The sequence below is a fragment of the Amycolatopsis orientalis DSM 40040 = KCTC 9412 genome (assembly GCF_000478275.1).
In the GTDB taxonomy this organism is placed as follows: Bacteria; Actinomycetota; Actinomycetes; order Mycobacteriales; family Pseudonocardiaceae; genus Amycolatopsis; species Amycolatopsis orientalis.
The window spans coordinates 1-115,343 of sequence record NZ_ASJB01000030.1 but is presented as its reverse complement, the minus strand read 5'-3'; the positions used below and the strand labels follow the sequence as shown (position 1 = coordinate 115,343).

The following is a 115,343-nucleotide window of genomic DNA, read 5'->3' as shown; positions in this document are numbered from 1 at the left end:
GGGTGGTCCGCTCCTCGGTCACGTGACGGTGGACGAAGTATCGGCCGGGACTAGCGATCCGAGCGCCGGTATCTGCCCGGCGGGGTGCCGTAGTGGCGTTTGAAGGCGGTGGCGAACGCGAACTCGGAGTGGTAGCCGACCTTGGCGGCGATGGTGTTCAGTGGCGCGTCGGTGGTGCGGAGGAGGCGGGCGGCGGTGGTCATGCGCCACCAGGTGAGGTAGCGCAGCGGTGGTCCGCCGGTGAGGTCGGTGAACCGTTTGGCGAACGGCGCTCGGGACAGTCCCGCCAGTGCGGCCAGCGACGCGACGGTCCACGGATGTGCGGGCTGCCGGTGCATGGCCGCCAGCGCCGCGGCGACCGCCGGGTCGGTGAACGCCGTCGCCCAGCCGGTCTCGGTGGTTTCCACCCAGGCGCGGAGGGCGTAGTGCAGGAGCGTGTCGAGAAGGGCGGGAATGACGCCGTCGGTGCCCAGCCCCGGCCGGGTCAGTTCGCCGGTCAGCAGCTCCACCGCGGCCTTCAGCTCGGGGCGGTCGTGGGTGGTGAGGTGGACGATCTCGGGTAGGTCCCGCAGCAACGGGTGCATGCCGGCGGGGGACAGCTCGTAGGCGCCGCAGAGTGTCACGGTGACCGCGCCTGTGCCGCCGGGATCGACGGCTGTGGGAGCACACGGGCGCGCGTTCGTCGCGCTGGCGGCACTGTCTGCCAGCACGTGGCCTTCCCCGTGGGGCAGGAGCACGACGTCGCCCGGTTCCAGCCGGACCGGTGCGCTTCGGTGGGGGAGGACGACGCAGTGGCCTCGCACCACCACCCGGAATCCGACGGCGCCCGGCACCGCCGGGAACCGCAGGGCCCACGGCGCGTGCCAGGTCTCCACGAAGGATCTCGGTCTGCCGGTGCGCATGACGGAGAGCACTTCGCTGAGTACGTCCACGATGGTCAGCATAGGACGATCGCGAAGGAACCGGGGACGTTCACACATGGATCGTCTTGATCAACGTCATTAGGGTCACGGACATGAGAGCAGCACGGATCCACCAGTACGGCGACGCGAACATGATCCGGATCGACGACCTCGCCCGTCCGGCACCCGGACCGGGGCAGGTACTCATCCAGGTCGCCGCGACTTCGTTCAATCCGACCGAGGCGGCACTGCGTTCCGGAATGCTGCGCGACCTGACCCCGGCGGAGCTGCCGCTGACCCTGGGCTGGGACGTGGCGGGCACGATCGCCCAACTCGGGGAAGGGGTGCACGCGCACGCGGTCGGTGACCGGGTCGTCGGCATGATCGGCGCCGCGGCCGCCGAGTTCGCGGTCGCCGACGCCACGGCGGTGGTCGCCGCGCCCACCACCATTCCGCTCGCCGACGCGGCCGCTCTGCCGCTCGCCGGACTGACCGCGTGGCAGGTGATCGAACGCGCCGGGCTCACCGAGGGCGAGCGTGTCCTGGTCAACGGCGCGGGCGGCGGTATCGGCGGGTTCGCCGTGCAACTCGCCAAGCGGGCCGGAGCGTGGGTGATCGCCACGGCCGGCCCCCGCAGCACCCAGGCGGTCCGGCGCCAGGGCGCCGATCACGTCATCGACTACACCACCACCCCGCTCGCCGACGCCGTCGACGGCCGGGTCGATGTCGTGCTCAACCTCGTCCCCCTGCACCAGTCGCAGGCGGCCGCGGTGGCCGCGCTGGCCCGGCCCGGCGGCCGCGTCGTCTCGGCGACCAACGTGATCGAGGCGCCACCCGGGATCGCCGCGACGCACGTCGTCGCCGACAACGACCCCGTGCACCTGGCCGCGTTGGTGGCCCTTGTCGACCGCGGCGTGGTCACCGTCGACATCTCCGAACGCCGCACACTCGACGACCTCGCCACCCTCCACCGCAGAAGCGAAGCAGGCGACATCCGCGGCAAGATCATCATCCGACCGTGAGCGGGTTCCGGGTGAGGGTCAGCGGGTGCGGGCGCGGACGTGGATCCGTTCGCCCTGCTTGCCGAAGAGGCTGAGCACCTCGACACCCTCGGGGCCGGCCGCGCCGAACCAGTGCGGCGTCCGGCAATCGAACTCGGCCGCCTCGCCGGGCCCCATGACGACGTCCTGGTCGCCGAGCACGAGCCGAAGCCTGCCCCGGAGCACGTAGAGCCACTCGTATCCGGTGTGCGTGCGCGGACGGGGCGCCTCGTCGTCGGGCGGGATCGTCATCTTGTAGGCGCGGGGCTCGCCCTGGTGCCGGGTGAGCGGGATGAGGACTCGCCCGTCCGGGGGCACCGGTGGCTCCAGCACCCTCGGTGAGGAGACGATCTCGTCGACGCGCAGGCCCAGCGCGGCGATGACCGGCAGGACGAGTTCGAGGCTGGGCTTGCGCTGCCCGGATTCGAGGCGGGACAGGGTGCTGGTGGAGATGCCGGTGGCGCGGCTGAGTTCCACCAGCGTCGTCCCCTTCTTTTCCCGGGCGCGGCGCAGCCGGGGAGCGATCAGCTCGATCGCCGCGGTGACGGCGGGTTGTGTCTCCATGGGGCCAGATCACCAGCTCGTCCCGGTTTCGGCAACTTTCTTTGCCGAAACCGCCAAACCCGCCCGATGCTGGCGCCATGATCGAAACCCACCGGCTCCCCACCGGCGTCTATCTTCTCGCTTTCAGCCTCTTCGCGATGGGGAGCGCCGAGTTCCTGATGGCCGGGGTCCTGCCCTCGGTCGCCACGGACCTCGGCGTCTCCCTCTCCTCGGCGGGCGCGCTCATCACCGCGTTCGCGCTCGGTGTCGTGCTCGGCGGCCCGCCGTTCGCCGTGCTCAGCTTGAAGTGGCCGCGACGCACCGCGCTGATGACCACACAGGCCGTTTTCGCCGCCGCCATCGCGGCGGGCCTGCTCGCCGACGACTACTGGACGCTGCTGGCCACCAGGTTCGTCGCCGGGCTCGCCTACGCCGGCTTCTTCGCCGTCGCCGCCGTGACCGCGATCGGCCTGGTGACCCCCGACCGCAACGCCCGCGCCTCCGGCGTCGTCGTCGCCGGACTCAGCGTCGCCATGGTCGCCGGAGGCCCCGCCGGCACCTTGCTCAGCAACCTCACGGACTGGACGGGCGGCTTCTGGGGCGTCGTCGCACTCACCCTGCTGGGCGTGGTCGCCTGCGCTTCCGGCCTGCCCGTCACCGCGGCGTCGGCGGAACCCAGCCTCGCCGCGGAACTGCGCGTGATGCGGACACCACGCCTCTGGGGTGTCTACGCGATCACGATCCTGAGCACCGCCGCGTACATGGTGTCCTTCAACTACCTGGCCGCGGTTCTCGCCGACGTCACCCGCGTTCCCGCCGTCTGGATCCCCGCGGTACTCGCGCTTTTCGGCATCGGCGCCTTCGTCGGTCTCTCCCTCGGCGGCCGGATCTCCGACCGGCGGCCCCACCACGCGCTGCTCGGCGGGGCGCTCGGCATCGCTCTGTTCTCGGTCCTGCTCGCCCTCTTCGCCGCGTCCGCTTGGATCGTCGTACCTTTGGTGTTCCTGCTGGGCGTCGCGGCTTTCGTGCTGAACCCGGCGCTGTACGGACGGGTCTTCGCGATCGCCGCTTCCGCGCCGACGCTGGCCGGTGCCACCACGGTGTCGGCCTTCCAGCTGGGCATCAGTCTCACCCCCGCCTTCGCCGCCGGGGTGCTGAACGTGGGCGCCCCGGTCACCGCGGTGTTCTGGATCGGCGCGGCACTGGCGCTGGTCACGATCCCGTTGGTGATCCTCGATCGCTCACCGCGTACTGACTGGTCGCGCGCCCCGTCGCTCAGCTGAGCAGGAGGAGTGCGTAGTAGCCCAGGAAGTGTTCGACCGCGTACGAGCCGCCGGTGAGCTGGGGCAGCGAGGCGTGGGTGTGGGCGTGTGCGGTGTCGAGCATCGCGGGGATCCGGTCGTCGCCGGCGGGGAGGGCGTGCGCGAGGCGGTGCCAGCACCAGGCTCGGTGCAGGTTGAGACCGTGCAGGTGGGCGATCAGCCCGTCGGAGGAATCGGTCACGGTCGCCGGTGTGAAGAGGGCCGCGGGTTTCCGGTCGGCGATGCCGGGAAGGAACCCGTGCAGCCAGGCGGCGAACTCGGTCGCGGGCAGCAGCCGGGTCATGAGTTCGGCTTCGGCCAGCGCCGGGGACAGGAAATCGGCTCCGGAGGGCTCCCAGGAGCCGGGGTAGTCGTGGTCGGCTCCGAACCACCGCCAGGCGGTCTCGGTGATGACCTGCCGCAGCCGCGGTTCGCCGTGGTCGGCGAGGTAGCCGGCGTAGGGCAGGGCACGGGACAGCCCGAACGCGCCGTTGTCGTGCACCCCGGTCCGGATCGGATAAGTGGCCCGCGGCAGCCAGTCGAGATAGCAGGTCACGAAGACCGCGCTCAACTCGTGCAAGCCGGTCGACCAGCGCGCGGCGTCCGGGTCGTCCCAGGTGGCGGTCTCCTGGGTGAGTTCCAGCAGCGCCGACCAGCCGTAGGGACGTTGGGTGGTGCGATGTTCGTCGGCGGCGAAGTAGGCGACCTCGGCCGCCAGTGCCCGGGCGGTCAGGTGCTCGTCGAGTGTGCGGCGGATCTCCGCGGCGGGCACGAGATCGCCGTGGTGGCGCAGCAGGCGCACCAGCACCCAGAACATCTCCACACAGGAATGCCAGTCGCAACTGCCGTAGAAGGCTGGATGCAGCTGCCGCGGGGCGGGGATGGCCACGCCCTCGACGTGCCAGTGCGTCTCATGGTGCGGGTACTCGCGCACGACGTTCGCCAGCGCCATCCCGGCCAGATCACCAGCACCGGCCGCCAGCAACCGGCTTCGTTCGCCATCCCACCCGGTCAACGACATGTCCCCTCCCCAGAGTCGCGACGTCAAGTCCGGCGGGGCCCGCCTTCCTCATGCTGGGTCAGGACGTGGCCGACGGAAGGTCCATGATGCCGGTGGCTTGCGACCAGGCACAACGCCACGTGCCGCCGGCATGGGTGTAGACGTCGGTGTGCCAGGCCTCGTGCCGCGGGATGTCCGCGCCGTCGACGGTGAGTTCGATGACGCACCGGTAGCGGAGGACGACGACGTCGGTGCCGACGATGGCCTCCACGTCACCGGTCGACCTCAACTCCCGGTAGACGACCCGCCCGGTGGTGAGGAGATCCAGGTATTCGGCCTTCGTCCACACGGTGCCGGTCGGGTTGCACAACCGGTACTCCGCGGCGTGCAAGCGGTCGTAGGTGCCGCGATCCACGTCGAGGAGACATCGGATCCGATCCTGCTCGGCCTTGATCACCTGGCCGGCCACATCGTCGGTCATACCGCTCCTCTTCACTTGTTCGGTTCTGGTCGGCGACACATGCGTCCTCGGACGCTGCTGGATGCTGATCTCGCGGTGCGCCATCGCGCTCACCTTCGAACTGCCGCAGGGCTGCCTCGCCGACGCCGTACGCGCGGTGGAACTCGCCAGATCGCCTTCATGAAGAGTTGGCAGCGGGAGGCGTCTCGCCAGTGCGGCTACGACTAAGGCGTCTGGTGTCCGCGGTTGATCCAGTTGCGCATGATGTCGGCGGCGAGCCAGTGTCCGAGGATCTCCGCCTCCTCGACGACTGGGATCCCGTTGCGGCGCCGGAGGGGATCGGCTCCGCGGGCGAGCAGGAACGCGGTGATGTCGGCGTGGAGAGGTTCGCCGGTCTGGACGTGACCGTCGTGCTCGACATCGACGGCATGGCGCAGCAGGGTCCAGCCGTCTCCATTGTCGTCCTCGACGTCGTGACCGGCGTCGAGCAGATCCCGAAGCTGAGACAGGTTGTTGAGTTCGACTGCTTGGTGAGCTGGTGACCAGTTCATAAGGGGCTCTTGTCCCTTTCGCCGTCAGCTGGAAGACGGATCGCTCTCGCCGGGGCTCCGCCGAGCGCGATTGCCCGCACGGCACCATGATCGCGGGCACCAGCGGGGTGACGTACCCGGCCTCGATGGACGCGCATGTTCCCAACCTGCCAGATCAGCCTCTTGGCTCGTCCGCCGACGCGACAGGGCCCGGGGCACTGGTGTCTTGACGAGGCGGCGATCTCCTGCCAAGCTCATGTGACATGTAGCAGTGCGATGTCACATTTGTGACGGATCAGGGTGGCGTATTGGGGGTCGTGTCGCAGGTGGCAATCCATACGCGGTGCTGAGGTCGGTGTGTGACGAGTGCGCGTCGCGTCAATATCCAGATCAGGACTCACCTCGGTTTTCGTGTGGCGCCACAAGCCGGACTGATTTTCCGGTATCGGTTCCGTGGACATATTTTTGCGGGAAAAGGACGATGACAATGTCAATTTCAACGAAGGCGAAAGGGCGCCATTGTCCTGGACGCCGCGGTTGGCGCGGCGAGGCTGACCGTTGTCTCGCCGACGGCCTGCACGGTGTGTCCGGGCACCTCGGTGAACCTCAATCCCCGGGGGTGGTGCCGGGTATGGCGATGTCGTTGTCGATCGCGCTGGGCAACTACAGTCCCACCCCGTCCGAGGCCAGGAGCAGATTTCTTCGATGAACAGATCCAGGGTTGCTCTCGCCACGGTAAGCCTGCTGCTCGCGGCTTCGGCCTGCGGTGGTCCGGACGAAAGTCCCACACCTCCTTCTCCGTCGTCGTCGAGCAAGCCGACACCGAGCAAATCTGCCCCCAGCAGCACGCCGCCCGCCTTCACTCCTGCGATTTCCCCGGCGAAGGTGACCGCCGCCTGCCCGTTCCTCGGAGCGGGAGAACTCGCCCCGATCATCGGCATCGTGGGTATCGCCGCCACGGAAGAACCACCCGGAGCGACCAAGACGGCGCCTGAGTACACCTGCGCTTACGCAACCGACGATCAGCGGTCCGAAACGAGGCCAAGGCTCTACTATTTCGCCTTCGCCAAAGCCGACCCCAACACTCCGGTCTTCACGACGGCCGAGAACTGCCCTGGCCCGAACACGCCGATCCCCGGTGTCGGAGACGCCGCGATGTACTGCGACCTGGATGACTACTGGACCACGCTAGCCGTCGCCAAGCGCGTGCATGGAGAAACCAGGATGCTGAATCTCCATCTCCCGCAGCTCCGGAAGAAGGACGGCTACCTCCAGGTGGCGAAACTCTTGGGAGAGCGACTGTGATCCGCGAGGCCTCTTTCTTCACCGTTGGTGGCTGAGACATTCAGCACCGCGGATGGTCACTCCGAGGTGTTCCGGAAAAGGCCCGTGGGCGAGTCAAGCTTCGACATCGCGTGCGAGGCGCTCGAGATATCGGGCGAAGGTGGCTCGGTCGGAGGAACTCCAATCGGCGGTGAGTTCGACGAACTTCGCTCGCTGCCACTGGTGTGATTGGTCGAGCAGTTCCTGTCCGGCAGTGGTTAACGCCACTACGCTGCGGCGAGCGTCTGAGTGAGCCCGTCGTTGCTCGAGGTAGCCCTTCTCGGCCGCTGCGGCGACCATCCGGCTGGCTCCGGAGCGGTCCAGACCGAGCTGTCGGGCCACCTGGCCGATCGTTGCCTCGCCCCCGGCACGCCGAAGCGCGTCGACGGCGTCGACGACGAGGATGTGCTGGGGCACCGACGCGTCGTCTCCTGTCTCCAGTGCGACACCACGGGCCCACCGCCGCGACCAATACCGCACGAGCCGGAAAAGTGCGGGCCCACCATCGTCCATGCGGCAAGTCTAGCCAAAACGTGCGGATCGCACCTATAGTACGTGCGAATCGCACGCTTCTACTGGGGAGGTTGGTCCAGTGACCGTGGTCCTCAACCACACCATCGTCCGCGCCGCCGATCAGGACGCGGCAGCGTTGTTCTTCGCCGAGCTGCTCGACCTGCGGGTCGGGGAGCGCACGGGGCCGTTCACGCCGGTGCGGGTCAACGACGACTTGACCCTCGACTTCGACGAGCGTCACGCCGTCGTCGCCGGGCACTTCGGGTTCCTTGTCGACGACACCACCTTCGACGGCCTGATCGCGCGTCTGGAGCAGTGGCCCCACGTGCCGTACGGGTCCGGCCCCGAAAACGGCTGGGACCGGTCGATCAACCACCTGGGTGGCGGGCGTGGCGTCTACGTCGGTGACCCGAACGGCCACAGCTACGAGTTCTTCACGACTGTTCCGCCTGCCTGATTCCTCGATTACCTCATCTCTCGATGAGTGCACGTGGTCCAGGGCGACCATCGCGCACACGCGAAATCGCCCGTGCCCGACTTTCGGGCCTACACGCCGGTGTGACGGCAGGCCTACCTTGGGTGGTGGTCTAGACCTCTCATGAGAGGAACTTTGCGATGAGATTTTCCCGCTCCGCCGTCAAAGTCGCGATACTGACCGCCGTGTTCGGCGCGGTCTCGGCGTTCAACGCCGTCCCCGCCCTCGCGCACGGCTCGATGAGCAATCCGATCAGCCGGATCATGCAATGTTTCCAGGAAGGTCCGGAAAATCCGCGCTCCGCCGCGTGCAAGGCCGCCATCGCGGTGGGCGACAGCTGGCCGATCTACGACTGGGACGAGGTCAACATCGCGGACGCCGGCGGCCGCAGCCGTGAGATCATCCCGGACGGCAAGCTGTGCAGCGCCGGCCGGAGCAAGTACAAGGGGCTCGACCTGCCCCGCGCCGACTGGCCGGCGACCACGATGCCGGGCAGCGGTCCGTACACCTTCAAGTACCAGCGGACCGCCGCGCACCCGGGCACCTTCGAGCTGTACGTCACCAAGCCGGGCTATGACCCGACGAAACCGCTCAAGTGGTCCGATCTGGAAGACACCCCGTTCTACAAGCAGGACAATCCGCCGGTCGTCGGCAACGCCTACCAGTTGCGGGCGAACCTGCCCGGCGGGCGTACCGGCAGGCATCTGATCTACTCGATCTGGCAACGCCACTGGCCCGATTCCGGCGAGGCCTTCTACACCTGCTCGGACGTGATCTTCCCCTGATCTCCACGACCCGGTCGGCCGGAGATCGTACGGGCTTGGCGGCGGATGTTGTGCGGTCCGCTCGCGACGTACCCAGACCTTGCCCCACCGGTGGCCACACCGGTGGGGCAAGCTTTCTCAGCACAAGATGAGAATCCCGTCCGCCTTGTCGTGTGCCGCCGTCGGCAGGCCACCTCAGTTATCGGGGAGATTCCCAGATCACATCCCAGTAGCCCACCCAGGCCAGCAGAACCACAGTGTGCGTCGACTTGTTGTCGATCGACGCGATCTGAGGGAATCGCCGCTACAGATGCGCCTAACATCGCCATCATGACGACGTGGCGCCGATGGTTCCAGCTCGACGAGTGTTCCGACGAGCTCGGTCAGGACGAGCAGCTGTTCCTTGGCGGACTTCAGCAGGCGGCCGCCCGGTGGGACGTCGGCTACGCCGCGAGTTGGGCGATTCGGGACGAGGAGGAGCATCCGTGTTTGATCGCCGCTGTGTCGCTCAGTGATCCCGACCGACGCATCGGTCTGGGCGAGTTCGGCGTCCACTACCGGGACCAACACGCGCAAGGCGACCTGCTGCACAGCTGCCTGCATGAACTCCCGGACGAGCCGACTCCGATCGCGCTCGACGTCGGCGGTACCCCCGAAGAGGTGGCCGTCGAATGCGCGGCCTGGTTCGAGACCATCCTGCGCAGACCCGTCAGGTACAGCGGCTGGCGGAACCACCACGGTCAACTCTATGCCGAAGCCTGGAAGTTCGGCGACGGCGAGGACGAGGACGAGCTGAGCCAGTCCTACATTCCCGCACTGGCGCCCCGCGAACAGCGCAGGCGTCTGCTCCGCAGGGGGTTCGTGTTCGGGCGCGGCTGGAGGCAGGTCAAGGGCATCGAGGAGCCACCCTCGCACGAACGACGCGTGCGTTAGCAACGCGGAATCACTCGAGTGGAGTTGCCGCGACTGTCTGCCAACTACGGTCCCAACCCTGCAATTTCCTTGCCGCGCAAGACTTTCTGGAGCCTGCCACACCTCACACTGGTAGCCACTGCCGCAGAGGGCCTGGTGATCGACGCGGTCGTTGACCGCTGGGAGTTGACTCGACATGGTGATCACGACGTGGGTTCAGGCGGCCGGAACCGTGCTGCTGGGGCTGGTCGGGCTCTGGTTCGCACACAACTATCGGCGGCAGATCCGGCTCAAACTCGCTGAACGTCAGGTCGAGGCGTACGTGCGACTCTGGGCGCTGACCGCGCCCGCGGCCCCGTTCCGCGCTACTCCGTTGGAGCCCGCAGAGCTGACGAAGCTCCACGACGACATGAGCAAGTGGTACTTCGACGACGGTGACGGCATCCTCACCTCGTCCGCGGCTCGCGATCTGTTCGTAGGCGTCCACAGCAATCTCATCTGCCCGTTCGGCGAGATGAAGCCGGCCGTACTGGCCGCGCAACTCGCCGCGTTGCCCCCGGCCGACGCCGAACGCCGCCGCGGCTGCGCGATCATCCGCCAGATATCCCTCTTGCGAACCCAGCTGAAGAAGGACCTGGCCATGCACTTCGGCGTCAGCTACTACACCGACCTCCAGCCCGATGATCGAGCCTTTCTGGTCAGCTGTGGTCTGTCTCCCCGGCGGCGGCCGTGGCGACCACGTCGGCTGCGCCCCGCGGACCGGCCACGCGTCAACTCATGCGTGTGCGGCGTCTGTCCAGTGAAGGCTTTACCCGAGGCGGGACCTCCTGAGTTCTGAACACGGTCACACGAAGGCAACTCCCGGTGCCCTCGCGTCGTGAACATCCCCTCATGCCGATGAGAGGACGTTAAAGTCGGCAGGTGGACGCGAGCCGTCAGGGCAACGACGGCGGGACAGCTTGATCGGAGCTGTTTCCTCTCATCAAATCAGCGGAAGCGCACGCTTATGCCGAGTTGAGTGCGTTGCCGGACGCCGAGATCGCAGCAGTTCAGCCGAGCTGGAACCGTTGTAGTCCGGCGCGGCCGAGAAGGATGCCCCTCGTTTCGACCATGGCTTGAGCGGCCGGACCGATGCGGTAGCCAGTCAGCCGTCGGCCATTCTGATCTTTGATGCGGGCCGGACGAGTGGTGGCTGTCAGCGCCGACCGAACCGCACGTGTTTGCCGCAGGAGGACCTGGTGGGTGGAGTCACCGACTTCGTCCACAAACCAGCGTATGGCCAGCCTGCCGGCATCAAAGTACGGGCCGCCTTCCGGGTGCCGGTACCGGGCGTCGTGATCGCAGTACGTACCGCCGGGATCATGTCGGCGTGTCGAGCGCAGGAGTTGCATGATGGCAGCGATTGGTGGTCCGTCCGGCAGCGGGACGCCATCGGCGAGCGTGACGGTTGATGGCAGGCTCGCGCCGATCGGCAGGTGCAGAAATGCCTGAACTCCACGGCTGCCGCAGGCCATCGCGTTTGCCAGCGAGCAGTGGAGGTGGAGGGGGTGAAGCCCCAGCGGTCCCGGCTGCGAGCACTGCCATCCGGCGTCCGGGAACGTGTCGTGCAACGCCAGGTCGAACGCGCCTTCATCCTCGGGCAGCAACCAGGTTCCGACATTCATGGTCCGGGAGCCCGCGTACGCCATCATCCAGATGGTATGTCATGCCGATCGGCCATGATCCGGTGCACTCCTTCATGCCGATGATCGGATGCTGGATGTCGTGTTCCTGTCGTTAGCACCGATTCACCGTCGATGGGCCCGGACGCACGGCCCGACCGTTTCGGATGCGGCACCAATGACTTTCCGAGCTGTGTCGGCCGTGCCGTATGGCTCACCGATCGTCTGCGGGTCCGACCACCCGCGCCCGCCACAACCTCGCCTACTGGAAGGGGAGGTTGTGGCTACCCGTCCGGCTGATGCTCCCGACCCCCTACGCAGATCAACCAGTGCTGATGGGAACTTCGCCGTGCGCAGCGGGCAGTCCAACGCACCCTCATGCCGCTGACCAGCGCCCAACTGCACGCTCATGCCGATGGGCGGAGGTCTCTCAACGCGGCAGATCAGGGGCAGAGAACCACTTTGCCGAAGTTGGCGCGGGCCTCGATGATTTCGTGTGCTGACGCTGCGTTGGACAAGGGGACTTCGGCATGTACGACGGCTCGTAGCCGTCCCGTCCGGTGGAGTTGCCATAGTTGCTCGTGGTGACGGTCGTAGAGTTCGCGTTGGGTGCTGGCGAACCGGGCCATGGTGAGGCCGGTGATGGTCTTGGAGCCGGCGAGCAGATCGAAGGCGGGTACGGTGCCGCCACCGGAGTTGAAGAAGATCAGCCGTCCGCCGGGCCGCAGCGCGGCGACAGCGCGGGTGAGCAACTCGCCACCGACGCCGTCGAGCACCACGTCGACGGGATCGCCCCAGTGGTCGCTGTCGTAGATGACGACTTCGTCCGCTCCGAGGCCGTACAGGAAGTCCGCCTTGCCGGGTGAGCTGACAGCTGCCACGACCCGCTTGATCCCTTGGATTTTCGCCAGTTGGACCGCGAGGTGCCCCACGCCGCTGGCCGCGCCGGTGATGAGTATGGATTCGGCCGCGGTGACATTGGCGGTCGACAGCGCGCCAAGCGCGACGTGTCCGCTGCGTACCAGCGCGACAGCCTGTACGCAGGTGGCGTCGTCGGGGATGCGGCTCGCCATGAGGGTGGGAGCGAGGACCAGATCGGCGTAGGAGCCAGTGAAGGTCAGCGACGTGACCCGGTCTCCGACCGTGAAGCCGGTCACCTGCGGGCCGACCGCGACAATATGCCCGGCGATCTCCCCGCCGAGCACGCCCGGTAGCGGGGCGCGGTCACCTTCGCCGCGGACTTTGCGTACCGACGGCAAGGTCACGCCGATGGCTTCGGTCCGCACCAGGAGCTCGCCAGGCCCCGGTTCGGGTGTCGGGGCCTGTTCGAGGCGGAGTACCTCCGGACCGCCGTACTCGTAAAAGCGGACTCGGCGCATGGCTACCTCCAGGTTGTTGGGTAATCCCAACGATAGCGGATTCTGTTGGGTACTCCCAATGGTTTTCGGTAGCCTGACGTGATGGACGACGGCCCGTACGCCCCTGCCCGTATTCGCTCTCTCCCGAGTTGGCTCCTCGGCCGCGCTGCGGCCCGCGGTCATCGACTGGTGGCAGAGGCGCTGGCTCGCGAGGGACTGCGAATGATGCACCACGCGGTGCTGGCCGCCGTCGCCGAGCTGGGACCGGTGTCCCAGGCGGATCTTGGCCGAAGCCTGCGCGTCGATCCCAAGGACATGGTCGCGATCGTCAACGATCTGCATCGAGAGGGTTTGATCGCCCGCACCCCCGATCCAGCCGACCGACGCAAGAACGCCATATCCATCTCGACCGCCGGGAGTCGACGCCTGCGACGTACCGAAAAGCTGGGCGACGAAGCCAACGACGAACTGACCGCCGCGCTCACACCGGCAGAGCGTGACCAACTCGTCGACCTGCTGGCCCGCATCGTCTCCCCGGTGGAACCGTCGTCATAGCGCTTGACTGGCCACACGGTGAGTCTCGAGCGGCCGGCGAATGTCCTGTCATGCCGCTGAGCGTGCTCGCTCCTCGGGTCGTGACCTAGGGAGCCCATTCTGGGGATCAGGGTGCTAGACAGGTCAGCGCCTCGGCAGCGAGTCGTCGAACCTCACACCAGCCACGGTCACCGAACCAGGCCGCATCCGAAGCCACAGCGCCCTGCCGATCCGACACGGCGACGACTGCGGCCACGACCGCGCGGATCACGTCGGCCTCGTCACCGTTGCAGAGGATTGTCCCAACGGACGTGACCGGATCCACCAAATCCCACGGAGTGTCGTCCACCAACCAGTGGACAGCGTTCGTGAGATCGGGAAATCGTGTGTCCCGGCCGGCACCGTCCAGCGCAGGACGCTCCGCTGCAAGGACTACGAGTGCGGAGATCACATCCTCGCGCCGTTCCGGCCATGCGACGTTCACGGGCCCATGGTGGCATGCCGGCGAATCGGTCCTCCGCTGCTCCTCTCGCACACAGAAGCCCGCTCATGTTGAGGTCAGGTCAGGTATGACAGGGAAGATGGTGCACAACGTAATCGGGAGGCAGGACGGGTGGGGTTGCGCGACACTCCCTGGGTGATCACGATGCAGCCCGTTCTGGAGGTCCACGCGCCTGACGGCTTCGCCCTCTGGCCGGTCGCTGAGGTCGATTCGTTCGGCTATCTGGCGCTCAACGGCGAACTCACGCCGCTGGAGGTCGGGACAGCGGTGATGCGCATCGCCGGCTGCAACGACATCGCACCTGAGGACGACAACCGCCCATCCCGCCCCGCCGACCCACTGGGGTCGTTCTTGCACGGCCTGCTCACCTTCGACATGCTCTTCGCGGCCGGCGGCCTGCGGGTGACCGACAGCGCCACGAGCGTGGCGTTCCTGCCCGGCTGCTGCAACGGTCTGGAGGACTGGCGCGAGTGGCACGAGGTCCTCGATGGCAGCGGGCAAGCCTGGTTCGGGCACGATCCCGCTCCGCGCGCCGAACGCCACGGCGAGACAGTCCGGCTGACCGTCGACGCCGAGCAGAACGACAGTCCGGTGATCGAGTTGCCCGCCACCGATCTCCGGCGCCTCCTCGCCGAAGCCGAACACGATCTCGCCGGCTTCCTCACGCTGGCAGCCGACTGGGCCGCCCAGAACCTGCCCCGCCACGCCGCCCCCGTCACCGCGGCCCTCGCCCGCGCACTGGACCTCCCGACACCGACCGAACCCTCAGCCGGAAACCTCGAGGCACACGCCGACACCGCTTGACCTGAAGCTGAGAGATACCGGTGGCCGTGGGTCGCAGTGATGGGCGAGGTTGTGTGGTCGGTGACGGCGTCCGAGCTGGCTGCTGGCTGGACGGCTTCTGGACGCAACTGTGGGCTGAGTCGACCTGCCGCAATCGTGGCTGCCGTCGCCGTCGGCGCTCCTACGTTGGGCGGTGGATGCGTAGTCGACCGCCATCCTCGCCCACGGCGACGATCGGACGGGAAAAGAACACGCCGGCGGGGCCGGCGCTCCGCCGGGTCTAGGGGGAGCTACCGCCGGTCAGGGGTCGAATTGCTTGCCTGCGGGTGAAACCGGTGATTGACACGTGCGCCGAGAACGGCTCCGATCTCATCCTGACGCGTTGTGGGGAATCAGGCGCCGCGGTGGCTCTTGCGGCCAGTCACCTTGTTGTAGATGACCAGGACGATGACCGCGCCGATGACCGACCCGATCCACCCGGCAGGCTGAAAGCCGCGGATACCGACTGTGAGCAGGCCGAACAACAGGCCACCCACGACCGATCCGACAACGCCCAGCACGATCGTCCGGAGCAGGCCGATGTCGTCCTTCCCGGGGACCAGGGCTCTGGCCAGGAATCCGGCGATCAGACCGAACAGGATCCAGCCCAGGATGGTCCAGAACATCATCTCTCCTCATGTCAGTCGGACGGATGATCACAGTACGACGGAACACTGCCTGTCCGCCAAACGGAGATGATCAGGCGAGCGGGTTCCTGTCAGGGGCGGATTTTGACGGTCATCCGGTGGCCGAGAGCCGGTTCTCTACCTCGTGCGCGGCGAGGCGGGCGGGGTGTTGGTAGAGGTCGAAGTCGCGGTGGCCGTCCTGGGGTGTGGTGTAGTCGGCGCGACCGTCGGCCGCGTGCAGCAGCATCTCCTTGACCACCAAGCCGCCCATGCTGTGGGTGACAAAACACAGCGGACGCTGCCCGATCCCGTGACCCTGCAGTTCAGCCAGCAAGTTGATCGCACGGTCCTGGATCGGCATCGAGTCGCCCAGCCAGCTCTTATGGGGGTCGCCGTCGAGGCCGTGCACGAAAACGACATCCAGCACCGGGTCCTCGTCCGTACCCACATTGACGAGCTCGGTCACCGGTTGCCCCCACATCGATTTCGGGCCGACCCGCCGCGACCTCGGCTTGGTGAACTGTCGCTTGGCGCCGCATCCGTGTTACACGCCCGATCACCGTCCGTAAACAACCCTTCATGTCGCGGGGCGGGCGTGGTCCCGACGCTGCCGAGCCCGCCTGTGCCGGTGGACACGGGGACTCGCACGGCTCAGCGCGCCTTATGGTGGCGGCGAGTGGCAGGCGGTCGTGATCGGATATCGGCCAGCGCCCACGGCTTCTGGCCGTGTCGCAGGTGGCCGGCGAGAAGGTATCTGACCCCTTTGGGCGTGAAGTTGGCGTCGTGAACGGCGGCGGGGGTGAGCTCGATGCAGTTCCAGGAACACCCGCCCGGTGCTGGAGGGAGCTGCTCAGTGAAGTCCCCCGAAACCGAGTTGTCCCCGTCGATGTGCGCGATGAACACGTATTCGTCGTCAACGCCGGTCTTGTCGATACTGATGAGCGCCCCAATGGTCGTATTGAGGTTCGCCTGCTCGCGGAGGGCACGCCGCAATGCGTCCTCGAACGGCCCCTCGGTGTCGTCGACCCCGCGGCCCGGCAGGAGATGTCGATGGGTGCCGTCAGGCAAGTCTTGCCGTACGGCGAGCAGGTATCCGTTCGGCGCCTTGATGACCGCGCTCAAGCGAACAGACATGAACAGCTCTTCCTGCCGGGTCGGCCCCGTTGAACACCGGTGGGCAATTCTCGCTCATGCCGCTGATCGGTCGTCACGGTGTGGTGGGGTGATCAGGCGATGATGGCGGGGGTTGGAGGGATTTCCACGTGATTTCGGGGAGCGGGCCGCTGGTGATGTCGAGGTCTGCGCGGGCGCGGGCATAGAACTCGTTGCGTAGTCGCATGGCATTCCGGTAGGCGTTCGTGAACGCGGCCGCGTCGGGGTGCTCCTCGCGCAGGATGTACTCCAGTTGCCACACCTGCTCGCTCCATGCTCGTGCGGCGGAGATCGTCGCCGGCTCGCCGAGGAGCAGGACGGTCTCCCATCGTGCGGCTCGTTCGGTCTCCCCCTCGGCGAGGTCGGCGAACGCGGAGTCGAGGTCGATGGGCTGACCTGTGGGCAGCAGCTTTTGGGTCTCCGCGATCCGACGGCACAGCCGGACCATGTGCTTGACCGCGTTGGCGTACTCCGAATACGCGAGCAGACGCTTGTCGTCCCACCGGGCAGATTGTGTTCGCCGCCAACGGGCTCGCTCGGTCAGGGAGGTGACGACGAACGTGGCGGCCGAGCCGAGCAAGACACCGGCGATGGTCAACACCTGCGCAACGATCGGGTTCACAGATCACAGCTTGCCATCTCCCAAGACGTCCTACGTACCCATTCGGAGATGGCGACAAGAGAGGCTTGCACCCTCGCCGACCCGTCGACGCGGGCAGCGCACGCTCATGCCGCAACGAGGCCCCCGGGCAGGCGGCTGGACCAGCCCACGCCGCCCGGTCGTGCCGCTCGCCGGTGGCAGCGCTGACATGTGTGGATTGCGCAAAAATTACTGAAAGTTCGTACATTTCGCGCTTCGGGAGATGTGCGTTCGGCGGTTACGATGAGCTTTCCGGCGGCAGTGGTGACCGGCAGGCAGGAGACGACATGAGTGCGCCACGTGCGCCGTTTCGGTTCGGCGTCGTTCTGGTGTCCGAGGCGTGTTCCCGGGCGGAGTGGGTGGCCAAGTGCCGCCGCGCGGAAGAACTCGACTACGACGTCGTGTCTGCCTGTGAGCACGTGAACCTCCCGTCTCCCTTTCCCTCCGTGATCCTCGCGGCGGAAGCGACGGAGCGGCCGAGGATCGGTATCTACGTCCTGAACACCAGTTTCCACAATCCGACGCTGCTGGCCCGGGACGTGGTCACGGTGGATCAGTTCGTGGAAGGCCGGCTCGAACTCGGGCTGGGCACAGGCTATGTCGAATGGGAATTCCAGAAGACGGGGATTCCCTTCGGTACCCCGGGCAGCCGGGTGGACCGCCTGGAGACGACGATCGGCGAGCTGCAGCGCCTCCTCTCCGACCCGGAGCACCCGAAGTCGGTGCAGCGGCCGCATCCTCCGATCCTGGTCGGAGGGCATGGCGATCGTGTGCTGCGGCTGGCGGCGCGGAACGCGGAGATCATCAGTTTCGTCGGTGCCCAGTACCGCCCGGAGTACGGGCGGATGGTCATCGCACCCGCCGAGGAAATGGTGGAGCGGGCCGAGTTCGCGCGCCGCGCGGCCGGTTCCCGGGCCGATGAGATCGAATACAACATCCTGTCCAAGGCGACCGTGATCACCAAGGACCGGAGGTCCGCGCTCGATCAGGTCCGCCGTTTCGCGCCGCACCTGGACGACGAACAGATTCTCGCCGCTCCGACGGTGTCGATCGGAACGCCGCGGCAGATCGCCGAACAGCTCCGGGAGAACCGTGAGGTGTACGGGATCAACTACATCACGGTGATGGAACCGGCGATGGAAGCCTTCGGCAAGGTGATCGAGGCCATGCGCTGACCGGTCGTGCGAATGGCCCGCGGTCGGTCCGCGACTGGAGTCGACGACGCTGGTACCGGTCCTTTCCGGACAACCATCTGTTGCCGCAGCGGTCGAGCACACGCGGTCGCACGCGGAGCACGATCGGGTCAGAAGATGAAGGCATCTACGACCACGGGACCCCGCTGATGCGCCGCCAGCTTCTGCAAGCGCTCGAAACCCGAAGCTGGGGGAGTGGTTCCCGTACCTGCTGCCAGGTTCGGCAAGGCAGCTCCGAGAGCCATTGGACGACTGAAGCGCTGCCCCTCCGAGGAGGAGCAGGGCTTCTGACCTGCTAAAACAGGTGGTGCGCGATACTGGGATTGAACCAGTGACCTCTTCCGTGCTGATTGCTGTTGTAGTACAAGCAGAACTCGCCGTCTTCGCAGACGCCGTTCCGTGCCGTCGCGGCCTGTGCCGACGGGGTGACCAGGAGAGTGCCGCTCAACGCCAGTGCCACGCCGACAAGTGTGACCATCAATCTTCCCTTTCTCTCTGCTCGCGGCGAATCAGCCAGTGCGCGATGGGCGGACGTGCGGGACGCCGGGGAAGCGATGAAGGGCAAACTGCCGCTCATTCGGCGGCCCGCCACGCGATGTCCGCCATTCGAGATGGTCTTCGACTACGAGCGCTTCGTTCCCGGGTGTCGCCATTTCGAGGACTGAGCGGCCGGCTTGCGGCAACCGGGGTCTACCGGTCGGCCACTGATATCTTGCGGTCCATGGCAGAGCCCAATGCCACTGACCACGACCGACAGGCCGATCCGCCGCGCCGTACCGCCGGGCGCATCATCCGCGGAATCGTGCTGATCCTTGGCGCGCTCGCCCTGCTGGCCGGCGGGATCCAAGCGATTGTCGATCCGGATGCCGTCATCGCCGGCTCTTCGCACTCGGGGCGCAGAATGGACACGGACACCGAGGCGAAGCTCGGCGGCCTGCTGCTCTGCTCCTTCGGGATCACGGTGATGATCTTCGGCATCGCGCTGATCGCCACGAAGGGGCCTCTTTTCGGGAAAAGAGCCGAGTGATCCCCGGGTACCCGGCCCGGTGATGCGCCGCCCTTCCCGCAGCTGGCCCGGGCTGCCGGACGGGCGACCAGCCACGTGCGCTCGCCATACGGGGCGGTCCGGCGTTGTCATCGTCATCAATCGTATTACCGGACGGCGAGCCGTCGTGCCGTTCCGGAAAATCCGGCCGCTGCTCAGCTATCGGCGGCGGCCACGATGATCCGAACGAGTTTCCCCGACCCCCACACCAAACCGAGCCGATGCCCGGCGAGGTCGTAGTTGACCGTGACCTCGCCGTTGGCGCGGTTCACCCAGCTGTCCCGCGCTAGCGCGCCGTTCGCCCGCAGGTAGTCGTCCGCCACATGGCGATACCCGGCGAGGTCGAGCCCGGAGATCACCCGGTCGGCGCTCGGGCAGAGCCCGACATCGACGGTGACTTTCTTCACCAGCCCGTCGACCACCATGATCTCGACGCCGTCGGCACTCGGTGGCACCGGGCCCACCACACTCCGCCGGATGGACGGCCTGGGAAAGAGCCCGCGCAGTTCTGCGTACGCCGCGGACTGCTCGGACGTGTCCAGCGCGTCGTACATCGTCGTGACGACGCCGGTCAGCGACGTGCCGGAGACCGATGGCAGCCCGGTCGGGAGAGTCTTGGTCTTCGGGGGTGCCGGTCGCGGGTCCCGCCCGCCGAAGCCGGCCACCCGGTCCCAGATCCAGCCGGCCATCGAGTCGGCGACCGGCTCGTCGGGGTGTCCGGGCCGGCGTTTGACGAGAGCCCCGAACGCGACGGCGACCAGGTAGGTCCCGTCGTCATCGGTCATCACCTGTTCCCAGACCTCGTTCTCCGGCCAGTCCGGATGCCCTGCCTGGTCGGCATCGATCTCGGCGTCCATGGCGATGATCTCGGCCGCCGACATCAGGCGGAACGGCTCGGCCAGGCCCCAGACGGCGCCGGAGCCGGGCTGCTGGCCGTCATGCCAGGCCACCAGGTCCTCCGCGACCAGGGAACCGATCCTGTCGCGGTCCGGATTCTTCGAGATCGAGGCTCCCGGCCGCAAGGTGGCACGCAGGTCGGCGGGCATCACCTCCTCCAACGCCGCCAGCGCGGAGGCCAGGTCGATGCCGAGCTTCCGGTCGCGGAGTCGCTGCCACGCCATCTCGATCGCACCGGTGCGGCGGATGTCCGCCAGGCTGATGTCCTTGTCCTGTGCGTTCTCGACGATCCGCAGCATCGTCCTGGCCGTCTCCACCAGGCTCTGCGCCAGCTCTTCGGTCGGATCCTCGCGCAGCAGCCGCAGACCGAGTTGTTCGGCGTCGTCGAACCGGTATTGCACCAGGTAGGACCAGCCGAGCATCAGCGCGATCCAGGAGTCCGCCGCGTCGGCCCGGATGGCCTCCTCGGCCGCGGCGATGAACCGGTCGGGTGGTGCGAGGCTCTCCAGCAGGTACTCCGCGCGTTTCCCCAGCGCTTTGGGGAGCTTGTCCGGCGTCTTCCGTGAACACAGTGCCACCGCTTCGTCGAGTTGACGCCACCCGTCCTCGTGCTCCCCGGAGAGTGCCCGGGCGGAGCCCAGCTGCATCCAGTCGTCCCAGTCCTCTTGCTCCTCGGCCAGCACGATATGCGCCCACCGCAGCGCCTCGGCATGATCATGCTCGGCCGCCGCCATCCGCCGAAGCGCACGCGCGGCCCAGAGGAACTGGCCGTCGCGGCGACCGGCTATCCGAACGTAGAGACGCCGCGCCTCGTCCGCGTCGCCGCAGGACTCACGGTGATAGGCGAGCACCATCGACGCGCTGCTCCGCTCCGGCTGGGCCGCGAGAACCTGCAGTGCCAGCTCGGCGACCCTGGGATGCGTCGGCTGCGCTTCGAGGAGGTTCCAGGCCAGGTCCAGGGTGCGCTCCAAGGTATCGGCGTCGCTCATCGCATTCCTCGCTTGACCCGGTACGCCCGGAGCTGGTCGAAGGTGCCGTCGTCGACGCCGAACTCCAGCACCGGCGCCACCTGGTCGAACCAGGACGTCGTGGACGGGGTGATGCCACCGACGGCGGCCAGCAGCGCGCCGGTGGTGACCGGCACCAGCTCGCCCTTGCTCATCGACTCGACCATCGCCTGCTGCAACACGGTGGTCGTCAGGTGGCTGAGATCGGCACCGGAGAACCCTTCGGTCGCCGCCGCGACGGCCACGACATCGACGTCGTCGGCAGGCTTGCCGTCCAGCGCGCCTTGGACGATCGCCGCCCTGGCGACCGCGTCCGGTGGCAGCACCAGCACCGTCTTGTCGATCCGGCCCGGCCGGCGCAGGGCGGTGTCGATGTCCCACGGCCGGTTCGTCGCGGCGAGGAAGTAGACCCCGTCGTTCGCGCCGGCCACGCCGTCGAGCTCCTCCAACAGCTGAGTGACGAGCATCCGCATCGAGTGAGACCCGCCGCCACCGGAGGTGCGCCGTCCGCCGAGCGCGTCGAACTCGTCGAAGAAGATCACGCACGGTGCTGCCGCGCGTGCGTGCCGGAACACGCTCTGGATCGCCTTCTCGCTCTCCCCGATCCACTTGCTGAGCAGGTCCGCGAGGGTCACGTGGATGAAGGACGCGCCGAGATCGCCGGCGATCGCCCTGGCGACGTACGTCTTGCCGCAACCAGGTGGGCCGTACATCAGCAGCGATCCGCCCGGCTTCTGCCCGAACGCCGCCGCCAGCCTGGGATTGCGCAGCGGAGCGAGAAACGCGGTGTCGAGGTGCCGTTTGACCTCGGCGAGTCCCGCGACGTCGGCCAGCGTCACCGCTGGGCGTTCAGCGTCCCACAGCGACGCCGAAGCGGCGGCGCTCTCGTCCTGCCGGTCCTCGTCGGCCGGGCTTGTCACGGTCTCGGCGGGCGGCGGGTTCGAGGTCCGCAACCGCGCTGCCATCAGCCGGGCGCGAAGCAAGCGGATCCGCGCCGGATCACCGCCGTGTGCCTCGAACGCCATCACTTCGGCGGCGGCGCGGTCCGGGTCCTGCTCCAGCAGGAGCGTGATGAAATCCTCGCGCAGAGCCAGATTGCCGGGGTCGGCCTCCACTTCGCGTGCGATCACCTCGATGAAGCCGTCACCGTTCACCGCGCGTCTCCTTCTCCGGTCATTCCGTTCTCTCTCGTCCGGGCCGCCGTTACGTCCGTTTCCAGACGAGAGACAACCATCCCGTGGTTCGTGGTCGACAGGCGGCCGTCCTTGCGCGCGTGATCCCTGCCAGGGGTGACTGGGGGACGGTCCCTGATGTGCGTCGAACTCGCCGGCTGGACCGTGATGTGGTGACGGCAAGGACAAACGGAGTTACCCCAACCCCGCGACGGCCGAATCCCTTGATCGTGCGATGTTCTTCGGCGGCGACGCGCTCATTCCTGTGCTCGGCCTGTGTTTCCTCATACACCCCGCCGAGCCCGGATTCGCCCGTTACGGCCGGACGCGCGCTGTGCCGGGCCATGCCCCGCGAGGATTGTCGACGGATTGTCGACCGCCTCGACGATAGTGGCGAACCTCGACGGGGCCGTTCGGCTCCGCGGGAAGTGGAGGTTCGGCGTGGGCATGGGGACGGATTCCGCCGTCGAGGGTGCGGCGATCTCGCTGCCGAAGGGCGGCGGCGCGGTCAGTGGGGTGGGGGAGAAGTTCTCCGCGGATCTGTTCACCGGCACGGGTAACTTCTCGGTGCCGATCGTGGTTCCGGCCGGCCGGTCGGGACTTCAGCCGGCGCTGTCCTTGGGGTACAGCACCGGCGAGGGGAACGGGCCGTTCGGGCTGGGCTGGCAGTTGAGCCTGCCGGGAGTGTCCCGCAAGACGTCACGGGGGATACCACGGTACGCCGACGCCGGCGGTGACCGGGCCGATGTCTTCGTGCTCTCGGGCGCGGAGGATCTGGTCCCGGTCGCGGGCAGCTATCCGGGGCGGGTCCGTTACCAGCCGCGGACAGAGGGCCTGTTCGCGCGGATCGAGCACGTCCGGGACGCCTCCCGGGATTACTGGGAGGTCCGCGGCAAGGACGGCCTGCTCAGCCGGTACGGCACTCCCCGTCCTGATGGTGCGGACGCGGCCTGGCGCGACCCGGCGGTGGTGGCCGATCCGGCCGCTCCTGGCCGGGTGTTCGGCTGGCGGATCACGCGCACCCAGGACGCGCTCGGCAACGTCATCCAGTACGAGTACCTGCGCGATCAGGGCCGGGAACCCGGGCATCAGTGGGACCAGCCGCTGATCGCCCGGATCTCCTACGCGGACTACGGCGACCGTGCCGCACCGTCGTTCCTCGTCCAGGTGGACTTCGACTACGAACCGCGGCCGGACCCGTTCTCCGGCCACCGGTCAGGGTTCGAGGTGCGGACGTCCCTGCGCTGCCGTACCGCCCGGGTGAGCACGCACGCCGTCGACGGCGTCGCCCGCGCCCTCCGCGAATACCGGTTCGGCTACCGGCAGGCCGCGTTCACCGGGGCTTCGCTGCTGACCCAGGTCGACGTCGTCGGCATCGACGATCAGGGTGTGCCGCCGGGACCGGACCCGGCGCGGGAGCACCTGCCGCCGCTGACGTTCCGATACTCCGCCTTCGACCCGGCCGGTCGCCGGTGCACCGCGGTGACCGGGCCGGGCCTGCCGACCGCGTCGTTGAGCGAGCCGGGTCTCGACCTGGTCGACCTGCGCGGGATCGGGCTGCCGGACATCATCGAACTCGGTACCGCGCAACGGGTCTGGCGCAACGCCGGTGGTGGCCGGTTCGAACTTCCCCGCCCGCTGACCGAGGCACCGCCGTTCTCACTGGGCGATCCCGGTGTGCGGTTCATGGATGCCGACGGCGACGGCCGCCCGGATCTGGTCGTTTCCACGGCGGCCAGGGGCGGGCACGGCTCGGGCGTGACCGCGGGCTTCTTTCCGATGACGTTCGGGTCGGGGTGGAGCCGCCGCTCGTTCCAGCCCTACCGGCAGTCCCCGTCGGTGAGCCTGGCCGAGCCGAACGTGAAACTGGTCGACCTGGACGGGGACGGACTGACCGACGTGCTCCGCTCGGGCAGCCGCCTGGAGTGCTGGTTCAACGATCCGGACCCCCGGCTGGCGTGGCGGCGCACCGCGGTCGGCAACGGCACCACCCCCCAGGTCGATCTGGCCGACCCGCGCGTGCGGCTGGCGGATATGACCGGAGACGGGATGCAGGACATCGTGCTGCTGCGCAACGGAAACATCGCCTACTGGCCGAACCTCGGGTACGGCAGGTGGGGGGCCAAGGTGACGATGCGCGGAGCACCCCGCTTGCCCGACGGTTTCGATCCGCTCCGGGTGCTGCTCGGTGACGTCGACGGGGACGGAGCCGCCGACCTCGTCTACGTCGATCGCGAGCGGGTTCTGTTGTGGGGTAACCAATCCGGCAACGCCTGGACCGAGGCGCCGGTCACCATCGCCGGTACCCCGAGCGTGACGGACACGGACGCGCCGCGGCTGTCCGACCTGTACGGCACCGGGATGGCCGGCCTGCTCTTCAGCAGGTCGGCGGGCGGCCCCGGCCGGACGCACCTGCGGTTCCTGGACTTCTCCGGCGGGGTGAAGCCCCATCTGCTCGAAGAGATGGACAACAATCTCGGAGCCACCACCAAGGTGACGTACCGGCCGTCCAGCCAGGAGTACCTGCGTGACCAGGCCGATCCGGCGACCCGGTGGCGCACCACCCTGCCTTTCCCGGTGCAGGTGGTCTCCCACGTCGAGGTGACCGACGCGATCTCGGGCGGCAGGCTGACCACGGAATACCGGTACCACCACGGCTATTGGGACGGCGTGGAGCGGGAGTTCCGCGGATTCGCGATGGTCGAGCACTTCGATACCGAGACTTTCGCCCCGGCCGGGCAGCCGGTGCACTACTCGCCACCGACGTTGACGAAGAGCTGGTTCCATGCAGGGCCGGTCGCGGCGGTCGAGGCAGGGGACTGGACCGAACTGGATCTGCGGCACGAGTACTCGAATCTCGACACGCCGATGCTGTCCCGCCCACCGGAGCAGGCCGCGTTCCTGGCCGGCTTGCCCCGGATCGCCCGACGGGCGGCGCTGCGCACCCTGCGCGGGCGACTGTTGCGCACGGAGTTGTACGCGCGGGACGGCACGGACCGCGAGAACCGCCCCTACACGGTGTCCGAGACGATCTCCGGTGTCCGGGAGGAATCGCCGTCGGGCACCCCGAGGGAACGGATCTTCTTCCCGTTCGGCCTCGGCAGCCGGACCACCCAATGGGAACGCGGCGACGAGCCGATGACCCGGTTCACCTTCCCCGCGGGCTACGACGCGTACGGGTTCCCGACCGGGCAGATCGCCATCGCCGTGCCCCGCGGCCGGGACCCGATGTCCGCGGTCGCGGCGGCTTCGCCATACCTGGCGACGTATTCGACCACCGAGTACGCCCGCCGCGACGACGCGGGCCACTACCTGATCGACCGGGTCGCCCGCGCCACCGGCTACGAGGTGGTCAACGACGGTCGCCTCGCCGTCGAAGACCTCCGCGACGCGATCCTCACCGGCGCCGGGGTTTCGTTGCGGGTGACCGGGCACTCCCGGACCTACTACGACGGCGACGCGTTCGCCGGACTGCCGCTCGGCGTGCTCGGCGACCACGGGCTGCCGATGCGGGCCGAGTCCCTCGCGTTCACGGAGGGATTCCTCGACACCCTTTACCGCGCCGACGACCCGGCCAAGGTCGGTCCGCGGCCGGTGTACCTGGCGCCGGGCGGGGCCACCGCTTGGCCGGCGGAGTACCCCCAGGAGTTCCGCGACCTGCTGCCGCCGCTGGCCGGGTACGTCAGCTACCGCGACGGCGAAGTGCCGGGCTCGCCCGGTGGGTATTACGTGACGAGCGCGCGGCACCGCTACGACCTCCAGGTTCCCGGCCGGGTGCCGCGAGGGCTGCCGGTCGCGTCGCTCGACCCGCTGGGCGCGCAAAGCCGCGTCGACTACGACCAGCACGATCTGCTTCCGGTACGGGCGGTCGATGCCGCCGGGCTCGCGACCGTCGCGTCGAACGACTACCGGGTCCTGCAACCGTTCACGGTGACCGACGTCAACGGGAACACGTCCTCGGTGACCTTCTCCCCGGCCGGGCTGGTCACCGCGCACTACGTCCGTGGCAAGAACGGTGAGGGCGACCGCGACGCACCCAGCACGCGGATGAGCTACGACCTCCTTGCCTTCGCCGAACGGGGCGTGCCCGTATCGGTGCGCAGCGCCCGGCGCGTGCACCACGACACGGAAACAGCCGTGGGGGCGGCCGAACGCGAGCAGGTGATCGTATCGGTGGAATACTCGGACGGCTTCGGCCGGATGCTGCAGACTCGTTCGCAGGCCGAGGACACCCTGTTCGGTCTCCCGGCCTTCGGTGGCGGGGTGATTCCGGCCGATCTGTCGGCGCCGGTCGGTGACACCGCCGGACGAACCAGGGCAGCGGCCGACCCGGACAATGTGATCGTTTCCGGCTGGCAGATCCACGACAACAAGGGCCACGTGGTCCGGAAGTACGAGCCGTTCTTCTCCACCGGTTATGACTACGCGCCGCCGCTCGACGTCCAATTCGGACAGTCGGCCACGATGTTCCACGATCCGCGCGGCCACGTCGTCCGGACGCTGAACCCGGACGGCAGCCAGCAGCGGGTCGTGTTCGGAATCCCGGTCGAGCTGAGCGATCCGGACCGGGTTGTGCCGACACCGTGGGAGACCTACACCTACGACGTCAACGACAACGCGGGCCGCACCCATCCCACCGAGTCGCAGCCTTACGCCGAGCACTGGAACACCCCGGCCAGCACTGAGGTCGACGCGCTCGGCCGCACCGTGCGAGCCGTCGCCCGCAACGGCCCGGCCGCCGCCACCTGGTTCACCACCCGGTCCGCCTACGACATCCAGGGCAACCTCGTCTCGATCACCGACGCCCTCGGCCGCGAAGCCTTCCGGTACACCTACGACCTGGCCAACCGGCGCTGGCGGATGGACGGTATCGACACCGGCCGCCGCGACTGCGTCCTCGACCCCCTTGCCCGGCCGGTCGAGAGCCGCGACGGCAAGGGCGCGCTGAACCTCGGCGTGTTCGACGTGCTGCACCGGCCGACCCGGGCGTGGGCGAGGGACGACGCCGCCGGAGTTGTCACCTTGCGGCAGCGGATCGACTACGGAGACGCGGGCACTCCCACTCAGCCCGCGGCCGACCGCGCCGCCGCTCGTGTCCGCAACCTGCTCGGCCACCAGGCGAGCCATCACGATGAGGCCGGGCTGGTCACCGTCGACCTGCTCGATTTCAAGGGCAACACCCTGCAGGCGACCCGCCGGGTGATCGCCGACGCACCTGTCTTGGCCACCTACGAGGCGGCCAAGACGACGGGTTGGCGGGTGGCACCGTTCCGGGTGGACTGGACGCCCGCCGCCGGCCAGACCCAGGATCAGCGCGACGCGGCCCTGCTCGAAACCGGCCGCTATGTCACGACAACGGCGTACGACGCACTGAACCGCGTCACGCGTCACGCGTTTCCGGCCGACGTCGAAGGTAAGCGCCGCGAACTTCGGCCGACGTACAACCGGGCTGGAGGATTGGACCAGGTCCGGCTCGACGACACCCTCCACGTCCAGCGGATCGCCTATGACGCCAAGGGGCAGCGGGCGCTGATCGCCTATGGCAACGGGGTGATGACCCGCTACACGCACGATCCGCGCACGTTCCGGCTCACCCGGCTGCGCACCGAGCCGTACCTCGCGGCGGACGCGAACACCTACCATCCACAAGGGACGGTCCTGCAGGACTACGGCTACGAATACGATCTGGCCGGGAACATCCTCATCGTGCACGACCGGACTCCGGGCAGCGGCATCCGGAACAACCCCGAAGCACTGGCCGCCACCGACCCTCGGCTGCGCGCGCTGCTCGGCAGCGGCGACGCCCTCGACCGGAGATTCGGCTACGACCCGATCTATCGCCTGCTGACCGCGACCGGCCGCGAACACCAGGCACCGCCCGCCGGGGATCCGTGGATCGATCCGCCGCGTGGCACCGACATCACCAAGGCCCAGGCCTACCTCGAGACCTACCGCTACGACGCCGTAGGTAGCGTCCGGCAACTCGCGCACGCCGGAACGGGCGGGTTCACCCGGGACTTCACGGTCGAGACCGGCAGCAACCGGCTGAAGCGGATGACCATCGGTACGACACCGTATGACTACACCTTCGATGCCAACGGCAATCTGACCGCCGAAACCAGCACCCGGCACTTCACCTGGAACCACGGCGACCAGCTGTCCACCTTCGCCACTCAGACCGCGGGCGCCGAACCCTCCGTCCACGCGCACTATTTGTACGACGCCGAAGGACGGCGGGTGAAAAAGCTCGTCCGCCGCCAGGGCGGCGCCGTCGAGGTCACCCATTACGTCAGCGAAACCTTCGAACACCACCGCTGGACGGGGACACCGAACGGCCAGAACAACCACGTCCACGTCATGGACGACCACCAGCGGATCGCCATCGTCCGGATCGGTGTCGCCCATCCCGACGACCGCGGCCCCGCCACCGCATTCCATCTCGCCGACCATCTCGGCAGCAGCACCGCTGTTCTCGATGGCACCGGTGCGCTGACCAACCGCGAGGAATACACCCCCTACGGCGAGACCAGCTTCGGCAGTTTCACCCGGAAACGGTATCGCTTCACCGGCAAGGAACGAGACGAAGAGAGCGGCCTCAACCACCACGGTGCCCGGTACGCGATGGTCTGGTCCGCCCGATGGATCTCCGGCGATCCGATCGGGGCTTCCGGGGGAGTGAACCAATACCTGTACGCCGCGGCCAATCCCGTCGGCTTCCATGATCCGGCGGGCACTGAGCCGGAGAAACCCAAGACCGGCGGCACGACCGGATCGGGCGAGGATCAACGGACGCAGTCGGCCGGACAGGCCGCCGTCGGCGTGAAGGACGCCGCCGAGCGGGAGGTCTACAAGGCGAAAAGCAGGTCTGCGTCCCGAAACGCCGTCAAGAAGATCGACAATCTGGCGAAAACTCCCGGTAACCAGCTAGACGCCGGAGTGAAGGCGTGGGACGCCTCGAAGCAGAGAAATCTCTTGCGCGAGCAGACCAGGGTGAAACTCAGTCCGGGAGGCCGGGCGATATCCGAGGCACTCGACAAAAGCCAGACGTGGCATGAATTGGTGAAGAAGTACGGCTCTCCTTGGGAGAGCTACCAGAACGCCGAGAAGATCGCGTCGGCAGCGGGGCGGAGCCGCGTGTGGTTCAGCCGCCTGTCCCGTGGTATCGGCATCGCTTCGGCGGCGCTGCTCGTCTACAGCGTCTACAAAGGACTGGAACGCGTCGCGAACACGCCGGCGGGTCAGCGGCCGGGCGTCGTAGGCGAAGAGGCAGGCGGAATCGGTGTCGGCCTGGCTGCCAGCGTCGGAGGCGGAGCGCTCGCGGCCACCATGCTCGCCACGGCGCCCGCGTGGGTCGTCGTCGGTGGCGTCGTGGTGGCCGGAGCCGTGATCGGTTACGCCGGTGCGAAGCTCGGAAGCTGGATCGGCGGTGCGATCGGACGGATCTGGGACAGTCCGGTGGCGACCGTTCCGCATGTCGAACTCACGATGCCGGAAGAGCACATCGGACCGGTGGTGCAGACCGCGCACGACGACCCGCCGCCCCCGCCGCCGTCGCCGGAGCACACCTCCAGCCCGTTGATGCGGATGCGTGCGGAGCCGAGGCCGAGCCGCCCGCTGAAGCAACCCGCGCTTTCTGTCACCAAAGGGCTTTGAGCACCCCCATCGGGATGAAGACTTATCGGAAGGATCCGTTGTGACTATCGAAGACTTGTCAGTGGGGAATGGCGGACAGGCGTTGTCCATGGGGCCTCAGGCGATACCGCCACAACCGCAGCCGAACCGGTCACCGCGGGTGTCTGTCAGCCCGCCGGCGGGGAGGGTGCTCGCCGGTGTTCCGGTGGTGATGTCGGTGTTCACGGACCCGGGTGTGCGGTGGAGATGGAATGCGGGGGCCGCTGAGTGGATGGATTCTCCGGTGGTCACCTACACCGGCGAAATCTCGCTCACTCGTGACAACGTCGAAGTGATCGCGGGCAGGTCCGTAACGTTTCCGAGCCCGGGTGACCATGTCATCACCGCCGCGGCGAATACCGTGGAGGGACAGGTCATCACATCCGCCCCTGTGACAATCCACGTGGTGGCGGCCGTGGGACCGGCCTTCACCGTGACAGCGCCGGCCGCGGGCACCGTGGTTCCCCTTCGCGAGGGCGGCGGACAGGTCGACGTGCGGGTCGCCATTCCCGCCGACCAGTACTTCCCGGTCACGGTCGCCATCGCCCGGGATGGTCAGGCCTTCTCCGCCGAGACGATCTCCAGCACCTCGTACCAGCTGACCGTGCCACTCGGACCGATGCCGCTGGGACCGCGAACGATCGCGGTGAACGTCTCCGACCGCGACGGCCTCAACTCGACCAAGACCGTCACGGTGACCGGACGCGACGTCGCGCCGCCTGACCTGCGGATCGACGACCCGCTGCCCTCGGCCAACATCATCGGCGACGTCAACGGGGCGGTGACCGTGCGCATGCGCGGCGGCACCGCCGACAACCAGTCGGGAATGGTCGGCGGTCAGGCGTCCGTGGCATGGGCGCTGGCCCCGACCGGAACCAGGACCGCCGCGGTTCCCCGGGCGGCGGGCGACTTCACCGCGTGGACCGCCGACGTGCCGATGACCGGTTTCGGTGCGCACACGATCTACCTGTGGGCGACCGACCAGGCGGGCAACGGCACCCCGGCCGACGCGCCGGAGGTGGTGCCGGTCGTCGTGATCAGCTCCTTCGTGCCGTCCACTTTGGACGAACGGCTGAACGAGCGACAGTACCTGGCCGCGCTGCTGTCGTTCGCGCAGGAACAGGTCACCCTGCCAGGAAACCCGCTGCCGCAGCTGGACACCGCCACACTGGTCGCCGCGCTCGGCCAGCCGGTCGACCGCCTGAGCCAGCCGCTGTCCGCGGCGGCCGATCGCGGCGGGCAGGAGATCAACCAGCTCAGGGTCCCCATCGAGCTGCTGCGGGCCCACATCGCCGCCACGCACACCGCGACCGAGCCCGGTGCCGCGATGGAAGCGAGCTACCGCGACGCGGCCTACACGTCCCTGCTCGCCTCCTACGGGACGAGCTACAGCCGGCTGAGACAGGTTCGAGGCGCGACTCCGGCGGCGCGCCAGGCGCTGGCCGCCGAGCTGGGCATCCGGCTGTCCCCGAAGACGCCGGACGAACTGGATCAGCTGACCTTGGAAGGCGGAAGGCTCAGCGAGACGACGCTGGAAACCTTGTTCGGCTTGCCCGCCAGCACGGGTACCGACCCGCTCAGAGCGCCGCCGATTCCGCTGCTGCGCACCTGGCAACTGGCGGCGCAGGCGCTGACCTGGGCCGAGCAGGACCAGCGCCCGAACCCGCCGCGGAAGTTCCCGGTCCTGCTCGACCCTGACCTGATCGGCGCGCCCGATGTGGTGCCAGGGCCGAAGGGCGACCCCGTCCGTGCCCTGCTGACGCGGCGAGCGGGCGAGCTCAGGAGCTTCGCCAACAGCCTGGAGAAGGCGCGTGTCGCGGCCGCCACTCCGGCGGCCGGGCTCGCGGTGATGCTGACGATGGCGCTGCCCGGCGTCGACCTCGCCGATCTGGCGGCCAAGGACCAGCGGGGTGTCGACATCGGTGCCGCGCTGTCTTCCGCAGGGCTTACGCGCGGCGGGTTCCTCTTCCTGGTGGGACTGGGGCGGATCGTGGCAGGGGCCGGGGCGACCCAGCTGGAATGGGCCGACGCCAATGCGATCCTCACGGCCGCCCACAAGCCGTCGATGTACGCGGCCTGGCGCACGCAGGAAACGGCGTACGTGCTTTCGCCGGACTTCTTCGTTCTCGCCGACACCCCACCCCAGGCCAACGCCTACCGGGCCGACGCCCGCGCCCGTGCCGCCTGGCAGAAGGTGCTCCGCAGCCGCATCGCGCAGCGCCAGGACCTGATCGCCGCCACCGGTCGGGCGGTGGCGGCGGCCGAGCAGACGGCGCTGCCGATCCTGCGTGACGCGCTCCTCACCGATCTCGCTCCGACGACCACCGGCGACATCGGGGAGGAGATGTCGGCGCGGTTCTCCGTGGACGTGCTCGCCGGTGGCACCCTGCGCACGACCCGCATCAGACAGGCTCTCGAAAGCGTGCAATCCCTGTTACTGGCGAAGAGATCCGGCGAGCTGACCGCGACCCATCCCGCCTTCGCGTGGATGCTCAAGGACCCCGTCGCGTTCACCGCGGCCTGGGTCTGGATGGGCGAGCTGGGCAGCTGGCAGGCGGCGACCATGGCCTTCCTGTTCGCCGAACGGCACCTCGATCCGGCGCTGCCCGCGGCGTTCGTACCCCACGTCACCTCCGGGCAGCCGAAGCCGCTGGACACCCTTCGCGCGAACATCCGGGGCTCGGGTCCCTTCAGCGCCGCGGACGCCGTGCGAGAAGGAAACGGCTACCTGCAGGCGATCGGGATGACGGCCGTCACCTACCTGGACCCGAACGGCAGGACGGCCGGCCACCAGGACGCGCTCCGGGCCGTGTCGGCGTCGCGGCCGGAACCGGGGAACCGGGAGATCTTCTGGGCGGTGCCGCTGCTGCTCGCCCAGCGCCTTCAGTCGGCGGGGGATTTCCAGGCCGCACTCGACTGGTACTGGATCGTGTACCCGTACGACCTCGAGTCCACCCTCTCCATCTACCACCGCATCGCCACCGAGACGTCGTTCCGGCCGAACCTCACCTTCCGTCCCGGATGGACGGTGAGGGCCAAGCTCGACCCCTTCGCGCTCGTCGGCGACACGATCGCGCCGAGGCCGGCGCCGTACACCCGGTACACGTTGCTGTGCGTCATCCGGTGCCACATCGATTACGCGGACGCCGAGTTCTCCAGGGAGACCGACGAGTCGGTCGCGAACGCCCGCACGCTCTACGTCACGGCGCGGCGCCTGCTCGGTGTCGCGAAACTCCAGCCGCTCGAACCGACGAACTTCGGCGAACCAAAGCTGGCCATCCCGGAGCTGGCCTCCCTGCGGGCGAGGGTCACGGTGCAGCTCACCAAACTGCGGCAGGGCCGCAACATCGCCGGGATGCCGCGCACGCAGGGCCTGTCCACCAAGGTGACCGTGAGCCAGCCGACGCCGTTCAGGTTCAAGACGCTGATCGAGCGAGCCCGGCAGCTCGCCGGCCAGGCCGCTCAGATGGAGGCCGGTTACCTTGCCGCGCTGGAGAAGTACGACGAGAAGAGCCTGCGCCAGTTCGATGCCCTCAAGGGGATCGAACTGAGTGTCGCGCAGGTGGGCCTGGCGGCGAGCAGGGTGAAGGAGGCCAACGACGCCGCCACCGCCGCCGTCGCGCAGCGGACCAAGGCGGAAACCATGGTCACGACCTACGGTGCCGCCATCGACGCACCGCCGAACAAATACGAACAAGACCTGCTCGATGAGTTCCAGGTCATGCGTGACATCAGGGACGACATCGCCAACGAGAACGCCACGATCGGCATCGCGCAGGCCGCGGCCAGCGCGGCCAGCATCACCGATGAGATCTTCAGCGGAGGTGCCGCCGCCGCTGCCGCCGCCGTGACGGCCGGGGCGACGATCCTGAAGCGTTTTTCGGAGCAGCATCAGAACAAGGTCGAGGCACAGATGCAAGCCAACCAGCTGCAGGCCGGCCTCGCGCAGCGGCGTGACGAATGGCGGCTGCAGCAGGCCGCCGCGCAGCAGGAGACGCTGGTCGCCGCCGCTCAGGTCGACGTCGCGAACGATCAGGTCACCATCGCCACCCAGGAACAGGCGATCGCCACGCTCCAGCGCGACCAGGCGGTGGCGACGCTGAAGTTCCTGAACTCCCAGTTCACCAACGCCGACCTGTACCTGTGGATGAGCTACACCCTCGGCGGGGTCTACCGTTACTTCCTCCAGCAGGCCACCGCCACCGCCCGGCTGGCCCAGGCGCAGTTGGCCTTCGAACGGGCGGAACCGGCGCAGGTGCTGATCCGCGACGACTACTGGCAATCACCAGCACCCGCCGCGGGCGGCACCAGCCAGCTCGACCGTCGCGGACTGACCGGTGCGGAACAGCTCAGCGAGGACCTGACCCGCCTCGACCAGTACGCGTTCAGCTCCGAGCGGCGACGGCTCAACCTGTCGCAGACGTTCTCCCTCGCCCGGCTGATGCCGGTGGAGTTCCTGGAATTCCGCCGCACCGGAACGCTGGCCTTCGCGACGCCGATGGCGTTGTTCGACCGGGACTTCCCCGGCCACTACCTGCGGATGATCCGCCAGGTGCGCACCAGCCTGGTCGCACTCGTGCCACCGGACCGGGGAATCCGCGCCACGCTCTACTCCAACGGGATTTCGCGGGTGACCAGTGGCCGCGACGGCGTCTTCGAGGACATCACCGTGCGCCATGATCCCGGCATCGTCGCGCTGACGTCACCGGTCAGTGCCAGCGGTGTCTTCGAGCTCGACGTCCAGTCGGACATGCTGCTGCCGTTCGAATCCAGTGGCGTCGACACCACCTGGGAGCTGCAACTCCCGCGGGCGGCCAACCCGTTCGACTTCTCGAGCATCGTCGACGCACTGATCACCATCGACTACACCGCCCTGTACGACGACGGCTACCGCAACCAGGTCACCACCCGGCTGAACGCGGATCGAGAGCGTGGCGCGGACTGCGTGTTCAGTCTCGCCCGCGACTTTCCGGACCAATGGTACGACCTGAACAACCCGCTCAATTCCACCACCCGCTCAGTCACCATCACACTGCGCGATGTCGACTTCCCAGCCACGATCGAGGACCTCTCCACCACGTCCATCGCGGTCCGTCTCGCCGGTGACGACCCGATCCCCGACACGGTGGTGTCGCTGCATCGCGGTCCCTTCGGCGGGGACGCCACGGCCACCAACGGCATCGCCAGTACCCGGCGTGGCAACGCCGCCGCCTGGAACGCGTTGTGCGGCACCAGTCCCACCGGTGACTGGCAGCTGAACTTCGGCGCCGACGCCGCGGCCCTGTTCAGTTCCGGCGGCCTCGACGACCTGCTGCTCGTCGTCAGCTGGGCCGGTCAGGCACCCGCATGGGAGGTGTAGGGAAGACCACGCTGGGGTGATGATCGACGTCTCCAGGTCGCCGGGGTAGCGCCCGGCCGATCCGGGTTCCGGTGTGACTGCGGTGGCGGGTGTGGGGGTGTGTGGAAATAGGGACACTCAACGTCCCTATTTCCACACACCCTCTCTGGATCTGGTGGTCACGGGGACGTCTCGTGTGGGACTGCGTGGATTTTGGGTCATCTGACGTCGGCCGCAGCCACCAAGGTCACGACGTGGGGTTACGCGCGCCGTGATCTCATTGCCCACTGCTCACCGGATCATGTGTCGACAACGCCTGGGAGGACAGGGTTTTCGGCCAGGACAGGCCCCGAGGGCCATCGCCTTTCATCGCCTTGAACGACCGAAGCCCCGCCCCTCCGAAGAGGAGCAGGGCTTCTGACCTGCGAAAACAGATGGTGCGCGATACTGGGATTGAACCAGTGACCTCTTCCGTGTCAGGGAAGATTAAACTGGGCTCCCGACCAGGTATTTCCCCTGTTTTCGCAGGCCAACGGTCTCTCGTTCTTCTCGTTGGGGCGGCTTCGAACGCGTTGCGGCGCGTTCAGGTCGCCTGAATTTCGCCAGTTGATCTTGGATTGCTGGTTACGAGGAGTTACTTCGTGTCTGCCAAAGCTGCTGGTTATCCGGTCGAGCGCGATGCTGTTCTGCGGCTGGTCACCGTGATTGTCGGCGTCATCGTGGGGTTGACGTTCCTGTTCGGGTTCGGCAACGTCCTGGCGTTCGGTCTCAGGCTCGGTGTGCCGGGTTGGGTTGGTCCGCTGGTTGCACCTGCCGTGGATCTGTCGGTGCTGGCGCTGCTGATCGCGATCCGGCAGTTGTCGTTGCGTGGCGTCTCTGCCGAGGTGATCCGGCCTGCCCGCCGGCTGCTACTGGTCTCGAGCTTCGTCACGCTGGCGTTGAACGTGGCCGAACCGCTCATTGCCGGGGAGATCGGCCGGGCGCTGTTTGATGCGGTCGGCCCACTCCTGTTGATCGGCTGGGCCGACGTCGGCCCAGCACTACTCCGCGAGCTCGCCTCCACGACTCCGGCCAAAGAGGAAACGGCCGTTCCGTCGGCGTCGCCGCGTCCATGCGTGCCAGCGGCTCCAGAAGTCCCCGCGGATACGCGGCCTGAGCTGATCGACTCGTCTCCGCCGCCTACGAAGCGGTCAAGCCTGTCGAGGCTCGACCTCGTCGAGCGCGCCATCGAGGTGGACCGCCGTCATCGCGAGAAGCATCAACGTCCGATCTCAGCGGAGGGCCTGATGCGATGCTTCGGCCTGGGAGCGGAGCGCTCCCGCCTGCTGATGCGCACAGTCCGTGCTCGATGGGAGGAGCACTCACAATGTGATCCCGTCGGAGAAGTAGGCGATCGCCGAGCGCCCAGTGACGTTCGAACGGCAGGAGGATTTGTGGTAGGGGCCATTGACTGAGTTGCAGAGGCGGTCCCCGAGCAGGCTGGGGCGATGTGTCTTCCTTGCCAAGCACCCCTGGCGGCCCTTGATCAGCCCGCGCCGTTCTCAATCCTGGTCGCGGCGGGCGCGAACGTTGTCGAGGCTGTTGGGGTGCTCCTTGAGTAAGGCCGCGAGTTGGTCGGCGGGGATGACATGAGCGGCGAGGTCGGCGAACCTGTCGGCCTCGGCCTGCCAGTCACGTTCAAGGTGAGACCAGTCGGCGCCTGCGCCAACGGCTGCAACGTACTCGGCTACGGCCTGCCGCCAAGAGGGAGGAATGACTTCGGGTCCGGCTGCGGCGTTGATCATGGTGAGGCAAACGAACCCGCATTCGAGTGCGATCTCGGCGAGAGAATTGCTCAGGGCGTCTTCGTTGTAGTCGGATGTTAACTGTGGAGCGCACGGCTTGCTCGCGTCGGTTAGCACGAGTGGGAGACAGGCGCGAGCGGTAGGGTGGTGGAGGTTGCTGGCGAGTTGGTAGTACTGCCGATACGCCGAGTCCTGAATGGGCATGCCTGGGGCGGTGAAGTTCTCAGCGTATTGGCGGACCTCGTTGTCCTTGATCCAACGGTTGGCCAGCATCCAGGAGTCGGCCTTGTCTGGGCGGAGGGCCAGCATGCGCGCCAGGCTCGCTGACTCGTAAACGTCACGGGCGTAGACGCGAGCCTCGAGGTAGAGGCCGCTGGTGGCGAGGATCGTCGCGGCACGGAGGCCGCGGAAGGCCCGGGTGTAGCAGGCGAGCGCGGCCAGCACGTTCGTCGCTTTTGCGGTCTCGTTAAGGCTGGCCGTCGCGAGATTGATCATGTAGTCGATGAGGTCGAGGCCCTCGCTGATGCGTCCAAGCCAGATTCCGACCTTCTCTGAATTCTGAGCTTCTTCGGCGTACTGGTCGAGGCCACGCCACGGCCACGGCACTTGTTCGTCGGTCACACTTCCTCCTGTGTCGTCATCGTGCGGCCGGACGGTGGAGATGTCTTGCTCGCGGGCTACGTTCGAAAGCCGCTAGGTGTTTGAAGGCTAGCGAGATGTCGCTCGTTGGTAGGCCACGAGGTTTGCAGGACACAAGTTTTCGACGGCGGCCTGTTCGAGGGCTCGTACCTGGCTGGTCGTCAGCTTTCCGCTTTGTCCCAGGTTCTCCAGGTCTAGCTCTGAGTAGCGCTTCTGAGGAGCGTGACCGTCGCGCAGGACGTCCCAGTCGGCGCACGTCATGCGGCCGGTTGTCAGGGCGTCGTCGTCAGTCAGCGTCGTCTGTGCTGTGTGTACTCGATCTAAGAAAGTTATCTCAGCTTGGGTACGAGCCGGAGTAGGCGGCGCTGGGGTGTGGTCGGTCGGCGGATTGCTCGAGCAGCCTGCGAGCACGATCGAGTAAGCGATGGCTCCAAATGCAGTGGTTGAGCTCCATCTGACCTTCATATGGCCTCCATTCGTCTGTTCGTTTGTGTGTTCGCGGTCGCTGTTGGCCTAGTCACGCGAGTCGTCGGATCAGGCCGGTGTAGCCGGCGACGGCGAGTGTCGCCAAACCCCAGATGACAAACTGGATTGCCCAAAGGCCTGCGGTGAAGATCTGTCCTGCGAAGGTGTAGGTGTCGAGGTCACAGCGACTGCGGATGCCAGTGCTGGCCAGCGGAAGGCCTCGGTCCAAGCCGAGTCCGACACGTTCGATGAGGGAGCAGGTGGATCCAGGCGGGGCTGTTGCGGAGGCGGGTGCAGCAACAGGGCGTCCGGTGTCTCCGGCGGGTACGCTTCCCGCGATTATGCCGAGGAACGAAGCAAGGACCAGGGTGATGCCCAGGGCAGCGGCGACTCCGCGAACGCGGTAGCCGTATCCGGCGATCCGCCCCCACAGCCAGTGGACGGTGCGAGGGAACCACCCGCCGAGATCTCCGCGGGCACGGAGATCGTCCTGCTGGGCGCGGAGAACTGTTCGTGCTTCGTTGTCGTGTCCGTATGACTTGAGCAGGAGTGCGAGTTGCTGGTACGGCTGGGGGCTGTAGTCGGAGGTGTGATGACGTAGTAGGTGCCGCCATCGGGCTGAGTCGACGTCGGCGAAGTACGTGTAGGTCAATCCGGCGACGTTGACTTCTGCGGACGACGTCGCGTGTTCACGGTCGTTCGAGCAGATTGTTTTGGGGGAGAGGGAGATCTCTTGTACCTTGGCGACAGCGAGGTTAAGGACTTTGCCCTTCTTATTGACGAGTTCAATACCTGTGAGGTCTAGCTTGCCTTCGATCACTGAGCTCGTGAGGACGATCGAGCCGGTGATTCTAGCGTCCGCGCTGAAGTCGACGTCGTTGTGGACGCGGAGTCGTTCTGCAGACAGGGACGGGCCGGAACTGTTGGTGATCTGAGCCTTGGTCCCGACGAGCTGGGTGCCGATGTTCGCCCCCGTCAAGCGAACGGCACCGTACTGGCCTTCCCCGCGAGCGATGAATCCGTCGCTCAGGTAGATCGTCTCGCCCACATGGAGATCTCGAGCCGAGATCGCGGGGCCGGTACTGTTGCCGATCTCCGCGCCGGAGGCGTCGAGCTCACCGTCGATGCGAGCGCCGGTCATGCGGACCGCCCCACGTTCGCCATGACCGGAGATTTGGAGCCCGCCTTTCATGGATAGATCGGCTGCGATCTGGATTCCATCGGCGGAGAAGGCTGGTCCCGAGTCGTTACTGAGCCTTGCGCCGTCGAGAGCGAGACCGTTGCCGAGTTTTGCTGACCTGAGTCGGATGGTGCCATTCGCACCGTGTCCTGTGGCTTTGAACGGCTCGGACATGAAGACAGCGCCATCGACGCTGATCTGCTCGCCGATGAAGGCAGGACCTGAGGTGTTGACGAGTTCGGCCTGTGTCAGGATCAGTTGTCCGCCGATGTGGGCTTCGGCCAGACTCAAGGTTCCCCTGCCGCCGGCGCTGCTGGCGTAAAAATCTTCCTTGAGGCAGAGAGAACCGTCGACACGCAGTCGGTCCGCGGCGAGTGCTGACCCTGATTTGCTGAGAAGTCTCGCTCCAGACAGGTTCAGCTTGCCGTGAACGTGCGCTGCGATCAGTTCGACAGCGTTGCCTGTGGAGGTTTCCACGGTGAACCCATTGTCGAGGTCAAGTTTGGCGTCGACCTCGAGCCCGTTTGCGCTGAGATGCGGCAGGAACGAGCCGGTTAACGCCAGCCATGGAAGATGAGCGTCGTCCAGGGCCACGGCGTGATCGAACGTGCACCCGAGTAGGGCCAAGCCCGCCCGAGGGGCCACGTGGCGGAGATCGAGCTTGCCTGTGATTCTTGCACCAACTATACGAATACCGCGTGGATCTAGGTCTTTGCCGTCGGAGAGCAGGGCGTCACGTACTGCGCCCGCCGGTAGGTGATGACCTGGTTGCTCGCTGACCCGGAGTGACTGAATGCTGAGCGTGCTGACACGAAAATCCGTCCCGGTGCGCGCGGCTTCGAGCAGCCTTTCGGGAACGTTACTTGGGGCAGGCGTGGCCATGTTGAGTAGTCGCGGATATCGGTAGCCGGCGCAACGCTTGGACTGAATGGTGATCGTTTCGATACCGGTGGTACACGATGCCTTGGTCTCGTCGCCTTGCGGCGGTGACAGGTGCACTTCAGAAGAACTGGCGCCGGCGGAGCCGAGAAACGCAGTGTCGAAACTGGCTACTGGGCATCGGGGGTGTCGAGGCAAGGTCAGTTGAGTAACCAGGCATGATGCTGTGATCGCAAGCGTGTGTCCGGTGCCTTAGAGTGTCGAGATGTCGAGACCTCCTGCCGCTATCGTCCAGCTGCCGCCGTGGCTGTGGGGTGGTAACCCCACAGGATTCTTCGCCGATGCTGGCCTCCACGCTCGTGTGCACAACTCGGTGGACGGCACGTGGCTGGTGAAGACCGAAGAGCGTCACCGCAGGGTGTCGCCGAGTCTGGTCGAGGTTCATCACATGGCAGGGGTCCGTCAGACCCCGGCGAGGTTCGATCGAATCGCGATATTCGCAGGACCACGGCTGCGAGGCCCCTTGTCCGCACGCGAACATCAGGTCCTGTCCGAGCGCTCCGATCGGGCAATGGCCACTAAGGACATCGTCGACGCTTTCAGCGTATTGACCTTGCAGACACTTCTTGCGGACCAGAATCAACTGCCCGACATTGTCGGACACGTTCACGGTGAGCTTTTGGACTTTCGCTTCTCGGGCGAAGTTGCGGACCAGGTGTTCCCCCACGCGGGGGTTCATGTCGTTCGACGCCGGAGCGAGTTGGTGCACAGGATCAAGATGGCCGGGGTACTACTTCGCCTGGAGTACGACGCGCAGCTGACGGGCGGCGACCTGAGCGGGATCAAGGCGGCGCACGACGCAGGTCAGCTCATCTTCTCGTCATCCGAACACCTTCTCAACGGCGCGGCCTTCCTTGATGTGTACGTGGGGCCGCTGATGGGTGCGGCATCTCCAGCGATGTGGAATCTGTACGCCGCGCGCGAGTTCGGCATCGTGGTGTACAGCCTCGGACGATTCATCGTGGCAGCCAAGGGTGATGCTGCGGAGATGCTCCACTTCCTGCCGGTACGTGGTTCGCTGGAGTCTGTTCCTACCCCGACGGTCCGCCCGGACGCCTGCTCGACTGCCCTGGACTGGTGGGGAGCGAAGCTCAACAACCTCTTCGGCGTTCTCACTGACCCGGTGACTTTCACCGACCAGGCGGGACGATATGTTCCGGTGAAGCATCTTCAGGCCATAAGTACTGTTGAACAACTGTTCAAAAGGATTACTTCCCTGCAAGCTGCGCATCGTGATGTCACGGCGCGTCGAGTGCTGTTCTTTTCTGTCATGGATACGCTTCATCGTCTCACAGGTCGTCCGCTCGAGAAGCACTGTTCTCTGGAGTTCGCCACCGAGACGCTTGAGCGGCTACATGCAACGATCCCCACGGAAGCCGCAGATGTTCTGATGCCCGCAGCTGAACGTGGTGTGACGGCCTTGCGCAGGATTCAAGACGGGTTCTACCTCGCTCGGCAGTTCGGGCGAGACGAGATCGATGTCGTGGACAACGGTACGGCAACCGGCACGCTGGACCTGGAGGCTGCAGCCAGCGAGTACCTCGAGATGTTGCGGAACGCAACCCACGGATTCGGCTCGAACAGGTCGCGACGCGTCGGCCTGACGAACACGCTGCTCGCGCATCATGATGGTGATGTGCCGCATGACATCGGGTTCTTGGGATACCTATTCCTCTTGGATCTGCTGAGTCAGCCTGAAATACTCAAGGGCGCTCTCTACCGTGGTGGACGTCTTTGACGCCGCTGAGCATCGCAGTTTGATGCTGTGCTCGAGCAGGCCCGGCATGTTGGGCGATCGGCTGACGGCATCGCGATGGCGGTGGCCAGACGAGTGATCCTGACTGGCCGTCATCGGCTTCCGGTCGGGTCCGGCAGAGTGGCGATATTGTCCCATCATAGAATCACTCGATGCCGAAGAGCCGAGGCAGGAGAAGTGCGTCAGGCAGGCGTGGGGGTAGTGCCCGAAGACAGAAGTCGACGACTGTCCGCCGTCCGCTGAGTGAGGCGGACCAGTCCCCGCTCGATCATCCCGACTTCCTGGCTCTCATGGAGAGAGCCAGGAAGGCCGAGAGAGCCTCCACGCCGCGGAAGCATCACATCGTGCCCGAAAGCTACCTTCGGCGATGGGCTGAAAACGGTCAAATACGGGTGACCGAAATTGATGGCTGCCGAACGTATCTCACCTCGTCCAAGCGTGCGGCGAAAATAACCGACTATTATCGTGTGGAGTCCGATGATATCGACCCTGAACTTGTTCCTCCTCTGCTGTTCGAAGTATTCTTCAGTGATGTAGAACGCGCAGGAAAGGAATCGATCGATGTGTTGCTCGGTCTGAGCGGTGCCACGCTCGACGCGGATTCGCGATCCTCCCTTGCCCGGTACATCGCATTGCAATGCACTCGTGGTCAGAGTTACCGAAGTCAGTCTCGCAAGCTGGCTAATGATATCTTCCGGTTGCAGTACGACGGGATGACTGAAGATGGTATCCGCGCCCTGCTGAGCCGTCGAGGTATGGAGTGGGACGAGGATGTTGTCCGCGAGATTCGTCAGCAGGTCGAGGAGGTTGAGAACGGCACGCTTTTCGTCTCCCCTCAGGATGCGGCGGTCGTCGGTGAGGCGGTCCGATCGGCCGAGTGGATGGCTGAATACCTCTATGTGCGCGACTGGGTCGTTTACCGCACACCTCCGGTCCTGCTCACCTGCGATGAACCGGTGATCTTGATCGGGGGGCCCGGACAGCCCCGTGCCGAACGTCCCGGCGTCGCGACGGCTGGCGTTGTCATATTCCCGCTCGCACCGGATGCCGTACTTGTGATGTTTCGCCGTGATCTCGCACCTAGTGGGGCTCATGAACTCGATCACGCCGAGACCGCCGAAGTGAACCTTGAGATCTTGGCCAACTCGTCGCGATGGGCATTCGAACGCCCATCGCGGAACATGGCCCGCCATCGTCGGGTTCCGCAGGTTGCTGCACCGACGGAGATCGAGCGAATCGGTCTGGAGCCGGATACGGACAACGAGCTCATCCGTACCTACCGGCCGAATCGATGGGCCAACGCCGAGCTTCAGCCGGATTGGCCCGTGGCGAGGGGGTGGAGGTGATCTGGCCGGTCTCAGAGGTACGGTGCCAGCGCGCCGGCCGGAACCGGACGACGCAGATACGAGGCGACCTGGTGAAAATCGATCAGGTGGATTGAGGATTCGGCGTCACGGTCGATTTTATCGAACCAGGTGCCGAGCCCCTGCGGGATCGCAGCGTTGTGCCCCCAGGGTCGGCGAAGTTGATCAAGTGCGTGATGCCGGGGCGGACCACTGTCGCCGGCTCGCGCCGGGGCGGGGACGAGCCGTTCAAACAATGTCGATGCGATGCCGAGCGGCGAGCCTGGCTGAGTATGTCGATCACTACAACCGCCATCGCCCATCGCTCCTTGGGGCAACAACCGCCCGACCGAGGGCAGGTTCCCGACCGGATGACGGGCGGACCGGTTCGTCAGCATGATCGGCTCGGGTGGACTGATCCACGAATATCAGCAGGTCGTATGACGTGACACAGTTCTCGGTACCCACAGCGTCCTTGAGTCAGTCCATGTTCGGCTACCGCCAGGATCGACCTGCGAACGACGGACAGGCTGGCCCGTCACCGGTTCGGTAGGGAGCCGCTGCAACTAGGGGTGTCGAGATCTCCGACTAAGGTTCACCGTGTCGACTCCGGAGCCTCTCGCAGGTGTGATCCACCAGGAGGGTTCGGACGAAACGCCACCGGTGGTGGATCCACGCAAACTGGTTGCCCCCAGGGAGACACCATGGCCAGACGGCCGCGCTGCAGAACGTGCAGTACCAGGGACAGACGGCTTCGCCTGATGAGGAGCGTGATAGCGATCGCTACCCCGCCCCTCATCGCGTTGGCTGCGTTGGCGCGAGAGCTTGCACCTCTCGTGCACTAGCGCGCACCAGCCGTTCCACTACGAAACCAGGGGCCGGTCCTTTCGGGGGCCGGCCCCGTCCCATGAGGTATTGGACGCAGTGCCTCAGTACGCAGTATCGCACGTGTTATCAGCAGGTCACAGCTTGCTCGACCTGCTGCTCGGCGGCGTGCCATGTCAAGGTTTCACCTTTCTGGGACTCTCCGCTCAGCGGCCTGGCTGGTCGCGTGAGGCGACGGTCGTGCAGGTCGTCACGGACGACATGCCGTACCTGGTGGATTCCGTCGCGGCCGAGTTCGCGCGGGACGGGGTGCAGGTGCAGCGCATCGTGCACCCGATCGTCGTGGTCAGCCGCGATCTGACCGGTGAGCTGCTGGAGGTCCACCCGGACGCAGACCCGGCGGATCCGCCGGCGAACTCCGCGGCCGAGTCGTGGATGTACATCGAGATCGACCTGGTCACCGACCGGAACCGGGCCCGTGAGCTGGACAACCGGCTGTCGTCGGTGCTGGGTGACGTGCGCGAGGTCGTCGAGGACACCGACAAGATGGCCGAGACCGCGCGCCGTCTCGCCGACGAGCTGGACGAGAACCCGCCGCGGCTGTCCGCGAGCGAGACCGCCGAAGGTGCCCGCCTGCTGCGCTGGCTCGCCGACGGTCACTTCACCTTCCTCGGCTACCGCCGCTACGAGCTGATCGACAACCCGCACCCGGACAGCGACGAGCCCGCCTTGCGCGCGGTGCTCGCCACCGGGCTGGGTGTGCTGCGCCAGGACAGCCTGGCCGCGCGCAGCCTCACCGCCGGTCCTGACACGGCGGCGTCCGCGCTCGCGCCGACGCTGCTGGTGCTGACCCAGGCGAGCGCGCCGTCCACCGTGCACCGCACGGTCTACCCGTACTACGTCGGCGTGAAAACGTTCGACGACAACGGAAACGTCACCGGCGAGCACCGCTTCCTCGGCATGTTCACCACCACCGCCCTGACCCCAGTCAACCGTCGGTCTCGAAGGTCGCTGGCGCGTGGCAGGGGCAAATCGGTCGAGTTCGCGCCCGAAGGCGGATCATTCCGGCTCAATCGAGGAACGCTCGGGTCCGCTGGGATCGTCTCCGGCCGTTCCCAGTGGACCGCGAGGATGGCCCGCTCCAGGCAAGGACGGCTACGAAGTCGTTGTCATCGCGAACGCCACTATCACTGGCATGGCGGGCGATGTCTAGTTCACATACTCAGTGGCGTTCCCCCACCTGCATGGCTGGATGCGCCGTCCGTTTGGTTATCCGTGACTGCGACGCGAAGTTCACCGCGGCATTCGATGCGGTGTTCGCGTCGGTCGGTATCGAGGTCTTGCAGAGCCCTGTTCGAGCTCCGCGGGCGAACGCGATCGCTGAGCGGTGGGTAGACACTGTGCGTCGCGAGTGTTTGGACCGGATGCTCATTGTCAACCGGCGTCATCTGGAGCAGACGCTGGCCGGGTATGTCGATTACTTCAACCAACATCGGCCCCATCGCTCATTGGACCAACACCCGCCCGATCGAGGGCAGGTTCCCGGCCGGATGACGGGCGTCGGACGGGTTCGTCGGCACGATCGGCTCGGCGGACTGATTCACGAATATCAGCAGGTTGCGTGGCGGGACAGGGGTCTCGGCACCTACACGGTCCGCGCCGAGAACCAGGCTCCGAGGCGCTCCATGGCATCCTGGTGCCGGTCGCGGAAGCCTTCGAACGGCAGTGACCCGTCCCATCGGAGACCGACCATCCCCGGCTCCGAGAAGTCTAGATCGTCGTAGCCGCGCCGGATAAGGGCGCCGGCGTCGAGTTCGAGTTTGAATCGGACGTGCCAGCAGGCCTTGGTCGGGTCGATCTCGTACGCGTGCAGGCGCAGGCCGAGCCGCCGGAGCACGGCCGCCTCGCTCTCCGGGTCTGGGTAGAACGTCGACCACGCGAAGTAGTCCTTGACGGTCTCCTCGATCACGGCCAGCAGATCGCTGGCCACCGTGGTTCCGTCCCAACGCAGGGAAACCGCGAGTCCGGCGGTCAAGTCGCCGGACTTTGCGTCGAGCACCGCAACTCGCAGGGACATAGGCGACTCGTCGAGATCTTCGGGGCCGAGCTCGGCCAGCGGGCGGATGATGCCGGGGTTGCGGATGCGCACGGCGACGGTGTGCTCGGCGTATGCTCGCTCAACCTCGTCCAGCCACCGCGCCACGATCTCCCGGCACTCCGGGCTGGTCGGTATGCTGTCGAGGGCCAGCTCGCGCGTCATAGCCCAGTGCGCCGGTCGGCTCGGCGACGACTGGCGAACGAAAGCAGTGTTAGTGAAGCCCGGCATCTCGACGGCCGCCCGTATGAGGAGATCATCGACGCCCAGCCGGTCACGGCGGGCGAACGCCCCCGACTTCAGCACCTCAGTGGCGTGCCAGCCGCCTGCGGTGGACAGCAGATGACCCAGCTTCTCGGGACTGCCCTGCTCTAAGTCGTCGGCGCGATGGCCGGTGAGGATATTGTCCAGAATGTCGTTCTCGACCGGGTCGCGCGGATAGTCCTCCCCCGACGGCGGCCGGTCGGCCGTCCCGAGGATAACGTAGAGGCCGTACGGGAACATGACCTCGTGCACGTCGTTCTGCATCAGGATGCCGATCTGGTGCGGCGCCCCCATCTTGGCCAGCGCGGCCGATATCAGGGTAAACTCGCCGTCCCGCTTCGCGGGATCGGAATACAGATAGATGTCGTGCGCCGAGGTCAGCACGACGGAACCGGAACGCGCGAGCGGGTCGACCCGGGTAATGGACCAGGTGCCGTCGGCCGGCACGGCCCGGTAGCCGACCACGTCGTGATGCCGCGCGGCATAGTCGGTGAAGGCACGGTGGAGTTCGCGCCAGTGCGTCGAGACGAGGATGCACCGGAACTCGGACTCGTCGATTTGCTGCTGTGACCGTAGGATCTCGCTGTACTTGAAGATCTCGTGGGCGGCCTCGCGGGCGCTGTGGTCGGAGCACTTGACTTCGATCACCACCACGTTGCCGTATCGGTCGTGGGCGACGATGTCGACGCGTCCCGACGCGCCGTCCGGGTCCTGGAGGGTGACCTCCGTGTCAACGAGGGTCATGCCGAGCTCGATCAGTTCGAGATGGCCGGCGAGAAACTGCGTGAATTCGCGCTCCGGAACGTGACCGCTACTCATGACGTCCTTACGTCTCGACAAGGATCCTCCTACCGTAATGCATCGGCCGACTCCCGGGCGGCGATGCAATCGCGCAGATAGACGGCGCTCATCGGGCGGGCAAATCCGCTAGGACGTAACCCGGCTGAGCCGGTAGATGGAGAAATTTAACAGGGTGGCGATGGGGCCAGGCCCGCCGAGGCGGGATGACCGTCGCCGGTCAGGCTGCGTGCTTGGGCTACCAGCGTCCGTTCACCGGTGCATACCCGGTCGCAGTCCGGGAGGGTCGTGACCACGGCCTGTCGGACGATCTTGGCTACCAGACCGATCAGTACTTCGGTCACCGCACAGTCGGCGTCGGGGGCACGGGTGGCGGCCAGGAGTTGCTGGTGGGCGAGATCGAGCCGACCGTCAACGTACAGCGATGAGCGTTTCAGACGGGGCGTGTCGCTTGCCATCGCGTGCCAGAGCGCGGGTGTCAGGTTGATCGAGGTGCACCTGTCGCCGCCGGCGAGGCGGGCGAGGTACTCCTCCTCGCCGGGCAGCCCGAGGCCGTCGACGTGCGGTCGAGGTCCGCGCACCGTAGGCCGACATCCGTATCGTGTCGACGTTCATCGCCGATGCCAAAGGCGCCAATATTTCGGTCGTCGCTTCACAGGATGACGCGACGATCCAGCGGATGAGCTGGAACTCCGGTCGGTGCAGGTGACCAGAGCTCGGTCGGCGGAGCGGTCTTGCCGAGGCCGATGACACGACAGCGGGCGTGCCGTCCAGCTGGTGCCGCAACCGATGAAGATCGGTCTCATACCCGAGGAGATGGCTGGGCCGCGGAGATATGCCAGGGAACTTCGGGAAGTGCGGCGAAGGTGGCGGTAATGCAAGTCGCCGTAAATTGTACTGGCTTGGACGCCGTCTCAGGTCAGCTCACGGTGGTTGGAGTTGTCGAGGTTCTCCTCCGGCGTCGGGTCTGGCTACCACAGACTGTCAACGAGGTTCGCCTACTCGGTACTGTCGACTGGGTCAGGTCGTGTACGACTGAGGGAGTGAATGTGCCGGATCCGGTTCTTGTGTCCATCGCTGCGGCTGCGGCAGGGCGAGCCATCGCGGGTTTGTACCAGCTGATCAAGAAGCAGTTCGCGGACGACGAGGTGGCGACCGCGGTGCTGGAAGCCGCGGAGGGGGCGGCCGAAGACTCGGTCGAGGTGCGAGACCTTGGCGTCGCGCTGGAGCAGGCGGAGGCGGCCGACTCGGACTTCAGTGAACGCCTGCGTGCCTTGTGGCAGCAAAATGCCGACAACAGCGGTGTGACCAACCAGATCTCGGGCACTGTGCACGGCAACGTGGTCCAAGCGCGCGATATCAGCGGGGGGATCACTTTCTGATTCGCTGTTGCCGACTAGAGGAGGGCCGATGGAGCACGGCAGCCGCGGGAACCGCATCGACGGCTCTGTTCACGGTCCGGTGGTACAGGCCAACGTCATTCACGGCGGGGTTCACTTCCTGCCCGGCGCTATGTCCTGGGGCTCCGTGGAGGCGTGGATGGCGCCTCGAGACGGCTGATCCGGGCAAGTCCAAGCTATCTTCTCGATGCACGGTTGGGGGTCGTCCCGTTCCGTTGCGGGCAGTTCGGGCAAGAGAAGCTTGGGTCGTGGTGTGATGTACCCGGTGACCTGTCCTTTGTCGTCCTCCATGGCCGTGCGGGCAAGGCAAGAGTCGGCTCGCCGCGCGATTCGCGCGTGAGTCCGTCGAGGTGAGCTGGGCGGTCGCCGATGTCCGTCGCGCGTTCGGGCGGATCCAAATCGGGTTGCGGTAGGGCAAACCGTTCTGGTCGTGGTCGACCACGCCGATCAGTGGGTGAAGGATCAGCTCTCCAACGACCCGAATGCGTGTCTTGTGCTATTCGGTCGCCTGTTGTTCCGTTGGGAGCGTCTTCATGATGGCGCGTGCTTGTTCGCGTAACAGGAGTTCCTCGTCGTAGCTGTATGTCCCACGGCGAACGCGGCTTAGATAAGCCAGGGTCAGTGCTTCGCTGTGTCTGTCACCGAGTGATCGGAAGATGTCCAAAGCGGTGGCATGGATGTTGTCGGCTTCTTGCCAGCGTTCGAGAGCTTGCAGGGCCTCGCCAAGTGCGTTGAGGACTCTGCCCTCGCGGGGTTTATCGTCGAGTTGTCGGCATATGCGGATTGCTTCAGTGGAATACTTGATCACTAAATTCTGGTCTTCTACGTGATCGCTGATGGTGATGAGGTGTTCCAGTGCCGAGAGCTCGCAGGTGCTGGCATCGAGTTTTTTGCAAATGGCCAAGTCGCGTTGGTGGTATTCGGCGGCCTCCTGCCATCTGTTGAGGGTCTGGTAGGCGGCTCCGATATTGTTCAATACGTTGGCCTGTAGGTGGAGATCTCCTAGTCTTTCAAAGATGTCGAGGGCCCGCCTGTGCCGTCGAATGGCTTTCAGGGGGCGTTGGAAGTGGTGATCGGTCAGGCCCAGGTTGTCGAGTGCTGTTCCCTCGTGGTGCGGCAGGTTCAGCTTGCGGGCCAGGTCTGCTGCCTGCCGGTGCAGGATGGCGGCGTCGCCCCATTCGTTCAGATCCTGGTGGGACAAGGCGAGGTTGTTGAGTGTGGACGCTTCGCCGTGACGGTCGCCTGTCGCCCGGAACACGGCGAGCGCCTCACGATGACATCTGGCGGCGTCGTGGTGGCGATCCATATTCTGATGGGCCAAGCCGAGATTGCTCAATGATGCTGCCAGGCCCTGCTGCTCACCCAATTCCCGGCAGATGGAGATCGACTTTTCCGCGTAGTCGGCGGCAGTCTCCCACTGGTGTAAGTACTGATATATTCTGCCAATGCTGTTAAGTAGCATTCCCTCGCTATTCCGGTTTGGGATCCGTCGAGCGCAGGCCAAAGCAACACTGTGCGTGGTAAGCCATTCGTGCACCATCTTTCGCAGGTCGAAATAGTGGTAGAGGTGGTTCGTCAGGTTGATAGCGTAGGCGTCGGCGCCGAACAAGCTGGTCATCTTGACAGATGCCACCAAGTTGGGATATTCGGCATCGAACCAGGCGACAGCCGACGCCCGGGTAGCCGATCGAGTATCGCTGGGCGCAGACTTGGCGGAATTCAGGCTTTCGCCGGCAGCCGTGCTGGAGGACAGGTAGTAGCCCAGGAGTCGCCAAGTCGCCGCGGCCAAGTCATTGCCGACCTCTGGGCCGATCGCCTGGACTGCGTTCTCGCTGGCGTGGAGCCGGAGCAGATCGTGAATCTGCCATCGGCCGGGAACGGGTTGCTCTAACAACGACAGACGCTCCAGGGTCCGGAGAGTGGTCCTTAGCTGACCGTCGGGCAGGTCGGCGAGTTCAGCCGCGGCGCGAAAGCTGATGTCGACGCCGGGAGCGCAGCAGATAAAGACAAAAGTGCGCAGTTGTTCCGCGGACAGCCTTCGATACGACCAGGAGATCACGGCAGGGAGATTCGCGGCCCGATCGCCGTCGTTCAGGGCGCTCAGGCGGGTAGCCTCGTCGCGCACTTCGGTGGCGAGATCCCTCAGCAGGAAATGAGGGTGGTCTGCGGCCCTGGCGGCGACGATGCTCAGAGCCAGCGGAATGCCACCGCTGCACTTCACGAGAGTGTGCACGGCGCCGGGCTCGTCGTCGACGCGCCGGCTACCAAGGCGAGCCGACAGCAGCTGGCGTGACTGTGCCGCCGACAAGCACCCCACGGAAAGCACGCGAGCACCGTGTGCCGTAACCAACCCTGGTAGACGATGGCGGCTGGTGACCAGGACAACGCAGGAGGCGCTACCCGGCAGCAACGGCGTGACCTGGTCGGCGTCCGCGGCGTTGTCCAGGATGATCAGCATCCGGCGCCCCGCGACGAGACTCCGGTAAAGCCCAAGCTGGGCATCCGTGCCGACGGGCATGCGGGTCGCTTCGACGCCCAGTGCGTCGAGGAAGCCGCGCACGACCATCGCGGCAGGTGTGGGTTCGCCCGCGGGTGCGAAGCCGTGAAGGTCGACGAACAACTGACCGTCCGGAAAGCGATCGAGATAGTGATGGGCCCACTGCAACGCGAGCGTGGTCTTACCCACGCCGCCGATTCCGGCGAGCGCGGTCACTGCCGCTTGTTGCTCACCGGCGCGATCGACGGCTTCGGTGATGGCCGCCATCTCTTCGGCGCGGCCTGCGAAATACGTGGATACCGGTGGTAACTGCCGGGGGACCGGCGTCGGTGCCTGGGAATGGACGTGCACGTCGCCGTTGATGGCGCCGGTCTGAACTAGGTTGCCGGTGACCGGACCGGTATGGACATTGCGGATCGCCGGTTGCTGCTCTTCGGTTGGCGGCGTGTCGGCACTAGCCGTCATCGGCACCTCATGTCGTGGTTTCGTTGCCCATACGATGTCGATCCACCGTAGCGGTCAGCTGTGCCGAGGCGGGCTGGTGCCGTCCGCCGCCGTGACGGCGGCTGCTCAGCGACTGCTGACACCTCGGGACCGTCGTCGAATGCGGCGGTGAACTCGCCGTCAGCGATGTGACCGGCCACCCGCGACTTCGCCGTAACCTCACTCAGCTGGTCGCACTCTTCGAATTTTGGTCGAGTAGGCCGTCCACGCCACACAGCGGCGTCGTCGAGGGTTGCCGCAAGCTGGGCACTGTCATCGAGAACGGCGACGAACACGGCACTCAGCTCCACGAAGCAATATCTCACAGTTGCGAGGATTTCCGTTTCTGGCAAAGGCAGACGCCGGGCTTCAGGACACGGACAACGCAGCACACTCCTGAAAAATACTGTTTAGCTGACTGTGCTGATCTTCAGACGAACGCGGTCGGCGTCTTTAGTGCGGTGTTGCGACTGAAACAGCTCGAGAGCTTGTTCCCATGCCTCGCGTGCCGACGCCTTGTCTTGAGCCTGAACCGCATCCCCGAGGAGGTCGAGCGCGGTGGCTTCAGATGCGGCATCACCGAGTTCCCGGTAGAGGGACATGGAGCGCTGGTAGGTGTTGATCGCGTGGTCGGTGTCACCGGTGTGGTGGGCGATGTAGCCGAGGCTGAGCAGTGTGGTTGCTTCGCCGCTGCGGTCTTGTCGGCTTCGGCATTGTTCCAGGGCGTCGGTGCAGTGTTGATGTGCGTGGTCGAGGTTGCCGGTTTTGGCGGTGTACCAGCCGATCTCGTTGAGGGCGTGAGCGCTGCTGACCGGGACGCCGACGTCCTCATAGAGGCGGAAGGCGCGTTGAGAGTGCTCTAGGGCTTTCTGGTATTCGTTGCGTTGGTCCCAGGCGACTGCGAGTGCGCGATGGGTGTGGGCCTCACCCAGCTGGTCGCCGTGCTCTTGTGCCCAGGAGATGCCGTCTTGCAGGTGGTGGAGTGCGTCATCATGTTGGCCGAGCAGCGCGGCGGCGCGGCCGCAATGACGATAGGCCCGGGTGCGGCGACGAACATCGAGCAGGTGCTGGGACGCGGCCAGTCCTGCTTTCCATGCTGTCTGATAGTCCTGGAGGTGTCCCTGGCGGAGCTGGACGGTGGTCAGAGCCCAGGCGAGCTGCCATACCGCCGAGTTCCAACGCTTCTTCGCCGCCAATTGCAGGGTGGCCATGAGATTGGCCCGCTCGGTGGTGAGGTAGGTCCAGGCGTCGTCACGGTCGGCGAGTTGGCGGGGTACGCAGCCAGGAACCAGTTTGTCGAGCTTGATGGGGGTGTGGCTGGGTGCGATGAGCAGGTCGGCGGCGTGCGCGGTGTGGCAGGCGAAGGTCACCAGGCGGCGCAGGCCCTGGGCTTCGGCGGTGGGCTCGGCGTGGCGTGCGGCGTAGAGCCGGACCAGGTCGTGCATCCGGTAGCGCTGAGGCGCGTGCTGCTGGATGAGCGACACGCGCTCGAGCGACCGCAGGATCGTGCGTGTCTGGGGTTCCGGTGTGCCGGTGAGACTGGCGGCGGCGGGCACGCTGATGTCGGGGCCGGGCGCCGCGCCGAGCAGCGCGAACACCGTGGCCTGTTCTGGAGTGAGGGCACGGTAGGACCAGGACAGCACCGTTTCCAGGCTGCTGGTCGGGGTTCCCTCATCGAGTGCCTGCAGACGAGTGGTGGCGTCGCGCAGTTCCGCGGCCAGATCCGCCAGGGGAACGTGCGGGTCCAGGATCGCGCGGCCAGCGACGATGCTCAACGCCAGCGGTAACCCTGCACAGCTGCTCACCAGCTCAGCCACCGCGGCGGGCTCGGCCGCCAGCCGAGCATCGCCCAGCCGGCGGGCGAGCAGCATGTGCGACTGCTGCTCGTCTAGTGCGTCGACGGTGACCGGTTGTGCGCTGTGCCGGGCGATGAGGCCGGCCATCTTGTCCCGGCTGGTCACCAGCACCGTGCACCGGGAACCACCGGGCAGTAGCGGCGTGATGTGGTCGCTGTCGCGAGCGTTGTCGAGCACGATGAGCATCTGTCGCGTTGCGACCAGGCTGCGGTACAACCCGACCTGTGCCGACGGCTCCGCGGGAATGCTGTCCGAGGCGACTCCGAGGGCGTCGAGAAACCCGCGGACCGCCTCGTGCGGTGACATCGGGTCGTCGCTGGGGTCGAAGCCACGCAGGTCAACGAACAGCTGCCCGTCTGGGAAACGATCCTGGTGAAGGTGCGCCCAGTGCAGCGCTAACCAGGTCTTCCCGATCCCACCAGCGCCAGCAAGCGCCGAGATCACCACCGTGGAACCCTTCCCCAGCTCGTGCTCAAGCACCGCAGTTAGCCGTTCCAGCTCCGCTTCGCGGCCGGTGAACAGCGACGACGCCGACGGCAGCTGCTGCGGCACCACCGACGGGCGCCCCGCCTGCTTAAGAACGATCGTGCCGACATCCCTCGCCTGAATAGCGTTGCCCAGGACATCACCGCGGATTACGTTCTGCCCCTCTGAGGTCCCCACCATGCCCCTCAGTGTGCCCGATCGCAGACCGCTGATCCTCCACAGCTCAGAGATCTGAAAGGAAGAGAGATATCGGTACGGCGGGCGGGCGTGCCGACCGGATTGCGACCGCGGGGTGGGCGAGGCAGCGCGGCCGTCGTCGGCCACGTGGCAGCGTCCGGGACCTGTTCGCAGCTAACGGCCTTCTTCCCTTGGAAACGATGATCTGTGTATGGGAGGTGTGCTGTACATCAGTGGCATCCTCCCCGAGTCGAACAACCCTTCATCCGACAAGGAAGTCGCTCTTCTGATCACGTGCCCTCGGATATCGTCGGGGACAACGCCCTTCGTCACCCGCTGCTGTGCCACGACGTGAGCTTGGGGCCGTCGATGCTCTGGTCCATGCCCAGTAAAGTGACGTTCTGCCCCTGGGAAACGGCGGCAAAGATGACACTCACGCGGTCGAAGCCATTGGGGCCGAGGGGAGTCCTCGTCCAGGAGGCCCCGTCGGACGATGTCCATACGGCTCCGAACCGATCCTTGCCCTCGGTGCCGCCCAGCCCGATGAAGCCACCATTCCAACTGTGCACAGCCGACACACGCTGCCTACCGCGCGGCGCTACACCTTTGTCCGGGAGTTTGCCCAGGTCGATCGCGCCGGTCGTCCACTGCGTGTCCCCGTCCCTCCTGAACCAGGCCGTGAGACCAGGGCTTTCCTCGTCCTTGTCGAACCACGTGGACAGCGCCACGGTCGTCTGTCCTGTTCGGCCGATTGCATCCGGCATCATCGTGGGCAGGCCGGAACCGATGTCCTGCCAGTCCGAGCCATTGGTGCTCCACAGGACGAGCGGAGAGCTACTTACTGGCCTGGGGATACCGTGGAGCAGGAAGCCGTCATGCACCGCAGTGAGGCGAATTTCGCCACCTTGGACGACCTTCTCTCGAATCAGGGTGGTTCGGCTGAATTCCTTTCCGTCCGGTGAGTACCAGACGCGTAATCCTTCGGCGGTAGACGAGCCGCCGGTGGTCGCTCGGTCATACCCGATGACCACGACGCCTTGAGGGCCGGCCGCGATGGCCAAGTTCGGATCCTTGGCCATCGCACCTGGAAGCTCTGTCTTCCGCCAAGCATTACCGTCGCTGGTCCGCCATACGGAGGTGGCTGCAGCGTTGTGACCCAGCACGTACGCGCTCTCGCCGAAGCCGGCCAGCGGGCCGTAGCTCAGGCCGGTGACGCCGTCGAGTCCGGCAGCTCGCCACGTCCTCATGTCATACGTGACCAGCACGTTCGGATTCGGCCCTTCGCTCACCACCAGCGCGCCTTGATCCCATCTGCCGATAGCCGGATGAAGTGAGGTGACGTTCGACGGAAGTGTGACGACTTCAGGTGCGCTCCACTTCGGAGGCTCGAAGCTCGGGGCGGGAGGCGGACTGCCGGGCGCTTGCGGAGGTGACTGGGCCGGCCCTGTGGCCGGTGCCGATGGCGTGCTGCTGCAGGCCGTCACCAGCGTAAGTGCGAAGGCCAATGTGAGGACTGCGTTCTTTTGCGTAGTCAGCACGATGCTCCACTTGCTTTCGGTATCCAACGTCGGCTGTCAGGTTGCTCGAGACAGAACGGTCGAGCCGCGGTCGTGGCTGTCGTGCGTATCGGCTTGCCGCCGTCGTCGATGAGGAGCTCGCCACGTCCCATTCCGGAGCTCCAGGGAATGCGAACACGCCACTCGATGTCTTCGTCTGTTGATGTGGGTGTGATGATGACCTGCTCCGGATCTGTTCCGCTTACCTTGTAAGGAAAACTCGCAGTCCCTGGTTCAGGAACCGCGCTCGGCGCGGCCTTGTCCAGGTCGGCGCGGAAGAAGCGAGGGGTGACATCGCTGCCGCAATTGGATGGCAGGAAACTTCCGGGCATGGCAGGCCTGCGGCTGACGACCTCGACGTTCATCGAATGCAGGACCACCGACTCGGCTGTAAGCCCCTGTAGCGTCAGGACGACCGAGCCGCCACTTCCGAGAACAGCGTCGACAGGCTTGTCCGTGTGCGCGATCGGCGCTTCGTCGCTGGTGGGAACGACCCAACCGGATTCACAGTCCTTCTTCGGGTAGAGGTCAAGCGTCGCGGCAATCGGCACAGTGGGAGATGGAGGCGGCTTTGCTGCCGCGTCCTGTGACTCGACGGTGGGATGATCTTTGCGCAATATGCTCAGCAATGCGATGACGAGGACAGCGACAAGCAGAATCGCGCCGACTACATACAGTCCACGGCGATCATGGTTGTGGGTCTCGCTTCTGTCGTGGACGTAAATTGAGTCGGTCGACCCGGACTGGATGACATTTTTCGGGCTCCCATCCACTGAGTTGGTGACGCGTGGTGCGGGCTTCTCGGTTGGGGGAGACTCATCGGGCACGATGGCTATGTCGGCACTGCTCGGATCGACGCAACAGCTCGGCAGTGCGACGGAGTAAACTATATCGAACGGTTACAGTCGAGATTCTGACCTGTGTTTCGAGGGCGGACAGGGCGGGCGCGCTACCCGCTTGACGTCAGGGCACGAGGTCGATGCGCGCAACTGACTGAGAACGCCTGGCAAGCAGAACATCATGGCTGCAGCAGGATCTTCACTGGGGACGAAGTCAAGAGCTTCTTCGATCCCGATCAGATGGGGACGCACTCCATCACGTTTTGCCGCTCGACTCGGTGGAGGGCGTTGGTGGTAGTGCCCCCTCGCTAGCGTGGCTTCGTCTCAGGATGCTGGCCAAGCAGGATCGCCTAATCTAGGACGACCGCGATAGGCCCGAGGATGTTGAGCCGGTGGTCGTCCTCGGGCCGACGGTGGCTGCCATTGGAGGGCTCTCAGCAGCTCGCCGAGTTTGCCGTGCCGTCCGAGGTGGCCGCAACCACGATCATCTTCGCAACTCGGCGCGAGGAGCGCGGCCGATCATAATGAGGTGGCAGACGGTCTATTTGCCGCGTTGAAGTTTCTTGAAGACGTGGTTGCGGTGCCAGGCGTAGTAGGGTTCGCGGTCGGTGTTCCACCAGGTGGTGGTGCGGCCTTGGAGGTGTTCTGCGATGAATTTGGCGACGTCGGGGGCGTTGTCGACGGCGTTGCTGATGAGGATGTCGCCGCCGGTGTTGACGGCGATGTAGCCGTGCTCGAACAGGCTGTCGCATCCGAGGAAGCAGGCGAGCATGCCGACGTTGTCGAAGTCTTTGCGTTCGTCTTCGCTGCAGAATGAGCGTTTTTTGATGTGAGCTGCGATCAGGAAGTCTGGCGGCAGTGTGCAGCCGCAGAGCCCGCACACGCCGCCACCGATCCGGACGAGGTGCCGTTTGAGGGCACGGTGCTCGCGGCGCCCTGTCGTCGACCGGGTCTCGTCAGTCGGGCCGACCGGGGGAGTGGTTGTTCCAGAAGGGGTGGTGTCTGCAGGGCCAGGTGAGGTAGCTGGGAGGTTGAGCATGTCGTCGAGGTCGACCAGGTCGGCAAGGCGCTCGGCCCGGTCGCCGTCGATGACGGTGAACCCTTGAACTACGGCGCGGTCTTGCCAGCCGAGTACCGCGCGGACCTCGGTGATGGGCACCTTGATGTTGCGCAGGTCGGTGAGGGCGAACATCAACTCCCAGGTGAGGCCGTTGTCAGTCCGCTGCCAGAGACGCTCCGCGAGCGCTTCGTTGCGGAATGTCAACGCTACGTGGCCTGCGAGGTAGAGGTGGTGATCACCGTAGAAGAGGACACCATCGCCTGGCCGCAGCTTTGCCCACTTCCCGACCGTCGTTCCTGACGTGCCCGGGGTTGCTCCCCAGAACTGGGCCTTGCCTCGCGGGAAGCGTTTACGCAGCTCCTTGTGCACGTCGGGAGAGAGCAGGTCGCGGTGTGCCGCGAACGGGACCTGGGTCTCGATGGTGTCCTGGAAGTGCTGGTTTACCGAGGGCTTGCTGAGCCCCGCGGGCTGAAGAGCGATCCTCACTTGTCCCCTTTGCCGAGCTGGTCGTACTTCCGCGCCGTGCCCCTGGCCAACTCGGCCGGGTACTTCGCGCCATTGACCGCGATCTTGTCACTAAGGGCCGACAAAAGATCGACCTGAAGCACGTCCGCCAGCCGAAGCAGGTAGGCCAGCACGTCCGCCATCTCATGCCGTACCTGCACAGCAGTTTGCGGATCGGCCATGATCTCGGCCGACTCGTCTGGGGTGAGCCACTGGAACAGCTCGAGCAGTTCACCGGCTTCGCCGGCCAGCGCCATCACCAGGTTCTTCGGCGTGTGGAACTGCTCCCACGACCTCTCCTGCGCGAACTGGCGTAACCGGTGCTGCAACTCCTCGACTGTCATGCCAGCAACTATGACCGACAGCTCGTCACCTCGATGAACGAGCCTCATGTGGGAAGCGGGAACGGAGTCGCTCAGGTTGCACCGGTATCAGGAGCTTCGCCGGGCTGTCGGTCAGGCCGAGTCCGCGCTGCGGCTGAGTTCGCACCTCGCCTGAGCACGGTGCTCTGTCCGGTGTCCCTGCCAGCGCCTCTGCCTCAGCGGGGGCTGCAGCGCGAGTTAGCTGTCGTTTGCTGCAAGTGGGTGCACTTTCTGCGGCTACCCGGGATTCCGGCGGCGTGCCGTTTAGCCCGGCCACGTGATCACGGTGAGACTGGAGTGCCCTGCGTATCCGGCGCTATCTGGAGAGGAGTCCGCAGATGCCAACTCCGTATCGCTGGACTGAGGCCGGCCTGCCCTGCTACCAGGCCGGTAGCGCGCCCCCTTCCTGCGCACTATGAGCCAGCTCGCGGACATGGGGCTTCGCTCCACGGGCCAGATCGTCGCCTTCGTCGACTCTCAGTACGGTCCGGCTGCGCTCTTCCTGCTGACGGAAACCGACTTGCTCCCCGGCTGCAGCTGGCCGCCGGTCAATCCCGAGAAGCAGTCGTGAGTAGTACAGGACCGAGCACCCTGGATCAAAGTGAACGTTTATTTCGCCTAAATCGTCGTGCTGGTATGTGATCATGTGATCGTCAACGGTTCCGGGGAGGGAACTTAATGTCGTCACGTCGTCCGACACCTGAGCAGGACGCGGCTGTGGAGGCGTTCCGCAGTGGCACGGATCTGGTGCTGCAGGCCGGTGCGGGAACGGGTAAGACCACCACGCTGACCATGCTTGGCGCGGCGACGCGCCGGCAAGGCCGGTACCTGGCGTTCAACAAGGCGATCGCGCAGGAAGCACGGCGGAAGTTCCAGAGCAACGTGGGCTGCTCGACCGCGCACAGCCTGGCGTTCAAAGCGATCGGGCACCAGTTCGCCGAGCGAATGGATCGGCCTCGGATGGCCACCGTCAAGCTGGCACAGCTGCTGGGCATCCGGATGAACGTCACCATCGGCGCCCGGAAGCTGCAGCCCTCGACATTGTGCTCGATCGCCCGGGACACCGTGACGCAGTACTGCTACTCCGCCGACGACGTCCTCAACCGGCTGCACGTCCCCTGGCCCAAGGGCATCACCGACGAGAACGAGCACGACCAGCTGGTGGAGATCGTGCTGCCGCTGGCCAGCCGGATGTGGGCTGACCTGCAAACCCCCGACCGCGGCAAGGTCCCGTTCAAACACGACCACTACCTGAAGATGTGGGCACTGACCCGCCCGCGCATCCACGGTGAATTCCTGCTCTTGGACGAAGCCCAGGACACCAACCCCGTCGTCGAGCAGGTATTCCTCGACCAAGGCGCGCATGCCCAGCTGGTGATGGTGGGCGACTCCGCCCAAGCCATCTATGGCTGGCGCGGCGCCCGCGACGTCATGACCGGCTTCCGCGCTCAGCAGCTCGCGCTGTCGCACTCCTTCCGCTTCGGCCCCGCGATCGCGGCCGAGGCGAACCGATGGCTCGCGATCGCCGGCGCACCGATCCGCCTCACCGGCTCCCCGCATGTCAACAGCGAGCTCTCTGCGGTCACGGCACCGAAAGCGATCCTATGCCGCACCAATGGCGGCGCGATCGCCGAACTCCTCACCCAGCTCGCCGAGGGCCGTCAGGTCGCGCTCGCCGGCCGCGCCGCAGAACTCCGCAAACTCGCCGAAGCCGCCCGCGACCTGCAAGCCGGAAAGCGCACCACCCACCGCGACCTGCTGCTGTTCTCCACCTGGGGAGAAGTCCAGGAATACGTCGAATGGGACTCCGACGGCCGCGACCTGCTCCCGTTCGTCGACGTCATCGACGAACACGGCGTCGACGTCGTCCTCCAAACCCTCGCCCAGCTCAGTGCCGAAACCCACGCCGAGGTCACGGTCTCCACCGCCCACGCCGCCAAAGGCCGCGAATGGCCCACCGTCCGGATCGCCGACGACTTCCCCGAACCCGACGACCCCGAAGACACCGAACTCGGCGGCGACCCCATGCCCGGGAAAATAGAACCCGCCGAAGCCCGCCTCGCCTACGTCGCCGTCACCCGCGCCCAGCACCAACTCGACCTCGGCGGCCTCTCCTGGATCAACCAACACCCCGACGGCAACCCCACCCAGCCATAAACCGACAAGACCAATGTCCTCCTCCGCCTCGCTGACCACCCAGCTATGGTCGTACTACTGCGACCAGGCCTTATCGGGTCGGTGACTTCCTCGGCGGCAGCAGGCGCAATGCCAGGTAGCCTGCAACTGGTCACGGGTGATGGTTTGTCATGGCCGCGGAGGCAGCATCGCGTAGTAGTCGCTAGCGGTGCGGCCTTCGATCATGAGCCGACACGACCCGCACAGGACACCGCCTTCTCCGCACGGCCGCAGACCACATTTCCAGCAGCGCGCGGGCGCCGGCCCGCGGCGATGCCCGGTACTGGCACACTCGATGGTTCGCGGCGCGGGTCTGCCCCTGGCCCGCCGGCTGCTGCCAGGCCAGTACTCGCCGGTCAGCCCCGTCATTTCCTGGAACAGCTTCAGGTCCTTCGGGGCGACGAGGCGGACGTCGCCAAGCAGATCCCGCATCGCCACCAGCTCGGCAGAAGGGAGCATCCCAGCGACATCGTCAACAGTCAGCCCGCCCCGCGGCTGCGGTTCTGGGTGCCACTGGCCGCACGGACGTTTCGGGCGCGTGCGTTTCGCACGGCCCCCGGCCGGGCACCTTCCGCCGAAGCTGCTGACCGTGCAGCGCGTCGGCGTCATCGTCCGGGGACCGATCGCTGTGGCCGCACGTCGCTCCGGCAACGTGCTCCACCGCACGTCATTGCAGCCCAGCGACGGTACTGCGTAGAACCACGGGGGTGTCCGATCTGAATCAAGGAACCACACTGGCAGCCAGCCCGCCCCGAACGACTTCGTCGTGCGTGCCTTGACCAAGCTCAGCTCGATCGCCGAGCGCTGGACCTCGATCCCGGTGCGATACGGCCCGTCGATCGCCACGTCCAGCACCGTGCCGCGCCCAGTCCGGTACTCCTGGGTCACCCTGTAGCCAGCATCCTCGGCAGCACGCTGCCAGTACTCCTTCTGCCATCGGTGCTCGTCCGACTCCCGGGCGATCTCATGCTGCCCGGCGCAGCCACTGCCGGGGAAGTGTGCCGCCCAGTACCGGCCCCCGCGGAGCCTGACGAACATCTCCGCGCCCTCATCGTCGGCGAGCGCTTGCTGGCAGAGCAAGATCCGGTCACCACGGTTGATCTCCCCGCGCAGGCCTTTGATCAGCTCATAGTCGATCGGGTTGAGCTCGGCCAGGTCGATCAGCCGATCGTCACCGTCCTTGCTGTAGCGCACTAATGTCGACATCTGGCGCCTCCTACGACTTTTCCCAGGATACGACTGGTCACCGACAGTTCCAATTGCCCCAGAATTGGCCCGGATCGCGGGTGACGGGCAGTCTGCCAAGGCACATCCAGCGATAACGGACGATTGTGTATAGCGATATGAGATTTTCGCTGGGGTGGATGGCGGTTTTCTGTGGAATCCGCAATGTGGGCTTGATGCCGAGATGGCGGATTGTCACATACTCGGCGTATGTGGTGTCCCTGTTTGACAGGCTCTCTGCATAATTTGTATTCCTTGTGGCTAAAGAAGCCACATTGGTCCTCAGATGGTCAGCTTGCGCTGAGCGTGGCGACATGCTTCAGCAGTCCCGGTAATCGCCAGGTAGTGCTGTTAAGGACGACACTAGTGATCGTGATTTACCGACAAGAGTTGCGTGTTGCCGCAACGCTCATTTAGGATAGACATGGCGCCCTGTGAAGTGCAAGAGTTGTGTATGGAACCGAGTGTGCCTACGCCGTTCGGCGACGTCCTGCGCGCGGAGCGGAATCGTCAGGGCCTGACGCTCCGCGAGCTTGCCCAGCGCTGCGGAACCAACTACACCCACCTGTCGCGCTTGGAGAGCGGATCCGCCGACCGTGTTCCAAGCCGTGATTTGCTCGATCGTCTAGTTGCTGCACTAGATGACCCAGTTTCGTCGGCGGCCATCTCTCTTGCGGCCGAGCGGCTCCCAGCCGAGGCAGAGCGGGCAGTCAGCAGATTTTCCCGTGCGATCTCCGAACCGCAATTGTCCGACCGCACGCTTCCTGCCTTGCGGCGCCTCGATGCTGGAGTGCAGGCCGAGAGGTTGCTGACTGGTGCGTTCCGCCGCGCTATCGCCGGTGATCGCGTCGATCCCGAGGCGCTTTGCCGCGCGGCGGGAATGCGCCCGCGCGTTGTGACGGGGAGCCAAGAGCCGGCGACGACGTTCGAGGACAACGATGTGGTGGTTGTCCGGGACCCCAGCCGGCCAGGCGATGCAGGCGGTGCGCCCAGGGTGCGGTTCCTTCTTGCACACGCTGCCTCGCACGCGGCCCGCAATGAGCGCTCGTGCACGTTTCCCCGGGTCGGCACCCACGAGGAGAGCGCGGCGATCGATCTGGCCGCTCACCTTCTGTCCCCTCGCAACCTGCTCGAGAGGGCATTGCGCACAGTGACACCAGTGGTCGACGAGGACGCCCGCGATCCGTGGGCGCCGCGGACAGCTGACCGCGCGACTGCAGTGGCCGAGCGACTCGGCGTTCCGGGATGGATTGCTGTACGCCGCCTGGCCGATGAAGCCCTGCTCGACGATGACGCCGTGCTCCTTTACAGCTGGGAGAGTCCCTCATGACAGGTTCTGATCCCTTCGACACATCGCACCCGAGCCCGATCGGTCGCCTGCTACAGCTTCGTGCAGGCGCCAGCGAAGCCGTCGTGCGCGAGGGCCACCTCAGCGGTGTCCAGGCACTTATGGCTCGCCCCGGTGTGCTGGAGGCGCGCCTCTGGGATGCGCTAGGCGAAAATCCATTTTTGAGGCTGCTGGTCCTGACCGGAAGCGCGGGTAGTGGCAAGTCAGCGACGCTGAATCACCTTCTAGCACGTCAGCAGGAAGAAGGCGGCGGTCGTATTGGGGAGTGCCTCGCGGATGCGACCCATTCGGATGCCCCGGATCAGGGACAGGCCGAGAGGCTTGCCAGGTTCTTCGCTCCCTTCAGCGATGGTGCCCCTGAGCCGGCAGGAGGGTGCCGAATAGTCGCGATGAATACGGGAATGGCCCTGCGATTCTTTACCGATCTGCCCGACGTGCCGGAAGCCCCTGCACTGTCCCAGCTTGAGTCGCTTTTGCGCTCACGGCTAGGGCTCCCCGCCCTGCCAGGGGCATCGGATCCAGCCGGGTGGATGCGCAGCGGCATCCTCGTTGTCAATCTTGACCACCGCACCACCGTCGGTTCCGACGGCGCCCTCTTCGAGGAGATCCTCGCCCGCTTCGATCCGGCCGACCCGTCTGGCGTGCTCGAAGGCGCTCCCCGGTGCAATACCTGCAAAGTTCGCGACTGGTGCTGGCCCATGGCCAACGCGCACGCCATCTCGGCTGAGCCGGGCCGTCGCGCGATCAACCGTGCGGCCGGCGACGTTGCGCTGGCGCGAGGACGTCAGCTGGCGCCGCGCTCGCTGTGGGACGCGGCCGCTGAGCTTGCCCTCGGCGGGCTGCCGGCAGCCGATCGTGATGGCCGCGATCCCTGTTACGCGATCGTGGACATCGCGAAGGAAGGGGACGAGGCAGTGCTGCTCCATGCGATGGCGTGTAATGGGGCTCTTGGCCCTGTTCATCTCGAGACATCCTGGCTCCGGCCAGCCGGCGAGGGGTCTCTTATTGCTGAGCTCGCGACGAGGGAACCGAGTTACAGCGTTACCTTTCCGGTGCACAAACTGATTGCTGATGCAGGACTCGATCCGGATAGCGACGCTGATCAGCTCCGCAGGCTCCTTCGCGGTTCGCTAGACATGCCTCATCCGGCTGTGGAGCGGGCGGCCTCCGCGCTTGAAGGCGGCAAAGGCGCCTCGGCGGATGGTGCTCGGGTCTGGGGTCGGATGATGGCACGGGCGGCGTGGCTGGGTGGTGATTTGGCAGGCGGGACTGGCTTATCCAGTGAGTTCATGGCAGCACTCGCCGCGCAGCACGGGGGAGAAGATGAGACCACGGCCGGCGGGGATGCGCTGGAAAACGCACTCGGGGTCATAGAAGAGGGACTGGCGCGAGTGTTCGGCCTCGTCGCAGGCCCGGAGCACTACTACCCCACGTCAACGCTGCAGGCTTCAGCGACGGCTGACCTCATGGTACTGGTCCGGCTCGTCGAAACGCACGCCCTGCGTAGCCGGCGGGACCCGGTGCTGGCGGCGAACCGTGCTGGCGCCGAGATCGTTGGCTACCAACCTCTTGCACTTTCCCTCGAGATTATTAGAAAGCCTGTTGCCGTGGACTACCCCCTGTGGCAGCTGCTGAGTGAGGCAGCAACCGGTGGGGTGATCCCTACGACGATCGATCTCGAGCGCTTCCTGGCGCTGCGGCAGGCGATCCGGGCGGTTGGTGTCCGCGTTGCCGCTAGCGGCGACCAGCCATTGCTGGTGCGCGAGCGATCGCCAGAGGAACGGCGCTTCCGCATTGTCAAGCGAAACACGGCAACCGACCTGCTGCGGGCTAGGGAGATCCTGTGAATCCGACCGTGCGTCGCGCTCTCGAGACTATCTCCGGTGAGACCGGCATCGATGTGCTGATGCAGGGAAACCGGCTACTCGTCGCTGGGAAGCCGATCAATCTTCCGGTGGAAAAGCGGACGGATGACCGGCCGCGCCTGACGGGCGAGCGGGCTGAGTTACTGGGTATCCAAGGGCTGATGCCAACCGTTCCGCACGGTGACGACCGCGACAAGCTCTTGTGGCGTGTGATCCAGGAAGCTGCGCCGGATTCCGACGATTTGCTGCATGATCATGGCGTTCTTACCAACCTCGCCGGCCGCCTTGGGCTGGGGCCGGAAGCGTCCCGGGCGGCAGCGAAGGCCCTGGAGTCAAGATTCTTTAGCGCCCGCGGTGCACAACGTCTACTTCCAGTGCACGCGTCGCTCCCGCTTAACTACCACCATTCTGTATGGGATGATAAGAAGAACGCGTCGAAACGCGTTTCATATACGATGTTCGGTGGCGGGATCCTCCCGTACCTGTTGTGGAATTCAGAGAGTGGTGGCCCGAACGTTGATCTCATGCAGTCGCTGCTGGACGAGACTGTGAGCTACGATGAGCTCACCTCGCTCGACCGTCTCTTCCTGAGAGTAATGCTTGACGGTGCGCCGCGGAAAGATAGCGTGCCTAGCGCTACTGAGCTGCTCGAGCAATATCGGAATGAATTTGAAGTTAGTTTTTCCTCGGCTGGGGGGCCGTTTTGTGAGCCGAGTCTTGCGCTTTTCGAGCAGGATCTCAAAACGGTGCTTAGCACCGAGCTTCCGCGGCCCGAACGGACCCAATGGCTCACGGTCTTGTTGAGTTTTCATCTGGCGCTTCGCCTCTACCGGATCGCTGTGGCGGTCGGCTCGGAACTCGACCTGGCGGTCGCCGCGGCAGCGCAAATCGCACCCCCGCCCAGCATCAAGACATGCAAGTGCACTGGTCGCGAACTCTCTCAGCTGGACAGCTGCAGCCTGGCCGGAGCGATCCGGTTCAGAATCGGAAGCGGGCGCTTCAGGCCAGTCAGCGGACGCGACGGTTGCAGGCAGTCCTACCAGGACGTCGACCGGCAGCGCCTCCTCGACATGCCTGCTTCCCTCGTCACCCGAACGCTATCCTGCCGTGCATGGTCAGCCCTGGGCGGGGGAGAAGCAGCGGACCGGCACGACATCGCCGCCCTGACCCGTGCGCTTGACACCGACACGAGCCTGAGGCGCACGCACGGCGCCGCTTGTGCGGCTATCGCAGTCCTCCATCACGATGGCTGGAGAAAGGGCCGTTCCACGTTCGAAGAACTTGTGCGCGTCGGCAGGACAGGCGAGAGCCGGCCTGGCTTGCACGCGTTGCGAGACGACGTCCGCCACATGCGTACCCGCCCAAGCCGACAGAGCACCGAAGTCGTCAACCAGCTGATGCTCTCAACAAGTGTAGGTGCCGGGTCGCTCATCTCCCGCAACGGTCCCAGCTTCACCTACTTTGAACTTGACGAGCAGCTGCTGCTCATGCTCGTGCGCCTGACCTGCAAAGACCGGGAGCTCCCGATGGAGCGCTTCCTGCGTGGGCTACGCAGGTACGGGCTCGCGCCACAGGACGATGCTGAGGAAGCGGCACTCTTGGACACTCTCGAACGACTGGGGCTTCTGGACAGGTACTCCGATGCCGGGGAGGCAAGCTTTGTTCACTACGCCTGAGCACGACCGAGACCTCGCCGCCGAGATGGTGGCGTCAGCCCTCGTGCGCGAGGCATCCGCCTCTACCGGGCACCGAAGGCTTGTCCTCGGGTGCCACCTCGGCGTCAAGCCAAAGCAAGTACTCGGCGCGCTCGCCGAGAAGTTCGCCCCGAACGCGCTCGTGACAATTACTGAAGGCCGGGCCCCGGTTACTCTTCAGGGCGTTCCGCTGCCTGGCGACCAGCCTGGCAAACGCAGGCTTCTCTTGCCCTACCTCGTCGGCGACGTGGGGCCAAACGCTGGCAGCGCCGGCTTCGCGGCACTGCTCCGGGATCATGTCACCTCGGGGCCTGGCACGCACGTGCTGCTCATTCTTGACCCGCAACCTGTAGAGACAGTGCGCACCGCCGCCGAGGATGCGGCAACTCTCGATGGCTTGAGCTGGCAGCAGCTTTCCGCAGGTGCCGCCGCCGGAGCCAGCGCCGAGGTTCAGCCGCTTCTTCGCGCAGTGCTGCGCGATGACGAGCGGTTCCAACGGCTCCCACGCACCGCTGCGACCCTTGCACGCCTCAGGCATATTGCGTTGCTCAGCGACGCATCAGATGCGGGCGCGCAGCTGCACTCGCTGGGATGCTACCTAAGTGATACACAGGCCGACTATGCCGCGGCGAGGCTGCGGGAGTCCGCCAAGTGGCGGACAACATTGGAGAACTGGCTCGCCCCTGGACAGGACTTCGAGAAGAAGCTCACCGCGCGGTACACAGAAGCAGACACAGCCAGGCTCAATCGTGTGCTAGCCGCTCTCACCCCGTTCGGCCTCAACTATGAGCAATTCACTTTCGACGATATGCCTGGCTCTAAGACAGCAGCCCGCGCCGTCCGGCTAGCCTCCCCTCTCTCGCTGAGCGAATCCGCGGTCGTCACCCTTGGCAACCGTGCGATGGTGTGGAAGCCAGGAGGGGGGCAAATCAACGTCGCGCTTTCGTCGGCTGCTGGTTCGGACACGCTGGCGAGCCTGACCTGGTCTGACTCAGGCGAGTCTCTCGAGATAGCGGTTGCGGCCGGTGACCGCCATGTGGAGATTGTGGTTGATGGGGCAGGGTGGCGGTTCGCGCGCATCCAAATGCCCTCAGGGCAAGCGGCCGAGCTGGCTGTGTACCTCGACACCGGGAGCTGGGCACCATTTGAGCCCGCACTCGACTTTGACCTAACGGCCTCGGCATTTCGCAGCGCGGCCAACCCACAAGTGCTGGCGCTCGGCCCGGCTGGTGAGCTTGCGGGACAGCCCGCTGTTGAACGTCCCGATCCGGAACCGGAGAGCGGAGATCCCGAGGTCTGCTTGACCCGGTGGAACGGGGAGGAACATCCCATAACTCTGCTGATCGATGACGAACCTTTGCCAGGCCCATTGGATCCCGAACCGGAAGACCCAGCTGAGGAACCGGGCGAGGAGGGTGAGGAACCTGGTGAGAGCGGCGAGGAACCAGGGGAGGTTGGTGACGAGTCAGGGGAGGAGGGTGATGGATCAGGAGACGACGGTGGGAGCTGGTCACCTACCGTGCCGCAGCTGGCCGAGAGCGTCCCGCACGCGCGTCTCCTTGCACGCCGCAACGGCAACGAACTCGGCGATGCCCGCTTCCTCGTCACGGTTGGAGGGGATCACGCTCGTGCCGGGGTAATCGCGACTCCGGCCAGGTTTGATCTTGCCTCCCAAGGCCTTGGGGGCGGCCGGGACGGCCTCGACATCGAACAGCAGATACTCAATCTGCCGCACGTGACCGCCTTCAGTGTCGTAACAACCGCCGGCGTACTGACCATAGACCGGTACTCGAGCCTGGACTCCCTGGACGTGTCAGGTATCGAAGAATTCGAGACGTTCATGGGCGCGCGAACGATGTTCTTCACAGCAGTGCGCCCGCACGGTTCAGTGCACGCGATCGGTGCAGGTCATGCCGTTGACGAGGCGCGAGCTTACGTCGCTGCCTATGAGAAACTCCTCGAGGCGCTCCTGGAGAGTGCCCGGTTCGCGGCCGAGTATGAACGGCTGTTCCTGATGGACGCCGTCGTGGACGGGGCATCTGGCGAGATCCTCATCGCGCCCACAAGCCCCCTCAGTGTTGCGTACCTAATGACCTTGTCGGAAGAGTTCGAGTCGTGGCACGGGCGGGCAAGCGATGTCCAGCTTCAAGATATTCGCGCCTGCACAATGCGGCACCTCGTCCCCTACTTCGCCATGCACGGGACCTGGTACGAGACGGGTGGTCACGTCCCGCTCCTCTGGAGGAAATACAAGCCAGCAGCCATCGGCGTTGCCAGCGAGAACAGGCCGGCGTACATCAAGCAGCGCGTGGAACACTTCACGCGGGTTCACCCTGAGTACCTCGACGAGCGGCAGGAACTTGGCCTCGCCTTTCACGAACCGGGCAATGCAGCCGTAGTGCTGGAAGCCCTCCGCCTGCTCGCGAGGCCCCACGCACTAGGGTCCGCGCCCACACCCCTACCTAAGCTCGCCGTCACTATCGTCAGCTCCACCGAGACCCGGACAGTGCTGGAGGATCTGGTAGCGGGCCAGATCGACAGCACTGAGCGGAACGTCATCACAGATCGCCTGCTGCAGGACCGGCTCGAAGTCGTTCGGGCGGCACCAGATGAAGGCAAGCCTATATTTGCCCATCTGTCGTTCGTCTTTGACTCGTCGCTCCAGCGCGAGCCGGCCACCGTCGAACTGAACGCTCGAGCGGGCACCCTGTTCGCAGGAGGGCTCGCCGCTGTTCCCGGACGCTACACTGAACCGGGCCGGAACGAGAAAACGTTCATGTGGGGCACATTCACGGGTTCACATGTGTCCGGCATGCTGTCCTGTCTCGTCCAGCGCTGTCTGGAAGTTGTGGGCGGGATGCCACGAGACCCCCTCGCCCGCGGGCGCACCCGGATGCCCTCGACCCGGATTGACCGTGACTACCTCCATACGCTCTATAGAGGGAGCGCCTGGGTTGTTCACCTGGACCGGCTTCTCGGGCTGGAAGCGTTCGCACCTGACGCCAGAGGCCGAGGTGCCCGGTACCTCATTGACTACGAGGACCGGCACGACCTCGCCCAGCCTGGGCTTGACGCAATCACCGCAACTGACCGTGTCGAGCCCTACAGGCGCGCGTTGCGCCAGGCTATTCAAGAGTTGGGGCAGCCGACTGAAGCGGGCCTGGACCTCATGCTGCGGCTGTTTAATGGGGTAAGCGGACAGTGGGCATTGGATCTTGTCGGGGCCAATCCGAACGATTTGCACGAACGGATCGGGCTCGCGGTGGCCGTGGCGAGTATTCAGGATCTTGACGGTGGGCTGCACGGCGAGTCAGCTACGGGACTCGTCCTGTCAATCGATGAGATGCTGAAGTCGCTTCCGCAAGGTGTGCAGCCGAGCAAGGGTTTTCTTTGCGATGACCTGCTGTACGTGAGGATCCCTGAACATGAATCAGGCACGGTTGTTCTCCGCGGCCGGCTGCTCGAGGTGAAGTACCGGGGCTCAACCGACCCCGGCGCAGCGACAACTGCGCATCAGCAGCTCAAGCGTGCTCGGGACTGGCTCCAGTCCACTTTTGGGGACACTGCTTCGCCAGGCCGCATGTTCCGAGCACGCGACCTCGCCGAATTGATTCGCGCGGCCGCCACCCGCGCCTCCGCATTCGGCCTGATGTCGCAGACTCAGCGAGCAGGACTTGAAAGTGCCCTCGAAGCAGTGTCACGAGGAGAGTTCAGCCTGCGGCTCGATTTCCAGGCGGGAACCAAGACCTTGTACGGAGACTTCGTTAGCATTGAGGCCAGCAGTGCAGTGCCTGCTCACCGGCAGGCGCTCAACAGCGAGGGGAAATTCGGCCACGTCAGGCTAGGCCGACCAGCGTTGCGTGCACTTGCGGCGGGAGACGCAATCCCACGCCCACTAGACCTCGCCCATTTGACTTTCAGTGAGCCGGGTGGTGAAGACGACGGAACTGCATCGGGCCCAGACAGCGGTCCCTCGCCATCAGGTCCCGATGTCGGTCCCACGCCGGAACCCAAGCCCGACCACGACGGTAGCAAACCGGATAACGCTAGCGCGCAAGACGATCTGACAACGGAAGCCTATGACGGATCATTGCCACCAGAGGCCAGCATTTACGCCACCCGGCTCGACGAGGCGTTCACCAAATACGGGCTCTCCGTCGAACCTTTTCGCGTCGAGCTCGCACTCGCTGGCCCGAGCCTAATCCGATTTCGCACCAGGACCCTCGGAAAACTATCGATCAGCGACATCGAGCGCCGCTCAAGAGACCTTGGTCGGGAAACTGCGGCGCCTGGCGAGATCGTGATAGGTGATGAGCCCGGCTACGTCACCGTAGACGTGCCGCGCAGCGATCGCCAGACTGTGCCATTGAGGTCGATTCTCGGCAGGCTCGATGAATCAACGGCTCGGCCAGGAGCCCTGAGCTTTGTGGCCGGAGTTGCTCCCAGTGGAGCAGTGGAAATTGCGGACCTCTCGCGGCTCCCACATTTACTCGTCGCCGGCGCGACCGGTTCCGGAAAAAGTGTCTTCCTGCGAGGCCTGCTGCTTGAGCTACTTCGTCAACGAACACCAGGGCAGCTCAGCATACTAATCATCGACCCGAAACGGCTTGACTTTGCGGCGTTCGCGCGCGCGCCACATGTGCGCGGCAACGCCATCATCAGTGATCCCGACGAAGCTCTTGAGAGGTTGCAGTTCACACTAGACACTGAAATAGCACGGCGAGGGCCGATCCTGGAGGAGGCAGGTGTCAGCTCGGCATCGGAGTATTACGAATCCGGCGGGCGGCTCGAGGATCTTCCTCAGCTTGTGATCTTGGTCGACGAGTTCTCAGATCTGGTCCTCGCCGGGTCGGATCGGCGAGCCTTCAGTGAGATGGTCCAGCGCTACGCCCAGCTGACCCGCGCATATGGGGTCTTTCTTGTCCTGGCTACGCAGCGGCCAAGCGTTGACGTGATTACCGGGAGCATTAAGGCAAATCTGAGCGCCCGCATCGCCTTCTCGCTCCCGAGCGCGACGGACTCCCGGACGGTGCTCGACCGCGGCGGTGCTGAGGACCTGCTCGGAGACGGTGACCTGCTGTTCTATCGGAACGGGCGGACCATCCGGCTGCAGGCGCCTCTCACTACTATCACCGATGTAAGGGGCGCGGTGGGCACCTGATCGCAGTCAGGTCAGAGCAGGGCGGGGTAACTGGGCGTCGTATTCAGTGCCCATCCCTGCCGGGCGCGTAGCGCGACTATGCAGATATTCTCGACAGCGCCGCCGTGACCTGCTGTTTCGTCAATAAGACGCCCTGGGAGTGGCCTGTCATCGCCGCGATGCCCCTGACTTAGGACAATGACAGCAGCATCGGTCTCTGACAGGACGGCAACGACGACAACATAGCCTGGGTAGACCCCGCCCCAGCCAGGTTTGCGGCAAACTGACAATGCTGTGTTAGCGGGCTGAGACCGCCCGCCTGGCAATATGCTCAGGGCATTCCCGAGCCGGTGTCTGTTGACCAGTACGTTCTGGCGCCGAGGTCAGGCCTGTCCTCGGTACTTTGGTGGTTCAACTGCGTGTCGTGACGTCATGTAGTGGGGATACCGGTAAGCCATGCGCGTACCGCTTGCAGGTCGCTGTACCCGTGGTCCCTGAGCACGTCGACAATGTCGCGACCGCTGATGAGGACGATGGGATGGCCATCTTCGCGGATCTCGGTGTAGGCCTGCCGGTCGAAATAGGACGTTGTTATGAAGACGCCGAACTGCCGGTGGCGCAAGCGGGCGATGAGGCGTGATACGTCGCGGACGCCGACGGATGTCGTGTCGCTGTAGCACTTTGCTTCGAGGGCGAAGTCGATTGTGATGGGGTCTGATCGGGGTCCCAGGGTGTATTCGCCGATCGCGTCCCGTCCGCCATCGCGGCTTGGCCGGGTGACATCGCAGCGGGTGGTCCGGGGTGCGAGTAGCCGCCAGAGCTGGACGGCGCACGCTTCGAAGCCGTGTGCGTTCTTGCGGTAGAACTCGCGGATGTGCTGCAGGATCGCTCGGCCGTCAGCATCGGCGGGAAGCTGCTCAGCTTTTTTCCGGATGACTGTTGTCGATGGTGCTAGCAGTGGGCGATAGGACCGGCCCTGTACCCAGGCGGTCCAGGCAGGCGGGCAGTGTGGGCTGTCGTTGGTGTTGCCGGCAAGGATGTCGTTGAGCCATGCCCGGGATACTGTGGCGACGTCGAGCACGGTGAAGCGTGCCCTGTAGTTCTGGAATCTGCTGCCGTTGCTGCTTCGCCAGATGGCGGCTAGCTCGTCGTCCTCAGTCAGCGTGGCCGCGCCGGGCGCGAGCAGTCCGCGGAAGACGATTCTGCGGCCGGGGCTTACTTTCTCGAAGAGCAGGAATGGCGGCACTGTGGCACGGTCACGGTCGCTTCCGTGGGTGAGGCTGAAGACGTCTCTGAGGAGGAGGTTGCCGTCTCGCTGGGTGTCGTGGAGGTCGCGTCCAGCGCTGCGGTTGTCCCCGTAGTAGGTGAAGATCCCGGTTTGGGGGTCCAGTGCGTCGGGCCAGTCGGGTTCCGCGGCGGTCGAGTAGAGTGCCGCAATTTTGACGCTGCCTTGCCGGGGCGAGCCTTTGTATCTGAAGCCGCCCTGGTTGCCGACGGGGAGCAGAGCGGCGAGGGGGTCGTCGGCGAAGGTACCTGCGGTGCCGCCTTCGTAGATGCGGTCGACGACGAGGTCCGCCTGGCCGAGGTCGGAGAACGCTATTGCCTGTGGCTGCGTCATGGCCGAGTTCAGTGCCTCCATGTGCTGGACCTGCTCCCGGGAGGCGCGTCACGTGCCCACCATGAGCTTTCTGGATCATCGTAGCGTTCTCGCTGGTGCTCCTCTTGCGCCTGGTGAGGCTGACCCGGTCGCGGTGTCGTCTGGTGATGCGGAGTGGATGACTATGCCCGGCGCTTTCCGCTCAGCAGGTCGGTGACGAGCCGAGGCTCGGCGTGGTGCTTCCGGCCTGGGTTTCTCTGCGTTCGTCATGGCCGAGGCAGTGGCGGTGGCATGTGGTGCGGCTGGAAGATCGTCCGAGTGCGTGGTCGCTCTGCTCGCTGGAAGTCCGGGCTATCTGGGATAGTCGGCAGAGTGACTATTGGTAATCAGGGGGCTCTGGCGTTGCCGCTGAACGTCAGACGTGCTGCTGCAGTTGACTCCCGGGCACGTGCCACGAGCTGGAAGCGCAACAAATTCCTGGTGCACCCGGTGCCGGAACGGGGCATGTCCACCAGGCCCGTGGGCGCCTTCCCTATCCCGCGGGATAGCGCGGCCAGCCCGCCCCAGGACCTGCAGCCGTGCGTTGATTGGTTCTACAGCCAGCATGAAGCACGCGAGCGGTTCCGGTGGGCCTTGCGTGACTCGCTCGACGAACTGCTGGATGGGCAGCGCACCGGTAGATGGTGCTACCAGCATCTGTCCAAAACCGAGAAGACCTACCTCGGTACTGCTGTCGAGGTGAATCTGACAAAAGAGTTCTGTATTGAAGCTGGCGTGGACCTCGACTGGAAGGTCGCTGGGGCTGATCTTGATTGCAAGTTCTCCCGCGAGCTCGGCGGCTGGGAGATCCCTATGGAGATGTACCGATGTGCTGATCATGGGGACCAGTCCGGTCGGGCTGACCATCCTGCCCTGCTCACGTGGTTCAGTGATGACCGCAGTGAGTGGGCTGCTGGTCTGATCCGGGTCACCGATCAGCGGCTGCGGTGGAAGAAGCCAGATGCTTCAGGTAACTCGTTGCGCGCCTACAACCGCGACTACAAACGTAAAATCGCAGATGACGGGCTGCGGGACATTTTCTGGCTCTGGGGAGGAATCCAGGACGATCTGCCTACCAACCACCTGCTTCACCTCGCGCCGGAGCAGCGCGGCAGGATCCTGCGAGACGTCTCGGGGCAAGAGCGCGTCAATCAGCTTTTCCGGGAGCTGGCAGGCCGTGTGGTGAGCCGGCATACCGTGCTTACGGTGGCGCAGCAAGACGATTCTCCGAAGCGAGTCCGCGACGCGCGGATAGCCTTACGGCCCGAGGGGCTTGTCGTTCTGGGGGCTCAGGAAGCTCATCCTGCGATAGCGCGCCGTCTCAAGCTGCCTGTTCCTGCTAAGGGGGAGTGGGTGTCCGTCCGTCTCGCTGAGGTGGGCCGCGATGCTGACCGGCCGAAGTTCTGGCTGGACCACAAGTGGTGGGCCGTCGCGCACTCCGATGAGCCGATCATCCCTGCGCCGGCGATTCCGCGGTTCAAACTGCCTGAGCAGCCCAACTAGAGACGTGCCTCTGCAGGCAGGTTGGCAGGCCAGCTCACGTGCCTGCCAACCAGCGTTCGATGTAACGGGCGTTGCGAACGGGCGCAGCGGCGTTTCGGATTGGGGGCTGTCAGCACAGCAGCTCACGAACCGGCGAGCTGGCGTAGACAGCACAGATGTTCCGCGGGGAGGGTTCCCGGCAATGCAGGCGCCTGGGAGATGTCTGGAGCGATCATGCCCACACCTTCCACTCGTCAGTGAACGAGGGCCAGGGCCGCTGCCCGATGTCCTTGCGGTTCATCAGCTGTTTTACGCCTTCTGCCCAGGTGGGTAGATCCATGAGCTCGAGCAGCAGGCTCCTCTCCAGCTCGGCCCAGTGCAGCTCGATCGTGCGGCCAGCAGCGTACGCACGGAGGACCACCTGATCTGGCTGGACGTTCTCGAGGCCCCGGGGGAGTACCCAGCTAGCAGCCACTCCGGTGTCCTCGAGTGCCGCCAGCACCGCTTCCGAAGACAGTGTCACGATGAACAGCGCGTAGTCCGTGATCAGCCTCGCGCACAGCGCAGGCGAGAGCGGATAGATCGCCCAAGGCGGCAATGTCGGAGACCGGGCCACCCGGTCATCGCTCCGGGCGTAGACGAGGTGCGCGCCGTTCAGGATGTGTGCCCGCTTAGCTGCTCGCCGGTGCTCGGCCGCTGTCCGGTCAACGAATTCCTGTTCCCGCCAGAGCTCGTAGCCACGGGCGATATCGGCTGTAACGAGAGCCCGGCCTCCAGGGAGTTTCATCCCCTGGAGCCCGCGTTCATGTGCCAGGCTGAACGACCTGCTGAGCAGGTCGAGGTGAGTCTTATACGGGATATCGAGTGGCGCAAGTTTCCCGGGAAGCTCGCCGGGCAGCAGGCCGCCAGAGCGAATCGCTTCTTCTGCCATCTGCTGGCGCCTGCGCTGCCGCGAGACCTTCCGGCCAGGATGAGACTTAATCTCATGCAGATACGCTTCGTATTCGTCGCCGACTTCGGTGAACGAGGTGGCGTCGCCGATGCTCAGGCACGAGGTCAGATCGTGTAACAGGACAAACCGGCGTTCGTCCCGCCAGTAATCAGTGACGAACCCGAGCTCGGCTGAAAGGCCGCTCTTGCCTGCCATCGGGCCAGGGCGCTGATTGCGCGAGAGCGCGATGATGACCTGCCGGTCATAGCCGAACACCCGCCAGGCGAGCGCGTCCGCGATCGAGCGCAGCTGCCGGTCAACGCGCTCGCAGACGTCAGCTTCTAGCTCCCAGCTCTCACCGTCGGCGGGATCGCCTAACCTCAGCTCAGGAGCATCTCGAGGTACCTTCTTCCCTTGCCGAAGCAGCTTTCCGACTCTCCTGCATCTCAACCGGTGCTCCTGCACTGCGAGCACCCGCGACAGCAGCGCCTGCTGAAAACTGAAGTAGTCACCGCTGCTGCGGCACTGCCGGAGAGCAGTGATCAGCTCCACAGCAGCAGCGGCAGCTTCCTGATGCAAAGGATGCAAGAAGACCCGGTCAGCCCGTTCGGAAGGCATATCGAGCAGCAACGGCATGGGCAGACTCCCGCGTCCGGGTCGGACCAGCTCAGCAGCGGTAGCAGACGGCACGCGCAACCCGCCAAGCCTGGTGCAGTCGTCATCGTATGTGCAGGGGAAGCCGACCTTGCTCCTCTGCTAGCCCGGGCGGTGTCCAGACCGTGGTTCGAGGGCCTTGAGCGCGTCGGCACGACGCTGTTTGTCGTGACAGGAAATGGCGACGTGTGCTGAATACGCGATGAGCACCGCATAACCGCCGACGAACCAAGCCCACATAGGCTTCCTTTCGTGGGTTGCGAACCGCGCCACCCACGTCGTCGTATCGCTCACCGGCGCGGTCTGTGGCCCGTACCGGACCGGTGGCGTTCGATGACTGCCCGCGCTGGGTTCGCGAGGGTCAGGCGTCGGCGAGTGTGTGGAACAGTGCCTGCGTTTCGGGGTCCGTCGAGTACAGGACTGTTCCCTGCATGCCGCGGGTCAGCAGCACCTTGTAGGTGTGCTTGATGAGCCGCTCGAACTCGTCCGGCTTGGCGCGGGCGACGACGGTGTCCTTGCTGGCGGAGGGGGCGGCCACCCAGCGGTCGGTCCGCCAGACCAGGTCCGGGCCGAAGAGCACGCCGTTCCAGTCGTATTCGAAGCCTTGCGCGGTGTAGATGCAGCCGACCTGGCCGAAGCCGGCGGGATCGGTCGCCCACAGCTGGGAGGGGGGTGCGCCGTTGACCCCGCGGTCGCCCTTGACGTTCCAGGGACGTTTCCAGGATCCGATGACGACGTCGTCGATCAGGCCGTCGCTGGGGTGGGCGTCGCTCCAGGGCCAGCAGAAACCGGCGGTCATCCGCGCGCCGAAGCCTTGGTCGAGTTTCGTGGCGAGGTGGGCTTCGAGGGCGGCCGGGTTGTCGGCGACGGCCAGTTCGAATCGGTCGTCGCCCGTCCACGGGGCGGGAGGGTTGCCAGAGAGGCTCAGCAGGTCCAGGACCCATTGTTCGTAGGTGCGGCTGCCGCCGCAGCGGAACTGGCCGTCGAGATCGATCCGCCGGACCGTGAGGCCCTTCTCTGTTGCCTTGGCGTGGATTTCGTCGTAGGAGCCGAGTTCGCCGGGACGGACGACCTGGTGCTGGTCGAGCAGGAAGACGGGGACGCGGGCGGCGTCGATGAGTTCTTCGACCTGTGGCTTGGTGCTGCGTTTCGCTGCCGGGGTGTAGCGGTTGTTGGAGGTCTCGCGGATGCGGTGGGCTTCGTCGTTGATCAGGACTGTCAGGTGGTTGTGTCCCGCCTGGGAGAAGCTGTTGAAGTACTGGAACAGCTTCTGTACCTGGGTGGTGCCTTTGCCCGCGATCTTGCGCAGGGTGGTGGTGAACGATTTCGACCCGGTCGCGTGGATCGCGCTGTAGCCGTTCCGGAAGAGCTCGCCGAGGAGTTCGAGCGCGATGACGCTCTTGCCGGAACCCGGGCCACCGTTGACGATGATGACTTCCTTGCTGTCGGCGTCGTGGGCACGCCGGACCGCTCGCAGGACCATCAGGTAGGCGACCTGCTGCTCGTCGAGCAGCACGAAGCTGCGCTGGTGCTTGATTTCGTCGGCGGCGACCGCCATCAACTGCCTGCTCGGTGCGATCCTGCTGTTCGTGAGGTCTTCGGCGGCCTGGATGCCGGGCTTGGGGGCCAGGCGGGTGTTCAGGAATGTCCGCAGCGCGGTGCGGTTCGACGCGGTGAACATCTGCCCGTACTGCCGGGGCGGCAGCTCGAGCAGCGACGCGACCCCCGCGTCGTCGGCGTTGTGCAGGTAGGCGACACCGACGACGTCGCCAGGGCTGTCGTGCAGCACACGGGTGAAGTCGACGAGGTACTCGCAGTACTGCTCGACCTGGGAGACCGGGTGCAGCAACGCGCGCTTGGCACCCGGCACGGTGCACAGCCGGGGTTCGTCCTCCTCGACGGTCGCGCTGCTCCACTGTTTGAGCTCCACGACGACGTAGGACGACCTGCCGGACTCGGGATGGACGCCGGCGAGCACGACATCGGCGCGGAGGCTGGACAGCGGCAGTTGATACTCGACGAGCATCTCGACCTCGCCGAGTCCGCACTCCACCAGTTCTTGAGCGAGTGCGGGCAGGCTCAACCGCCACGAACGCCGCTCGGAGTCGGACGGGCGGAAACCGTACTTGACGGCGAACTGGGTGGCGAGCTGATCAGCGAGGGTGTCACCCGCGGCGAGCTGCAGAACGCTCTGCGCGGACCTGGAAAGCAGGAACGACGACACGACGGAACTCCCATACATGTGTGGCGTGTCCGCGGGCGAGCCCGTGGAAGCCAGGCGGCTGTATAGCGATCACCGTACAGGAGTTCGAGTTCATCCCGAAGATGACCCGCCGATTCGCGCCCCTTCACCGCGAAACACGTCTCCGTCCGGGTAGATCACTTCCACGCCCTGCGCTCTGAGTACCTCGATGATGCTCGATGCGGGCTTGGCGGGGAGCAGTACCGCCAGTTCGGCGCCGGGTTTGAGGTGGTGCCGGTAATCCAGGAGCTGGCCGAGCGCCATACGGACGTCCTGGCGCCGGTTGGACGCCTTGGCCTCGATGAGGGTGTTCGTCGCGGGGTCGAAGAGGTCGCAGACGAGCCGCTCGCCGGTGGGGAGAAGGGCACTGAGGCACAACAGTTCTCGATCCACGAAGTCGGCGTAACGCTCGACCAGCCTCGCTTCGGGAAAATCCACCACATGGCTGCCCGAACCGCCACTCGCGATCGCCGTCTCCGGGACGCTGCCCGGCGGGCGCGAGGTCACGACGGTTTCTGCTGGCTCTGCAGGTCCCGTCCTGCCTCGGTCGTCCGCCGTCCGCTCGATCGGCGTCCACTGTCCTGGTGTCAGCGGGACCGAGCCGGCGCCGTCGGACATCATTGTCGTGAGGTCGGCGAACACAGGATCCGATTCCAGCGCCTGCCTGGTCAGTGGTCGGTCGAACAAGAAGCGATCGAAGCGCACGTCGACGACGTGACGCGTGGCTCCGTCCTCGGGGCTTTCGACCGGATACGGCGTCGAAGTGAGCGTGCCGATGGCGTAAATGCCTGCGGTGCCACCGGAAACCCACAAGGCGAAGCGATCGCCGATCCGCAACTCGTCGACGTGGCGCGTGATGGTCAAGGTCGCGGTGGACGCCGATCGGCTCTCCCACCAGGACCACACGTCCCACTGGTCAAGGTCGCATCCCAGGATCCAGTGCGCGGGCGGGCGGTTCCCTCCGGCCGTGATCAGGTCTCTGACTGAAGTGTGCTTGTCCGCAGACACGAGCGTGAGACTGCGCAGCGGTGTCGAGAGGCCCAGCGGCCCCAGGATCCGGGCGGCGGGGATCGGGACCTCGAACTCGTGCACGTCGCCGAGCGCCATGATGTGCTCCCACGTGTCGCCGTCCTCGTCGGTACCCCACACCGACTTCGCGAGGTCCGGGTTGTGGAACAGGTGCAGGATGGTGGCCTTCGCGAAGAACGCCATGTCCGCGTAGAACAGCACCTGGTCTCCGACCTTGCGGCCGCGGAGCGCGACGGCCTTCGCGTTGCCCGACGAACGCGTCGGTGTCGAGCCCCAGATCCTGGCCGGCTCATCCCGGTAAAGCGTCTCGAGAACTGCGAGATCGGCGCCGAGCGTGGCGGCGTGGTCCGCGAGACGCACACCGCGGCGAACGGACAGATCGAAGTTGGCCGGGCCGTTGTACCGGGTGCCGCCGCGCGGCTGCAGAACCAACTGCTCGTCGTTCATGATCGGCACGATAGCGATCGTCACCGACAACCGGGCTGTACCGACCACGGCTCGATTGTCGGTGGCTTCTGGTAGAGATGGATCATGCTTTATGGGGGACGGGTCGAGGCGATCCACGCGGCGTTGACGGAGTCGTCGGATGGTTTCGTGGCCAAACTGGCCGCGGAGTTCGAGGCGGCGTCCGGCGCGCCGCCGAAACCACAAGAACGGCGAAGCTGGGAGCGGAGCTGGCCGGCGTTGCTGAACGCGTTGGTCGGGGCCGGGCTCGGCGAATTGTGGATGGCGCTGGAGTTCGGCCTGCCCCGCACCGGCGAGCGCGTCGATGCGCTGCTGATAGGTCGACGTCCGGACGGCAAGCTCGTCACGGTCGTAGTCGAGCTCAAGCAGTGGACGAAGGCCGATGTAGTGGTCGGCAGCGGGCTCTGGGTGCACGTCGGTCAGCGGGTCGTCACCCATCCTGGCCGGCAGGTGGCGGGTTACGAGCACTACCTCCGGAATTGGGTGGATCCCGGCGACGGTGAGTTCGAAGTGCGCGGGATCGCCGTGCTGCACGACGCGGAGGCTCCCCTGATCGACAAACTGAGGGACGCGGCCGCCGACGCGTCGGAGAGCGCCGCGGTGCCGCTCCTCGGAATCGGTGATCTACGTGGAGCAGCCGAGGAGATCGCGTCCCGTCTCGGATGCGCGGACCTCACCGAGCCAGCCGATGCCGACGTGGAATGGTTCTTGGGCCTTCCGCACCGCCCGTCGGCGGCCCTGTTCGACGAGCTGGGATGTGTGCTGGACGGCGACTCACGGTTTCGTCTGATCGGGCGCCAGCAGGACGCTTACGTGGCGCTGCTGGAGGCGGTCGGCGCGGCCGCACGGCTCGGCGAACGACGTGTCCTGGCCGTGAGGGGCGGCCCAGGTACCGGGAAATCGGTGATCGCGGCACGCCTGGTGGCGGGGCTGCCTCGCTATCTGCGTTCAGCCGACATCGAGTGCGCGACGCAATACCTGACGCCGACGAAGACACTGCGAAGGCAACTCGCCCGTGCGGCCACGGATGATGCCGGCAAGGGACTGTTCGGTTTCGTCGACTTCTGGAAACCGAGCGAGGGCAAGGTCAACGTCGTTCTCATCGACGAAGCCCAGCGAGTCACCAAACCGCGTGCCAACCTGGTCGACATCATGGAAAAGGCCGCGGTCACCGTCGTGTTCTTCGACGAGCGCCAGGTGATCCGGCCTGGCGAGGGATTCTCGCTGCAGGACCTGGACAGGTTCGCGTATACCGTCGGTGCCACGTGCCGGCCCGTTCTGGTGGACCTGGAAGCCCAGTTCCGATGCGGAGGATCGCAGCGATACCAGAACTGGCTGGGGTCGGTACTGAGCACGACGGGTACGCCCGGCACATGGCGGACCGACGGCGACTACGACTTCGCCGTCGCCGAGGATCCGGAGGTCCTGCAGTCCTGGCTCGACAAGCAGTCAGCAAGTGGACACCGGGCGCGGATGAGCGCCGGGTTCTGCTGGCCTTGGACCCGGACGGGGCCCAAGGAGACGTTGGAGGAAGACGTCGTCGTCCACTGGACCGGCTCCGACAAGGTCAAGAGGACCTGGCGCCGGCCGTGGAACGCGGACGTGACGGTGCTGGACGACAAGGAGCGGGCCGTGGCCCCGGAGAGCGTCTTCTGGGCGACCGACCCCGGAGGTGAGGGACAGGTCGGCTGCGTCTACACCGCGCAGGCACTGGAATACGAGTTCGGCGGCGTCATCATGGGCAAGGACCTCGTGCGACGCGGCGGTCGCTGGGTGGCCGATCCGAACGAGAGTAAAGACCCGAAAATCAAAAAGGCCCGTTTGACGCCTGAAGAGTATCTGCCGCTGGCCTTGAACATCTATTGGGTTCTGCTGACCCGCGCCAGCCGCGGTTGCCGGGTCTACTCGGACGACGAGGACACACAGAAATTCCTCCATTCGCTGGTTCAGAGCAAGACACTTGCACGTGCCTAGCCGTTGGCCGGGAAAGTGTCGGTGGTTCGTGCAAGGCTAGTCTCGTGCGACTTCGTGATGCTCGTGGTGTGGAACTGAACGCGGACTTCAATGTTGAGGTCGACGAAGGCCGCTTGAGCCTCGTGTTGGAGAGTGCTGGCGGGAGGACGGCTGGAGCGGCTCGTCCACGCAACGACCAGTACGTTCCTGTGCTGAGGTTGCTGCTGCAGCGCCTGCGTGACCGGGAAGCAGTCCTGCTGTCAGCGCTGGTTGCCTCTGCGAGGGTTTCGAGGTTGTCCGAGGATGAGCGGACCCTGGTCAAAGGGCCGTTAAGGCTCTCTGATGTGACCGACGTTGAGCAGTTGAGGCTTGAGATCACCAGTGCGCAGGGACGCGTAGGCCTGCCAGCGGGGGCGCGGAAGGAAGGCAATAACCGTAAGCGCATCCGGCTTCGGCTCGACGTGCCAGGGTATCGCCTCGAAGACGCGGCAAAGCTCGCCGCAGACCTTTCCACTCCGTACAATGAGCCGGTTGATCAACTGGCTGCGTCGAGGGAACTGCCTACTGCGACTGAGTTGCTCGATGCTCTAACCGGGATCGAGATTCAGACCGCGACCGGTCGTCCGAATACCGTGCTTGAGGTACACGGGAACGTCGTGCGTGTCCGGACTGAACGCTCTCCTGATGGTCGTCCAGTCGATATCAGCGAGGTTCAGAAGGGCTTGGACAAGTTGGCCGAGCGCGGATCCGTGCAGGTGACGGTTGACGAGCTGGGACACCGGAGCGCGTTTGTGGGCGCAGTGCTGGCGACGCTTCCCGGGGCGCAGTTCGTCGGCTCACCCGCGGAAGTGGTCCTTCGCGAGCCGACCGGTGATGACGTGGCAGGCGATCTCCACTTCGGTGAGCTTGACGCGGTCACTAGCGTCAAAGTCCGTACAGAACAGAGGAAGCTACGCAAGCTCCTGGCGGGAGGGGCGACAGTCGCCGAGTGCGCGCTCTGCGGTGACCGCTACCCGATTAACTTCCTCGTTGCCGCGCACATCAAGAAGCGCGCGGTCTGTACGGACCAAGAGCGCCGCGACCTGACCAACATAGCGATGCTGGCTTGCACCTTCGGCTGCGACATGCTGTACGAATCGGGGTGGGTGACTGTCGATCAGCAAGGCCTCGTGCAAGTACGGCCAGCGGCCGACCTGTCCGAAAGCCACCTTCGAACTCGCCTCCTGCACCTGCATAGCCGACACTGCAAAGCTCACAGCACCCACTCGGAACCCTACTTCGCCTGGCACCGAGCGAACGTGTTCGCGCCGAACGAACGCCTGTAGAGGTTCCGCGGCCCAGGCCCGCCACGCGCTAGAAACGTGGCTATTGATCACACAGTCTCCTGAATAGACGTCCGCCTTACGAGATTCAACCGACTTGGCTGCTGAGATCGCAGCCTTGAACTTCGCCAGGTCTGCTCGTCGCTGACGAGGGACGCCTACCTACTACGTGTGGTCGATTCTCGTAGAATGAGATCTGTGGCTCTTGATGGGTTGTGCCGGTTCGCGGTGCCGGTGGAGAAGGCTGTCTTGCTCAATGAGGACGGTTTCCTTCTGACGCCGTCGGACCCTGAGTGGAGTTCCAGTGACACGGTGCAGCCGGTACCGGTGACCGAGTTGCCGGTCGGAGAGGCGAGTTTCGCGCTGTTGGCTGCTGGTGGTGCGGGTAAGACCGTCACGTTCACCGAACTGGCCAAAGCAGAGTCGGATGGGCGCCGGATCGACGCCGCCGCACTCACAATCGACGCCCTCGAGCGGGAGTTGGATGGTGCGTGCTTTAACGAATCTGCGGTTTACTTAGACGGCTTGGACCAGGCGGCGTCCGTCGAAACGCGCTTCCTTCCGTGGCTGGAGCAGTATGTGACCGCGCCTGCACGTCGCGGTATGCGCTGGCGGCTCGCCTGCCGTGCCGCCGCGTGGGACGCGGCCCTGGGACAGGCGCTATTCCGAACTTTGCCCGCGTTCACAGTGTGGAAGCTGGCCCCATTGGACCGCGACAGCGCGGAGAAAGCGGTCGAGTGCGCGATCGGCTCGCCGGACTTCGACACCGCCCGGTTCATGGAAGCTCTGATCGAGGCCAGGCTAGGACGACTGTCCGGCTGTATCGGTCAGCTCGTCGCAGTGGCGCGGTATTGGACCACGCGAGGTGAGTTACCGCAGCGAGCGGCAGACGCGATGAGTTTCGAGATCGAGTACCTGCTTCGTGAAACTGACTCACGAAGGAAGCCATCGCTGCCGCTGGACCGGGCAGTGAGGATAGCCCGGCGATTGGGTGCCTTCACGATGTTCGCGGGCACCCAGGCGCTCACCGTCGGACCAGTGGGGAACCCCGCGACGCTTCCGGTCGACGAACTGCCATCAGATGCGGAGCCGGACCAGCCAGTACGGACGATCGAACCCGCCGACTACCGTGAAGTGCTCGACACGGCGCTGTTCGATTCAGGACCGGCCGGATCGGTGGTGTTCCGGCATCAACGCTATCTCGAGTACCTGGCTGCTACCTACCTTGTCGAGCGAGGGATCAAGGTCGCTCAGATTCCGGCGCTGCTCGGAGTGCATGCCAACGGCTTGCTTCCGACCGCGAGGATTGGCGTCGCGTCCTGGCTGGCCGCGCTGGCTCCAGACCTGGTCGTTCAATTGTTCACCGACAACGCAGCGACGTTCGCCTCTAGCGCGGCGGTGGTCGAGCTACCGTCCGACGAAGCGCGCGCGGCGCTTGTGAAGGGTCTGCTTGAGGCCGCGGCTCGGGATGATGCGAAGCCTGACTGGCGGCTTGATCGTACGGGGCTACTGCACGCAGGATTGACCGAACAGCTGACTGAATACCTCGCGGACGGTCCGGCGAACTCGTTGCAGTTGTGGTGGATCGCCCGCCTGGCCGCCGCGGGCGGCCTTCGTGTGATGGCACCTGCTATGGCTCAGATTGCACTGGAAACAAGCTGGTTCGACTACGCTCGCCGCGCGGCCGTTGCTGCCGTCGCCGAACTTGGCGACGACCCGAAACTGCTCGCCCTCCGTGAACTCCTCATGGTGCCGACTGAGGGCGACCCAGATCCGGACAACGAAGTCCGCGCCGCGGTTATCGATGCCCTCTACCCCCGATTGCTGACCATTGACGAGCTCACCCGAGCGCTCAGACCGCACAGGTCAATACTGTATGGCGGGTACCGCCAGACTCTGGAGGCGTTGCCTGGCCGAATTCCCGGCCATGACCTAGCAGCGTTTGTCATTTGGCTGGCCGAATATACGCGTCGGACCGATGGCCATGATGACCAGTTCGAACGCCTCTATGCAGGCGTGATCGAGCAGGCATGGCGACACGCTCATGACGGAGCAGTTCGGACTGGTCTGGCCAAGCTGCTCGTGGCTCTGGTCCGTTCTGGCCGCTGGCATGAGCCACGATTCCGACCCGAGCGGATTCCGTGGGTCGATGGGGAGTCGGAGCTTCGCAGGGCGATAGCTATAAACGTCGCAAGCGCCTGTGATGAGACGTGGTACGCGGTCTTGACTCTAGGGCTGCTAACTAGCAAGGACGCTAGCTGGCTTCTTGACATGCTGCCTTCCGTCCCGCCGCAGGCCGCTGGCCCGTTGGCGAACTGCTTGCCCCAGTTGCTGCACAGCCCGTCCGCCGCCGTCGCTGACCGCGTTCTCGGACTGCCGCCCGGGCACCCTGGGTACCAGACCACGATCTATCTGCGCACTGGAGTAGCGGTCGATGACGAGTCAGTGCTGCGGCAGCGTCGTATCGCCGCGGAAGAACACGAGTACCGGCAACAGCTGACTTCCCGACAACAGCGAGTACAACACGAACTCCGTATCGTGCTGGCAGGGCTCGATACGGGACCCGAATCATGGTGGCGTATCCCGTGGCTGCTGGCTGACAAAGACATCCACGAGGGCACGGCCGCGGACATCACCCAACGACCTGGCTGGGCTCAGCTCAGCTCCGACGAGAAACAGCTCGTCATCACGGGAGGCTTTCTCTACCTGCAGACCCATCAGCCAACGGCCCAGGCCTGGTGGACGGCAACGTCCTGGAACCCCGAGCTGACGTTGCCGGACTGGTCAGGGATATACTTGATCATGACGCTGGCCGAGCATTTCCCGACCGTGCTCGATCGGCTTCCCGATGACGTATGGGCGCGCTGGGCGGCGTCGATCGTCGCCACTCCCGTATTCGGCGGCGACGACGCCATCAAGCCTCGTCACCGTGCGCTCGACGCCGTACCCGCCGACGTGCGGCCGCACCTGATCGACGCCGCGCTCCAGCACCTGGACGCACTCTCCGGGACCGATGCCTCTCTGACACCGCATGCGGTGTACGTGCACCTGGCGATGGAACTTTCGGCGGGAATCGCCAAACGCCTACTCGCCGCACTCACCGGGACCGGTCTTGCTGAGGAACTGCTCACCCTGCTGGTGAGACACGGTTCACCGGAGATTGCCCTGGACACGTGCCGACGGCTCATCGACTCCGATTCACCGCTCGCCCAGCGAGCTCGGACCCACATGGCGAAGCTGGATCCCGATTCGGTCATCGATGCACTCGCCGCAGCCACGGCCTCGCCTGAAGAACTGGCGGAGGCAGCCCTATTCCTTAACGTCACCCTGCTCGACCCGGACCGTCTGGTGATCGCGGCCCGGCTACTGCTCGACAGTCACCCCTACGCCACGGATCCGCCCTTCGAATCCGGCTTCAGACACACTTCGCACCATCAGGCTCGTGATGTTCGGCGGCACATTCTCGAACGAATGGCGCTGGACGGTCGTAGCGAGGAGCTTGCGGCGCTGAGCTACGGCCGCTCAGACGCCGACAAGAACGCGCTGGCCTACCATTACCGGATCGCCAGAGCTAGACAAGCCGATCTATCGCTCGGGACGACCCCACCTCGCGCGTTGCTTCGCTTGTTAAGCCGCGGCGACGCCAGACTGGTGCGTGATGACGCCGACCTCCAGCATCTTCTGCTGCAGCAACTCGACGAACTTCAGGGATACCTCGGCAGCGCCTGGCGTGAGATCTGGGACGACGGCAAGCCGCAAACCGAGGACGATATATCAGACTGGCTCGAGCGCCGGCTCGGAGAACGTCTCAACGACTTGGTCATCGACCGCGAGGTTCAGGTGCGACGTGACCGTCCCGGCATCGGCACTCGCATCGACCTCACCGCAACCACCAAGACCACTGGCAATGAGACGGCCAGAGTCCTCGTGGAGGCCAAACGCATCGACAACAGAGAACTCGAAACGGCGATGCAAAACCAGCTGATCAACCGATACCTTGTCCCAAAAGGTCGACGGCACGGAATCTACCTCGTCTACTGGATCGCCCCATCTCAGCGCCCGGATGGCTGGTCGCGGACCAAAGCAGCGGACGTCGCAGCATTGAAGCGGAAGCTCAACGAACAAGTGCAGCACGCCACCGAAGCAGGGTTCCAAATCGCGCCGTACATCCTCGATATCAGCCGCCCAGAAAATACATGAACTCAGATTGTGACTCTCTTTGGTAGCTAGCTGGTATTGGCGGTTCAGTGGATAGCCGAGCCGCCACCCAGATTAAGCTCCCGGCATGGCTGACGATCGTGGGTCGTGGAAGACGTTCGGTGAGAGGCTGGTCTACGACAACCGGTGGGTCCAGGTCGGGTTGACCGACGTCGAAGCGCCGAACGGTGAACGCTGGGATCACCACGTGGTGCATCTCGCTCGGATAGCTATCGCGTTGATCGTGAACGACCAGGACGAGGCCTTGATGTTGTGGCGCTACCGGTTCGCGACGAGGCAATGGGGCTATGAACTGTTGGGTGGAATGGTCGAGGCTGGCGACGACTCTGTCGGGACGGCCGTGCGGGAAGCTGTTGAGGAGTCCGGCTGGCGGCCGATCGGTGAACCGGAGCATCTGGTCAGCTTCGAGCCATTGCCGGGCCAGGTCACGGCGCCGGTGGATGTGTACCTTTGGCGCAAAGCCGAGCACATTGGCGAGCCCACTGACGCGGAAGAGGTCGGTCGGGTGGAGTGGGTGCCGTTGTCGCAGGTGAATCGACTTGTACAGCAGCAGAAGTTGCTCGGATCGGGCACGTTGGTGCCCCTGCTCTATTACCTCAACTCACGACCGAGGTAGGCGATCTGAACGAGAGATGCCCGGCTCGCGATGCCGATGATCAAGTTCTAGCTCGAGCTCGGCCAGGTGACGCATGAGCCAGTCGCGGGTTTGTTGGCGAGTCAGGGCCTCGCGGGCGATGCGTTCAAGCTGACCTTCATAGAAGGCGACATCATCATCGTTCTCGAGAAACAGGCTGGTTGTGGGCTGTTGGTGATGAACGAGTGGAAGGTGCTGGTCATGTAGATACAGGGCGAAACCTGTATGGAGGCTGGACAGAGCGAAGTGATCGGGCACGAGGTGGATGTGGTGACGAGGTAACGACGACGTGATCAACAGGTGCAGTACTTGCTCGTGCTTGACGGAGGGTTCTTCAGGGCGTGCGAGCAGCGTGGTTTCGTGCAGGTAGAAGGTGAACGGACCAGGGATCCGGAGGGATGCTGCCTGGCTGGCGAGTCGCGTACGCACTGCTATATCGAGAGCGGGGCCGTCTCCATGCCCGTTCCTGGTGAGTGCTTCGCGGACGTACGGTTCGATCTGGAGTTGCCGCGGGATGTCTACGCGGTCGTAGGTCGTGATGGATTGGCTGCCGGTGTCGAGCACGGTGATGAGTGGAAGGTCGTCGGGGAAGCCTGTGGGGTGGCTTCTGACCTGGTAGCCGTCGTCGGGATGGCGGTCTAGGGCTACCAGGTCGTCGAGTTCCTGTGGGGTGGCTTTCGCTCGGGCCAGGTAGATGGCGATGTCGCCGGCTTGGTAGCTGCGAAGGCCACTTTCGAGCCGCGAGATGGTGGAGGCGGGCCAGCCGAGCATGCGGCTCATGTCGGTTGCGAGGTAGCCGGCGCGCATGCGGATTCGCCGGAGCTCGGCGCCGAGCTCCCTCTGTTTTGCGGTAGACAGCTGCGGTGTCTTCTTCGCTTTCACCGGTTCCTGCTCAAGGTCGTTGAGGGAGGCGGGCCGTCCCGCGAGGGCATGGGCCGTCACAGGTGCTGTGACGGCAAGAGATAGCGGCCTACCTGCGGAAATATCGTGTGTGACGGCTGTGTCGGCTTGCTTCGCGCCCGTCACGTCGACAGTGAACTGGCCATGGGAAGGGCGGATTCGAGAGACAGCGATCAGCCGTCACGTCGGCGAACGAGGAGCGCCGCGTCGGGTAGTGACGAGTTGCGCGGCTGTGCCGGCGACCTCCTGAAGGGCCGTTACGTGTCCGGTCAGTCGGTCGAGCCCAAGAGGGGTAAGGCGCAGCTTGGTGCGGCGACCAGCGACCCGGATGGACACGTAGCCAGCTGCGGCGAGGCGCTCGACGTGGAGAGCGACAACGGGCGGCTTGACACGCAGAGCGTTCGCCAGAACCGCGTCTTCGTACCAGTGCAGGTCCGCGAGAAGACACATCACGAACAGTCGGACCGGCAAGAGGAGAAGCGGGTCGAGGTCGCGGTGGGAGGACAGAACTGCAGGGCGTGCTGGCGGCATCACTGCTCGCCTTTCGCCGGTGCGGCAGAGTCAGGCCAGCAGAGGCGGAGCGCTGGAGACGATCCGACTGGGCTTTTCGGCAGCTCAAGTGCGCCAGGGGCGAAGGGGTCGCCGCGGTACGTGGCTGGGCTCTGCGGTGCGACACCACCGAGAGGGAGCTGGTGCGCGGCATATCGGGACACAACCGCGGGGCCGGGCCGCGACGCGATGATCAGCTGTTCCGTCGTCAGGCACCCTGCTGCACATTGTGAACGGCGAGCGCGGTGCCGCCCCGCGTCCATCGACGTAATGGTCCGGCCGTCCTGCTCGGGGGTAGCACGCGCGCGTTGACGTGGGCGCGACTGCGGGCCGGCCGGAGTCTGATCGCGGCCGAAGAGACGGCACCAGCGGTGAGCCTTCCGGTGTCGTCCGGGCTCAGCCGTGGGGTTGGCGGGGCGGTTGAGGATTCGGAGCAGCGCCGCGCACGCGACGCAAGGAGGTCCAGGCGGTGCGAGGCACGAGCCGATGAGGACGACATGACCGCAGACCGCCAGGTAACGGCCCTCTTGGAGTTCAAGCCCCTGGGCGAACGCTTCATCGGTGACGGCGTGATCGAGGCTGTCGCCTGTGCAGCGGTACCAGCGAACGTAAAAGCGGGGACGCCGTGACCTGCTTGTTCCGCTCATCTTGCCCGCTCCTGAGTCCGTCCCGTTGTGTTGAAATCATCAAAGTTGGATCAACGGAGAGAGACCAGGGCGGAAGTGTCGGAGTTTAGTGACAGGACGGTGGCATACTTCGTCATCACCTGCATATATGGTTGGTATGCTGAGTTGCAAGTCAAGCAGCGCGAGGTGAACGATGGTCGGCGTCCGACGACGCGATGGGCTGGTTTCAGCTCGTAAGACTGCGGGGCTGAGCCAGGAGAAACTCGCCGAGATCATGGGCGTCGATCGCCGGACGGTCATCCGCTGGGAGGCGGGCGACTTCGCGCCACTGCCGTTTCAGCGGCCGAAGCTGGCGAGAGTGCTGAGGCGTTCCCAGGACGAGTTGCGCGTGCTGATCGAGGGCTCGCCGGCGGCTGATCTGCCGCACGAGCTTGAACCTGCGTTCAGCTGGCTGGATCGTCGTGTGGGTTGGAACCCTGGCACTACGCGTGAACGGGTAGGGGCACGTGTGTCGCCAGATTGGCGTCGCGGACCACAGGTCGATCGGAGCCAAGCTGCCGACGCGTTGGCGAGCTATTACGGCGAAATGCCTGCCGACTACGCGCTCTACCAGGCGCGTTACGGAGGGAAAGGCGTCCGGACCAGCATTCTGAGTCGGTCAGAGTGGCTGGATCTGAGCTGCCAGCTGACGCCGGAGAACGACCAGCTGCTTCTGCGGCCTGGCCTTGAGAGCCCCTCTTGCGGCATCAACGAGAAAGCGGCCGTTGGAAGGCTCGCGGAAGCGGCTGAAGGCGGCGTTCGGCTGGCTGACGTGCCGATCTATCGTCTGACGGAGCTCGATGTGGGCGGTGGCACTCTATCGGGCAGCTTGGACGTCGTGCCCTTCGTTGAGTACGCCTTGACGTTGGACCTGCTTGAGCGCGAAATGTTCGAGACCCTGGCGGTGGAGAAGGTCTTACGTCCCGGCTACGTGCCCTTGCGAGACAAGTACTTGCCGGACGTCGCGACGGTGCTCGACCTGGTTGGTCGGCTGTGCGCGGGCGGTGTGCTTGCCCTGACCGCGATCGCTCGGCCCGCGGATCCGTATCGCGGTGGTCGCGACTACCTGCTGCTCATCCAGGAGCGGTCCAGGAACGTGCTGAATGCGGCCGGCAGCTTGGCCGTGATCCCAAAGGCGTTCCACCGGCCATCGACGGATCTGCGCGCGGATGCTCGGATCGGAGCGACCTTGCGGCGTGCACTGGAGAACGAGCTGTTCGGACGAGTCGACGTCGACAACACCGCAGGCAGCCAGAGAGCAGCCGATCCGATGCATCCGCGCAGGTTGTCCGCGCCGATGAAGTGGCTGACCGAGCAGCCGGGGCGGCTACGGATGGAGTGCACCGGGTTCGGTCTCAACCTCGTCAGCGGGAACTACGAGTTCGCCAGCTTGGTCGTCATCGACGACGAAGAGTTCTGGTCTCGCTTCGGCGGCGAGGTCGAGGCAAATTGGGAGTCGGCTGAGTTGCGCTCGTATTCGACGCTCGACGGCGATTTGATCGGCGGACTGATTGCCGATGAATCGTGGAGCAATGAAGGTTTGTTCTCGCTGCTCCAGGGGTTGCGTCGGCTCGCCGAAATTGGCGGCGATCGGCTGACAGTTCCGAGCGTTGAACTATGTCGCTGAGGGCCAGCGCACGGTCATGACAACCGAGTCCGCAATTGCTTCCCATGAATGGTCGACTCCTGGCCCCCACATGACGTAGTCGCCTTGCCGGGTCATGGTCTTGCCGCCGCCGGTGACATCGATGCGGAACTCGCCGGAGATGAGCAGCACGAGGGTGGTCCGCTGATCATCGGACGTCCACTCTGGCCGCTTGTCACCAGCAGGATGGTTGGCCCACTTGACTTCTACGTCTTTCGACGACCGTACGCCCTGGGACGGGTCGATGAAGTGCCCGACCAACCAGCTGCGGGTGTCAGCTGCGTCTTCGTTGGCGTTTCCGGCGGTCCAGCCGTCGCTCACTTGCTGAGCTCCCATTCGATCGGCGGCAACTTCACGCGTTCTCCTCCGATTTCCGCCAGGCGCCTTAGACCTTGCAGCATCGCGAAGAGTCCCTCATTGCTCCACGCTACATCACTCAGTAGCTCGGTGACGAGATCTGTATCGGTCGTTGAATACTGGCGAAGTGTCGCTGATTCCCAGTTCGCTTCGACCATGCCGCCGTAGCGTTGCCAGAACTCTTCGTCATCGATGACGATCAGGCTGGCGAATTCGTAGTTTCCGCTGACCAGGTTCAGGCCGAAACCTGTCGACTCCATCCGCAGCCGCCCTGGTTGCTCGGTCAGCCAGCGCATCGGTTCGGAGTGGCGTGCCGGGTGCATGGGATCCGCTGTCAACATCTCCCCGAGCGTGTTGTCGATGTCCGGGCGTCCGAACAGCTCCTCTTCCAGCTCTCGCCGGAGCGTCGCGCCCACCTGAGCGTCCCGGCGGACGTCGGTCAGTGGCTGGTGGAAGCCCTTCGGGATCACTGCGAGCCGTCGCGCGGCGTTCAGAACATGGCCTGAACGTTCCTGGACGAGCAGCAGGTAATCGGCATCGCCCCGGTACGGATCAGCCGGGCGCGCGATGGCGGTGAGTGCGAGTACGCCTCCCGCGCAAAGCCGGTTGGCGACTTCGAGCACCGATCGAAGATCAGGTAGGTGTCGGTCGCGAAGTGGCATAGACGATGAGCCGGCCGCGATGGCGTCCATGAGTTCGCCTTCGAGCAGGTCCATCGTCAGCGCGTAGTGCGCGAAGTGAGTGACGCCGAACGAGCCGCCGAGCTGGTGTTTGCGGATGTCCGTGCCGAGCAGGCGGTAGATCGGACTGTTCACGAGCCGGGTGTTCATGGCCAGCGTCTCCGCCAGGCGCTGAACGGCGAGACTCGCCGCGCGTTCATCGAGCTCGAGGCTCGCGTCCGGCCGGGTACTCGTCGCCGTGAACCGCTCTTGCTCTGGCCGCAGCTCGCAGGCCACATCCAGCCAATCGACGCAGGTCAGGACGCTGGTGTTCACAGTGTCAGCGCCGATTCGCCCGCCGTACAGACCGTGATTCTCGATTTGATGCCCGTAGTACTGGCGAAGAGCGTCGACGACCTCCCGCTGGCTCACCCAACTCCGTCGGGTTCCGCGGTTGTGGAGGTCTTGGACGGTCACGTCGGCGACGCGCGCAGCGACCGCGTGGCGAGCTGTGCCGGGAGACCAGCGGGCTGAGCGGTCGAGCCATTCGAGAGCTGCCCCGATGTGTGGATCAGTTGTAAGCCGCTCGTCCTCGGTGATGCCCGATACCGCCTGAGCGGCGGGCGCCTCGCCGACCAGCTCGGCGAAGCGCGCACGCTCCGCCTCCGACGCTTGCTCAAACGCGGTGTCGAGCACCTGTTGCATCTCGGACTGCTGGACCAGGTCCGGCTTCTTGCGCCATGACGCCACGGTGCGTGCGGCGACGCCCAGCTTCTCGGCGAACCGCTCATTGCTCAATCTCAGTGCGGCTTGAAGTGCCGACGCTGATCGACCGGTCCATTCGTTGGCTCGGCTCATCGGTGCACCGAAAAGCCGATATGCAGCGGATATGCAGTGATTGTGCAGTGCTTCCGCACTGGTTGTGCATGGGATCTTGCGCCGATTCGGCCTTGAATTCTAGGTATGGAAATCACCTGGATCACCAGCCCGAATCGCCCGCCCTCAACGCTTCGAGCGGACATGCTCGACCACGATCGCGAGGTTCGACTGAACGTCTTCGAGACGCTCAGTGAGCTCAGCCAGTCGCTGTTCGAGTGCGTCCAGTCTGGGCCAGAGGTCATGCCCATCGTCGGCCGGCTCGTCCGGGTGCGGCGGAGTGCGATTTTGCAGAACTGCCAACAGATGCTGTGGGTGCCAGCCCAACGTCGTCGACAGGGCTTCGAGCGTGCGGGCGCTCCGGCGACGCTCCACGGTGTGGTGCTGCAACTCGCGCACGATCGCCTGCGACACATGCGACCGCTCAGCAAGCTCGCGCTGCCGCCAGCCGAGTTCGCTGACGCGCATGTTGATCGCCTTCGCGACTGCCGCCCAGTCTTCCGACACGTATCCCTCCGCGCTCCGCCTCGGCGCTGAGATTAGCGGCTCATCGAGCTTTTATCGCGTCGCCTAGCGCATTAGCAGCGGCGCGTCGGACGAACGCGTCTTTCGAAGCGCTGAAATCAACAACATAGTCTTGAAATCATCAGATTGGTCTTTCTTATGAACTCGCAAATGACTTTCCACACCATTCAGCAGGCCGCCTGGATTCTGGGCGTTTCCCGTCCGGCGGTCAGTCGGGCGATCCGCACCGGGGAGCTCAGGGCCGTTCGCACCAGGTCCGGTCTGCGGATGTCGTCGACCGAACTCGCTCGGTTGCTCGGTGCCGCGAAGCAGGACGGAGGTGCGGCATGCACGTCGATGACCTCCGGCTGATCGGGATCGCGTGGCGGCTGGACCGCCTGCGGTGGACTTCCTCGGACGTCCTGACCGCCATCGTCACCAGTGAAGGGGTCTGCATGTGGCCATCGGCGGAGGGCGAACCTCCGTCGGCGCAGACCGATCAGCAGCTCGCCGACCGACTGTGCGGAGGATGTCCGGTCCGGGATGAGTGTCTGGAACTGGAGTTGCGCACTGCCGGGGCGGACACGGCTGGTGTCTGGGGCGGGATGACCGACGACGATCGCCGGGAGCTTCATCCGCACTGGCTTCGGCGCGGTGAACGGGTCGAGCGAGGTGCGCGATGAGTGGCCTCACTTTGACGCCAACGCAGATACTCGCTGGAGTAGGCGTGCTGGTGGTGCTGTTCTGGGTTTGGCGGGCCGGTGCTCGCCGGGCGAAGGCCGCGGCCGAGAAGACGCGAAGTGGAGCACGCCTGGTCTCCTTGGCTGGCCGCGTTCTCTTCAACGCTGGGTTGATCGTGGCTGTTCAGTGGGTCGTCATCTCGCATCCGAGCAGCACTTGGCTGCGGCTCGTGGTACTCGGACTACCCGCGCTGTTCGCATCTCATGCGCTGACTCGCGCTATGACCGTGACGACCGTCGACACCTCGAAGCGGGTTGGTCGTCGATGACGCGGGCGCAACGGCTGGCCCAGGACGCTGCCGAAGCCGCGGAGGTGCGGGCGTACGAGACCGATCCGGACGTCGTGGCGCTCCGGATAGAACGGGTACGTCGGCAGGTCGACTGGATGTGCTGGACGGGGATTGTGCTCGGGCTGGCCTTCACGATGACGAACGTTCAGACCTTCGCCTCGGCTGGGACCAGGCCGTGGTCGCTGCCGTGGCTGGCTGCGTGGGTCCTGGACCCGACGGTGTCTCTCGTACTGCTAGCGATCCTTCGCGCGGAGCAGGTGACTGCCCGGTACCAGGTTCGCACCGGTGGATGGGTTCGGCGGGCGAAGTGGTTCACGCTCGCCGCTACCTACGTCATGAACACGTGGACGTCTTATGCGAATGGAGATCCAGCGGCGATCGTCCTGCACTCGGTGCCTCCGCTGGTCGTCTTCGCCGCGGTCGAGGCGATCACTGATCTGCGCGACAAGCTGACCGATGCTGCCATCGTGGCTGCCGGTGAACGGCGAGGTGTTCAGGGCGAGTCCATGAACGCCGGGCGCCGGAAGCTGTTCGCCGACTACCTGGCCGACGCTCGGCGACGCTGGACACCCGATGTCGACGTCACGCCGGCGTGGATTCGGCAGGCGACCGGATGCTCGCGCGGGTTGTCGCCGCGGTTGGCGCGTGCGTTGCGCGCGGAGGTGGCCGATGACTAAGTCGGGCGCACTACCAGTGAAGGCAGATCCAGTCCTGGATGGCGAGCTGGTCGATGACACGTTGCCGCAACCACGTCGGCGCGCACGTCGCAACCGGCTGGCGATGTGGTGGCTGCATTCGCGGCGCGTGCCGTTGTGGCTCAAGAACAAACCGCAAGCGGTTCAGGCCGCAAAGGACGCGGTTGCCTGGCTGGTCATGTCGCCCGTGCGCTTCCTCGGGGCGGTTGTCCGAGGGGGAGTGGCTGGCGCGCGTTGGTGGCGTGGCTGGGTGACGGTGCGGGACTATAGGGCTGCGGCAGAGGAGTCCGAGAAGCTGGCCGACAAGTTCACAGAGATCCGCGGGCTCACGCTGTTCCGCTGGAAAGTCACGGGCTTGGTTCTCGCCGTCGTTGCTCTGGTGGTCGCGATGGTGGATCTCCTGTACGGAGCCGATCCACTGTGGATCGCGGGGGCTGGTGGGTCGATCGCCTTAGCGATTCTCGGTCGGCGTAAGGACGGGAGTCCGGGACGGAAACCTGCGCTCGCAGGTCCGCGCACACTGACCTGGACGATGGACCCGCAGGTGCTGGTGGACGCGTTTCGGGATGCGAAGCTCATTGGCAAGGACGAGTCGCTGAGGTTGGTCGAGCGGGCAACTCGGGTCGGTGATGGCTGGGCCGTCACGGTCGACCTGCCCGCCACCCGCAAGGCTGCGGATGTCGTGAAGAACCGGGACGCGCTCGCGTCCGCCTTGGCGGTCGATGAGGTGCAGCTCATCGTGGAACGCGTCCGAGGCAACGGCGGTCACGCTGGTCGGGTCTCGATGTGGGTTGCCGACGAAGACCCATACGCGTCGCCTCCGCTACGGACGCCACTACTCGGGGCGGCCCAGTGGGATGCGTGGCGTCCGGTTCCCTTCGGGCGAGACGCGCGGGATCGACGGATCGATCTCCCTCTGGTGTGGACGTCGTTGCTTGTGGGCGCGATTCCGCGACAGGGCAAGACATTCGCTACGAGGCTCGCCGCTTCTGGACTCATCTTGGACGCGTGGGTGCGGCTGTACGTCGCGGACTTCAAGGCGGGCAAGGACTGGGACTCGGCCGGCAAGGTCGCGCATCGGTTCATGGCGGGCGACGAATCCGAGCATGTCCTGGCCCTCATCGGCTGGCTCGCCGAGCTGGTCGCAGAGGTTCAATCGAGGTTTCGGCGGATGCGGGATCTCGATGACCTGACGTGCCCGGAGTCGAAGGTCACGCCGGAGATGTCTCGCGACAAGGCGCTGAACATGCCGATTACGGCGATCTTCATCGATGAGGTCCAAGTCCCGCTTGAGGACCGCACATCTATCGAGGTGCAGGGGAAGAGGCTGACGGCGGGCGAGTACGTCGGCGAGTTGCTGACGTGGTTGGCGAAGAAGGGGCCAGCCGCCGGGATCGTGCTTGTACTGGCGACGCAGCGGCCGGACTCGAAGACGATTCCGTCCGGCTTACGTGCGGTGCTCGGCTCGCGGTTCGCGCTCCGAGTGATGGACTGGCGCGACTCGAACATCGTGCTTGGCGAGCAGATGAACACGCGCGGGTTCGATTCGTCTCGCCTGCTGCCGTCGCACAAAGGCGTGGGCATCCTGCGTCCGGACGGTGACACCGCGGCCGGGGCCGATGTGCTCGCGATGATCGTCCGGACCTACTACATGCCGAACGAAGACTGGCGAACGATCTGCGAGCAGGGGCGGGCGCTGCGGGAAGCGGCCGGAACGTTGACGGGGCACGCGGCGGGTCAGGACGCGACGCCAGTGCTCGACCACGCTGCGGTGGTCAAGGAAATCGGTTCAGCTGGTGGCGGTGACGCGGTTGGCGAGTTGCCTGAACCGTTCGCATCGATCGTCGACTACTTCGGCGACGACCTTGGTCCGGAGGGGCGCGAGTTCGTGCCGACTGCGGAGCTCTTGGACGCGTTGAAGATCGATCGGATGACGCTCGCGCAGCAGATGAGTGAGGCGGGATGCCGGCCGACGCGGGATCGGATCACGACCGAAAGCGGCGAGACACGGCAGGTCCGCGGGTACCTAACAGCTGAAATCAAGAGTGCTATAGACGAGCTGACCAGGCGATACGGTAACGGCGGCGAGGGCGGCCGCGCATGAGTGCGAGCTCTTCGAGCGTAGAGCCAGTTAAGGTTACTCTGCCAGGGGAGATGTTCGACGTGACGCCAGCTGCGGCTCGTGTACTTCTGGCGATCTTGATCGAACTGAGCGAGGTTCAATTGCTAGACCGGACAGAGGGGGCCGAGCATGACGGCTGATTTCATCAATGATCCGTGGGCGACGCTGGACGAGATCTTGGGAGTCCAGGCTGTTGAGCCGGTCGACGACGGGATCGGCGCTGTCGCGTTCTACGGTCGATGTTCGACCGAGGACAACCAAGACCCGGAGACGTCTCTTGGCTGGCAGCTCGGTAACGCTCGAAAGTTCGTCGAGCCGATGGGCGGTCATATAGCAGCCGAGTTCTTCGACATCGGGCAGTCTCGCTCGGTGCCGTGGGAAAGGCGACGGGAGGCTTCGCGGCTACTCGCCGAGCTGAAGGAGCCGCGGCGCAGTTGGAACGCGGTTGTGGTCGGTGAGGGAACACGGTGCTGGTTCGGTAACCAGTTCTCTCTGATCGCGCCTCGATTCGCTGCCTACGGGGTCGAACTGTGGGTTCCTGAACTGGGTGGGAGGTTCGACCCGCGGAACCCTTCACACAAGATGCTCATGAGCGTGCTCGGAGGGATGAGTGAGTCGGAGCGACAGCACGTTCAGGCTCGTGTGAGGGCGGCGATGGACGCTCAGGTGCTCAACGAAGGGCGGCACCAGGGAGGGCGAGCGCCGTACGGGTACGTCGTCACCGATGCCGGCCCGCATCCGAATCCGAGGAAAGCCGCCGAAGGCTTTCGACTGCGAGTGCTGGTGCCGGACGAGTCGGCTGACGTCGTTCGGCGAATCTTCGAGGAGTACTTGAACGGCAAGGGGGATCGGGCGATCGCGAACGGGCTCAATCGCGACGGCGTGCCGTGCCCATCCGCCCGGCGGCCGGACCAGAACCGCCATCGACTCGCGGACGGCTGGCAAGGAAGCACGATCCGGTCGATCCTGGAGAACCCCCGGTACACCGGCTACGCGTTCTTCGGCCGATGGTCTCGGCAAGAGATGCTGCTGAACCCGGATGATGTCGCTGCGGGCAACGTAACCAGGTTTCGCAGGGCGGCACCGGATCGGGTTGTGCGTTCGCGTAAGCCTGCGCATCCCAAGATCGTGTCGGTCGAGGATTTCACTGAAGTCCAGTTGCTCAGGCGGTCACGGGCGGCGGGCGGCTTGGCTGCTCGCCGGAAGCTGGAGCGTGGACCGCGGGCCACGAAGTGGGTGTACGCGTTCCGCGGCCGGGTTCGGTGCGGGCACTGCCTACGCAAGATGGAAGGGACGCCCCGCCAGAGCCGGATCTACTACCGGTGCGCGGCGCGGACACTCGTACCCGGCTCGCCGGCTCTCGCGGATCACCCGAAGAACGCGTACATGCCCGAGGCTGCCGTCATCGAGCCGGTCAACGGGTACATCAGCCAGGTCTTCTCACCACAGCAACGCGAGAAGACAGTGCTCGCGATGCTCGGAGTGTCGGGTGAGGTCGCTGTGAATCCGGAGCGATCCGAGGAAGCGCGACGGCGCCTCTCGCAGGCCAAGACCCGACTCGCAAGACTTCAGGACGCGATCGAAGCGGGTGCGGATCCTGGAGCGCTGATCGAACCGTTGAACCGGGCGAAGGAGGAGCGCGACGCCGCCGAGGAGGATCTGGCACGTGCTCCGGCTGAGGAGTCGATCGGCAGAGCCGAACTCGAAGCGATGGTCGACGCGTTCGGTGAGCTGGGACGTCAGGTCGGGAACGCGAGTCCGAGGAGACTTCAGGAGCTCTACGGCGAGATCGGGCTGGAGATGGTCTATAACGCAAAAGAGCGGACGGTCGATGTGACCATCCGCCCACCCCGTAGGGTTAATGCGTGTGTCCGAGGGGGGACTTGAACCCCCACGTCCGTTAAGGACACTAGCACCTCAAGCTAGCGCGTCTGCCATTCCGCCACTCGGACTTGCTGATGAAGAGAGTATACGTCCCCTGGAAGGCCCGAATCAGGGGGGTACTTATAGTCACGAGGACTCACGTTGAGACTATGTCCGGTTACCCTCCGGCCATCCTGGAGCCGCCGACCGAGGCGCTACAGATCAAAACTTCGCAGGTCAAGGGGCGAAAAAGCATAGGGTGACCAGCGATCGCACAGAGTGGCCAAGTGGCCGTGGAGACCGGGAATCAAACCCGGCCATCGGGCGCTTACACGTGCTGTGAAGAAGATTGGTTTCCTCTCGTTCGGCCACTGGTCGGCGAGCGCGCACTCCGAGACCCGGTCGGCCGCCGACTTCCTGCATCAGTCGATCGACCTGGCTGTCGCGGCCGAGGAGCTTGGGGTCGACGGCGCGTACTTCCGCGTGCACCACTTCGCGCGGCAGGCGGGGAGTCCCTTCCCGTTGCTTGCCGCGATCGGTGCCCGGACCTCGAAGATCGAGATCGGGACCGGCGTGATCGACATGCGGTACGAGAACCCGATGTACATGGCCGAGGACGCCGGTGCCGCCGACCTCATCTCCAACGGCAGGCTTCAGCTCGGGGTCAGCCGGGGGTCTCCGGAGCAGGTGATCGACGGCTGGCGCTACTTCGGGTACGCGCCCGCGGAGGGCGAGACCGCCGCGGACATGGCCCGGCAGCGTACCGAGGTCTTTCTGAAGCTGCTCGAGGGTGAGGGCTTCGCCCAGCCGAACCCGCGGCCGATGTTCCCCAATCCGCCGGGGTTGCTGCGGCTGGAGCCGTACTCCGAGGGGCTGCGCGAGCGGATCTGGTGGGGGTCCAGTTCGAACGCGACGGCGGTTTGGGCGGCGGAGCAGGGCATGAACCTGCAGAGCTCGACGCTCAAGGACGACGAGACGGGCGAGCCGCTGCATGTCCAGCAGCGTAAGCAGATCGAGGCCTATCGCGAAGCGTGGAAGGAGGCGGGTCACGTGCGGGAGCCGCGGGTGTCGGTCAGCCGCAGTATCTTCGCGCTGACCAACGACCTCGACCGCGCTTACTTCGGCCGCGACAGGAACTCGCGTGATCAGGTCGGCATGATCGACGAGACAACCAGGGCGATCTTCGGGCGTTCCTACGCCGCCGAGCCGGACGAGCTGGTGCGCGAACTCAAGGCGGACGAGGCGATCCAGGCGGCGGACACGTTGTTGCTGACCATTCCGAACCAGCTCGGCGTCGAGTACAACGCCCACGTGCTGGAGAGCATCTTGACCCACGTGGCGCCGGAGCTCGGCTGGCGCTGAACGCGCGATTGGCGGTGCCGTGGCTGGTTAGGATCGAGGTACGTCCCCGGCTATCGGAGGGTCCCATGAGCCTGACCCGATTCCGCTGTCTGCTCGGTTTGGTCCTGGTCTTCTGCCTCGCGATGCCGCCCGTCGCGCAAGCGGACGCTCCCGCCCCGCTCGGCGGCGGGAGCGCGTTGCAGGTGGGCGCGGCGTCCCGGTGCACCGCCGGATTCGCCGCCGTCGCGGGGAACGTCGGGTACCTGATCGCGAGCGCCGCCTGCGGCAGGCCGGGTGACACCGTCAGCAGCGCGGGCCGCGTGGTCGGGGTCGTCGCGGCGGCGCAGTTCCCGCCGAGCGGCGCGATCGTCATCCGGGTGACCAACACGGCCGACTGGCGGCTGGTCGGGTCGATCCCGCCGGTGGACAGCCGCGTGACGATTACCGGGGCCACCGAGGCGGCGGTGGGCGCGTCGGTGTGCAGATACGGTTTGACCACCGGCTGGCGGTGCGGGGTGATCCTGGCGAAGAACCAGACGATCACTTTCCCGGGAGGGACCCTGACCGGGCTGACTCGCACGTCCGTCTGCGCGGAGCCCGGTGACACGGGTGGACCGTTCGTCAGCGGCACGCAGGCGCAGGGCGTCCTGGTCGGCGGCAGCGGCACCTGCGCCACCGGCGGAACCTCGTACTTCTTGCCGGTCAACCGGGTCCTGTCGGCCTACCGGCTGAGCATCCTTACCGGCGCATAATTACCTTGACGGTATCGCAGAGCGACCAATTGGGTATTGGACCGATCTTAATGGTTGATCGATAGTAGGACTATGTACACCGGCAACCCCGACGTTCCCGACGACGTGTTCGCGGACGTGCTCGGCCAGATCGACGACTTCGTGCGCGGCCGCGTGATGCCTCGCGAACGCGAGATCATGGCCACGGACGCCATCCCGGCCGATCTGCGGGCGCAGGCCGCCGAGATGGGGCTGTTCGGCTACGCGATCCCGCAGGAGTGGGGCGGTCTCGGCCTGGACCTCGTCCAGGACGTCGAGGTGGCCATGGTGCTGGGGTACACCTCCTTGGCGCTGCGGTCGATGTTCGGCACGAACAACGGCATCGCGGGGCAGGTCCTGGTCGGGTTCGGCACGGGGGAGCAGCGGGCCCGGTGGCTGCCCGGGATCGCGTCGGGCGACGTCGTGGCGTCCTTCGCGCTCACCGAGCCCGGTGCCGGATCCAATCCGGCGGGTCTGCGGACCACCGCGAAAGCGGACGGTGACGGCTGGATCATCGACGGCGGCAAGCAGTTCATCACCAACGCCACCGAGGCCGGGTTGTTCGTGGTGTTCGCCCGGACCCGGCCGGCGTCGGAGTCCGGGACGGGGATCGCGGTGTTCCTCGTGCCCGCGGACACGCCGGGGATCCAGGTCGGCCCGAAGGACGCGAAGATGGGGCAGGAGGGGTCGCGTACGGCGGATGTCACGTTCTCGCAGGTCCGCGTGGGGCCGGAGGCGCTGGTCGGCGGGGACGGCGAGGTCGGTTACAAGGCGGCGATGACGTCGCTGGCGCGCGGCCGGATCCATATGGCGGGGCTGGCCGTCGGCACCGCGCGGCGGGCGCTCGACGAGTCGGTCTCCTACGCGGCCACCGCCACCCAGGGCGGTACCCCGATCGGGGATTTCCAGCTGGTGCAGGCGATGATCGCCGATCAGCAGACCGGTGTGCTGGCCGGTCGCGCGCTCGCCCGCGAGGCCGCGCGGCTGTATGTGACCGGTGAGGATCGGCGGATCGCGCCGTCGGCGGCGAAGTTGTTCTGTACCGAGATGGCGGGCAAGGCCGCGGATCTGGCGGTGCAGGTCCACGGCGGTAGCGGCTACCTGCGTGAGGTCCCGGTCGAGCGGATCTACCGTGACGTCCGGTTGATGCGGCTTTACGAGGGCACCAGCGAGATCCAGCGCCTGATCATCGGCGGTGGACTGGTACGAGCCGAGAAGAAGAAGGCATGACCCGCCCGCTTGACGGGGTCACCGTCGTCGCCATCGAGCAGGCGGTCGCCGCGCCGCTGGCCACGCGCACTCTCGCCGATCTCGGCGCCCGGGTGATCAAGGTCGAGCGTGTCGAAGGCGGCGACTTCGCGCGCGGTTACGACCATGCCGTTCACGGCACCGGCGCGCATTTCGTCTGGCTCAACCGCGGCAAGGAGTCGATCGCCCTCGACCTCAAGACCGCCGAGGGCCGCGACGTCGTCCGGCGGCTGGTGGCGAAGGCGGACGTGTTCCTGCAGAACCTCGCGCCCGGCGCGGCGGACCGGCTCGGCTTCGGCGATCTGCGGGCCGGGCGGCCCGAGCTGGTCGTGGTGAACCTCTCCGGCTTCGGCACCGGCGGGCCGATGGAGCACCGCAAGGCCTACGACATGCTCATCCAGGCCGAAGCCGGGCTCATCGCGATCACCGGCACGCCGGAAACCCCGGTGAAGACCGGGATCCCGACCGCCGACATCGCCTCCGGGATGTACTGCTCGCAGGCCGTGCTGGCCGCGTTGCTGCGGCGCTGGCGTACCGGCGAGGGTGCGACCATCGAGGTCTCCATGCTCGAAGCCACCGTCGAGTGGATGGGGTACGCGCTCTACACCCAGATGTACGCCGGGAACCAGCCCGTGCGGATGGGCTTGAGCCACAGCTCGATCGCCCCGTACGACGCGTATCCCACCCGCGACGGCCGGCTGCTGATCGGCGTCCAGAACGACACCGGCTGGCGCACGCTCGTCACCGACGTCCTCGACGCGCCCGGACTCGCCGACGATCCGCGGTTCGTCACCAATGTCGCCAGGGTCGCGCATCGCGCCGAATGCGACGCCGCCGTCGCCGCCCGGACGGTTCGGTGGACCAACGCAGAACTCGATGCCCGGCTCGCCGACGCGGGTGTCCCCGCGGCGCAGCTGAAGGACGTCGGCCAGGTCGTCGATCACCCCCAATTACGGGCCCGTGACCGCTGGCGCAAGGTGGGCACCGAATTCGCTCAGGTCGACGCCCTGCTGCCGCCGGTGACCTTCGCCGACGTCGAGGCCCGCATGGGCGATGTTCCCGCGCTCGGACAGCACACGCACGCCTTGCTCGTCGAGTCCGGTGTGGACGCTGACGACTACCTCCGCCGCGGTATCGCGGGCTGCTGACGGCGCGGATTCCGGGCGGGCGACTGGAGGAACTCCAGGTTTACGATCGAAATCATGCGATTCGCCATCAAGACTTCGCCCCAGGACACCGTTTGGTCGGACATGCTCGCCGTCTGGCAGGCCGCCGACGAGATCGACGTTTTCGAATCCGCGTGGACCTTCGATCACTTCTATCCCATTTTCTCGGATTCGACCGGTCCTTGCCTGGAAGGGTGGGTGACCCTGACCGCCCTCGCGCAGGCCACGAAACGGCTCCGGCTGGGCACGCTGGTCAGCGGGATCCACTACCGTCACCCCGCGCTCCTCGCGAACATGGCCGCCACCCTCGACATCGTCTCCGGCGGCAGGCTGGAGATCGGGATCGGCGCGGGCTGGAACGAGGAGGAATCCGGCGCGTACGGTATGGAACTCGGCACCGTCAAGGAACGCAGCGACCGGTTCGAGGAAGCCTGCGAGGTGCTCGTCGGCCTGCTGACCCAGGAGACCACCACCTTCCAGGGCGAGCACTACCAGCTGACCGACGCCCGTTGTGAACCGAAGGGTGTGCAGAAGCCGCATCCGCCGATCTGCATCGGGGGCAGCGGCGAGAAGCGGACGCTGCGGACGACCGCGAAGTACGCGCAGCACTGGAACTTCGTGGGCGGTACGCCCGAGGAGTTCGCGCACAAGCGCGACGTGCTGCACCGCCACTGCGCCGACATCGGACGGGACCCGGGCGAGATCACGCTGTCCGCGCACGTCCGCCTCGGCGCGGACGGGGACTACGCCAAGGTCGCCGCCGACGCCGAAGCTCTCGGCGAGGTGGGTCTCGATCTGGCGATCGTCTACCTGCCGCCGCCGCACACGCCCGCGGTCCTGGAGCCGCTGGCGAAGGCGCTCGAACCGCTGCGCTGACGGCCGCGAAGACCGGCTCGGGGCGGCCTCTCCCGCGCGGAGGGGCCGCCCCGTTCGCGTCCTGGGCCCCGACACGCCATTGCGGAACCGGACGGTCTCGCTATACGGTGACAGAACTAGAACAGGTTATAGTTCTGCACGGTGGCTGACCGAGGAGCGGAAATGGCGAACAGGGCGCCGCGCGGCGACGAGGCCGATTACGTGGTCGTCGGATCGGGCAGCTCGGGTGCCGCGATCGCGGGCAGGCTGGCGGAGGCCGGTGCCAGCGTGATCGTGCTCGAAGCGGGCAAAAGCGACGAGAGGATGCTCGTCAAGAAGCCGGGTCTGGTCGGCCCGATGCACGCGGTGCCCCAGCTCAAGAAGCCCTTCGACTGGGGCTACTACTCGGTGCCGCAGAAACATGTTCTCGATCGCCGGATGCCGGTGCCACGCGGCAAGGTGGTCGGCGGCTCCAGCTCCATCAACGGCATGGTCTACGTCCGCGGCAACCGCGCCAACTTCGACTCCTGGGCCGCTGAAGGCAACAAGGGCTGGGACGCCAACAGCGTCAACGCCGCGTACAAGCGGATGGAGGACTTCGAGGACGGCGAGAACGCGTTCCGGGGCGCGGGCGGGCCGATCCGGGTCACCCGCAACAAGATCCCGCAGGAGGGCACGCTCCAGTTCGTCCAGGCGACCGCGGACGCGATCGGCTGCGACATCCTCGACGACTACAACGCCGAGTCGCAGGAGGGCGTCAGCCGGATGCAGCAGAACGCCGCCGACGGCCTGCGCTACAGCGCCTCGCGCGGCTACATCCACCATCTCGCGCCCGCCACCCTCCAGGTCCAGTCCGGGGTGCTGGCGAAGAAGGTGCTGATCGAGAACGGCCGTGCCGTCGGGGTCGAGGTCGTCGACGCCGATGGGGGCCACCGCACGCTGCGCGCGGGCAAGGAGGTCATCCTCTCGGCCGGCTTCGTCGGATCTGCGCAGCTGCTGATGCTCTCCGGCATCGGCCACGCCGAGCACCTGAAGGAGCACGGCATCGACGTACTCGCGGATCTCCCGGTCGGCGACAACCTGCACGACCACATGTTCCACGCGCTGACGTTCCACGTGTCGTCGAGCAAGAACAAGGGCACGCCGCCGTATTTCGCGCGCGGCCTCGTCAGGGAACTGATGCGGCCCGGCACGACCTTCCTGGCGAACTCGGTCTTCGAGGCGGTCGCCTTCCTCAAGACCTCCCAGGCCACCTCGGTCCCCGATCTGCAGCTGCACCTCCTGCCGTGGGCGTACGTGACGCCGAACCAGGACGCGCCGATCCGGCACGACGTCGACAAGCGGCCGGCGCTCACCGTGCTGACCACGTTGATCTACCCGAAGAGCCGCGGCACGCTGCGCCTCGCCTCGGCCGATCCCACGGCGGCGCCGCTCATCGACTTCCAGTACCTGTCCGACCCGGCCGACCTCGAAGTACTCGGCGAGGGATCGGAGATGGTCCGCGAGATCTTCGCCTCGCGGGCGTTCAACGGCTCGATCAAGGAAGAGCTCCACCCGGGCAAGGCGTTGCGGGGCCAGGAATTGCGTGACGCGATCCTGAACCGCGCGACCTCGGTCTACCACGGCGTCGGCACCTGCCGGATGGGTGTCGACGAACTCGCGGTCGTCGGCCCCGACCTCAAGGTCCGCGGGGTCGAAGGCCTGCGGGTCTGCGACGCCTCGATCATGCCGTCGATCACCGGCGGCAACACCAACGCGCCCGCCATCATGATCGGCGAGATGGGCGCGCAGCTCGTCCTCTCGGACAACTGACGGAAAGAGGGCCATGACCGTCACTCCGCTCGCGCTCACCCGTCCGGCGTCGGTGACCGACGCGTTCCTGCGGCGCCTCGTCGCCAGAGTGCCGGGCTCGTCCGGCGCCACCTGGAAGCTCACCGAGGTCTACACCGGCGACGTGCTCGTCGAGCTGCCCCAGTCGACACCCGCCGACATCGAGCAGGCCTTCACCGTCGCGCGCGCCGCGCAGGAGCGGTGGGCCGCCACCCCGCTGAAGCGGCGGCTGGAGGTTTTCAAACGGGCGCACGCGCTCTTCGTCGACCGCGCGCGGATCGTCACCGACCTCATCCAGGTCGAGAGCGGCAAGAACCGCCGGATGGCGATCGAGGAGACCTGCGACCCGGCGATGGTGATGAGCCATTACCTCACGCGGGCGGCCAAGCTGCTGGCCCCGGTCAAACGCGGCGGGCCGGTCCCGTTCCTGACGACCTCGACCGAGGTCCGGCAGCCCAAGGGCGTCGTCGGCATCATCGCGCCGTGGAACTTCCCGTTCGCCACCGGCATTTCCGACGCCGTGCCGGCGTTGATGGCCGGGAACGCGGTCGTCCTGAAGCCGGACAACAAGACGGCGCTCTCGCCCCTCTACGGAGTCGAGATGCTGGAGGAGGCCGGGCTGCCCAAGGGCCTGTTCCAGGTCGTATGCGGCGAAGGCCCGGACGTCGGGCCCACGCTGATCGACCAGGCGAACTACGTTATGTTCACCGGATCCACCGCCACCGGCCGGGTGATCGGCGAGCGGGCAGGCCGGAACCTCATCGGCTGCTGCCTCGAACTCGGCGGCAAGAACCCGATGATCGTCCTCGACGACGCCGATCTGGACGAAACCGTGCAGGGCGCGATCTTCGGTGCTTTCGGCAACACCGGGCAGATCTGCATGCACATCGAACGGATCTATCTGCCGGAATCCCGCTACGACGAGTTCAAGAACGCGTATGTGGCCAAGACCAAGGCGCTCGACGTCCGCGCCGCCTACGACTTCGGGCCCGACATGGGCTCTCTCGTGTCCACCGACCACATGGGCCGCGTCAAGGCGCACGTCGACGACGCCGTCGCGAAGGGGGCCACCGTCCTCTGTGGAGGGAAGCCCCGGCCCGACCTCGGCCCGGCGTTCTTCGAACCGACGATCCTCGAAGGCGTCACGAAGGACATGCTCTGCGGTGTCACCGAAACCTTCGGACCCGTTGTCGCACTGCACAAGTACCGTACGGTCGACGAGGCCGTCGCGTTCGCCAACGACACCGAGTACGGCCTCAACGCCTCGGTCTGGGGTGGCGACGTCACCGCCGCGCGTGCCGTGGCCTCGCGGATCGAATCCGGCAACGTCAACATCAACGACATCCTGGCGACCGCCTACGCCGCCAAAGGCACACCGTCCGGCGGCGTCAAGAACTCGGGCGTCGGCGCCCGCCACGGGGACCAGGGCCTGCTCAAGTACACCGACGTCAAGAACGTGGCGGTGCTCAAGAAACAGGTCATGGGTCCCCGTGGCGGGCAGACCTACGAGAAGTACGTCGAAGGGATGCTGTCCGGGCTCAAGCTCATGCGGCGCCTCCGTATCCGCTAGGTCTCGAGTTTGAGCGTGAAGGTGAAGTCGTCGGAGAGCTTGCCGCTCAGCCGGACCGCCGCCACCACCTTTCCGTCCGTGATCAGTCTTTCGACCTCGGCCCGCGAAAGACCGCAGCCTTCGGCGATCAGCCGCACCGGCCGCACGGGGATCCGGGCCGCGAAACGGACCGAAACGTCGAGCACCCCGCGGCCGGGGTGATCCGATCCGCCGGTGTCGAGGCGCCAGGCACCGTCCCAGTCGAGAGCGATGTGATTCCGGTGCCGCACGACCGGATCCTCGAGCAGCTCGGCCGCCAGGCCGGGATCGTTGTCCTGCAACCGGTCCAGCAACTCAGGCGGGATGGAGCGCACGTTCACCCGCTCCAGGATCGTGAGTTTCGCGGTTTCCCCGCACCCGGTGCAGAGCACGAGGAGCCAGGCGTCGAGGAGCTTGTGATTCGCGTTGACCCGGAATCTGCCGTTCGGCCGGAAGCGCTCGCACGCGCAGGTGTGGCACCGGCGGACGACGAGCGGGAGGCGGGTGGGCATGACCACCCAGTTTTCGAGCATGGAAGTACACCCGTTCCAGTGAGAAGTCCACAGCAAAAGGAAGCGCGACGCGAAAGCGCGGCGCGCGACGATTCAGTGCTCAGGAGGTCTCACAGGGTGTACAACGGCACGTCCTTGCCTGGACGACTCGGTCGGGCAGCAGGGTAACGGCGCGCGGCGGCGCCGTTCCACCGGTTTTCGGACGGCCCTAGCCGCCGTCGGTGTGCTGGGGAGCGGGCAGCAAGGCCTTCCGGATCTCGGTCTTGAGCACCTTGCCGATCTTGGACCGGGGCAGGTCGGGCCAGATCAGGATCTCCTTGGGGGTCTTGACGCCGCCCAGCCGTTCCTTGACCGCCGCGCGGAGTTCGTCGTCGGTCGCCGTCTTCCCGGCGTGGAGCTGGACGACGGCGGTGATCTGCTCGCCCCATTTCTCGTGCGGCAGGCCGATCACGGCGCAGTCCCGCACCGCGGCATGGGCCAGGAGGGCCTGCTCGACTTCGGCCGAGTAGACGTTGAAACCGCCGGTGATGATCATGTCCTTGGCGCGGTCGACGATGTAGAGGTAGTGATCCTCGTCGAGATAGCCGATGTCGCCGGTGTGATGCCAGCCGTGCGCGCCGGCCGCCGCCGTCTCGTCCGGGTTCTTGTAGTAGCCGAGCATCACCAGCGAACCGCGGACGACGATCTCACCGCGTTCGCCGGGCGGGAGCAGTTCGCCCGTACCGGACATGATCGCGACCTGGGTGAGCGGTGTCGGCCTGCCCGCCGAGGTGAACCGTTCGCGGGCGAGGGAACCGTCGGGGTGGACGTGGTCGGCGGGAGCGAGCGTGGAGATCATCATGGGGGCTTCGCTCTGCCCGAACAACTGCCCGAAGACCGGGCCGATCCGGGTGATCGCCTCGGCGAGTTTGGCGGCGGACATCGGCGCGGCGCCGTACCAAAGGCATTGCAGGGACGACAGATCGCTGCCCGCCAGCGCGGGATCGTCGAGCAGGAGGTAGATCAGCGTCGGCGGCAGGAAGGTGTGCGTGATCCGACGGTTCTCCACCTCGGCGAGGAAGGCGCCGAGGTCTGGCGAGGGCATGACCACGATCTCGCCGCCGAGCGACAGGACCGGGAAGCAGAGCACCCCCGCCGCGTGGGTCAGCGGCGCGAGCGCCAGGTAGCGCGGCCGCCCGGTGAACGGGTAGCTCATCAGGGTGAGCGCGGTCATCGTCTCGATGTTGGTCCCGCTGAGCATCACTGCCTTGGGGCGGCCGGTGGTGCCGCCGGTGCCGACGAGCATGACCAGGTCGTCCGGCGGGGCTGCCTCCCACGGCCCGGTGCCGTCACCGTCGAGCCAGTCGGGGAACGGGACGGCGCCGGGCATCGAGCCGTCGAGGCAGACGACGGTGGTCAGTTCCGGCAGTCCGGGAAGGATCCGGGAGACGAGCGGTGCGAAGGATTCCTGCACCAGAAGGCAGGTGCAGTCGAACAGGCCGAGCAGTTCCCTGTTCTCGGCCGCCTCGTTGCGCGGGTTGACCGGGCACCACACGGCACCGGCCCGGCCGATACCGAACACACAGCCGAACGACAGCGGATCGTTCCCGGACAGGATCGCCACCTTGTCGCCCGGCCGGACGCCGGACCTGGCCAGCGCCCGCCCCACCCGCCACGACAGTTCCCGCACATCGCCGTAGCTGAGGGACTCGCCGCCCATGGTGAGGCAGGGCGCCGCCGGATCGAGTGAAGCGCCTTTGTCGAGATAGTCGGTCAGTCGCACGCGCTCGTCCTTCCGGTCAGCTGTGGACGGTCATGACCGGATTCGAAACCAGTCCGAAGGCACGCAGGACGCCGAGCAGGTCCCGGTGCCCGAACGCCTGGCAGCCGGAGGCGAAGCCGACCCGCTTCGGTGGCTGCCGCAGCAGCGAGTAGGCGCCGTAAGCCTGCATGAGCCCGGTCTGCTTGTAGTTGCAGGTGCCGTGGATGACGCATTGCGCGCGGCCCAATGGACCCGAGGCGTGCACCGAATCCAGCGAGGTGTTGAGCCGCTGGTTCTCCCGTGGAGGCATCTCGTCGCGCACCGCGGCCGCCTGTTCCGCCAGTACGCGGAGTTTTTCCTCCAGTGGCAGGTCTTTCACCTGTTCCAGCACGGCCGCGACGATCTGCGGCACGCCCTGCATGAGCGCGCGGTCGAAGACGCCGCCGACGGCCTTGACGTTGGCCACCCTGGCGTCGTTCTTGAACCAGACCGGATGCGACGTCCCGCCCCAGGGCAGGGCCAGACCGGTTTCGTGATGACCGGGCACGGTGACGTCCTGCAGTCCGCCGTCGGCGGGCCAGGGCCGGTACTCGTTCTGTTCGAGGTAGTACGCGGCGGACAGCGCGGCGTTGACCAGGATGGTCTTCGTGGAAGCGACCGTGGGATAACCCTTCCAGAACACCAGAATGTCCAAAGTGTCCAGTCCGGGGGTCTCCAGGCACAGATTCGCCGCGATCTCGCCGGTGGTGTACATCTGCGCGATACCGGGGGAGAGCAGAAGGCCCTTCTCCGCCATCTGCGCGCCGTAACGTTCCTCGGCGGCGATGAGCCAGTCCTGTTCGCCGGTGGTGTCGAGGTAATGCGTTCCGGTGCGCAGGCAGGCTTCGACGACTTCGTGGCCGTATTCGCTGAACGGGCCGACGGTGTTGCACACGACCTTGGCGTCGCGGAAGAGTTCGGTGAGCGCTTCGACGTCGTGCGAGACCTCGACGACCTCGTGCTCGACGGTGTCGAGACCGGGAACGTGCTCGATGGCCTCCTGCAGACGTGCCTTGTCGCGGCCGGCGGCGACGAACGGGACGTTGTACTCGCGCAGGTATTCGCAGATCAGCCGTCCGGTGTAGCCGGAGGCGCCGTAGACCACGACAGGTTTGGGGCTGCTCATGGGGATTCCTTTCGTATCGGACGAGGTCACATGCCCATGCCGCCGTCGACCGGGAGCCCGGCCCCGGTGATGAAACGCGCCGCGTCGGACGCGAGGAACACGACGGCGTCGGCCATGTCCGAGACCTCGCCGAGCCTCCCGGCCGGGGTCTGCCCGATGACGGCGCCGATGGCCTCCTCGACGCTGGGGAACAACCCGACCTCGACGACGTCCTGTGCGAGCTGGTTGCCCATCCGGGTGGGTACTAGGCCGGGATAGACGCAGTTGACGCGGACGCCGTAGCCGAGTTTCCCGGCCTCCATCGCGGCCACTCTGGTGAGCCGGTCGACAGCCGACTTCGTCGCCGAATAACCCGCGATACCGGGGAAGGCGATGGTCGCGGCGACCGAGGCGATGTTCACGACCGCGCCACCGGCACCCGCGGGGCCGCCGGGCCGCATCGCGCGGAAGGCGTGCTTCAGGCCGAGCGCGGTACCCAGGACGTTGACGTCGAGCATCTTGCGGACGTCGGCGGGGTCCAGATCGGCGACGAGCCCGGTGATCTCGACACCGGCGTTGTTCACCACGATGTCGAGCCCGCCGAGTTCGCCGATGACCGCGGTGACCGCCTGTTCCCAGCTCCGCTCGTCGGTGACGTCCAGCCGGACGAAGCCCGCGGTGGCGCCGTTCTGCTCGATCTGGTCGGCCGTGGCACGCCCGAGATCCTCTTGGACGTCGCCGATGATCACCGAGGCGCCTGCCAGGGCGAGCGCTTCGGCCATACCGGCTCCCAGACCTTGTGCTCCACCCGTGACCAGGGCTTTTCGGCCCGAAAGGTCGTACGAACCCATGGACTTCTCCTCCTTGAGACGGTCCGCGGTTGCGGTGTGGGTCACATCTTGAGCCACCCTTGGACAGTCGTCAAGATTTTCTTGGACAGTCGTCAAGATTTAGGCGACGCTAGACTGTGGGACCCGCGGCTGGCGCGGACTCCCGGACCGGACAGGAACTCGTGGTGACCGAGACGAGCGAGCGGATCGCACGCCGGAGCGTGGACAAGTTCGCCCAGCGCCGGGCGGAACTGGCGGAGTCGGCGCTGCAGGCGCTGTCCGAGCTGGGGTACGCCAGGACGAGCCTGCGGGAGATCGCCCAGAAGTCGAATTTCTCCCATGGGGTGCTGCACTATTACTTCACCGACAAGGTGGAGCTGCTGACCTACGCCGTCCGCAAATTCGAAGAAGTCTGTGTGACCCGCTACGACGACGCCGTGGCGGCCGCGCGGTCGGCCGAGGAGCTGAAGCAGGGTTTCGGTGCCGCGATGGCGGGCACCTTGCGGGCCGACGCGGTGATGCACCGGCTGTGGTACGACCTGCGGAACCAGAGCCTTTTCGAGGCGGCGTTCCGCGCCGACGTGCTCGAAATCGACACGCAGCGGGAAGCGATGATCTGGCGTGTCGTCGAGCGTTATGCGGAATTCGTGGGTGAGCCGCCGTTGGTGTCGCGTCAGCTTGCTTATGCGGCTTTCGATGGGTTGTTTCAGCAGGCGTTGCTTCGGCATCTTGCGGGGGAGGAAAGTGCGGGGGAGGCGCTGATGGGGAATGCCGGGGCGTTGTTGGAGCGGTTGGCGGGTGGGGGCTGAGGTCCCTTTGTGTTGGGCTGGGCGGCCCTTTGCTAGCGGATGTGGGGTGAAGGCGTCCTTCGCGGGTTCTTTAGTCTGGACGCCTTGGGATTTCTTGTGGTTAGCGTCACCCTTTTGGGGCATTTCCCTGATTTCATTAAAGATGCGAACACGTGTTCGAGTTGGTTTGGTATTCTTGGGGTGTGTCCGAGACGATCCTTCCCGAGTTGCCGCAGGAGCTGTGGCGCGCCGGCAAGCTGGAGCTTGCTCATGGTGTGCAGCAGTTCCTGCAGGTGATCCGGGTCGCTACCGCCGGACTGGGGCGGTATCTGGCGGAGATCGAGTCTCGCGGGGCGAAAGACTTGTACGGGTACGGGTCGACGATCAAATGGTTCGCTGACGTGGCCGGACTGTCGTTTGGTGAGGCGCGTCCGGTGGTGAATCGTGCGATCGCGCTGAATCCGACCCGGGCTTTGGATGGGACGGAGCTTCCGGCGTTGGCGCCCGCGACGGCGGCTGCGGCCGCGGAGGGGGCGGTCGGGGACGAACGGATCCAGCAGATCCTGAACTTCCTGGCGAGCCTGCCGCTCGATACGTCGGCAGAGGACCGGGAGAGCGCGGAGAAGATCCTGGCCGAGCTGGCCCGGCACGCCGGTCCCCAGCAACTGGCCAGAGCCGAACAGAACCTACTCGGCTGGCTCGACCCCGACGGCGCCGAGCCGAAAGAACCCGAACCCAAACAGCCCCGCCGGGAACTCACTCTGGAACGCCGCAAAGACGGCTTCTGGAAACTCAACGGCCTCCTCGACGACGAAGCCGGTGCCCGCACCGCCGCCGCCCTGGAGGCGTACGCGTCACCCCGCCCGGTCGACGAATTCGGCCAAGCCGACCTGCGCACCAAACCCGAACGCCTCGGCGACGCCTGGGTCGACCTGCTCGACCTCGCGATCGCCTGCCCCGACCA

87 protein-coding genes, 1 tRNA gene and 2 pseudogenes are annotated in these 115,343 nt (G+C 65.8%); 47 read left to right on the top strand and 43 right to left on the bottom strand.

The annotated features are described in order from the left end of the window. Window positions 1–50 precede the first annotated feature (50 nt). Window positions 51–932: an AraC family transcriptional regulator gene (locus L324_RS08970; RefSeq protein ID WP_037305682.1), complete on the bottom strand. Its 882-nt coding sequence runs from the start codon at window positions 930–932 to the stop codon at window positions 51–53. A gap of 83 nt (window positions 933–1,015) precedes the next feature. On the opposite strand from L324_RS08970, the gene L324_RS08965 reads away from it, so the two are divergent. Then, window positions 1,016–1,924, top strand: coding sequence for an NADP-dependent oxidoreductase (locus tag L324_RS08965; RefSeq protein WP_037305612.1), 909 nt, complete (start codon window positions 1,016–1,018; stop codon window positions 1,922–1,924). Window positions 1,925–1,942: 18 nt separating this feature from the next. Here the strand turns inward: L324_RS08965 and L324_RS08960 are convergent, their stop codons facing one another. After that, the gene (locus L324_RS08960; RefSeq protein ID WP_037305611.1) at window positions 1,943–2,506 is read right to left on the bottom strand and encodes a helix-turn-helix domain-containing protein; all 564 of its coding nucleotides are present in this window, start codon (window positions 2,504–2,506) and stop codon (window positions 1,943–1,945) included. 77 nt (window positions 2,507–2,583) lie between these two features. Here L324_RS08960 and L324_RS08955 point away from each other — a divergent pair, with 77 nt between their 5' ends. Beyond that, entirely contained in the window at window positions 2,584–3,768 is a 1,185-nt protein-coding gene (locus tag L324_RS08955; protein WP_037305610.1) for an MFS transporter, read from the top strand. Here the strand turns inward: L324_RS08955 and L324_RS08950 are convergent. From L324_RS08950 to L324_RS41470, 3 genes are all read right to left on the bottom strand, one after another. Continuing rightward, window positions 3,761–4,807, bottom strand: coding sequence for a DUF2891 domain-containing protein (locus L324_RS08950; protein ID WP_235783461.1), 1,047 nt, complete (start codon window positions 4,805–4,807; stop codon window positions 3,761–3,763). The genes L324_RS08955 and L324_RS08950 overlap by 8 nt on opposite strands. Window positions 4,808–4,865: 58 nt before the next feature. Beyond that, window positions 4,866–5,267 carry a nuclear transport factor 2 family protein gene (locus tag L324_RS08945; RefSeq protein ID WP_037305608.1) on the bottom strand — a complete coding sequence of 134 codons (402 nt, stop codon included), beginning with the start codon at window positions 5,265–5,267 and terminating at the stop codon, window positions 4,866–4,868. Between the two features lie 203 nt (window positions 5,268–5,470). Next, the gene (locus L324_RS41470; RefSeq protein WP_081736247.1) at window positions 5,471–5,797 is read right to left on the bottom strand and encodes an ankyrin repeat domain-containing protein; all 327 of its coding nucleotides are present in this window, start codon (window positions 5,795–5,797) and stop codon (window positions 5,471–5,473) included. A gap of 864 nt (window positions 5,798–6,661) precedes the next feature. Here L324_RS41470 and L324_RS08935 point away from each other — a divergent pair. After that, the gene (locus tag L324_RS08935) at window positions 6,662–7,081 is read left to right on the top strand and encodes a hypothetical protein (RefSeq protein WP_037305606.1); all 420 of its coding nucleotides are present in this window, start codon (window positions 6,662–6,664) and stop codon (window positions 7,079–7,081) included. Window positions 7,082–7,174: 93 nt separating this feature from the next. On the opposite strand, the gene L324_RS08930 is transcribed toward L324_RS08935, so the two are convergent. Then, a complete protein-coding gene (locus L324_RS08930) occupies window positions 7,175–7,612 on the bottom strand; it encodes a MarR family winged helix-turn-helix transcriptional regulator (RefSeq protein ID WP_037305604.1) in 438 nt (145 codons plus the stop codon). A 79-nt stretch (window positions 7,613–7,691) separates the two neighbouring features. On the opposite strand from L324_RS08930, the gene L324_RS08925 reads away from it, so the two are divergent. From L324_RS08925 to L324_RS08910, 4 genes are all read left to right on the top strand, one after another. Continuing rightward, window positions 7,692–8,069, top strand: a complete 378-nt coding sequence (locus L324_RS08925) for a VOC family protein (protein WP_037305603.1) — start codon at window positions 7,692–7,694, stop codon at window positions 8,067–8,069. A gap of 158 nt (window positions 8,070–8,227) precedes the next feature. Next, window positions 8,228–8,872, top strand: coding sequence for a lytic polysaccharide monooxygenase auxiliary activity family 9 protein (locus tag L324_RS08920; protein ID WP_037305602.1), 645 nt, complete (start codon window positions 8,228–8,230; stop codon window positions 8,870–8,872). 309 nt (window positions 8,873–9,181) lie between these two features. Continuing rightward, window positions 9,182–9,784, top strand: a complete 603-nt coding sequence (locus L324_RS08915) for a hypothetical protein (protein WP_037305601.1) — start codon at window positions 9,182–9,184, stop codon at window positions 9,782–9,784. A 175-nt stretch (window positions 9,785–9,959) separates the two neighbouring features. Beyond that, the gene (locus tag L324_RS08910) at window positions 9,960–10,601 is read left to right on the top strand and encodes a hypothetical protein (protein ID WP_051173776.1); all 642 of its coding nucleotides are present in this window, start codon (window positions 9,960–9,962) and stop codon (window positions 10,599–10,601) included. 211 nt (window positions 10,602–10,812) lie between these two features. Here the strand turns inward: L324_RS08910 and L324_RS08905 are convergent, their stop codons facing one another. After that, window positions 10,813–11,451, bottom strand: a complete 639-nt coding sequence (locus L324_RS08905; protein ID WP_037305680.1) for a hypothetical protein — start codon at window positions 11,449–11,451, stop codon at window positions 10,813–10,815. Window positions 11,452–11,867: 416 nt separating this feature from the next. Continuing rightward, entirely contained in the window at window positions 11,868–12,803 is a 936-nt protein-coding gene (locus tag L324_RS08900; protein WP_037305600.1) for a quinone oxidoreductase family protein, read from the bottom strand. 81 nt (window positions 12,804–12,884) lie between these two features. Between L324_RS08900 and L324_RS08895 the strand changes: the two genes are divergently transcribed. After that, window positions 12,885–13,337: a MarR family winged helix-turn-helix transcriptional regulator gene (locus tag L324_RS08895; protein ID WP_037305599.1), complete on the top strand. Its 453-nt coding sequence runs from the start codon at window positions 12,885–12,887 to the stop codon at window positions 13,335–13,337. Window positions 13,338–13,443: 106 nt separating this feature from the next. Here the strand turns inward: L324_RS08895 and L324_RS41465 are convergent, their stop codons facing one another. After that, window positions 13,444–13,800: an SCO4402 family protein gene (locus L324_RS41465; protein WP_235783459.1), complete on the bottom strand. Its 357-nt coding sequence runs from the start codon at window positions 13,798–13,800 to the stop codon at window positions 13,444–13,446. 162 nt (window positions 13,801–13,962) lie between these two features. Here L324_RS41465 and L324_RS08890 point away from each other — a divergent pair, with 162 nt between their 5' ends. Further along, complete coding sequence (locus L324_RS08890) at window positions 13,963–14,622, top strand: hypothetical protein (RefSeq protein WP_051173787.1); 660 nt, start codon at window positions 13,963–13,965, stop codon at window positions 14,620–14,622. A gap of 371 nt (window positions 14,623–14,993) precedes the next feature. On the opposite strand, the gene L324_RS08885 is transcribed toward L324_RS08890, so the two are convergent. The 4 genes from L324_RS08885 to L324_RS08870 form a co-directional block, all read right to left on the bottom strand. After that, window positions 14,994–15,266, bottom strand: a complete 273-nt coding sequence (locus tag L324_RS08885) for a GlsB/YeaQ/YmgE family stress response membrane protein (RefSeq protein WP_037305678.1) — start codon at window positions 15,264–15,266, stop codon at window positions 14,994–14,996. A gap of 112 nt (window positions 15,267–15,378) precedes the next feature. After that, window positions 15,379–15,732, bottom strand: coding sequence for a lipase family protein (locus tag L324_RS43240; RefSeq protein WP_037305598.1), 354 nt, complete (start codon window positions 15,730–15,732; stop codon window positions 15,379–15,381). Between the two features lie 185 nt (window positions 15,733–15,917). After that, window positions 15,918–16,400 (bottom strand): NUDIX hydrolase, encoded by a 483-nt coding sequence (locus L324_RS08875; protein WP_037305597.1) that lies wholly within the window; start codon window positions 16,398–16,400, stop codon window positions 15,918–15,920. Between the two features lie 73 nt (window positions 16,401–16,473). Continuing rightward, window positions 16,474–17,040: a hypothetical protein gene (locus L324_RS08870; protein ID WP_235783458.1), complete on the bottom strand. Its 567-nt coding sequence runs from the start codon at window positions 17,038–17,040 to the stop codon at window positions 16,474–16,476. Window positions 17,041–17,213: 173 nt separating this feature from the next. Here L324_RS08870 and L324_RS08865 point away from each other — a divergent pair, with 173 nt between their 5' ends. Then, the gene (locus tag L324_RS08865; protein ID WP_235783457.1) at window positions 17,214–18,233 is read left to right on the top strand and encodes a TIGR03621 family F420-dependent LLM class oxidoreductase; all 1,020 of its coding nucleotides are present in this window, start codon (window positions 17,214–17,216) and stop codon (window positions 18,231–18,233) included. Window positions 18,234–18,546: 313 nt separating this feature from the next. Here L324_RS08865 and L324_RS08860 read toward each other — a convergent pair whose 3' ends face one another. After that, a complete protein-coding gene (locus L324_RS08860; RefSeq protein ID WP_037305595.1) occupies window positions 18,547–18,729 on the bottom strand; it encodes a peptidase inhibitor family I36 protein in 183 nt (60 codons plus the stop codon). Window positions 18,730–18,972: 243 nt separating this feature from the next. On the opposite strand from L324_RS08860, the gene L324_RS08855 reads away from it, so the two are divergent. Then, complete coding sequence (locus L324_RS08855) at window positions 18,973–19,278, top strand: hypothetical protein (protein ID WP_037305594.1); 306 nt, start codon at window positions 18,973–18,975, stop codon at window positions 19,276–19,278. Window positions 19,279–19,451: 173 nt separating this feature from the next. Here the strand turns inward: L324_RS08855 and L324_RS08850 are convergent, their stop codons facing one another. Beyond that, window positions 19,452–21,182: a hypothetical protein gene (locus tag L324_RS08850; RefSeq protein ID WP_037305593.1), complete on the bottom strand. Its 1,731-nt coding sequence runs from the start codon at window positions 21,180–21,182 to the stop codon at window positions 19,452–19,454. Beyond that, window positions 21,179–22,354, bottom strand: coding sequence for an ATP-binding protein (locus tag L324_RS08845; protein WP_037305592.1), 1,176 nt, complete (start codon window positions 22,352–22,354; stop codon window positions 21,179–21,181). The genes L324_RS08850 and L324_RS08845 overlap by 4 nt, the downstream gene beginning before the upstream one ends. A 465-nt stretch (window positions 22,355–22,819) precedes the next feature. Here L324_RS08845 and L324_RS08840 point away from each other — a divergent pair, with 465 nt between their 5' ends. From L324_RS08840 to L324_RS08830, 3 genes are all read left to right on the top strand, one after another. Beyond that, window positions 22,820–30,025: a SpvB/TcaC N-terminal domain-containing protein gene (locus L324_RS08840; RefSeq protein WP_152546748.1), complete on the top strand. Its 7,206-nt coding sequence runs from the start codon at window positions 22,820–22,822 to the stop codon at window positions 30,023–30,025. 424 nt (window positions 30,026–30,449) lie between these two features. Then, entirely contained in the window at window positions 30,450–35,402 is a 4,953-nt protein-coding gene (locus L324_RS08835) for a Tc toxin subunit A-related protein (RefSeq protein ID WP_152546747.1), read from the top strand. A gap of 620 nt (window positions 35,403–36,022) precedes the next feature. Beyond that, on the top strand, window positions 36,023–36,835 hold the full coding sequence (locus tag L324_RS08830; RefSeq protein WP_037305587.1) for a hypothetical protein: 813 nt from the start codon (window positions 36,023–36,025) through the stop codon (window positions 36,833–36,835). Window positions 36,836–36,922: 87 nt separating this feature from the next. Here the strand turns inward: L324_RS08830 and L324_RS08825 are convergent, their stop codons facing one another. From L324_RS08825 to L324_RS08820, 3 genes are all read right to left on the bottom strand, one after another. Continuing rightward, window positions 36,923–37,786 (bottom strand): hypothetical protein, encoded by an 864-nt coding sequence (locus L324_RS08825; protein WP_037305586.1) that lies wholly within the window; start codon window positions 37,784–37,786, stop codon window positions 36,923–36,925. Window positions 37,787–37,873: 87 nt separating this feature from the next. Next, on the bottom strand, window positions 37,874–38,269 hold the full coding sequence (locus L324_RS44100) for a DUF732 domain-containing protein (protein ID WP_152546746.1): 396 nt from the start codon (window positions 38,267–38,269) through the stop codon (window positions 37,874–37,876). Between the two features lie 52 nt (window positions 38,270–38,321). Then, on the bottom strand, window positions 38,322–40,043 hold the full coding sequence (locus L324_RS08820; RefSeq protein WP_152546745.1) for a hypothetical protein: 1,722 nt from the start codon (window positions 40,041–40,043) through the stop codon (window positions 38,322–38,324). Between the two features lie 550 nt (window positions 40,044–40,593). On the opposite strand from L324_RS08820, the gene L324_RS08815 reads away from it, so the two are divergent. Next, a complete protein-coding gene (locus tag L324_RS08815) occupies window positions 40,594–42,126 on the top strand; it encodes a hypothetical protein (protein WP_152546744.1) in 1,533 nt (510 codons plus the stop codon). Between the two features lie 362 nt (window positions 42,127–42,488). Then, window positions 42,489–43,490, top strand: a complete 1,002-nt coding sequence (locus L324_RS08810) for a DUF4238 domain-containing protein (RefSeq protein ID WP_161780835.1) — start codon at window positions 42,489–42,491, stop codon at window positions 43,488–43,490. A gap of 11 nt (window positions 43,491–43,501) precedes the next feature. Here the strand turns inward: L324_RS08810 and L324_RS42170 are convergent, their stop codons facing one another. After that, window positions 43,502–43,885, bottom strand: coding sequence for a hypothetical protein (locus L324_RS42170; protein ID WP_152546743.1), 384 nt, complete (start codon window positions 43,883–43,885; stop codon window positions 43,502–43,504). 643 nt (window positions 43,886–44,528) lie between these two features. On the opposite strand from L324_RS42170, the pseudogene L324_RS08805 reads away from it, so the two are divergent. Together L324_RS08805 and L324_RS44095 are read left to right on the top strand one after the other, a co-directional pair. Beyond that, a pseudogene (locus tag L324_RS08805) lies at window positions 44,529–45,293 on the top strand (NAD-glutamate dehydrogenase); the annotation flags it as partial. Window positions 45,294–45,517: 224 nt separating this feature from the next. Further along, a pseudogene (locus L324_RS44095) lies at window positions 45,518–45,778 on the top strand (hypothetical protein); the annotation flags it as partial. A gap of 179 nt (window positions 45,779–45,957) precedes the next feature. On the opposite strand, the gene L324_RS40840 reads toward L324_RS44095, so the two are convergent. Both L324_RS40840 and L324_RS08795 read right to left on the bottom strand, forming a co-directional pair. Next, window positions 45,958–47,490, bottom strand: coding sequence for an endonuclease NucS domain-containing protein (locus L324_RS40840; RefSeq protein ID WP_051173774.1), 1,533 nt, complete (start codon window positions 47,488–47,490; stop codon window positions 45,958–45,960). 146 nt (window positions 47,491–47,636) lie between these two features. Then, the gene (locus L324_RS08795; RefSeq protein WP_152546742.1) at window positions 47,637–48,050 is read right to left on the bottom strand and encodes a hypothetical protein; all 414 of its coding nucleotides are present in this window, start codon (window positions 48,048–48,050) and stop codon (window positions 47,637–47,639) included. 468 nt (window positions 48,051–48,518) lie between these two features. On the opposite strand from L324_RS08795, the gene L324_RS08790 reads away from it, so the two are divergent. Next, window positions 48,519–48,851, top strand: a complete 333-nt coding sequence (locus L324_RS08790) for a hypothetical protein (protein ID WP_037305579.1) — start codon at window positions 48,519–48,521, stop codon at window positions 48,849–48,851. A gap of 514 nt (window positions 48,852–49,365) precedes the next feature. On the opposite strand, the gene L324_RS08785 is transcribed toward L324_RS08790, so the two are convergent. The 6 genes from L324_RS08785 to L324_RS08765 form a co-directional block, all read right to left on the bottom strand. Continuing rightward, complete coding sequence (locus tag L324_RS08785) at window positions 49,366–51,831, bottom strand: ATP-binding protein (RefSeq protein WP_051173773.1); 2,466 nt, start codon at window positions 51,829–51,831, stop codon at window positions 49,366–49,368. Between the two features lie 428 nt (window positions 51,832–52,259). Beyond that, the gene (locus L324_RS08780) at window positions 52,260–54,371 is read right to left on the bottom strand and encodes an ATP-binding protein (protein WP_051173772.1); all 2,112 of its coding nucleotides are present in this window, start codon (window positions 54,369–54,371) and stop codon (window positions 52,260–52,262) included. Window positions 54,372–54,697: 326 nt separating this feature from the next. Further along, window positions 54,698–55,657 carry a hypothetical protein gene (locus L324_RS08775; RefSeq protein WP_152546741.1) on the bottom strand — a complete coding sequence of 320 codons (960 nt, stop codon included), beginning with the start codon at window positions 55,655–55,657 and terminating at the stop codon, window positions 54,698–54,700. A 242-nt stretch (window positions 55,658–55,899) separates the two neighbouring features. Further along, window positions 55,900–56,751 carry a hypothetical protein gene (locus tag L324_RS42165; RefSeq protein WP_152546740.1) on the bottom strand — a complete coding sequence of 284 codons (852 nt, stop codon included), beginning with the start codon at window positions 56,749–56,751 and terminating at the stop codon, window positions 55,900–55,902. A 553-nt stretch (window positions 56,752–57,304) separates the two neighbouring features. Next, window positions 57,305–58,309, bottom strand: coding sequence for a hypothetical protein (locus L324_RS08770; protein ID WP_037305576.1), 1,005 nt, complete (start codon window positions 58,307–58,309; stop codon window positions 57,305–57,307). Beyond that, window positions 58,306–58,671: a nucleotide pyrophosphohydrolase gene (locus L324_RS08765; RefSeq protein ID WP_037305574.1), complete on the bottom strand. Its 366-nt coding sequence runs from the start codon at window positions 58,669–58,671 to the stop codon at window positions 58,306–58,308. Before L324_RS08765 ends, L324_RS08770 begins: the two co-directional genes overlap by 4 nt. Before the next feature lie 433 nt (window positions 58,672–59,104). Here L324_RS08765 and L324_RS42705 point away from each other — a divergent pair, with 433 nt between their 5' ends. Both L324_RS42705 and L324_RS08760 read left to right on the top strand, forming a co-directional pair. Continuing rightward, the gene (locus tag L324_RS42705; RefSeq protein ID WP_161780834.1) at window positions 59,105–59,260 is read left to right on the top strand and encodes a hypothetical protein; all 156 of its coding nucleotides are present in this window, start codon (window positions 59,105–59,107) and stop codon (window positions 59,258–59,260) included. A gap of 107 nt (window positions 59,261–59,367) precedes the next feature. Next, window positions 59,368–60,846 carry a UvrD-helicase domain-containing protein gene (locus tag L324_RS08760; RefSeq protein WP_037305573.1) on the top strand — a complete coding sequence of 493 codons (1,479 nt, stop codon included), beginning with the start codon at window positions 59,368–59,370 and terminating at the stop codon, window positions 60,844–60,846. Between the two features lie 147 nt (window positions 60,847–60,993). Here the strand turns inward: L324_RS08760 and L324_RS08755 are convergent, their stop codons facing one another. Beyond that, window positions 60,994–62,070 (bottom strand): hypothetical protein, encoded by a 1,077-nt coding sequence (locus L324_RS08755; protein ID WP_037305572.1) that lies wholly within the window; start codon window positions 62,068–62,070, stop codon window positions 60,994–60,996. Between the two features lie 484 nt (window positions 62,071–62,554). Between L324_RS08755 and L324_RS41450 the strand changes: the two genes are divergently transcribed. The 4 genes from L324_RS41450 to L324_RS42160 are packed head-to-tail and all read left to right on the top strand — an operon-like array spanning window position 62,555 to window position 72,156. Further along, window positions 62,555–63,418 (top strand): helix-turn-helix domain-containing protein, encoded by an 864-nt coding sequence (locus L324_RS41450; protein ID WP_161780833.1) that lies wholly within the window; start codon window positions 62,555–62,557, stop codon window positions 63,416–63,418. Beyond that, window positions 63,415–65,283, top strand: a complete 1,869-nt coding sequence (locus L324_RS08745) for a hypothetical protein (RefSeq protein WP_152546739.1) — start codon at window positions 63,415–63,417, stop codon at window positions 65,281–65,283. The genes L324_RS41450 and L324_RS08745 overlap by 4 nt, the downstream gene beginning before the upstream one ends. Then, a complete protein-coding gene (gene dptG, locus L324_RS08740) occupies window positions 65,280–66,977 on the top strand; it encodes a DNA phosphorothioation-dependent restriction protein DptG (RefSeq protein ID WP_152546738.1) in 1,698 nt (565 codons plus the stop codon). Before L324_RS08745 ends, dptG begins: the two co-directional genes overlap by 4 nt. Further along, window positions 66,961–72,156: an FtsK/SpoIIIE domain-containing protein gene (locus L324_RS42160; RefSeq protein WP_161780832.1), complete on the top strand. Its 5,196-nt coding sequence runs from the start codon at window positions 66,961–66,963 to the stop codon at window positions 72,154–72,156. Before dptG ends, L324_RS42160 begins: the two co-directional genes overlap by 17 nt. A 409-nt stretch (window positions 72,157–72,565) precedes the next feature. On the opposite strand, the gene L324_RS08720 is transcribed toward L324_RS42160, so the two are convergent. Beyond that, a complete protein-coding gene (locus L324_RS08720; RefSeq protein WP_152546736.1) occupies window positions 72,566–73,774 on the bottom strand; it encodes a restriction endonuclease in 1,209 nt (402 codons plus the stop codon). Window positions 73,775–74,104: 330 nt separating this feature from the next. Between L324_RS08720 and L324_RS08715 the strand changes: the two genes are divergently transcribed. Continuing rightward, window positions 74,105–75,274 carry a NaeI family type II restriction endonuclease gene (locus L324_RS08715; RefSeq protein WP_201769641.1) on the top strand — a complete coding sequence of 390 codons (1,170 nt, stop codon included), beginning with the start codon at window positions 74,105–74,107 and terminating at the stop codon, window positions 75,272–75,274. A gap of 211 nt (window positions 75,275–75,485) precedes the next feature. Here the strand turns inward: L324_RS08715 and L324_RS08710 are convergent, their stop codons facing one another. From L324_RS08710 to L324_RS40835, 3 genes are all read right to left on the bottom strand, one after another. Beyond that, window positions 75,486–76,820: a hypothetical protein gene (locus tag L324_RS08710; protein ID WP_037305561.1), complete on the bottom strand. Its 1,335-nt coding sequence runs from the start codon at window positions 76,818–76,820 to the stop codon at window positions 75,486–75,488. Between the two features lie 379 nt (window positions 76,821–77,199). Next, window positions 77,200–79,062 (bottom strand): DUF2075 domain-containing protein, encoded by a 1,863-nt coding sequence (locus L324_RS08705; RefSeq protein WP_235783456.1) that lies wholly within the window; start codon window positions 79,060–79,062, stop codon window positions 77,200–77,202. Window positions 79,063–79,152: 90 nt separating this feature from the next. Next, the gene (locus L324_RS40835; protein WP_161780831.1) at window positions 79,153–80,673 is read right to left on the bottom strand and encodes an EVE domain-containing protein; all 1,521 of its coding nucleotides are present in this window, start codon (window positions 80,671–80,673) and stop codon (window positions 79,153–79,155) included. Window positions 80,674–80,703: 30 nt separating this feature from the next. On the opposite strand from L324_RS40835, the gene L324_RS08695 reads away from it, so the two are divergent. The 4 genes from L324_RS08695 (at window position 80,704) to L324_RS08680 (ending at window position 88,683) form a co-directional block, all read left to right on the top strand. Beyond that, window positions 80,704–82,548: a DNA/RNA helicase domain-containing protein gene (locus tag L324_RS08695; RefSeq protein ID WP_161780830.1), complete on the top strand. Its 1,845-nt coding sequence runs from the start codon at window positions 80,704–80,706 to the stop codon at window positions 82,546–82,548. Window positions 82,549–82,592: 44 nt separating this feature from the next. Continuing rightward, entirely contained in the window at window positions 82,593–83,852 is a 1,260-nt protein-coding gene (locus L324_RS40830) for a hypothetical protein (RefSeq protein ID WP_499698306.1), read from the top strand. A 195-nt stretch (window positions 83,853–84,047) separates the two neighbouring features. Beyond that, window positions 84,048–88,049, top strand: a complete 4,002-nt coding sequence (locus L324_RS43515) for a DUF8371 domain-containing protein (RefSeq protein WP_235783455.1) — start codon at window positions 84,048–84,050, stop codon at window positions 88,047–88,049. A gap of 85 nt (window positions 88,050–88,134) precedes the next feature. After that, entirely contained in the window at window positions 88,135–88,683 is a 549-nt protein-coding gene (locus L324_RS08680) for an NUDIX hydrolase (RefSeq protein ID WP_037305560.1), read from the top strand. Here L324_RS08680 and L324_RS08675 read toward each other — a convergent pair. Together L324_RS08675 and L324_RS41445 are read right to left on the bottom strand one after the other, a co-directional pair. Then, on the bottom strand, window positions 88,669–89,727 hold the full coding sequence (locus L324_RS08675) for a helix-turn-helix domain-containing protein (protein WP_152546735.1): 1,059 nt from the start codon (window positions 89,725–89,727) through the stop codon (window positions 88,669–88,671). The two genes, L324_RS08680 and L324_RS08675, sit on opposite strands and share 15 nt — an antisense overlap. 54 nt (window positions 89,728–89,781) lie before the next feature. Continuing rightward, window positions 89,782–90,132 (bottom strand): transcriptional regulator, encoded by a 351-nt coding sequence (locus L324_RS41445; RefSeq protein ID WP_081736256.1) that lies wholly within the window; start codon window positions 90,130–90,132, stop codon window positions 89,782–89,784. A 515-nt stretch (window positions 90,133–90,647) separates the two neighbouring features. Between L324_RS41445 and L324_RS43860 the strand changes: the two genes are divergently transcribed. Both L324_RS43860 and L324_RS08670 read left to right on the top strand, forming a co-directional pair. Further along, a complete protein-coding gene (locus L324_RS43860) occupies window positions 90,648–90,779 on the top strand; it encodes a hypothetical protein (RefSeq protein ID WP_268871895.1) in 132 nt (43 codons plus the stop codon). 190 nt (window positions 90,780–90,969) lie between these two features. After that, window positions 90,970–92,442, top strand: a complete 1,473-nt coding sequence (locus tag L324_RS08670) for a helix-turn-helix transcriptional regulator (protein ID WP_081736242.1) — start codon at window positions 90,970–90,972, stop codon at window positions 92,440–92,442. Here L324_RS08670 and L324_RS08665 read toward each other — a convergent pair. The 3 genes from L324_RS08665 to L324_RS08655 all read right to left on the bottom strand — a co-directional run bounded on the left by L324_RS08665 (window position 92,431) and on the right by L324_RS08655 (window position 94,859). After that, window positions 92,431–92,796 (bottom strand): signal peptidase I, encoded by a 366-nt coding sequence (locus tag L324_RS08665; RefSeq protein ID WP_438938444.1) that lies wholly within the window; start codon window positions 92,794–92,796, stop codon window positions 92,431–92,433. The two genes, L324_RS08670 and L324_RS08665, sit on opposite strands and share 12 nt — an antisense overlap. After that, the gene (locus tag L324_RS08660) at window positions 92,778–94,334 is read right to left on the bottom strand and encodes a hypothetical protein (protein WP_037305555.1); all 1,557 of its coding nucleotides are present in this window, start codon (window positions 94,332–94,334) and stop codon (window positions 92,778–92,780) included. Before L324_RS08660 ends, L324_RS08665 begins: the two co-directional genes overlap by 19 nt. 144 nt (window positions 94,335–94,478) lie before the next feature. Further along, a complete protein-coding gene (locus tag L324_RS08655) occupies window positions 94,479–94,859 on the bottom strand; it encodes a helix-turn-helix domain-containing protein (RefSeq protein WP_037305554.1) in 381 nt (126 codons plus the stop codon). A gap of 156 nt (window positions 94,860–95,015) precedes the next feature. Here L324_RS08655 and L324_RS08650 point away from each other — a divergent pair, with 156 nt between their 5' ends. The 6 genes from L324_RS08650 to L324_RS41430 all read left to right on the top strand — a co-directional run bounded on the left by L324_RS08650 (window position 95,016) and on the right by L324_RS41430 (window position 100,590). Further along, entirely contained in the window at window positions 95,016–95,228 is a 213-nt protein-coding gene (locus L324_RS08650; RefSeq protein ID WP_037305661.1) for a helix-turn-helix domain-containing protein, read from the top strand. Continuing rightward, window positions 95,204–95,539, top strand: coding sequence for a WhiB family transcriptional regulator (locus L324_RS08645; RefSeq protein WP_037305552.1), 336 nt, complete (start codon window positions 95,204–95,206; stop codon window positions 95,537–95,539). The genes L324_RS08650 and L324_RS08645 overlap by 25 nt, the downstream gene beginning before the upstream one ends. After that, on the top strand, window positions 95,536–95,865 hold the full coding sequence (locus L324_RS41435; protein WP_081736241.1) for a hypothetical protein: 330 nt from the start codon (window positions 95,536–95,538) through the stop codon (window positions 95,863–95,865). The genes L324_RS08645 and L324_RS41435 overlap by 4 nt, the downstream gene beginning before the upstream one ends. Further along, a complete protein-coding gene (locus L324_RS08640) occupies window positions 95,862–96,563 on the top strand; it encodes a hypothetical protein (protein ID WP_051173767.1) in 702 nt (233 codons plus the stop codon). Before L324_RS41435 ends, L324_RS08640 begins: the two co-directional genes overlap by 4 nt. Then, a complete protein-coding gene (locus tag L324_RS08635) occupies window positions 96,556–98,685 on the top strand; it encodes a P-loop NTPase family protein (protein ID WP_051173766.1) in 2,130 nt (709 codons plus the stop codon). Before L324_RS08640 ends, L324_RS08635 begins: the two co-directional genes overlap by 8 nt. 147 nt (window positions 98,686–98,832) lie before the next feature. Beyond that, window positions 98,833–100,590 (top strand): recombinase family protein, encoded by a 1,758-nt coding sequence (locus L324_RS41430; protein WP_081736240.1) that lies wholly within the window; start codon window positions 98,833–98,835, stop codon window positions 100,588–100,590. On the opposite strand, the gene L324_RS08625 is transcribed toward L324_RS41430, so the two are convergent. Beyond that, a tRNA-Leu gene (locus L324_RS08625) sits at window positions 100,572–100,655 on the bottom strand. The two genes, L324_RS41430 and L324_RS08625, sit on opposite strands and share 19 nt — an antisense overlap. A 250-nt stretch (window positions 100,656–100,905) precedes the next feature. Here L324_RS08625 and L324_RS08620 point away from each other — a divergent pair. The 7 genes from L324_RS08620 to L324_RS08590 all read left to right on the top strand — a co-directional run bounded on the left by L324_RS08620 (window position 100,906) and on the right by L324_RS08590 (window position 109,346). Then, on the top strand, window positions 100,906–101,928 hold the full coding sequence (locus tag L324_RS08620) for an LLM class flavin-dependent oxidoreductase (RefSeq protein WP_037305550.1): 1,023 nt from the start codon (window positions 100,906–100,908) through the stop codon (window positions 101,926–101,928). A 65-nt stretch (window positions 101,929–101,993) separates the two neighbouring features. Beyond that, window positions 101,994–102,659, top strand: a complete 666-nt coding sequence (locus L324_RS08615) for a S1 family peptidase (protein ID WP_037305549.1) — start codon at window positions 101,994–101,996, stop codon at window positions 102,657–102,659. 72 nt (window positions 102,660–102,731) lie between these two features. Next, complete coding sequence (locus L324_RS08610; RefSeq protein WP_037305548.1) at window positions 102,732–103,907, top strand: acyl-CoA dehydrogenase family protein; 1,176 nt, start codon at window positions 102,732–102,734, stop codon at window positions 103,905–103,907. Then, window positions 103,904–105,073, top strand: coding sequence for a CaiB/BaiF CoA transferase family protein (locus tag L324_RS08605; protein ID WP_037305547.1), 1,170 nt, complete (start codon window positions 103,904–103,906; stop codon window positions 105,071–105,073). The genes L324_RS08610 and L324_RS08605 overlap by 4 nt, the downstream gene beginning before the upstream one ends. Window positions 105,074–105,127: 54 nt before the next feature. Further along, a complete protein-coding gene (locus L324_RS08600) occupies window positions 105,128–105,967 on the top strand; it encodes an LLM class F420-dependent oxidoreductase (protein WP_037305546.1) in 840 nt (279 codons plus the stop codon). Window positions 105,968–106,129: 162 nt separating this feature from the next. Then, window positions 106,130–107,758: a GMC family oxidoreductase gene (locus L324_RS08595; protein ID WP_037305545.1), complete on the top strand. Its 1,629-nt coding sequence runs from the start codon at window positions 106,130–106,132 to the stop codon at window positions 107,756–107,758. A 13-nt stretch (window positions 107,759–107,771) separates the two neighbouring features. Continuing rightward, complete coding sequence (locus tag L324_RS08590) at window positions 107,772–109,346, top strand: succinic semialdehyde dehydrogenase (RefSeq protein WP_037305544.1); 1,575 nt, start codon at window positions 107,772–107,774, stop codon at window positions 109,344–109,346. Here the strand turns inward: L324_RS08590 and L324_RS08585 are convergent. From L324_RS08585 to L324_RS08570, 4 genes are all read right to left on the bottom strand, one after another. Continuing rightward, window positions 109,343–109,897, bottom strand: a complete 555-nt coding sequence (locus L324_RS08585; protein WP_037305543.1) for a DUF1062 domain-containing protein — start codon at window positions 109,895–109,897, stop codon at window positions 109,343–109,345. The two genes, L324_RS08590 and L324_RS08585, sit on opposite strands and share 4 nt — an antisense overlap. A 187-nt stretch (window positions 109,898–110,084) precedes the next feature. Further along, window positions 110,085–111,638: an AMP-binding protein gene (locus L324_RS08580; RefSeq protein WP_037305542.1), complete on the bottom strand. Its 1,554-nt coding sequence runs from the start codon at window positions 111,636–111,638 to the stop codon at window positions 110,085–110,087. Between the two features lie 16 nt (window positions 111,639–111,654). After that, window positions 111,655–112,782 carry a DUF5938 domain-containing protein gene (locus L324_RS08575; RefSeq protein WP_037305540.1) on the bottom strand — a complete coding sequence of 376 codons (1,128 nt, stop codon included), beginning with the start codon at window positions 112,780–112,782 and terminating at the stop codon, window positions 111,655–111,657. A gap of 26 nt (window positions 112,783–112,808) precedes the next feature. After that, window positions 112,809–113,612, bottom strand: coding sequence for an SDR family NAD(P)-dependent oxidoreductase (locus L324_RS08570; protein WP_037305658.1), 804 nt, complete (start codon window positions 113,610–113,612; stop codon window positions 112,809–112,811). A 164-nt stretch (window positions 113,613–113,776) separates the two neighbouring features. Here L324_RS08570 and L324_RS08565 point away from each other — a divergent pair, with 164 nt between their 5' ends. Both L324_RS08565 and L324_RS08560 read left to right on the top strand, forming a co-directional pair. After that, window positions 113,777–114,400 (top strand): TetR/AcrR family transcriptional regulator, encoded by a 624-nt coding sequence (locus tag L324_RS08565; protein ID WP_037305539.1) that lies wholly within the window; start codon window positions 113,777–113,779, stop codon window positions 114,398–114,400. 182 nt (window positions 114,401–114,582) lie between these two features. After that, on the top strand, window positions 114,583–115,343 hold a 761-nt coding region (locus L324_RS08560; protein WP_037305538.1), incomplete at its 3' end, for a DUF222 domain-containing protein.

Coding starts and splice junctions, on each gene's coding strand:
- L324_RS08965 (WP_037305612.1), top strand. CDS start 1,016: ATGAGAGCAGCACGGATCCACCAGTACGGCGACGCGAACATGATCCGG.
- L324_RS08960 (WP_037305611.1), bottom strand. CDS start 2,506: ATGGAGACACAACCCGCCGTCACCGCGGCGATCGAGCTGATCGCTCCC.
- L324_RS08955 (WP_037305610.1), top strand. CDS start 2,584: ATGATCGAAACCCACCGGCTCCCCACCGGCGTCTATCTTCTCGCTTTC.
- L324_RS08950 (WP_235783461.1), bottom strand. CDS start 4,807: ATGTCGTTGACCGGGTGGGATGGCGAACGAAGCCGGTTGCTGGCGGCC.
- L324_RS08945 (WP_037305608.1), bottom strand. CDS start 5,267: ATGACCGACGATGTGGCCGGCCAGGTGATCAAGGCCGAGCAGGATCGG.
- L324_RS41470 (WP_081736247.1), bottom strand. CDS start 5,797: ATGAACTGGTCACCAGCTCACCAAGCAGTCGAACTCAACAACCTGTCT.
- L324_RS08930 (WP_037305604.1), bottom strand. CDS start 7,612: ATGGACGATGGTGGGCCCGCACTTTTCCGGCTCGTGCGGTATTGGTCG.
- L324_RS08920 (WP_037305602.1), top strand. CDS start 8,228: ATGAGATTTTCCCGCTCCGCCGTCAAAGTCGCGATACTGACCGCCGTG.
- L324_RS08915 (WP_037305601.1), top strand. CDS start 9,182: ATGACGACGTGGCGCCGATGGTTCCAGCTCGACGAGTGTTCCGACGAG.
- L324_RS08910 (WP_051173776.1), top strand. CDS start 9,960: ATGGTGATCACGACGTGGGTTCAGGCGGCCGGAACCGTGCTGCTGGGG.
- L324_RS08905 (WP_037305680.1), bottom strand. CDS start 11,451: ATGGCGTACGCGGGCTCCCGGACCATGAATGTCGGAACCTGGTTGCTG.
- L324_RS08900 (WP_037305600.1), bottom strand. CDS start 12,803: ATGCGCCGAGTCCGCTTTTACGAGTACGGCGGTCCGGAGGTACTCCGC.
- L324_RS08895 (WP_037305599.1), top strand. CDS start 12,885: ATGGACGACGGCCCGTACGCCCCTGCCCGTATTCGCTCTCTCCCGAGT.
- L324_RS08890 (WP_051173787.1), top strand. CDS start 13,963: ATGCAGCCCGTTCTGGAGGTCCACGCGCCTGACGGCTTCGCCCTCTGG.
- L324_RS08885 (WP_037305678.1), bottom strand. CDS start 15,266: ATGTTCTGGACCATCCTGGGCTGGATCCTGTTCGGTCTGATCGCCGGA.
- L324_RS08875 (WP_037305597.1), bottom strand. CDS start 16,400: ATGTCTGTTCGCTTGAGCGCGGTCATCAAGGCGCCGAACGGATACCTG.
- L324_RS08860 (WP_037305595.1), bottom strand. CDS start 18,729: ATGGTCACACTTGTCGGCGTGGCACTGGCGTTGAGCGGCACTCTCCTG.
- L324_RS08855 (WP_037305594.1), top strand. CDS start 18,973: ATGGCAGAGCCCAATGCCACTGACCACGACCGACAGGCCGATCCGCCG.
- L324_RS08850 (WP_037305593.1), bottom strand. CDS start 21,182: ATGAGCGACGCCGATACCTTGGAGCGCACCCTGGACCTGGCCTGGAAC.
- L324_RS08840 (WP_152546748.1), top strand. CDS start 22,820: ATGGGGACGGATTCCGCCGTCGAGGGTGCGGCGATCTCGCTGCCGAAG.
- L324_RS44100 (WP_152546746.1), bottom strand. CDS start 38,269: ATGAAGGTCAGATGGAGCTCAACCACTGCATTTGGAGCCATCGCTTAC.
- L324_RS08815 (WP_152546744.1), top strand. CDS start 40,594: ATGTCGAGACCTCCTGCCGCTATCGTCCAGCTGCCGCCGTGGCTGTGG.
- L324_RS42170 (WP_152546743.1), bottom strand. CDS start 43,885: ATGCTGACGAACCGGTCCGCCCGTCATCCGGTCGGGAACCTGCCCTCG.
- L324_RS40840 (WP_051173774.1), bottom strand. CDS start 47,490: ATGAGTAGCGGTCACGTTCCGGAGCGCGAATTCACGCAGTTTCTCGCC.
- L324_RS08785 (WP_051173773.1), bottom strand. CDS start 51,831: ATGACGGCTAGTGCCGACACGCCGCCAACCGAAGAGCAGCAACCGGCG.
- L324_RS08780 (WP_051173772.1), bottom strand. CDS start 54,371: ATGGTGGGGACCTCAGAGGGGCAGAACGTAATCCGCGGTGATGTCCTG.
- L324_RS08765 (WP_037305574.1), bottom strand. CDS start 58,671: ATGACAGTCGAGGAGTTGCAGCACCGGTTACGCCAGTTCGCGCAGGAG.
- L324_RS42705 (WP_161780834.1), top strand. CDS start 59,105: ATGAGCCAGCTCGCGGACATGGGGCTTCGCTCCACGGGCCAGATCGTC.
- L324_RS08760 (WP_037305573.1), top strand. CDS start 59,368: ATGTCGTCACGTCGTCCGACACCTGAGCAGGACGCGGCTGTGGAGGCG.
- L324_RS08755 (WP_037305572.1), bottom strand. CDS start 62,070: ATGTCGACATTAGTGCGCTACAGCAAGGACGGTGACGATCGGCTGATC.
- L324_RS08745 (WP_152546739.1), top strand. CDS start 63,415: ATGACAGGTTCTGATCCCTTCGACACATCGCACCCGAGCCCGATCGGT.
- L324_RS08720 (WP_152546736.1), bottom strand. CDS start 73,774: ATGGAGGCACTGAACTCGGCCATGACGCAGCCACAGGCAATAGCGTTC.
- L324_RS08710 (WP_037305561.1), bottom strand. CDS start 76,820: ATGCCGTTGCTGCTCGATATGCCTTCCGAACGGGCTGACCGGGTCTTC.
- L324_RS08680 (WP_037305560.1), top strand. CDS start 88,135: ATGGCTGACGATCGTGGGTCGTGGAAGACGTTCGGTGAGAGGCTGGTC.
- L324_RS41445 (WP_081736256.1), bottom strand. CDS start 90,132: ATGCCGCCAGCACGCCCTGCAGTTCTGTCCTCCCACCGCGACCTCGAC.
- L324_RS43860 (WP_268871895.1), top strand. CDS start 90,648: ATGACCGCAGACCGCCAGGTAACGGCCCTCTTGGAGTTCAAGCCCCTG.
- L324_RS08670 (WP_081736242.1), top strand. CDS start 90,970: ATGGTCGGCGTCCGACGACGCGATGGGCTGGTTTCAGCTCGTAAGACT.
- L324_RS08665 (WP_438938444.1), bottom strand. CDS start 92,796: ATGGGAGCTCAGCAAGTGAGCGACGGCTGGACCGCCGGAAACGCCAAC.
- L324_RS08660 (WP_037305555.1), bottom strand. CDS start 94,334: ATGAGCCGAGCCAACGAATGGACCGGTCGATCAGCGTCGGCACTTCAA.
- L324_RS08650 (WP_037305661.1), top strand. CDS start 95,016: ATGAACTCGCAAATGACTTTCCACACCATTCAGCAGGCCGCCTGGATT.
- L324_RS08645 (WP_037305552.1), top strand. CDS start 95,204: ATGCACGTCGATGACCTCCGGCTGATCGGGATCGCGTGGCGGCTGGAC.
- L324_RS41435 (WP_081736241.1), top strand. CDS start 95,536: ATGAGTGGCCTCACTTTGACGCCAACGCAGATACTCGCTGGAGTAGGC.
- L324_RS08640 (WP_051173767.1), top strand. CDS start 95,862: ATGACGCGGGCGCAACGGCTGGCCCAGGACGCTGCCGAAGCCGCGGAG.
- L324_RS08635 (WP_051173766.1), top strand. CDS start 96,556: ATGACTAAGTCGGGCGCACTACCAGTGAAGGCAGATCCAGTCCTGGAT.
- L324_RS41430 (WP_081736240.1), top strand. CDS start 98,833: ATGACGGCTGATTTCATCAATGATCCGTGGGCGACGCTGGACGAGATC.
- L324_RS08615 (WP_037305549.1), top strand. CDS start 101,994: ATGAGCCTGACCCGATTCCGCTGTCTGCTCGGTTTGGTCCTGGTCTTC.
- L324_RS08610 (WP_037305548.1), top strand. CDS start 102,732: ATGTACACCGGCAACCCCGACGTTCCCGACGACGTGTTCGCGGACGTG.
- L324_RS08605 (WP_037305547.1), top strand. CDS start 103,904: ATGACCCGCCCGCTTGACGGGGTCACCGTCGTCGCCATCGAGCAGGCG.
- L324_RS08600 (WP_037305546.1), top strand. CDS start 105,128: ATGCGATTCGCCATCAAGACTTCGCCCCAGGACACCGTTTGGTCGGAC.
- L324_RS08595 (WP_037305545.1), top strand. CDS start 106,130: ATGGCGAACAGGGCGCCGCGCGGCGACGAGGCCGATTACGTGGTCGTC.
- L324_RS08590 (WP_037305544.1), top strand. CDS start 107,772: ATGACCGTCACTCCGCTCGCGCTCACCCGTCCGGCGTCGGTGACCGAC.
- L324_RS08585 (WP_037305543.1), bottom strand. CDS start 109,897: ATGCTCGAAAACTGGGTGGTCATGCCCACCCGCCTCCCGCTCGTCGTC.
- L324_RS08575 (WP_037305540.1), bottom strand. CDS start 112,782: ATGAGCAGCCCCAAACCTGTCGTGGTCTACGGCGCCTCCGGCTACACC.
- L324_RS08570 (WP_037305658.1), bottom strand. CDS start 113,612: ATGGGTTCGTACGACCTTTCGGGCCGAAAAGCCCTGGTCACGGGTGGA.